Genomic DNA, 114,921 nt, shown 5'->3' with positions numbered 1-114,921 from the left:
ATCAGCCCCACGCGGGAGATGTTCAGCAGGGCAAAAACCTCCGTTGAGGCTTTGCGGGTAATTTCGTAGAAGTCGTCCACGTCATCTGCGCCGGTACTGCCCGCGTCCACCACCGAGGTCACGCCCGTGGCGATGCCGACGCTGTCTGGCTCATCGTGGTAGATCGGGGAATTGGGATAGCAGTGAACGTGGGAGTCAATCCAGCCGGCGCTGACAAAGACTTCGCCGTTCAGCTCGACGGTTTTATGTGCGGGAGTGGAAATCTCGCCCAGCGCTGCGATTTTACCGTCCTGGATGGCGATATCGGTCAGGGTATCGTCGGTCAGGCGCGCACGGCGCAGGAGTAAATCAAACATGCGTATCTCCTGAAAGGACGGGCGCGTGAGCGCCCGTGGGAGTTAAAGGGCCACCGGGAACAGCGAACCTAAAATCATGGCGCCGAGGATCGCGCCGCCGGTAATCGGCTTCTGCCAGAGGTAAAACAGCAGCGCGCCGACCAGCGAACCGATACCAATCGGAATAGAGGCGGTCATGGCGCTGAGAATAATCAACGGCCCGAGGAAGCGGCCAGAGGCGTTACCCGCGCCCATCATCACGTCAGCCCCGTAGGTGGAGTTGCTCTGATTGATGGTGAATTTACGCGCCAGAATGATCACGTAGCCAATCGCCAGACCAATCACCAGGCCGGTCGCCAGCGAGGCAATAAAGTTGGTCACCGGGAACATGATCCCCGCGCCCAGCAGCAGCGCCGGAACGCCGAGGCCCACGCCGGTCTGAATCGCACCGCCGATATCCAGGATCCCCACCAGGGAGCCTTCAATGATACGGGCGAACAGGAAGCTTGCGCCGAACGCGGCGACCGCACCGTAAACACCGGTGTCGATACCCGCTTTCAGCATCGCCACGAAAGCCACTTCGTTAAACGCGCCGATGCCGTACAGGTAGTACATGTGCGTCCCGGCGAAGACGCCGGAAGAGAGCAGGCCAACGAAGATCGGGAACGACCAGTCGGCATACCAAAAACCTTTATTCTGTTCCATGTCGAGGCTCCTGTTATTTGCCACTGAGCGAGCTGTGGATCAGATCGAGCCAGTTCGGCACGGTCAGATGGAAGGATTCGATCATCTTCATGTCGAAGCCGCGGAAGAAGCCGCTCAGAACGAACAGCAGCACGATGGCGACCATCATCACTTTGGTGACGTGGTTCCAGCCGCTCTCTTCAACGCCCTTACCGATCAGAATGCCCAGCACCAGACCCGGTACGGCGTTCCCCATAATCAGCTGAGCTGCGCCGCCAAACACGGTCGCCCAGAAGCCCGATTTTTTGCCCGCATCGATAGCCGCCAGCCAGAAAATGACCGGCATCACGGTGTTCACCAGCAGGTTCGCTGCCGGAACCAGCACCTTCACGGCGGTGACCTGCAGGGCTGCCGGAACGGACGAGGCGGTGAGGTTAAGGAAGGTGACCACGAACATGCCGATGATGCCGCAGGCAATCGCCATTTTGCGTGGGTCGTGCAGTGTTTCGCCCACGTTGCGGTTTTTCAGCATCAGCGCCGCCGCACCCCAGTTCGGGATGATGCGATGGTCAACGTCTTGAGTGAATGCCCCCGCAGCCACTGACGATGCCCAGGCGTTAAAGAAGAACCCCAGACCAAAGGAGAAGTGAGACGCTGGGTCCCCTTCACAGGAGTTCAGTTCCCCCAACGTACGAAACGCGCCCATACCCTGTGTGGTAGGCGCATGAAACATGCGTGCAGCCCCGGCGCCCACGCCGACGCCAACCAGGCCGCCGATGATGAGCGATTTTATTAAAATTATCAGGAACATTAGTCTGCCCTATTAGTAAGAATCAGCGTTGCGTGACAAAGTCCACCTTGTCGAGATTGATGGCGGTCACGTTGACGGTCACATCCAGCTCCACGCTGTAGGTGCGTCTTTCCCGGCGCAAAAAGAAGTACAGAAAAGCTTCCTTACGCACCGCTTCTTGCGCCTGAACAACCTGCACATCCTGTGGCTCAATACGCAGTAAGATATGCGGCGATGCTTTCATCACCGCGGCCTGAACGTGGTTTAGCGCGTCGGCAAAGGCGCGGGATTTCATCTCGCCTTTGCCTTTCACTCTCACCGTGGTGGTGAATTGCTCTTTCATGCTCAGGCGCCGTGCTTCTTCTGCCACGCCTGAACCAGACGCTCGCCCAGCTCTTCTTTATCCATAAAGCCGAAGCCCAGCACGTTGCAGCCTTCGTTAATAGCAGTGACGCCCTCTTCCACTGAACGCATGCCGTATTTCGCTTTGTAGCCATATTTAGTCTGCGCAGTAATTGCACCCGCGCCGCCGCTGCCGCAGAAAGAGATGCCGAAAGTGGCGTTTTCCGCTTTCATGACGTCGCCCAGTTTCATGTCTGCCGCCACGCCTGGCACGACAACCGCACGTCCGCCTGCTTTTTCAACGCCGATAGCCACTTTCTGGCCTTTGCCCAGACGATCGCCAATCACAACAGTAATTTGTTCCATGGTAGTGCTCCTTAAAGGTTGTCTTTCGCGACTTCGAAGTGAACGGAGAGCAGCCAGGCTTCTTCATCAGGAAGGTTGCCAAACTGCGCGACCACTTCGCGGGCAAGCCGCATTGAATCTGCAGAAATTTCGTCAAACAGGTCAGCTTCTACGTCCGGCAGCGGTTCGCCGGTCACGGACCGGTGCGCCATTGCGCGAACGTGGGACGTCAGCATCTGAACCTGGACGTCATTGGGAATGATGTTGTGATGGCGAAGCAGAGTGAATACCTGCTCCAGCATGGTGTCGGCGAGCTGTGCCGTCTGCGCTGCCTGTTCCCCAACGTCGTTCATTACCGCTCCGTTAATCACTCGTCTTACCCCGTTAATGGCTCTGGGATAAAACTAACGCTGGCGGTTATTTGTTTGTAGCGAGTTGTTTTCCACTTCGAAGTGGAAAGGAGAGCGGCACCAGTGATCTGTGCCACATAATTGCGGTGAATATGAATTATCAGCTGGATTTGCGTGATGAATGTCACGCTATTCGGTGGTCAAACGGCAGGAAAGAGAACGAAAAAGTTTACGAGCAGGCTCGTAGAAATGTGAACTGGATAAGGTTTTCTTATGGGGATTCGGTAAAGTGCGCGTGGGTGCTTGAGACTGACCGTCTCATGCATGGGACGGAAAGTGGAAAGCCCCTATCTGAATTTAAATCAGGGTCGGGGCTGGAACAACACGTCTTACCACGTGAAGTAATGCCTTACCCGCTGCCAAGGAGGCATCCATGAAGCAGCAGAAACCGATTATCAGGGCTCTGATGATTGTTGCTTTGACAATAATCATCTTATCTCTGATAAACCGCAAAACGCTTTGCGAAATCCGTTTTCGTCAGGGTTCGCTAGAGTTAGTTGCGCGGATGGACTGCCGCTCCTGGAAGTAAGGAGCTAAATGCGGAGGCAGGGATTATGCCTCCGCTTCACGAGGATGGGCGTACAGCTCAGGCACCCAATTAACGGTACTTTTTGTGGTACTCATTGCGGGTGGTGACAAAGCCGTCAGCCGCGGCCTGTGCCTCTTTGACTTTACCTTCGTTGGCCAGCTTCAGCGCACCGTCGATCTGGCCGACCAGCACGTCAAAACCGTGGCGGAAATCTTTCATTTCGGCGCTGTCGGGAGCTGCGTTTTCCAGCTTCGGCGGCGTCGCTTTTTGCGCGTCGAGCGCGGCGGCGCGCATTTTGGTTAATGCGTCTTTCATTTCCGTCGCATTATCCGTTTTTTGCACCACTTTCAGATTGGTGCTGAGGGTATCCATATTGTCTTCAAGATCGGCGGAGAAGGCAGCCGAACTCATGACCAGCGTTGAAGCGACGACGACGGCTAACAGGCTCTTATACATTGCTCACATCCTTTTTTATTATGAAAAAAGTCATACCTGTCGCATTCGGGGTGCAGGCACGCGCGCACTCAACGCACCTGCTGCCCGAAACAGGACGGGTATTACTGACCGGCGATTTTCATCTCCGGCAACAGCACTGAACCACACTGTATATTGCTGCGCGTTTCAATATCGTTACCGACCGTAACAATATTGCGCCACATATCTTTTAAGTTGCCGGCGATGGTAATTTCGCTCACCGGATACTGAATTTCACCGTTTTCAACCCAGAACCCCGCCGCACCGCGCGAGTAGTCCCCGGTAATACCGCTCACACCCTGGCCCATCAGCTCAGTGACCACCAGACCGGTGCCCATCTGCTTCAGCATCTGTTCAAAACTCAGACCCTGGCCTTCGATGCGCCAGTTGTGGATACCGCCCGCGTGACCGGTGCTTTTCAGCCCCAGCTTGCGCGCAGAGTAGTTGGTCAGCAGCCACTGCGTCAGCACGCCGTCTTTGATGATATCGCGACGCTCCGTGCGCACGCCTTCGCTGTCGAACGGCGTGGACGCCAGCCCTTTCAGCAGGTGCGGATGCTCTTCGATGGTCAGCCATTCCGGCAGGATTTGGGTGCCGAGCGCGTCGAGCAGGAAGGTGGATTTGCGATACACCGCGCCACCTGCAATCGCACCAACCAGATGACCAAACAGGCCAGTTGCCACTTCATTGGCAAAAATCACGGGCGCTTTCATGGTGGAGAGTTTGCGCGGCGACAAACGGGAAAGGGTGCGTTTTGCGCACTCTTCGCCGACCCACTCTGGCGACTGCAAATCGCCCATCGCGCGGCCAATGGTGTAGGCGTAATCACGCTCCATGTCACCGTTCTCTTCTGCAATCACGCAGCTGGAGAGCGAATGACGCGTCGAGCAGTAGCCCTGCAGCATGCCGTGGCTGTTGCCGAATACTTTGATGCCGTAGTGGCTGTTGAAGCTGCCGCCTTCGGTATTCGTGATGCGTTTATCTGCTTTCAGAGAGGCTTGCTCTGCGCGGGCAGCGAACTCGATGGCTTCGTCCGGCGTCACTTCAGCCGGATGGAACAGGTCGAGATCCGGCGCATCAAACGCCAGCAGCTCTTTATCCGCCACGCCTGCGTACGGGTCCGGCGAGGTATAGCGCGCAATATCCAGCGCCGCCTGCACGGTGCGGGCGATCGCATCCGGGCTTAAATCCGTCGAAGAGGCGCTGCCTTTGCGATTCTGGTGATAAACCGTAATCCCCAGCGCGCCGTCACTGTTAAATTCAACGTTTTCCACTTCGCCAAAGCGGGTGCTGACGCTAATGCCCGTGGTCTTGCTGACCGCCACTTCGGCGCCATCGGATTGGCCTGATGCCAGCATCAGTGCGGTGGATACCGCTTCTTCAAGAATCTTACGCTGCGCTTCAACTTGTGAGGTTACTTTCATCGCAAATGCCATACTGTAAGAGGGAGTTATCTGAAGTCTAACAGAGAACCGTTTTTCAGTGCGCGTCTTAACTGGTAACATTAGCCTCTTTTTTAAGGAGCCTGACATGACTAAGCAGCCCGAAGACTGGCTCGACGACGTTCCCGGTGATGACATCGAAGACGAAGATGATGAAATCATCTGGGTCAGTAAAAGTGAAATTAAACGCGACGCCGAAGAGTTAAAGCAACTTGGTGCGGAAATGGTAGAGCTGGGTAAAAACGCGCTGGATAAACTCCCGCTCGACCCGGATCTGCGCGGAGCCATTGAACTGGCCCAACGAATCAAAAAAGAAGGCCGTCGCCGTCAGCTGCAGCTGATCGGTAAAATGCTGCGCCAGCGCGATGTAGAACCGATTCGCCAGGCGCTGGACAAGCTGAAGAACCGCCACAACCAGCAGGTTGCGCTGTTCCATAAGCTGGAACAGATCCGCGACCGCCTGGTCGACAATGGCGACGACGCGGTCGCAGAAGTGTTGAACCTGTGGCCGGACGCCGACCGTCAGCAGTTACGTTCGCTTATCCGTAACGCGAAGAAAGAGAAAGAAGGGAATAAGCCGCCGAAATCTGCGCGCCTGATTTTCCAGTATCTGCGCGAGCTGGCTGAGAACGAAGGTTAAATTATTGCCGGATAACGCTGCACTTATCCGGCCTACGTCCCCGTAGGCCGGACAGCGGTTACTCTACTGCTCTACCGCTTCTGCTTTCTTCGCCAGACCATCCAGCAGTTTCTGATGTATCCCACCAAAACCGCCGTTACTCATCACCAGAATGTGATCGCCCGGCTGTGCCGTTTTTACGATCATATCGGCCAGCGTGTCTACGTCCGCATGCCAGTGCGCAGGCTGCACACAGGCTTCAGCAACTTCCGCGACCTGCCACGGAATATGCTGCGGTTGCAGCAAGAAGACTTCATCCGCACGGCCTAACGACGGTGCGAGATCGTCTTTGCAGATCCCCATTTTCATGGTGTTTGAGCGTGGTTCCAGCACTGCCAGAATACGCGCCGTACCGCCCACTTTGCCGCGCAGGGCAGCCAGCGTAGCGAGGATCGCCGTGGGGTGATGGGCGAAATCGTCGTACACGGTCACGCCGTTGGCTTCGCCGCGCAGTTCGAGACGACGACGGGCGTTGATGAACGAATTGAGCGCATTCGCGGCGTCGGCAGGCAGCACGCCTACGTGACGCGCGGCGGCAATCGCCATCAAACCGTTATGCATGTTGTGTTCGCCGACCAGCTCCCACTTCACTTCACCCACTTTCTCACCGTCCAGCAGCACTTCCCATTCGGAGGCGTCGGTGGTCAGTTTTTTCGCCTGCCAGTGGCCCTGCTCGCCCACCAGCTCCTGCTCGCTCCAGCAGCCCATCGCCATCGTCTGTTTCAGATTGATGTCGTTTTCCGGGTAGATGATGCGGCCCTGCCCCGGCACGATACGCACCAGGTGATGGAACTGTTTCTGAATGGCTTTCAGATCGTCAAAGATATCCGCGTGATCGAACTCAAGGTTGTTAAGGATCAGCGTGCGCGGGCAGTAATGCACGAATTTGGAACGCTTATCAAAGAACGCGCAGTCGTATTCGTCCGCTTCAATCACAAAAAACGGGCTGTCGCCCAGACGCGCGGAGACGTCGAAATTCCCCGGTACGCCGCCGATCACAAAGCCCGGCTTGTAGCCGCAAGCTTCTAAGATCCAGGTCGCCATACCGGCGGTGGTGGTTTTGCCGTGCGTACCGGCAACGGCCAGCACCCAGCGATCGCGCAGCACGAAATCATGCAGCCACTCAGGGCCGGACATGAATGGAATGTTGCGTTCCAGCACCGCTTCCACACACGGATTACCACGGGTCATGGCGTTGCCGATAATCACCAGGTCTGGCTCAGAATCGAGCTGACTGGCGTCATATCCTGAAATCAGGTCGATACCCTGCTTCTCAAGCAACGTGCTCATCGGCGGATACACATTGGCGTCCGAACCTGTCACCTCATGGCCTAAAGAGCGCGCCAGCATCGCCAGTCCGCCCATGAATGTGCCACAAATCCCCAATATATGAATGCGCATACGTCACTATCCCTCTTCTGTGTGGCGCACATTTTACTCACATGTCAGCGCCAGAGAAACGCATTTCAGGTAAATCCGTATTTTGCTGGCGCGATTCACCTCTGCGCTAATATTTGAATGTTTGTTAAGATTGTTGGACTTCAGGCTTTATACGCAACATACGATCGCTTTACTCACATACGATGCAGGGAAAGTGTTATGAAAACGTTAGGTGAATTTATTGTCGAAAAGCAGCACGAGTTCTCTCATGCTACTGGTGAGCTCACTGCTTTGCTGTCGGCAATAAAGCTCGGCGCGAAGATCATCCACCGCGATATCAACAAGGCCGGTCTGGTCGATATCCTGGGTGCCAGCGGTGCCGAAAACGTGCAGGGCGAGGTTCAGCAGAAGCTCGATCTGTTCGCGAATGAAAAACTGAAAGCGGCACTGCGCGCACGCGACATCGTCGCAGGGATCGCCTCCGAAGAAGAAGATGAAATCGTTGTTTTCGAAGGCTGCGAGCATGCTAAATATGTCGTTCTGATGGACCCGCTGGATGGCTCCTCAAACATCGACGTTAACGTTTCTGTCGGCACGATTTTCTCTATCTACCGCCGCGTAACCCCGGTCGGTACGCCGGTCACCGAAGAAGATTTCCTCCAGCCGGGCAGCAAGCAGGTCGCGGCCGGATATGTGGTTTACGGCTCTTCCACCATGCTGGTTTACACCACCGGCTGCGGCGTTCACGCCTTTACTTACGATCCGTCACTGGGCGTGTTCTGCCTGTGCCAGGAGCGTATGCGTTACCCTGCGAGTGGCAGCACCTACTCCATCAACGAAGGTAACTACATCAAATTCCCGAATGGCGTGAAGAAATACATCAAGTTCTGCCAGGAAGAAGATAAGTTAACCCAGCGTCCCTACACCTCGCGCTACATCGGCTCTCTGGTGGCGGATTTCCACCGCAACCTGCTGAAAGGCGGCATCTATCTCTACCCAAGCACCGCCAGCCACCCGGAAGGGAAACTGCGCCTGCTGTACGAATGCAACCCAATGGCGTTCCTGGCCGAACAGGCCGGCGGCAAGGCGAGCGACGGTAAAGAGCGCATTCTGGATATCATCCCGGAAAGCCTGCATCAGCGCCGCTCGTTCTTTGTTGGCAACGATCATATGGTCGAAGACGTTGAGCGTCTGATCCGCGAATACCCGGACGCATAACGTTTTTAACATGGGGAGCGTTGCTCCCCCTTTTTTCATTTATATATTTTACCGTATAAATGAATATAAAAATGGCGCTTTAATCTTCCCGCCCTCTCGCGCATTATTCTGAACAGTTAACTATTTATTCAGAGGAGCGCCCGACGCGATGCAAAATTATTCTCGTGCAAACACCGGTATTGATTTAAACCTCATTCCCGTTTTTATTGAGATTGTCCGATGCGGCAGCATGGCGAAAGCCTCTGTGCGTCTTGAGATGTCCCGCCCCGCCGTCAGCCTGGCGTTGAAGCGTTTTAATCAGCTTTTTGACGAGCCATTATTTATTCGTAAAGGCTTATATCTTGAGCCAACGCCAAAAGCGTTAGAATTGACAAATTCGTTGGAAAATTTAATGGCTGATATTCATGAAAATATTGGCGCGGTGAATACTGCGGAAGCGTAAACCCTGACGCGTTATACGCCAGGGTTTATTATTATCAGGCCGTTTGCGCCGACAGTTTAAACGATGACATCGCTTCAATCAGTTCGCGCGACTGCTCTTCAAGGGAACGCGTCGCGGCGGAAGATTGTTGTACCAGCGCGGCATTTTGCTGCGCTGTCTCATCCATTTGATTGACTGCAATATTCACCTGCTCAATACCTCGACTCTGCTCAAGCGACGCGTTGGCGATCTCTCGCATCAGTTTGGTCATGCGCAGCACTTCCGTTGCAATCTCATCCATCGTCTCACCGGCCTGTTGCGCCAGCTCGCTCCCTTCGCTGACGTGAGTCTGCGAATCGCTGATGAGAGTGCGGATCTCTTTCGCCGCATCGGCGCTCCGGCTGGCGAGATTACGCACTTCCCCGGCCACCACCGCAAACCCACGTCCCTGCTCGCCCGCACGCGCCGCTTCCACCGAGGCGTTAAGCGCCAGGATGTTGGTCTGGAAGGCGATGCCGTCAATCACACTCAGAATGTCGGCGATGCGCGCAGAGCTGCCTGAGATATCGCGCATTTTTTCAATCACGTAGCACACCATTTCGCTGCCGTGATCGGCGGTATCCGAGACGCGTTTCGCCAGCTGATGCGCCTGCTCGGCGTTATCGGCGTTTTGCTTCACGGTGGCGGTGATCTCTTCCATGCTGGCCGCCGTTTGCTCAAGGGAGGTTGCCGTGGATTCCGTGCGCTGGGCCAGATCCAGGTTACCTGCCGTCAGTTCCCGGCTGCCTGTGTCAATCTGCGAGCTGGCATCACGCACGCGCATGACGGAGCCCATCAGCGACTGGCGCATCTCTTCGATGGCCGCATTCAGGCGGTTAAACTCCTGACTGGTCGGCGCGTTCAGGCTGTGAGTCAGATCGCCCGCCGCCACATGTTCAAGCTGGGCGATCGAAGCCAGAAGCGGCTTGAGCAGCATATGGCGCAGGGACAACCACGCCAGCACGATGATCCCGGCGGTCAGCAGCGCGGCAATCACAATCAGCAGCATCACCCGGTTTTTGCTCGACTGCACCGCTTTCACTTCCGATTTCCCGCGCTTTTCGCTCCACGACTGGAACGCCTGCATATCGTTATCAAACTGGCGTGCGACCGGAATCAGCTTGTTCTCCAGCAGATCGTAATAGGCATCGGCGCTTTGCTGGTTAAGGGCAGCCACCATCGGGGTGATCCCTTCGGCGTTATAGGTGGCAAAACTCGCCGCCACCTTATCCAGCAGTTGCTGTCCTTTCGGATTATCAATGCCGCCGTCGATCACCCCTTTCAGCGTTTTTTGCGCCTGGGCAACTTCGCGATTGATGTTCTGCACGGATTTGGCGGCATCATCCAGCATGCCGATCTCCATCAGCCGAACGGCCTGACCCGCCTCATTGCGCGCACGCAAAATCAGCGTGTAACCCGCGTTGAGCTGCACCATCTGTTCACCCTGAAGGTGATTGATGCGCTGTAAAGAAGAGGAACTCTGTGTGAGGGCATAAATGCCAATGCCGCTGACAATCAGCAGCAGAAGGGTCATAACGGCCAGTAACGAAAGCAAGCCGGTACGAATCGATAGCGTTTTCAGCATGATGTTATTTCCGGTAGCGAGATATTTCTGGACAGAAATAAAGGTTATCGACCGCTACCGGAAAAAGTTTACACTTTAAGCAAATTCAGGGTGTTATCTGTTGAGCGGTGTAGTGCTAACGCGCGTCACAGGCGAGCTGAGGCGGTTTTCCCACAGCACCGTCAGGCCTCGCTGCAGCGCGATAAAGATGAACAACAAAATGCCAATCGCGATTTTGGTCCACCAGGAGCTCAGCGTGCCGTCGAAGTTGATGTAGGTCTGAATAAGCCCCTGGATCGCCACGCCAAACAGTGTCCCAAGCACTGTCCCCACGCCGCCACTCAACAGCGTGCCGCCAATCACCACCGATGCAATCGCATCCAGCTCTACGCCCACGCCCGCCAGCGCGTAGCCCGCCTGGGTGTAGATGGAAAAGACAATCCCCGCCAGCGTCGCCAGCCCGGTCGAGAGCATATAGATACGAATGGTCGTGCTGCGGGTGGAGATCCCCATCAGATTCGCCGAGGTCGCGCTGCCGCCGATGGCGTACACCTGGTTACCAAAACGGGTGCGATGGGCGAGGAAAATGCCGATCACCACCACGCCTAACATCAGCAGGCCCATCGCGCTCAGACGCCCACCGCCGGGGATTTTCCACGCCAGGCTTGAGAGCGTGTCGTAGATCGGGTGGTTAATCGGAATTGACTCTTCCGATACCAGATAGCTCACGCCGCGCAGGAAGAACATCCCGGCGAGGGTAATGATAAACGCCGGGATCTTCAGGGCATCGATCAGCAGACCCATGAACGCCCCAAACGCGCAGCCCATCGCCAGCACCAGCGGGAAGGCCAGCAGCGGCGAGATCCCCCAGAAACCGATCGCTTTGGCGAGGAATACGCCGGTAAAAGCGATCACCGAGCCGACGGAGAGATCGATCCCGCCGGAGAGGATCACGAAGGTCATGCCGACGGCGATGATCCCGAGAAAGGCGTTATCCGTCAGAATGTTGCAAATCACGCGCGTGGAGGCGAAACCGGGGAATTGCGTCAGGCAGTAGAGATACCCCAGTACGAAGACCCCCAGCGTGATCATGAGCGGTAAATTACGTTTTATCATGGCCGCGAATCCCCTTGATGATGCTAATAAAGCGCGACGACTGAACAATCAGCACGCAGAGCACAACCACCGCTTTCACCACCTGATTCAGCTCCGGCTGGAAGCCCGAAAGCAGAATTCCAGTGTTCATCCCCTGGATAATCAGCGCGCCAATCACCGACAGCAGCAGGTTAAAGCGCCCACCCATCAGCGATCCGCCGCCAATCACCACCGCCAGAATGGCGTCCAGCTCCAGCCACAGCCCGGCGTTGTTGGCATCAGCGCCGCGAATATCGGCGGCGACGATGATCCCGGCAATCGCCGCGCAGACACCGCTCAGCACATAGGTCAGCATCACCACCATACGGGTGCTGACGCCCGCATTTTTCGCGGCGCGAATGTTGATCCCAACCGCTTCGATAAACATCCCCAGCGCCGTTTTGCGGGTAAACAGCCAGAAAACGATTAGCGTGACCAGCGCAATGATCACCGGCGTCGGGAACAGCAGCAGCTTGCCGCTGCCGATCCACGCCAGCGACGGTGAGTCAAAGGTGACGATCTGCCCAGAGGTAATCAGCTGCGCCACGCCGCGCCCGGCCACCATCAAAATTAAGGTCGCGACAAACGGCTGAATTTTGAGAAGCGAAACGAGGACCCCGTTCCACAGCCCCGCCAGCACCCCGGTGCCCAGCGCCGCTAAAATCACCACAGGCAGACTGTGCCCGGCGACCGTCATCGAGGCGGCAGTCGCGCCGGCGATAGCCATGGTCGCCCCCACAGAGAGATCAATGCCGCCGGTGGCAATCACCAGCGTCATACCGATCGCCAGCAACGCCACCGGTGCCGCGCGGTTTAGGATATCGATGGGGCTACCGAACAGCCGCCCATCCTGCAAAATGATCTGGAAAAAGTGCGGCGCAACGAGGCTGTCCACCACCAGCACCAGCAGCAGCGCCACAATTTGCGGCGTGCCGGTAGGCCAGCTGAAGCGGCGCCTGGACTCGCCAGGCTTTGGAAGAGAACGGGACATCACGATTGACTCCTTATGCCGCGATGGCATTCATGATCGCCGGAACGGAGAGTTCATCCAGCGGGATCTCTGCCACCTGCTTGCGATCGCGCATGATAATCACGCGATCTGCATACCCCACCAGCTCCTCAAGCTCGGATGAGATAACCAGCAGCGCCAGACCGTCGGCGCAGAGCGTTTCGATCAGACGAATAATTTCCGCGTGCGCGCCAACGTCGATACCGCGCGTCGGCTCATCAAGGATCAGGAACTGCGGTTTGGTCAGCAGCCAGCGGGAGAGCAACACTTTTTGCTGATTGCCGCCGGAGAGAAACTCAATCGGCTGTTCAGGGCTGGGAGTACGAATACCCAGCTGGCGGATAAAGCGTTCAGCGATGGCAATCTGCTCGCGCTTCGGAATGGGCCGTAGCCAGCCGCGCTGCGCCTGCAGCGCCAGAACGATATTTTCGCGCACCGAAGCCGCGGCAATGATGCCGTCGGTTTTACGATCTTCCGGGCAAAAACCGATCCCCAGGCACGAGGCCTGATGCGGCGATCGCAGGGTTTGCGGTTTGCCTTTGATCATCGCGCTGCCGCTGTCGGCGGGCTTGATGCCGAAGATCACCTCGGCGGTTTCGGTGCGACCGGACCCCAGCAGGCCCGCCAGACCGACAATTTCGCCGGGACGCACTTCCAGGTTGAACGGCGTGATGGTCCCTTTTTTGCCGAAATCTTTGAAGGCGGCGACGGGTTTGTCGCTCAGCAGTGTGCGGCCCGCGCGTTGCAGCGCATGGGTGTCCAGCTCGCGACCCAGCATCATTTTGACCAGTTCGATCTGCGGCAGCTCGCGGGTGTCGCGGCAGCCGACAAAACTGCCGTTGCGCAGAACCGTAATACGATCGCTGACCTGATAGACCTGATCGAGGAAGTGGGTAACGAAGATCAGGCTGACGCCCTGATCGCGCAGCTGGCGCATCAGGGTGAAGAGCATTTCCACTTCCTGAGTATCGAGGCTGGCGGTGGGTTCATCGAGGATCAGCACTTTGGCAGAGAGATCGATGGCCCGGCAAATGGCGACAATCTGCTGCATCGCTACGGAAAAGCGGTTCAGCGGCTCGCGCACGTCGAGGGAGAAACCGTAGGATTCCATCAGTCGGGTGGCACGCGCCTCCATCTCTTTTCGGCGCAGCAGGCCAAACCGGCGCGGCTCACGGCCAATAAACAGATTATCCGCCACCGACATGTTCGGCAGCAGGTTCACTTCCTGGTATACGGTCCCGATGCCCAGCTGCTGGGCGTGAGCGGTATTTTTCGGTGAAATGGCGTTGCCTTCCAGCCAGATGCTGCCGCGATCGGCGTGATATACCCCGGTTAAGGCCTTGATCAGCGTCGATTTCCCGGCGCCGTTTTCCCCGAGCAGCGCCATAATCTCACCGCGTCGCAGGCTGAAATCGACGTTATCCAGCGCTTTCACGCCGGGGAAGAATTTGCTTAATCCTTCGGTTCGGAGGATTTCCTGGTGTTGTTCAACGGTCATGGTTCCCCCTGCATCAAGCCGAATGACGCTGCGCTTATCCGGCCTACAAAAGCGTGTACTGTAGGCCGGGCAAGCGCAGCGCCACCCGGCTTTTTTCCTGGCTTAAAGGCTTAGTAGCCCATGTTTTTCTTCTTCTCTAACTCTTCTTTCGCCGTATCTGGCAGATAGAGGGTCGATTTGGTGATGGTCAGCTGTTCTGGTTTGGTGCCGTCTTTCTTGAATTTCTCAAGGGCATCAAACGCTGGACCAGCCATGTTTGGCGTCAGCTCGACGCTGGCATTCGCTTCGCCGTCGATCATCGCTTTATAGATATCCGGTACGCCGTCGATAGAGCCGGTGAGGATATCTTTGCCCGGCTTCAGGCCCGCTTCTTTGATCGCCTGAATTGCGCCGATCACCATGTCGTCGTTATGGGCGTAAACCATGCAGATGTTTTTGCCGTTGTTTTCCGCTTTGATGAAGCTCTCCATAACCTCTTTACCTTTACTGCGGGTAAAGTCGCCGGACTGAGAACGGATGATTTTGATGTTTGGCGCTTTGGCGATGGCTTCCGCAAAGCCTTTCTTACGGTCAATCGCCACGCTCGCGCGACGGTGCCTTGCAGTTCGACGACGTTACACGGCTTGCCATCCACCTGCTTAATCAGCCAGTCGCCGATCAGCTGCCCTTCGAGCACGTTGTTGGCGGTGACGGTGGTCATATAGAGAGATTTGTCTTTGACATCAATGGAACGGTCGAGCAGGAATACGGGGATTTCAGCGTCTTTGGCTTCTTTAAGCACCGGTTCCCAGCCCGTCGCCACCACCGGCGCGATAAAGATGGCGTCTACGCCCTGGGCGATAAACGAGCGCACCGCTTTAATCTGGTTTTCCTGTTTTTGCTGACCATCGGCGATTTTCAGCGTGATGCCGCGTTTTTGGGCTTCGCTTTTCGCGACATTGGTTTCCGCCGCTCGCCAGCCTGATTCAGAGCCAACCTGCGAAAAACCGACGGTTAATGGTGCGGCCATCGCCATAGACGACATGGCTGCCGAAACTGCTGTGACAAGAAGTAAGCGCTTCCACATAATGATGCCCTCGTAGCCCAGGTTATTGTTGGTCAAAAGATGTTCTGCGAAAAAACTATAGCCAATGGGCGATGTAACGGATTGCGTTACATCACACTTCAGAAAAGTGAATAAAACGTTAATCACAAGTTTGTAATCGCTTTCATTCGCCCATTAAATATGCGGCTGAGTTTATGGATTTTCCTGTCATGGAAAGGGTCTGAAAATGGCACCAGGATGCGGATGAGAATGAAAACAGGCGGAGACTTTCGGCGCGAGTTGGCTATAATACTCGCCACTTGTTTAGCATACATATAGGACACTCACATGAGCTTACTCAACGTCCCTGCGGGTAAAGAACTGCCGGAAGACATCTACGTTGTTATCGAAATCCCGGCCAACGCAGATCCTATCAAATACGAAATCGACAAAGACACCGGTGCGCTGTTCGTTGACCGTTTCATGTCCACTGCGATGTTCTACCCGTGCAACTACGGTTACATCAACCACACCCTGTCTCTGGACGGTGACCCGGTAGACGTGCTGGTCCCAACGCCATACCCACTGGCCCCAGGTTCTGTGGTTCGCTGCCGTCCGGTTGGCGTTCTGAAAATGACCGACGAAGCCGGTGAAGATGCGAAACTGGTTGCGGTTCCGCACACTAAGCTGAGCAAAGAGTACGATCACATTAAAGATGTGAACGACCTGCCAGAACTGCTGAAAGCGCAGATCACTCACTTCTTCGAGCACTACAAAGATCTAGAAAAAGGCAAATGGGTTAAAGTTGACGGCTGGGACAACGCAGAAGCAGCGAAAGCTGAAATCGTTGCATCCTTCGAGCGCGCTGCTAAGAAGTAATTCTTACGCCCAATGCTAAGCCCCGCGAGTCGGGGCTTTTTTGTGCCTGTCATTCCATATCCCCTTAACAATTAACCGGTTATTGTCCTACCAGAAAAGGTAGCCGTTGTTCACATAACTCAATTGATAATGAGAGTAGATATCATTATCATTTTCACTTCGTAAATAAATGTGAATAAACGTCAATGACCCTACACAATGTGAAGACCCTCAAAGCCTCCGTCGCACTCGCGGTTACTGCTGCTTTTATGCTGACCAGCGTGTCTGGTTACTCGGCCACCCTGCCAGAGAAAGACTTTATCACCCAGCCCGTAGGCCACGGTGTCTACGAACTGGCCTACGACGGAGAGGCAAAGGTGCTGTTTGCCGCCAGCGCCCCCTCTTTTGATAAAGACAAAACCAACGGCAAAATCTACAAGCTGGACCTGGAAGATCTGACCGGCACGGGCGTCATTGAAACCACGCGCCGCGCGTTTGCAACTGTGCTGGACGAAGAGAGTCAGACGCTTTACGTGGGCAATACCCTCGAAGGCTCCGTGACCCTGATCGATACGCGCACCGGCAAAGAGCAGGCCGTTATTCAGCTCGCCGACACCAGCAATCCGAAAGATATCGCCCACACCCGCGAAATGGTGCTCGATAAACAGCATCACCGCCTGTACGTTACCGGCGTGGTGGAGAAAGGCATCGTCTGGGTGGTCGATACGAAAAAGCGTCAGCTCATCAACACGCTGACCAATATGGGCGAGTACCCGACCGGGCTGGCGCTGGACGCGGAGAAAAACCGTCTGTACGTGGTGAATGGCCGCAACGAGCTGATCGCTGTTGATACCCAAAGCGATACCATCGTCAGCCGGTTCAGCGTCGAACCGGAGAAAAAACACTTCTTTCTGAATATCGCCCTCGACAGCAAAAACAACCGCGCTTTCCTCACCGACCCGGATTTACCGAAGGTGCTGGTGGTGGATATCACTACCGGCAAGGTGCTCCAGCACATCGACGTCACCAACTCGCTGGCGGTGCTCTATAACGAAAAGCGTCACGAAGTTTACGTCACGCACCGCAACGCCAAGCTCATCAGCATTATCGACAGCCAGACATATCAGCTGAAAAACAGCATCGCGACCAATGCGATGCCGAACAGCCTCGCCCTCTCCTCCGACGGTAACGTGCTGTACGCCAGCATTAAACAAGACGAGAAAGTGGCAAAAGAGAAACCGGATTACGTCATCAAAATCACGCTCGATAAGCTCTGATTTCATCATCCACCACACCTTGCGGCGTAAGACCGCAGGGTGTTTTTTTATTTTTCCTTTTGGGTTTATGGCTATGAAAACGCGTCAATTTATTACGTTCACAGGCATGGTGGCGTTAACCGGCACACTGGTTTTACCCGCGCAGGCAGATGATGAAATGGTGGTCACCGCGACCGGCTTTTCACAACAGAAAAAAGAAGCGCCCGCGACGATTTCAAGTATCGATCGCAAAACGCTGGATATTCAGCCCGACCAGACCATCGGCGACGCAATTAAAAATATCCCCGGCGTGTCGGTCTCTAACGGCGGCAGCGATATGGCCAACGGCAGCATCATGATGCGCGGTATGGACTCGAGCTACACGGCGTTTATGGTCAACAGCGTGAAGCAGAACACCAGCGAATCGCGCCCCTACGGCCAGGATATCGGTGCCGAAGCAGGCTTTTTACCGCCAATGGAAGCCATCGAACGCATCGAAGTGATTCGCGGCCCGATGTCATCCCTGTACGGCTCTGACGCCATCGGCGGCGTGGTGAACGTGATCACCAAAAAACCCTACGGCGTGGCCGACTGGACCGGCGCTATCGCCGCCAATACCTGGCTGCAGGAGCATAAAGATCTGGGCAACACCAGCCAGCTGAACCTGTTCGCGATGGGACCGCTCATCCAGGACAAACTCGGCCTGAGCATTGCCGCCGATGGGCTGGATCGCCGCGATGACGAGCGCCAGAACTACTTCGGCAAGCACAACCGTAAATCCGTCGATGCCACCCTGGGCCTCAAGGCCAGCGAAAATAATCTCTTTGACCTGAATGTGGTTGTCGGCGAGCAGGAAAAAAATCGCACCAAAAAACGCGGTACGCCGTGGATGTGGAAATTCGATCGTGACGCCGTGACGCTCACCCACACCGGCTGGTATGCGGATGACACCATTGCGACCACTAACTACATCAACTACGAGAAAGGGCGTTCGAAGTACCTGCTCGATAACACCTCGCCGGAGTACGTGCAGACGGAAAACTACGTCGCCAACTCGCAAACCACTTTTACCTTCGATAACCATAAGCTCACCGTCGGCGCGAACTTCACCCGCGAAGAGCTGAACGACCACTTCTATGAATCGGGCAAAACGCTGCCGGGCGTCGAACCGGTCACCAAAGTGACACGCAACGGCTGGGCGCTGTTCGCGGAAGATGGCTGGACGATTAACGACTTTACCTTGACCACCTCCGCGCGCGGCGATTACGACAGCTACTTCGGCGCGCACATCACACCAAAACTGTACGGCAACTGGGCGATTTCTGACGCCTGGGCGCTCAAAGGCGGGATCTCCGCCGGCTATAAAAAACCGGAGCTGCGCGCCACCTCCGATCAGTTTGTCACGCCGCACGGATCAACGCCGCCGTATCCGTTCCTGACCGTGGGTAACGACGATCTGAAACCAGAGAAAAGCCTCAACGCCGAAACGGGCCTCTACTGGACCGGGGAAGCCGTATCGCTGGACGGCACCGTCTTCTACACCCAGTTTAAAGACAAAATCTCCGAGCAGACGATTTGCGAAACCACCGCCACCAACCAGTGCGAAGTGAACGGCTATAAAGCGGATTCCGTCGATAAATACTTTAACGTCAGCAAAGCGGATGTTTACGGTGTTGAGCTGAATGGCGACTGGCAGATCACCCAGGATCTGAAAGCGAATGCGAACTACACCTACAACCACAGCGAGCAGAAATCCGGCGTGAATAAAGGCTTCGCGCTCAACGACTATCCGCGCCACATGGCGAACCTGTCGCTGAACTGGGCGGCAACGCAGTCGCTGGATCTGTGGAGCAATGCGAACTACCGCAGCAGTAACCGGGACAGCAACAGCGGCACAAAGTATGAGGCTTACACGCTGGTCGATATCGGCGCGCGCTACAAGCTGAATAAGAACACGCAGCTGCTGGCGGGGATTTACAACCTGTTTGATGCGGATCCGAAACGCGAAACGTCGTGGGGAGAGTACGGGCAGCTCGAAGGGCGTCGGTATAATCTTGGCGCGCGCATCGAGTTTTAAGGTGCCAAAAACAACGCCACCCGAAGGTGGCGTTGTTTTTATCAGTACTGGTCTCTGTCTAACCAGTTACCGCTTTCAATCAGTTTCAATCCATCGACCGGACGCTGGTACACGTACATCCATGCACTGCCATACGGGGTCTGGATCAACTGGCGTGCATATTCACCGCCCCTGGTGCGCAAGGCATCAAGTTCAGCAAGTGTAGCGTTATCAATACGATAAACTTCACCCTGTACCGTCCCGTTCCCCGGAACCGCGCCTGGATAGTGGCCCAGACTGTACAACTGGTAGTTCTCGATATTGTAATTTCCCAGCAACTGGGCGTTCGTCATCCAGTGACTGTTGCCCTGCCTGGTTCGTAAACTGCCGTATACAAATATTCGCATTGCTAAAACTCAAACTGATAGAGCAAATCGAGCGCCTGGTCTACGCCAGACACCGCTTCCAGATATAGCTTAGGCATCAGCCGATAGCGTAGCGTGAGAGTTGCCAGTGAGTCAAAGATCCCCACGCCATATTTCACCTGTAGACCCGGCAGTACATAGCCGCTGACCACCACCTGCGAAGAGTCACCGACCCCCTGGGTGTCCAGCGCCAGATTACTTACGCCAAACGTCTCGCCGATTTTACCCACAACCTGACCACTTTGTGCAACCCCCAGGCCGACTAACATTGAAGTCATCGCCGCACTATCGCTCTGCTGGCTGTCCAGACCCTGCCCGCGCAGCAGATAAGAGAGCGCTTCCTGCTGCGACATCGCCGGATCGGAGAAGATCTCCGCCTTCGGCTCGTCGGCCGTTCCGGTGACGCGCACCCCGGCAATCACATCGTTTTCGGTCGACTCTGGATTACGAATCGCTTCGATATTGAGCAGCGGCTGGTCCGGCGGGCCGGAGAACAGCAACTCGCCTTTGCGCACAATCAGATCCTGGCCGTAGGCGTGGAAGCGCCCTTCCGGAATGTTAATTTGCCCGTTCAGGCCCAGCCCTTGCTGATCCTGCGCCACTTTCAGGTCACCCGTTAGTCGCGCCTTCAGTCCAAACGCATCGAGACGCACGTTGTTGCCGACGTGAATGATCAGGTTACTGTTAATCGGAATCGCGGCGCTTTTGGTTTCGACCGGCTTCAGATCGTTATTCAGCATCACCTCATCACTGGAAACGCCGACTGCGCTTTCCGGCACGTCGTGAACCACGATGCGCGCCCACGGCACATCGACACGGCCATCGAGGGTAAACAGGCTCGGCGTCGCCTCGAACACCACATCCGGCGACACGTCGAGGCGCACCATTGGAGGCACCGTGATACGCACCCGGCTGCCTTTCGCCGCCACGCGCGCGCGCCAGTTATCGATCTGGCTCCAGTCGGCGTCACCGCTGAGGTTGATTTGCCCTTGCTGCGTGCGCACCACCCCGGCCAGCGTCGAGCTCATGCCGTTGAAGTTCATTGAGATCTGGCTCGGCTGCATATCAAATGGCATAAAGTTACCGTCGATATCCACACCGTTGAGCTGCATCTGGCCAAACAGCTGCGGGCTTTCGGCGTTGCCCGCCAGACGCAGATTGGCGCTGAGCATCCCCGCCGCTTTTTCGCCGCGGGAGAAGATCGGGTTCACCATCGCCAGGTTCATATTGCGAATATTGACGTTACCGCCCAGATTACGCCGTCCTTGCGGATCGGTGATCTGCACCTGGCCGTCAAACTGTCCGTTGTTGGTCAGGCGAATCAGCCAGCCCAGCTCCGCACGGTTGTTATGCAGATCCGCCGTCAGGTTCAGCGTCTCGAACGCCACCGGCAGCGGCGCGTCGTTCACCGTCTGGGTCACTTTTACGTTGCGCCCGGAGAGGGTCACGTTGCCTTGCGGCAGCCCTTCTTTGGTGGTGTCCCAGGACACATCGGCTTTACCGCTAAAGACGCCGCTCGCTTCGGTAGTTTCTGGCATAAACGGCTTGAGCATCGCGAGATCGAAGCGGTTCAGATTCACCACCGCACGCCCTTCCGCACCGGCATCAATGGTCTGTGGCACGCACAGTTCGGCGTTCGGGTTAGTCCAGCAGTGTGGCCCGATGCTGATTTTCTGCTCGGCGTTGCGGTAATCCAGCGCGATGGAGCGGGACAGCGTCAGTGGCCCTACCGGCGTGCTGAACCGGGTATTATCCAGAACCCCTTTCCAGCGCTCCTCTTTACGGTCGAAACTCCCCGTCAGATGCAGCTGGCCGGAGACCGGCTCGCCCTGCACGCGCAGCTGGAGATCGTGCTGCTTCTCGCTGCCTTTTGCGTCCAGCGTAACCAGGCTGATATTCACATCCGGCTGGGAAATCCGCTCGACGCGCAGGTTCAGGTTACCCGCGATCTGATCGGTGGATTTGACGTCGCCTTTCACCAGAACGCGCGCGACGGACAGCTCCTGCCAGCGCAGATTGTTGGCGGTGATATCCGCCAGCAGCTGCGGCGCGTCGACGGTCCCGCGCACTTTCACTAAGCCTTTCGCAGTGCCGCCGAGGCCCGGCAGGGCATTGTCGAGATTTGGCGCGTCGATGGTGGCATCCAGATTGAGATCTTTAACGCCCAGCTCGCCTTTGATATCGGCGGTGTTGCGTCCGAGCGCCACGTGCAGTTTCGGGATGATCCACTGCAGATAGCTGTTCCCGCGCAGAGAGCCTTCGACGTTCACTTTATTCTGCTTCACGTTGCCGGTAATTTTGAGCTCCGGCACCTCCATCTGCCAGCTTTCGCCGTACAGACTGCCGCGCGTTTTGATCGTTCCGTCGAGCTTCGACGGCCAGTCCGGCACCTCTTTGGCGGTGTTGATCCCTTTGAGGTTCAGCTCGCCGCGCCAGCTGATCGCTTTCTGCCAGTCGAGCAGCGCCGTCAGTTCGGTTTTGCCTTCCAGCGCCGCCACGGAGAGTTTATCGAGGTTAATCTGCTGCTCGTTACCCTTCGCATCCAGAGTGATATCCGCTGGCGGTAACCCTTCGCCTTTCACCGATGTGCGGAACGACAGGGTGTAATCGGTCATTTTACCGCTCAGCTTGAGCTTCAGCTTATCGGCCTGGAACTGTTTTTCGCCGGTAAACGGCCAGTAAAGCTGTTCGCTCACTATCTCCAGATTCAGCGGTAAACCCGCTTCCGCCAGCTGAGTCTGCCCGCGCAACACCATATCTACCGGGCCGGAGAGATTCACGCCAAACTCCAGCTTCTCGCGCAGCGCACCGCCCACTTTCAGCTTCACCTTCTCGCCTTTGAGCGGGTCGATATTCAGGGCGCTGTTGAGGGTGATATCCACCGGCCAGTTGTCCCGCAGCAGCGCCTGCCCGGTCGCGTTCACGCTCCCCTGATTGGTATCAATATCCAGCGCATCGAGCTTCATGGTGCCGTCGATGCTGCTCACTTTCAGCAGCATGTTGAACACGGTCAAATCCGTGTCGCCTGTCAGGCGCAGCTGTTCGCCCTTAAACTCTTCGATATTCAGATTGAGCGGCAGATGAACGTCGGTCATCTCCGGCAGAACCGGCTTCGAGAAGAGATCTTTCAGGGTCTCGCCGAGCGGTTTCTCTTCCGGCTGCGGGTTCTGAATTTTCGGTTCGACGATCTCTTCCTGTGCCACTTTCGCCACTTTCGGCAGGGCGATCAGCAGCCCCTGCAGAGAGGTCGGCGTCAGCGTCAGGTTTTTCTCCTGCCAGCGCAGGCCGGAGGTGAAGTCCATTACCGAAACGGTGGTGTCGTCGATCTTAATATTGACGTTATTGAGCGCCACGCGGTACAGCGCAATCGGATACGGAGTGGAGAGATTCAGCGGGCCGCTGTCCTCCTCCTCGACAGGGGCAGATTTCGGCATTTTGTCCGAATCTATCGCCACGTTAACGTCTTTTAACGACAGATCGTTGACGCACAGGCTGCTGTCACGCAGACAGCTGAGCTTAACCGCAAGGTGAAACTCACCTGCGTTCACCGCCACGCCGGGCTGCTGGTAGCGGATATTCTTCAGACGCAGATCGCGCCAGCCGCCCGTCACCTGGCCGATCTCAAGCCCTGGCACCCAGCGGTTAGCCGCGTTAAACAGCAGATGCAAGCCAGTGGTCGTGCCCACCAGGAACGCCACCGTGCCGAGCAGCAGCACGATAAAAATCAGAACGCCGAGGCTGATCTTCTTCCATAAACTCATAATTCAGGCCCCAGACCGATGTAAAACTGTAAACCGTGTTCGTCTTTGTCGCCGACCGGAACGGCGAAATCGAGCTTAATCGGCCCGACCGGCGATTGCCAGCGCACGCCTACGCCCGCACCGGTTTTGAAATCGCTTTTGCGAATATCGCTCACCGCTTCACCGCCGTCGACAAACATCGCCCCCCACCATTTACCGCTGACGTTGTACTGGTACTCCAGCGAGCCGGTCGCCAGTTTGGAGGCTCCCATCAGCTGGCCTTTGTCATTTTTCGGGGAGATCGATTTGTATTTGTAGCCGCGAATACTGCGGTCGCCACCCGCGAAGAAACGCAGGTCTGGCGGCACTCGTTCGAAATCGCCGGTTTCAATCCAGCCGAGGTTTCCGCGCGTCACAAAGCGGTGTTTGTCATAGAACGTGCGGATCCAGACGTTTTGCGCCTGTACTACCGAGAAATCGACGTCCGATCCCCAGGCGGTATTGGAGTAATCAATCGAGTAACGCTGGGAATCGCCCCAGGTCGGCATCAGACCGCCGCGCGAGCGGGTACGGCTGATCATCACGCCCGGATAGAGCAGCATGGTGGTGTTGGTGACGTTTGCCTGGGTAAAGTGGTCGAGACTCCAGCGCAAATTAATCGCCCGCTGCCAGCCGCTGGAGAGGTCCCAGAAGCGCGACAATGCGAGGGTGGTGGAGTCAGACTCCGTATCGTTTAAATCGGTACGCTTAAAGCCGCCCTGCACCAGGTAATACTGCTCCAGCGGGTTCTTCAGCAGCGGCATTTTATAGCTGAAATCGAGCTGCTGTTCCGGCGCTGAGATGCTGGCGCTGGTGGTAAGGCTGTGGCCGTAGGAGTTCATCCACGGCTTTTTCCACGTCGCTTTCACGCGCGGGCCGACGTCCGTTGAATAACCGACACCGGTTTCGATGGTGTTTTCGGTACGCGGTGAAACCACCCCGTGCAGCGGTAACACTTTGGTTTTGCGCGCCTTGTCGAATTCCGGCGCAACAACCACGGAGTTAAACCAGCCGGTCGCCGACAGGCGGCGGTTCAGCTCTGCCAGATCTTTTGACTGGTAGTAATCGCCCTCTTTGAAAGGGATCAGGTTTTGCAGATACTCGTCGCGGATTTGCGAGCCTTCGAAGGTCACGTCGCCAAAACGGTAGCGTTCGCCGCTATCGTAATCGATATCCCAGAACGCCTGGCGGCGGTCGAGGGCAACGCCCAGCTGGCTTTTATTGAACTGGCTGTCGAAGTAGCCCTTACGCAGCGCGACGCTGGTAAGCTCTTTTTTGAAGTGGTCGTAGTCGCCGTGATTCAGCACGGTGCCCACTTTCGGGCGCGTGCCCAGCAGATCCAGATAATCACGGTCAGTACGCGCGCCGCCGCGCAGCACCACGTTGGTGCCGCCGATCAGCACCGGCTCGCCCTTGGAAACGCGGGCAATTAACACCTGACGGCCCTTGGCCGGTGGTGGACGTAAATCGAAATCAATGGTGGGTTCGTAGTAGCCCAGCGCTTTTAACCCTTCGCGGATCGCGTCATCTACGCGCGCGCGAAAGCGCCGGTCCGGCGTCACTTCGTCACTCTCAATCGTTGACAGCTGTGCACGCACGTTTTTTTCCAGCGTCCCGGATAACCCCTCAACCTGCAAACGGACATTCGCCGCGCTGGCGACCCCGCTTGTCAGCAATAAACTGACCAAACAAAACTGGCGGATCTTTGGCACGTTCTCTCCTGAATATCCTTGTTTCCACCCCTGGAAGCAATTGATGTACCGCTCCGCGGCGTATCACGGCATAAAGCCCAAAACCCAATAAGAGGGTTGAAAAATGGCCGAGAGGCCTAATATTTCTTATGTTTAAATCTAGACTCATTCAGCGTATTTATTGTGTTCAATTAAACGCTCCATGACAACCTTAACTGAAACATCGCTGCCCCGGAGGCCCTACCGTGAGTTTATTCGACAAAAAGCATCTTGTTTCTCAAGCAGATGCACTACCGGGACGTAATACGCCAATGCCGGTCGCTACCTTACACGCTGTGAACAATCATTCAATGACTAACGTCCCGGACGGGATGGAGATCGCCCTCTTCGCCATGGGCTGCTTCTGGGGCGTCGAGCGTCTGTTCTGGCAACTGCCGGGCGTCTACAGCACGGCGGCGGGTTACACCGGCGGTTACACGCCAAATCCGACCTACCGCGAAGTCTGCTCGGGTGATACCGGCCACGCAGAAGCCGTGCGCGTGGTGTACGACCCGGCGATCATCAGCTACGAACAATTATTGCAGGTTTTCTGGGAAAACCACGATCCGGCCCAGGGGATGCAGCAGGGTAACGATCACGGTACGCAATACCGTTCCGCCATTTACCCGCTGACGCCGGAGCAGGACGCCGCCGCGCGCGCCAGCCTGACCCGCTTCCAGGAGGCGATGAATGCTGCGGGCGATAAGCGTCACGTCACCACCGAAATCGCCAACGCCACGCCGTTCTACTACGCGGAAGATGACCACCAGCAGTATCTGCACAAAAACCCGTACGGCTACTGCGGGATCGGCGGGATTGGTGTCTGCCTGCCGCCACAGTTAGCCTGATTACTGATCCAGCGCCACGCGAGCCGCGTGGCGCGTGGCATTACTGACCGATCCAAAATCCATCACTTTGCCCTGCAACAGCAGGTTAAACACCGACGCCTGTGGCCGGTTCAGCCGCGTCTGAAGCAGGTGCACCGCCTCAATCCCCAGCTCACGACACGGCACCGTGACGCCCGTCACCGGCGCATCCAGCCGGTTTTGCAGATTCCAGGTGAAATCGGTGGTAATAATAGAGATATCCTCCGGCACGCGCAGACCGCGACGCTGCAACGCCCTGAGCACCCCTTCCGTCATACTGGTGCTGTTGGGGAAAATCACCTGCGGCCACTGGGTTTTATCGTGCCCGGCCAGCCAGTCGTCGAGGGCGCGCTCGGCCTCCTCCGCCGTAAACCACTCGGTTACCAGCAAATCGTTTTGCGGATCGAACGGCACATGAAAATGGCGGTACGCCTCTTTAATGCCGTCGAGGCGCGCGTAGAGCGTCTCCCGGCGCAGGCAGGTCATGGTCAGAATTCGGCGGTGGCCCTGCTCGAAGAGATGGCGCATGGCGGTAAACCCGATGGCACGATGATCGGGCGAAACAGAATCGAGCGCCATTTCCCGATCGATGGAGTTAATTAAAACGCAGGGCTTATTCAGGGTGGTGGCGAGTTTAAAGATGGTGGAATCATCAGTGCCGATAATAATGATCGCGTTAATATTTTTATGCCCGGCTTTTTCGAGAAATAATTTTACGTCCGCGCGCTGTTCTTCTAATCCGCAATAACTGATCCAGACATCATGGGGTGCACTGGCTTCGGCAATGCCTTTCGTCACCTCAAGATAAAAAATATCCCCGCGTCCCTGAAAGGTGCGTTCAGGGGCAAACACCGCAATGCCGTTAATCAGCAGCCGCCCGCTCGCCATGGACGCCAGCACGCCAAGTTCCCGCGCGCAGCGCACGATGGCCTCGCGGGCCTTGTCGCTGGTATAGGATTTGCCGCTTAAAACCCTGGAAACGGTGCTGACGGAGTAGCCCGTCAACGCCGCAATTTCGTCCATTTTTAGCTTGCCCGGCATAGTGTGACCTCGCTCGCATTCAGTTTTTGCAATTATTTGCAGAAACAGCCTGTTGATTTTAAAACCAAATTTACCGGGCGTAGGTGTTTACTTATACGCCTTGCGAGTATTCTCACAAAAACACATTGTCGCTGCGGTTCGCCTTTCCTATTTTCCCCTCATCACTCTTTTTAACGACTTAAGGTGTGACATGGAAAAGGTACGGTTTGGCATTATTGGTATCGGCAATATCGGCACGGTTCATGCGCGCTATCTGTTAGCGGGTGTCGTTAAAGATGCCTGTCTGACGGCGGTCTGCGATAACGCTCCCGAGAAACATCACGCCATTCGGCAGCTCGTCGGCGAGTCCGTCGCGCTCTTTCATGAGGCTGAAGAGCTGCTCACCAGCGGGCGAATCGACGCAGTCATTGTCGCCACGCCCCACTACGATCACCCCCGGCTTTCCATCATGGCGATGCGCCACGGCATTCATACCCTGTGCGAGAAACCGGCGGGCGTCTACACCGCGCAAGTGCAGGAGATGAACGCCTGCGCACGCGAGTGCGACGTGGTGTTCGGCATCATGTACAACCAGCGCCCTAACCCGCTGTATCAGAAAGTGAAAGATCTGATCGACAGCGGCGAGCTGGGCGAAATCCGCCGCTCTAACTGGATTATCACCAACTGGTATCGCTCACAGAGCTACTACAACTCCGGCGGCTGGCGCGCCTCCTGGAAGGGCGAAGGCGGCGGCGTGCTGCTCAACCAGGACCCGCATCAGCTCGATCTCTGGCAGTGGCTGGTCGGGATGCCGGTGCGGCTGCGGGCGTTTTGCCAGTTCGGTAAACATCGTCAGATTGAAGTGGAAGACGAGGTGACTGCCTACGCCGAATACGCCAATGGCGCGACCGGGGTGTTTATCACCACCGTCGCCGAAACGCCGGGAACCAACCGGCTGGAGATCACCGGCGATCGCGGCAAAGTGGTGGTCGAAGAGGGAAAACTGCGCTACTGGCGGCTGCGGGAGTCCGAAACCGACTTTAACGCCCGCTGGCAAAACGGCTTTGGCGAGCCGGAGTGCTGGGAGGTTTCCATCCCGGTCGCTGCGGAGTGCAGCGAACACCACGTCATTACCGCCAACTTCTGCGCCGCCGTGCTGCGCGGCGAGCCGCTGATTGCGCCCGGGCTTGAGGGGATCAACGGCCTGACGCTCTCCAACGCCATGCATTTATCAACCTGGACGGACGACTGGGTCACGCTCCCGCTCAATGAAAAACAGTACCTGCGCCTGCTACAACAGCGCATCGCCACCTCTGTGGACAAAGAGACCACCAGCCGCACCCTGGATGCCTCAGGCACCTGGTAACACCGGAGAAAAGAACGATGTTAAAAATCGCCATCGTGGGAACAGGGAACATCTCGCATAACCATATTCAGAGCTATTTGCAGTTCGGCCAGCGCTGCACCATCGTGGCGCTGGTGGACATCTACCCGGAAAAAGCGCACGAAAAAAAAGCGCGCTACGGCCTGAATGACGCGCGCATCTATGAAAGCCACCAGCAGATGCTGGCCGCCGAAGCGGATATTGATATCGTCGACGTCTGCACGCCGCCCTACGTCCACGCCGAAATCAGCATCGACGCCCTGAACGCCGGGTGTCACGTCCTGTGTGAAAAACCGATGGCCGCGTCGCTTGAGGAGTGCGACGCGATGATTGCCGCGCAACAAGCCAGCGGGAAAACCCTGTCGATCATCGCCCAGAACCGCTTTACCGACGCCTTCTGGCGGCTGAAAGCGGCGCTGGATTCCGGCCTGGCGGGCAAAATCTGCCACGCGCAGGTGGACTCGTTCTGGTGGCGCGGCCACTGCTATTACGACCTGTGGTGGCGCGGCACCTGGGAGAAAGAGGGCGGCGGCTGCACCCTCAACCATGCGGTTCACCATATCGACGCCATCCAGTGGATGCTGGGCTTTCCGTCGGAAGTGGTGGCGATGATGACCAACGTCGCTCACGACAACGCCGAAGTGGAAGATCTGAGCGCCGCGATTTTCAAATACCCCAGCGGCGCACTCACGCAGCTCACCGCTTCCGTGGTGCACCACGGAGAAGATCAGAAGATTGTGATTCAGGGTGAGAAAGCGCGGATCTCCGCACCGTGGGAGGTGTTCGCCAGCGTCAGCGCCGACAACGGTTTCCCGCAGGCCACGAACGATACGACGCGCGAAACGCAGCTGAATGCGGTATTTCACGAGACGCCCAAACTCGAGTGGACGCTGCATACCGGGCAGATCCACGACCTGCTGCGCGCGGTTGAACAGCAAACCGCTCCGCTGGTCGATGGCGTGCAGGGCAAACGCTCCCTTGAACTCATCACAGCCATCTATAAATCGTCCATCACCGGAAGTGTGGTCCGACTGCCCATCTCCCGCGACGACCCGTTCTATCGCACCGGTGGCACCAACGTGCTCGCCCCGCGCTTCTACCAAAAATCCGCCAGCGTCGCCAATTTCAGCGAAACCGGCGCCATTCCATTAGGCAAAAATCTGGACCAGGGGATCTGACCATGAATAAACATGACGGTATGAATTACGCGCCCGTGGGCAAACCACAGCCGGTGGTCCAGCCCGGTGAATTCGTCTTTGCGGCGGCGGCTCTCGATCACGGCCATATCTACGGCATGTGCAACGGGCTGATGGAGGCCGGGGCGACGCTGAAATGGGTCTACGATCCCGATCCCGCGAAAGTGGATAAATTTGTGCAGCAGTATCCGCAGGTGAAGGTCGCTGACTCGCTGGAGGTGATTCTTGCCGACAGCGACGTGCAGCTGGTCGCCGGGGCGGCGGTTCCGTCCGAGCGCTGCGCGCTGGGGCTGAAAGCCATGGCCGCCGGTAAAGACTATTTCACCGACAAAGCCCCCCTGACTACGCTGGATCAGCTCGATGATGCCAAAGCGATGGTGGCGAAAACCGGGCGTAAATACGCGGTCTATTACAGCGAGCGTCTGCACGTCGAAAGCGCGGTGTTTGCCGGGCAACTGGTGAAACAGGGGGCGATAGGTCGCGTGGTACAGACCCTCGGCACGGGCCCACACCGCGAAGGGCAAGGCCGCCCGGACTGGTTCTACGAGCGGCGCTATTTCGGCGGCATTCTGTGCGATATCGGCAGCCACCAGATCGAGCAATTCCTGTTTTACACCGGCAACTACGAGGCCACGGTGGTCGCCAGCCAGGCACGAAATTTCAACCATCCGCACCACCCAGATTTTGAAGATTTCGGCGACGCGATGCTCAAGGGTGAAAACGGGGCCAGCGGCTACTTCCGCTGCGACTGGTTTACCCCCAACGGGCTGTCAACCTGGGGCGATGGGCGTCTGACGCTGCTCGGCACCGACGGGTATATCGAAATCCGTAAATATGTCGATCTCACGCGCGGCGAACAGGACGTGGTGTACCTCGTCAACAACGAGGGCGAATTCCGCTATCCGGTGGCGGGTCAGGTCGGTTTCCCGTTCTTTGGCGAGCTAATTCTGGACTGCCTGAATCGCACCGAAAACGCGATGACCCAGGCGCACGCCTTTAAAGCGGCCGAGCTGTGCGTGAAAGCGCAGATGCTGGCAAACGCGGCGGATTAACGAGAGGTGCGGATGAAAACGCTCAATGCAGCCCTTATCGGCGGCGGCGCGATCCACAGCTGCCACGTCATTGCCCTGCGCCAGATGCCTGGCGTGACCCTGCGCGCGCTGGCGGATATCAACAGCGAAGTCGGTTTGAAGCTGGCGATGGCGTATCAGTGCCGCTTTTATCAGGATTATCAGGAGATGCTGCTGGATGACGAAATCGACGTGATTCACATCTGCACGCCGCATTTCGAGCATAAACGGATGATTCTGGCGGCCCTTGCGGCAGGAAAGCATGTGTTCTGCGAAAAGCCGGTGGGGATGAACGGCGGCGAAATCACGGAGATCGCGCACGCCGCGCAGAATGCGGCGGGGCTGCTTGGCGTGTGTTATCAGAACCGGCTCAACCCCACCAGCCAGCGCATCCGACGGGAGCTGGCAGAGGGGGAGATGGGCAAGATGCTGAGTATCAAAGCCGTGCTCACCTGGTCGCGTTCGGGTGCTTATTACACCGAAAGCCCCTGGCGCGGACGTTTTGCCACCGAGGGCGGGAGCTTGCTGATCAATCAGGCGATTCACACTCTCGATCTGATGCAGTGGTTTGCGGGCGGCGTGACGCGCCTGAAAGGGGTCGTCGACAGCGGCGAGCTGGCCGACGTGACGCAAGCCGAGGACAGCGCGATGGCGACGCTGCACTTCACCAACGGCGCGCGCGGCCTGTTTTACGCCACTAACTGCCACACCACCGACTCGCCGCTGCTGCTCGAGATTCACTGCGAAAACGGCACCTTGCAGCTGTGCGACAACGCCCTGTGGCGGTTGTGCAACGGCGAGCGGGTGAAACTGGTAAGCGACGCATCGACAAACGGTGTCGCAAAAAGTTACTGGGGTTTAGGCCACCAGCACGCGATTGGCAATTTTTATGCTGCCATCCAAAACCCGGAAAAAGCGGATTACACCGATATTCGCGAAGCCGGAAAATCAATCAACCTTGTGGAGGCCATTTATCGTTCATCCCAGATTCGGCAATGGATTGAGATTAATCAGCAGTGAATAAAAATCGGCCAGAATAAATCTGGTTCATAATAACCCTACTCTGAGTATCAATATTATGGTCAAACCAACTGAACGCAGGGTTGGTTATGGTGTGGCACTTGGCTACGGCATAACCGATCTGTTTGGCGGAGGCGCTTTCGCCATTATTGGCACCTGGCTGTTATTTTTTTATACCACCTATTGCGGACTGAGCGTGCTCGAAGCCGGTTCTATCTTTGCTATTGCGCGGGTCATTGACGCCGTATTAAGCCCGATTATGGGTTATATCACTGACAATTTTGGCAATACCTGGCTCGGGCGAAAATTTGGTCGTCGCCGCTTCTTTTTATTATTAAGTTCACCGCTGATGTTTTTATATGCCCTGCTGTGGGTAACCGATATGGGCTACTGGTATTATCTCGGCACCTATTTGTCGATTGAATTATTGTCGGCGATGGTGCTCGTGCCGTGGGAGACGCTGGCGGCTGAGATGACCAACCGCTACGAAGAGCGCAGCCGCTTGTCCGGAGTGCGCATGATCTGCTCCCAGCTCGGCGGTTTTCTGGCGGTGTCCGTGCCCGGCGTGATTATGCATTTCACCGGGAAAGATAATCCGTTTACTTATACCCTCACCGGATTGATCTTCTCCTGCGTCTTTTGTCTCGCGGTATTTATTACCTGGCGCACCACCTGGGAGGCGAAAGATGTGCATCAGGAGTCCGATTTTAAAATTGAGACCCACCGCAGTAGCGGTTTACTCAATCACCTGAAATATCTGGTGCTGGATCTCTTCTCCGCCTTCCAAATTCGCGCCTTTCGTTTACACATCATCATCTATATTTTCTCGTTTACCGCGATGGATGTGTTCGGTTCAGTTTTTACTTATTACGTGGTCTACTGCCTGAGCCAGGACGCAGCGGCGGTTTCCGGCTGGCTCAGTATCGCCGCGTTCGCCTCGGTGCCGGGCACTTACGGATTTATGCTGCTGTTAAACCGGCTGAATATTTCTCCGTCCGCGGCGCTGCGAATCGCTTACGGCTGTATATTCTTCGTGCTGGCGTTCTTGTTCGCCGTCTATTACACGCAAACCCAGGTCCCTGCGCTGCTGTTCTCGGCGGTCTTTATTCTGCTTGGCGCGGCGCGTGCCGGGTTGTATTACATCCCGTGGAACATCTACAGCTTTATTCCTGACATCGACGAGATGGTCACCCAGCAGCGCCGGGAGGGGATTTTTGCCGGCGTCATGGTACTGACGCGTAAAAGCACCGTCGCGCTGGCGATCATGCTGATCGGCGTGGTGTTGCAGGAGTCCGGGTTTGTGAAAGGCAACGGCGCGCAGCCTGAATCGGCACTGTACGCCATTATCGGCCTGATGCTGTTCGCCACCTCCGCGCTGCTGGCGGTGAGTTTCATCACTACCTATAAATTCACCCTAACGCGCGACACCCACAAACTGCTGCTCAAAGAGATCGCCCGTCGCAAACTGGGCGGCGATTACCGCGACTGCGATGCGCGTACCCGGGTGGTCATTAAACAGCTCACGGGCTATGAGTACGACGAGGTCTGGGGCGGTAACGCCGCACGGCGACCGGTGGATAATGTCAGTTTGTCTTGATTGAGGGAGCCGGGCAGCACACGCCTGCCCAGCCTGTTTTTGCCAAAAATGTGACCTCTGGCGGATTTACACACGTTTACGCTATACTACCCGCTGAAATAATCGGCTCAACGCTACGAGCCGATGTTCAATGTGTCTTCACACAAACGAAATCAACTTCCCTTCCGAGGATCTGGCGAGAAGCCGGATAAACTATGTTAAACAGTATTTTAGTAATACTTTGTCTTATTGCCGTCAGTGCATTTTTCTCGATATCTGAGATTTCGCTGGCCGCCTCCCGCAAGATCAAACTTAAACTGCTTGCCGACGATGGCAATCTCAATGCACAACGCATCCTGAAAATGCAGGAAAACCCCGGTATGTTCTTTACCGTGGTGCAAATCGGTCTGAACGCCGTCGCCATTCTCGGCGGTATCGTGGGTGACGCAGCCTTTTCTCCGGCCTTCTATAGCCTGTTCTCGAAGTACTTCTCGCCTGAACTGTCCGAGCAGCTGAGCTTCATTCTCTCCTTCTCGCTGGTGACCGGCCTGTTCATCCTGTTCGCGGATTTAACCCCGAAACGCATCGGTATGATTGCGCCAGAAGCTGTGGCTTTGCGCATCATCAACCCGATGCGCTTCTGCCTGTACGTGTTCCGTCCGCTGGTCTGGTTCTTTAACGGCCTGGCAAACACCATTTTCCGCCTCTTCAAACTGCCGATGGTGCGTAAAGATGACATCACGTCTGATGATATTTACGCGGTGTTTGAAGCCGGTGCGCTGGCAGGTGTTCTGCGTAAGCAGGAGCATGAACTGATCGAGAACGTGTTTGAACTCGAATCCCGTACCGTGCCGTCCTCCATGACCGGGCGCGAAAACGTGATTTGGTTTGATCTGCACGAAGACGAGCAGAGCCTGAAAAACAAAGTGGCCGAGCATCCGCACTCCAAGTTCCTGGTCTGTAACGAAGATATTGATCACATCATCGGCTACGTCGATTCAAAAGATCTGCTGAACCGCGTGCTGGCTAACCAAAGCCTGGCGCTGAACAGCGGTGTGCAGATCCGCAATACCCTGATTGTGCCGGACACCCTGACGCTCTCCGAAGCGCTGGAAAGTTTCAAAACTGCGGGTGAAGACTTCGCGGTGATCATGAATGAATACGCGCTGGTCGTAGGTATCATTACGCTGAACGATGTAATGACCACCCTGATGGGTGACCTGGTCGGCCAGGGCCTGGAAGAGCAGATCGTCGCGCGCGATGAGAACTCATGGCTGGTGGATGGCGGCACGCCGATTGAAGACGTGATGCGTGTGCTGGATATCGACGAATTCCCGCAGTCGGGCAACTACGAGACGATTGGCGGCTTTATGATGTTTATGCTGCGTAAAATCCCGAAACGTACCGACTCGGTGAAGTTCTCCGGCTATAAGTTTGAAGTGGTGGATATCGACAACTACCGCATCGACCAGCTGCTGGTGACACGCATCGATAACAAACCGACCGTGCTGGTGCCGAAGCTGCCAGACGCGGAAGAGAAAGCCTCGGCGTAAGTGCCGCACAAACATCAACGGCTCCCAATGGGAGCCGTTTTTATATACTGCTTTAACTACTGCATAGCACGTGGTTAAGCCATCTCAGTTTGCAGACGCATAACCTGGCGGTTGACTTCGGACATCACAGAATAGTGCTGTTTGTCCTTCACTTTCGGGATAAGAATTTTGCCCTTATCAAATTCGAAAGCGCCAACATCCTTGATGTACAACCGTCCTCGGAACAGGATCTTCACGTACTTCGCCACCTGAAGCGGGTTGTAGCGTTGGAAAATTTTCATTCTTGTATCTCCTGCGAATCATACGCTCTTGCGGCGCCACAATCGGGCCGACTGTCCTGAGCGCAAATTTATTGCTCAATGACTATAGACCAGAAAAACGTTGATACCCAGTATGCATAAGTTTATTTACCGTTTGATTACAAATATTCAGAACATTCTTTGCATAGCATTTCTAAAAGCAGTATAAGCCTTCGTTTTTTTACGGATATGTGCGTTCGCCCGCAAACTGGCACTCGTATTGCGGGAAAAGCCGATTGATCGCACTTATGATTAAACCGTAAGACCAAGTGGTCGGATCACCTGCAACTATAAGGAAACACCATGACCTTTCGTAACATCCTGGCCGCAGCCTGCCTGTTACTGCCGCTGATGGCTTCCGCACACAACATTGAAAAGGGACAACGTGTGCCGCCAGTCGGTATTGCCGATCGGGGAGAATTGATTCTCGACAATGATAAGTTTAGCTATAAACCCTGGAATAGCGCGCAGCTCGCGGGCAAAGTGCGAGTGGTGCAACATATTGCCGGTCGTACCTCGGCAAAAGAGAAAAATGCCACCCTCGTGGAAGCGATTAAGACTGGCAAATTCCCGCACGACCGCTACCAGACCACCACCATCGTGAACACCGATGACGCGATTCCAGGCTCGGGCATGTTTGTGCGCAGCAGCCTGGAGAGCAATAAAAAGCTCTATCCGTGGTCGCAGTTTATTGTCGATAGCGATGGCGTAACGCGTAAAGCCTGGGGTCTGGAAGAGGAGAGTTCAGCGATTGTGGTGCTGGATAAAGACGGCCGGGTGCAATGGGTGAAAGACGGCGCGCTGACGCAGGAAGAGGTGCAGCAGGTTGTCGCCCTGCTGCACAAATTGCTCGGTCAGTAAATCGAGACCCTAAAGCCCGGATTTAAGAACGACTCGCGCGGGGTGTAGTCCAGTGGCTTGCCCTGCCAGTCGTGAACGTGTGCGCCCGCGGCAGACGCCACCGCGTGACCTGCCGCCGTATCCCAGACGTTGGTTGGCCCAAAGCGCGGATACAGCTGCGCCTGCCCTTCCGCCACCAGGCAGAATTTCAGCGACGAGCCAATCGACGTCGTCTGGTGTTCGCCGATTTGATGCAGGTACTCCTGCAGCTCAGCGTCACTGTGGGAACGGCTGATGACCACCAGCGGTGGTCGCGCGTCGCGCACCTGGATGGGCTTGCGCGTACCGCTCTCTTCTTTCCACGCCTTGCCTTCTGCGGCGCTGTACATCACCTTCAGCACCGGCGCGTAGACCACGCCCAGCACCGCTTTCCCGTTTTCAATCAAGGCAATATTGACGGTGAACTCACCGTTACGCTTGATAAATTCTTTGGTGCCATCCAGCGGGTCCACCAGCCAGTAGCGCTGCCAGTGCTGGCGCACATCCCAGCTCTGCGGATCTTCTTCAGACAGCACCGGGATATCCGGCGTCAGGGCCTGAAGCCCTTTGAGGATCACCTCGTGGGCCGCAAGATCGGCCGCTGTCACCGGCGAGTCATCCGCTTTGCTGACAACGTCCATCGGCTTTGTGCCATCGTAGACCTGCATAATGGCATCACCCGCATCCCGTGCGAGCTGACAAATTTTATCTAACATTATCCACCTCTTCGTTATCGCAGTGGTCATAACTTATTGTTTTAGTTATATCGTATTGTTAACAATTCCGCTATCTGTGAAGCAATTCTGGTTTCACGACGCTTTTTTCTGGCAGGATTCACACTTCTGTAAGCAACAAAATATACATACATATTCTTTTGTGGCTTGGATCGTAAAAAGGACTCCTCTGATGATTAAGTTTAGCGCAACGCTCCTGGCAACGCTGATTGCCGCAAGCGTGCAGGCCGCGACGGTAGATCTTCGCATTCTGGAAACTACCGACCTGCATAGCAACATGATGGATTTCGATTACTACAAAGATACCCCGACCGAAAAATTCGGACTGGTACGCACCGCAAGTTTGATTAACGCCGCGCGCGGCGAGGTGAAAAACAGCGTGCTGGTCGATAACGGCGACTTAATTCAGGGTAGTCCGCTCGGCGATTACATGGCGGCGAAGGGGCTGAAAAAAGGCGATATTCACCCGGTTTATAAGGCGTTGAATACCCTGGATTACGCCGTCGGTAACCTCGGGAACCACGAGTTTAACTACGGCCTGGATTATCTGCACATGGCGCTCGCTGGCGCAAAATTCCCGTACGTTAACGCCAATATCATCGACGTTAAGACCCAAAAGCCGCTGTTTACGCCCTATCTGATTAAAGAGACTGAGGTCGTGGATCAGGACGGTAAAAAGCAGACGCTGAAAATCGGCTATATCGGGTTTGTGCCACCGCAGATCATGACCTGGGATAAAGCCAATCTCTCGGGCAAAGTGACCGTTAACGACATCACCGAAACCGCGCGCAAGTATGTTCCGGAAATGCGTGAGAAAGGGGCTGATCTGGTGGTCGTAGTGGCGCACTCCGGGCTGTCTGCCGATCCGTATCAGGCGATGGCCGAGAACTCCGTCTATTACCTCAGCGAAGTACCGGGCGTTGACGCCATTCTGTTTGGTCACGCGCACGCGGTCTTCCCAGGCAAAGATTTCGCCAGCATTAAAGGTGCCGATATCGAGAAAGGAACCCTCAACGGCGTGCCGTCGGTGATGCCAGGCATGTGGGGCGATCATCTGGGCGTGGTGGACCTGGTGCTGAATAACGATGGCGGAAAATGGCAGGTCACCCAGTCGAAAGCCGAAGCGCGCCCAATCTACGACGCGGCGGCGAAAAAATCGCTGGCGGCCGAAGATAAAAATATCCTGAACGTGCTGAAACACGATCACGATGCGACCCGCGAATTTGTCAGCAAGCCGGTCGGGAAATCCTCCGACAATATGTACAGCTACCTGGCGCTGGTGCAGGACGATCCCACTGTTCAGGTGGTGAATATGGCGCAGAAAGCCTACGTTGAGCGCTTTATTCAGGGCGATCCGGATCTGGCGAAACTGCCGGTGCTTTCCGCCGCGGCTCCGTTTAAAGTCGGCGGGCGTAAAAACGATCCGGCCAGCTACGTTGAAGTGGAAAAAGGTCAGCTCACCTTCCGCAACGCGGCGGATCTCTATCTCTATCCGAACACGCTGGTGGTGGTAAAAGCCACGGGGAAAGAGGTGAAAGAGTGGCTGGAGTGTTCCGCCGGTCAGTTTAACCAGATCGACGTTCACAGCAGTAAGCCGCAGTCGCTGATCAACTGGGACGGTTTCCGCACCTATAACTTCGACGTGATCGACGGCGTGGAATACCAGATCGACGTGTCACAGCCGGCGAAATACGACGGCGAGTGTCAGACAGTGAACCCGCAGGCGGAACGTATCAAGCATCTGACCTTCCAGGGTAAACCGATCGACCCGAACGCGGTATTCCTGGTCGCGACCAATAACTATCGCGCGTACGGCGGCAAATTCGCCGGGACCGGCGATAGCCATATCGCGTTTGCATCACCGGACGAGAACCGCTCGGTGCTGGCGGCGTGGATTGGCGAGCAGTCGAAAAAGGATGGTGCGATCCATCCGGCGGCAGACAATAACTGGCGTCTGGCCCCGATTCAGAGCGCGTCTAAGCTGGATATTCGTTTTGAGACATCACCGTCTGACAAAGCGGCGGCGTTTATCAAAGACAAAGCGCAGTATCCGATGAGCAAGACCGGAACCGATGATATCGGGTTCGCGATTTATCAGGTGGATTTGGGCAAGTAAACGTATTTACCCGACCTGCACAATGGCAGGCCGGGTAAAGGTTAACGCCGTGCGGCAATCACGCCGCACGATCCTCGCGATGAGCCAACACCTGCGGCGTATTTACCTCGATCCAGTCCACCAGCGCGGCGACCTTCTCGCTCACCTCATCGCCCAGCGGCGTGAGGCTGTACTCCACGTGCGGAGGCACCACCGGATACGACACACGATTCACAAATCCATCCTGCTCCAGCGCCTGTAATGACTGCGCCAGCATCTTCTCGCTGACGCCGCCCATCTTACGACGCAGGTCGCTAAAGCGATGCGTGCCCTGGCGCAACGCCACCAGAATCAGCACGCCCCAACGGCTGGTAACGTGTTTGAGCACTTCACGGGACGGACACTGCTCGGCAAACAGGTTGCCGTCGCGCATTTGCTCGCTGAGGGTAGGGATTGCTGTTTTCATACTGATCTTTTCACACATACTAACTAAAAGTTAGTGATATTATGCCACATCAAAATCCCGCCCACCAGAGCCGCAGCTTCATGCCCCAGCCGCTGGTGTAACCCGTGGTAATGGATTTGACCTCTCCGCGCGAGACGATAAGCACCGTCGGGGTCACCTGCACCTGCCAGCGGCGTGCGAGCTGGCCCTTAGGGTCGTTGACCGTCGGCATCCCGTAGCGTTTTTTCGCCAGCCAATGGCTCAGCGTGGCATCGTCACCGGAACGCAGCGCCACGCTGATGACGTTTCTCCCCTCTTCTGCCATCTCTGCCACCGACGGCGTGGTGTAGCGGCATACGCCACACCAGGTCGCCCAAACATACACCAGCAGCGGTCTGTCGTGACTGCGCTGCGCCAGATCCACCGATTCGCCGTCCAGCGTCTGCAGCGGCGTGCTGATGAAGGTCGCCGGGAGCGAGGGTTTACGGAACTGATCGGTGATCAACACTGCCGCGAGGGCAATCAGCAGCCAGACAATACCCTCACGCAGCCAGCGCAGCGCTTTACTGCGCATCTGGCTTCGCCAGCTCTTGCTTCACCAGCGCCTCCAGGTCGTCGTACGGAATAGCGCCCGGCACCAGGGTTTTGCCGACCAGAGTCGCCGGAGTGCCCTGCACGCCCAGCACCTGAGCAAGAATCAAATTCATCTGCAGGGTTTCGCCGCTCTTCTCATCGGCCTTGATGGCGCCCGTACCCGTTTTCTGCTGAGCGGCCAGGATAGATGCCTCGTCGTGATAGCCTTTCTTCGACATCAATCGCTGGTGCAGCGCCCAGTACTGCTGAGGCTGCTGTCGCCAGGCCGTCAGCGCAATTCGCGCTGAGTGGGCCGAGCTTTCACTGCGAAACGGCAGCAGTTTCACCACCAGTTTGACGTCCGGAAATTTATGCACAATCTTCTCAAGCTCCGGGTCAAACTGCTTGCAGTAGGGGCAGTTGTAATCGGTAAACGACACCAGCGTCAGGCGTGGTTTTTCTGCGCCCATCGCAGGCGTGTCGGGATCATTCCAGAGCAAATTCTCCAGATCGGGTTCAGCGGCAAAACTCAGGGTCGAAAAACAGAACAGCACGATCAAGGTTAAAATACGCATTGTTAGTGTCCTTTGGCGTTATTCAGGGTCTGAAGGAGATCGTCACGATCCAGCAGCGGCGGCAATATGCGGCCTTGCTCCAGCCCGGGGCCATAAATTTGGTTGAAGGGGACGGCGGCACTCTGACGCGCGCGGAGGAACTGGCTAATCGTCTCGGATGGACGGCTCCAGTCGCCGCGCAGCGCAACCACATCCGGTTCGCTGAGGGCGTTTTGCACCTCGTCGCGTAGCAGCACGTTGTATTTGTTCGCTTTGCAGGTCACGCACCAGTCGGCGGTGACATCGACGAAGACCCGTTTGTTGTCGGCCAGCGCGGCGGTAATCGCCTGTTCGCTGAGCGGCTGCCAGACGATGCGATCCTTCGCCAGCCCCGATTGACCGGCGCCGATGAGCGGAAGGGAAATACCGAGCGACACCATCGCGGCCAGGGCACTCCACAGCGCCACCCGCCATCCCCAGCGCCATAGCGTGGCGATCAGCAGCGTGATGACGATGAATGCGCCTAACGCCTGCGTCGGCACTCGCCCAATGTGAACGGCGAGCAGGCTGGCAAGCCACAGCCCTGACGCGAGCATCATCAGGCCGAGGATTATCCGCACGACGTTCATCCAGCGTCCCGGACGCGGCAGGCGCAGCGCCAGCCCGGGCCAGGCAGCGATCAACAGCCACGGCAGGCTCATGCCGATCCCCATCACCAGGAATATCCCCCACAGCAGGGACAACGGGGCGATCAGCGCCACCGAAACCGCCGTGCCGAGAAACGGCGCGGTGCACGGAGTTGCCAGCAGCGTCGCAAAGGCCCCCTGGCAGAAATGACCCACCAGACCATTGCCGCCCCGCGTGGCGAGAAACGTAGAGACACCGGAGGAGAGCCTGATTTCAAACAGCCCCAGCAGGCTGGCGCTGAAGCCCACCATCACCAGCACCATCGCGGCGATAAACCACGGGTTCTGGAACTGGATGCCCCAGCCGAGCGCCTGATTGCTGAGACGCAGCGCCGTCATCATCAGCGCCAGCGCGAGGAACGAGGTCACGATCCCGGCGGCCGAGGCCATAAACTGCTGACGCACCACGCGGCGATGAGTCGACGAGGCCTGCACGACACTGCCCAGTTTCATCGCCAGTACCGGCAGCACGCACGGCATGACGTTGAGGATTAGCCCTCCGGCCAGCGCCATCAGCAGAATCCACGCAAGGGTTAATGGGGCGTCACCGGATGGCGCGTCGCCCACCGTCACCTGGCTCTCCTGCCCCTGACCGCTGTCGGCGAGTACCAGGGACAGGGTTTTGCCCCGCAGATCCGGTGCGCTGTCTCCCCAGCCGTCGCTGACGGGCAGCGTCGCGGTCAAGGTCTGGCCGTCAATCCGGTATACCGGCTTGCCAAAATCCGTGTCGGCCAGGGTGTCGATAAACAGCTCGGGCTTTTGCCAGCCCGTCTCGCGAGTAGCAGTGATACGAAGCTTTTCGTCACCGAAACCGGCGCTCATATCGGAAGTGAGCCCTTCCTTGAGCGGCAGCGTGCCCAACGCGCGGCTGAAATCGTAGCTAAATTGCGGATCGGCGGGCGCACTGAGATCCAGCGTAAAGGGGTAGTCCGTCAGGATGCAGACGTTGCTGCAGGTAGAGAGCGTGAGCACGCCCGTCAGTTTCTCCGGCATTGCGCCGCGCAGGGTGATCGGAAACGACACGCTGCCGTCATAGCCTTGCGTGGTGATGCCCGCCACCTCGAAACGCTGCGGCACCGGCCAGCGCCAGTCCATCTCCAGCGGTGTGTTCCAGCTTATCGCCGGGGCGATGCCGCCCTCTCCAGGCGATCGCCAGTAGGTTTTCCAGCCTTTTTCGAGACGGACATCCAGCAGCAGGCGCGTGTCGTGCCCTTGCCGGGCGTCTGCCCGCACGCGAACGCTGGCGTGATCATTATCCGCGGCGCGAAGCCAGCCGCTGTCGGCGGCCTGACTGACGGGCAGCCATAGCCAGAACAGGCAGAGCACAAGCTGCCTTAAAAATGCATACATTTATTTTCTCCATAAATAATTAATTAACCTGAATTAGCAGGCAATCAATCATTCACGGAATACGCAGAGTCGCAGATGCACCCGCAATCGGGGCGGAGAGATGACGCGAGGCGGCCAGCGACGCACCGGACGATGGGGGACGGCGGCCAGCACCGCCAGGACCAGCGTGATGGCAAACAGCGCGCCTTCAAACATGATCGGCGGTGTTGCCAGCAGGGATTTGGCACTCAGCTCGCAGGGGGTGACCGGGGAATCGCTGTCGCCAGTCTGCTCTACCGTTTGCTGAGCCACGGAAGCGGCGTTCATCACCAGCGCATGCAGCCCCGCCATGCGCTGAGTGGTGCAGACAAGCACCACCAGACATGCCAGAGCGACAAGAAGAAAAGCTTTACGCTGACGGGGGATCATAGACGCCTCAATCAAATTCAGGCGGATATCTTAGCGGCAAAAAAGGCGCTGTGCTGTAAAGAAACGTCGTGATGACAAATTTAACACTTACCTTTTTGTACGTACTTACTAAAAGTTAGTAAGAGTGGTAATGTTCCGTCATACCATGCAAACAACGAGGAAATAACTCATGATCGCAATTACCGGCGCAACCGGCCAGCTTGGCCAACACGTTATCAACAACCTGCTTAAAACCGTTCCTGCCAGCGAGATCGTGGCAATTGTACGTAACCCGGCAAAAGCCGACGCCCTGAGCCAGAAAGGCATTACCGTTCGCCAGGCGGATTACACCGACCAGGCCGCGTTCACCACCGCCCTGAGCGGCGTGGAGAAACTGCTGCTGATCTCCTCAAGCGAAGTCGGCCAGCGTGCGACCCAGCATCAGAATGTTATCAACGCGGCAAAAGCGGCGGGCGTGAAATTTATCGCCTACACCAGTCTGCTCCATGCGGATAAGTCGCCACTCGGCCTGCGCGATGAACACATCGCCACCGAAAAGGCGCTGGCCGAGTCCGGCATTCCTTACGCCCTGCTGCGCAACGGCTGGTACACCGAAAACTATCTCGCCAGCGCACCACCGGCCCTGGAGCACGGCGTGTTTATCGGCGCGGCGGGTGACGGCAAAATCGCCGCAGCCACACGCGAAGATTATGCCGCTGCGGCGGCGAAAGTGATCGCGGAAGAGGGTCACGCAGGCAACGTGTACGAACTGGCTGGCGACACGGCGTGGACGCTGAGCGAACTGGCTGCCGAACTGAGCAAGCAGAGCGGAAAACCGGTGACCTATCAGAACATGAGCGAAGCCGATTTCGCCGCCGCGTTGAAAAGTGTGGGCTTACCGGCCGGGCTGGCGGATATGCTGGCAGATTCCGATGTCGGTGCCTCGAAGGGTGGTCTGTTCGACGACAGCCGTACCTTGAGCAAACTGATCGGTCGCCCGACTACGCCGCTGGCTGAGAGCATCAAAGGCATTCTGTAATTGTTAAGCGGTGGTTAATTTTAGTGGCATCCCCGTGGGTCATCTCTGATAATGAAAAGATGACCCACCTGGAGGCTCACCGTGCAAGGCGTACCCGAACAGTTCATCGATGAGAGAGACAGCGCCCGCTTTCGCCATCTGGCGCAGGTGCCGGGCGTCGAACTGTATCATGCGCATATCTCACGCTACGCCTTTGAACCTCACACCCACGAAGCCTTCGGGATCGGCGCGATAGAAGCCGGAGCCGAGCGCTTTCGCTATCGTGGCGCGCAGCATGTCGCGCCCGTTCACTCTGTTGTCACCATGAATCCCGACGAGTTGCACACCGGCGAGGCCGCCACTGAAGACGGCTGGCGCTACCGGATGGTCTATCTCGATCCCGATCTGCTCGAAGAGGTGACCGGCATTCGCCACTGGTGGTTTAGCGACGTCACACGCCACGACCCGCTGCGTTCGCAGCAGATCTGTCAGCTGATTTACGGACTGTGGCACACGGACGATCCGCTGGCCCAGAAGGGCTTACTGCTGGATCTGATCGAGACATTTCAGCCGCTGGCGCGCCATGCTCCGGTCATTCAGGAAGGGGCGCACCGTTTCGAGCGCGCGCGCGAGTACCTGCACGACAACTATATGCATCCGGTGACCCTGGATGAGCTGGCGCGCGTGGTCTCGCTGAGTCCGTACCATTTCCAGCGCCAGTTCAAAGCGCACTTTCACGTGACGCCGCACCAGATGCTGATGGCGATCCGCCTGTGGCGCGCCAAAGCGTTTCTCACCCTCGGCATGCCGGCCGCTGAAGTCGCCGCCGCGACCGGGCTGACCGATCAGTCTCATCTCACCCGCGCCTTTACCCATCGCTACGGCATTACCCCCGTTCGCTATCAGAAGCAGGTCGTACGGCGCTAATGCGCAATCTCATACAATATTCCCGGCGGACCTCTTTCTACACTGTGCGCAGGTTTCTCTGACGTGGATGGCAAAATGATTAGCGGCGTGTTGTATGCCCTGCTGGCGGGTTTAATGTGGGGATTAATTTTTGTCGGCCCGCTCATTGTGCCGGAATACCCGGCAATGTTGCAGTCGATGGGGCGCTATCTGGCTCTGGGGCTTTTCGCCCTGCCGCTGGCGTGGATGGGGCGCGCTCGCCTGCGTCAGCTGACACGCGGCGACTGGGTCACCGCTCTGGGCCTGACCATGATGGGCAATCTGATCTATTACGTTTGTCTGGCCAGCGCCATTCAGCGCACCGGCGCGCCCGTGTCGACCATGATTATCGGCACCCTGCCGGTGGTGATTCCGGTGTTCGCCAACCTGCTCTATAGCCATCGCGACGGTAAACTGGCGTGGTCGAAAATGCTGCCTGCGCTGGTGTGTATCGCCATCGGTCTGGCGTTCGTCAACATCGCCGAGCTGCGTCATGCGCGTGTCGATGAGTTTGACGGCTGGCGTTACGGGTCGGGGATTTTGCTGGCGTCGATCTCCGTGGTCTGCTGGGCGTGGTATGCCCTGCGTAACGCCCGCTGGCTGCGGGAAAACCCGGATAAGCATCCGATGATGTGGGCCACCGCCCAGGCGCTGGTGACGCTGCCGGTATCGCTGCTCGGCTACGTGGCATCTTGCTGGTGGCTGGGGCTGCAACAGCCGGAGTTTGCCCTGCCGTTCGGGCCGCGTCCGTGGGTGTTTGTCGGCCTGATGGTGGCGATTGCGGTGCTGTGCTCGTGGGTGGGTGCTTTGTGCTGGAATATCGCCAGCCAGAAATTGCCGACGGTGATTCTTGGGCCGTTGATTGTCTTTGAAACCCTGGCCGGGCTGCTTTATACCTTCCTGATGCGCCAGAGCGTGCCGCCGCTGTTAACGGGGTGCGGGATTTTGCTGCTGGTGGTGGGGGTAGTGATTGCCGTCAGAGCGAAGCCGGAAAAACCGACGGTGGTGACGGTGTCGCAGGTTTGACACCACGCCCGGAAAGCGTCAGGGCTTTCCGGGAGCGGATTGTAGTAGCCGGATGGGCGCAAACGCCCTCCGGCCTCTGTCAGAAGGTTTCCCAGTTCCCGTCAACCATCGCTGCTGCGGGTTTAGCTTTTGCGACGTAGGTTTTCACCGGTGCCGCTTTTACCGCCTGACCGCGAGTGATTTTAAACACCGCGACCGCTTCGTTCAGGCGCGCAGCCTGATCTTCCAGCGCCGCCGCGGCTGCCGCTGACTCTTCCACCAGCGAGGCGTTCTGCTGAGTCACGCGATCCATTTCAGCGACTGCCTGCCCGACCTGATCGATACCACGGCTCTGCTCGTCGGACGCCGAGGCGATTTCGCCCATGATATCGGTCACGCGGGTGACGGCATTCACGATCTCAGACATGGTCTCCCCGGCCTGATTCACCAGTGCAGAACCGGCGTTGACGCGATCGCCTGAATCATCGATCAATGCTTTGATCTCTTTCGCGGCCTGAGCGCTACGCTGGGCCAGGGTACGAACTTCCCCTGCCACGACCGCAAAACCACGGCCCTGCTCACCTGCGCGCGCCGCTTCTACCGCCGCGTTGAGAGCCAGGATGTTGGTCTGGAAGGCAATGCCGTCGATCACGTTAGTGATCTGGGCAATTTTGCTGGAACTGGTGGCAATCTCATCCATCGTGCGCACTACGCCTTCCACCACGCTGCCGCCTTTTTTGGCGGTGGTTGATGCATCTAGCGCCAGTCGGGACGCCTGACGGGCGTTATCGGCGTTTTGCTTCACGGTGGCGGTCAGCTGTTCCATGCTCGCGGCGGTCTCTTCCAGCGACGCGGCCTGCTGCTCGGTGCGGGAGGAGAGATCGTTGCTGCCGGCGGAAATTTCACCGGCGCCCGTATAGATTGTGTCAGCCCCTTCGCGCACCACGCCGACGGTGTTCGCCAGTGCGGTTTGCATCTCCTGCACGTTACGCGCCAGTACCGCCATTTCGTTCTTGCCCTGGGCGTCGATCGGCTGCGTCAGATCGCCTGCCGCAATCGCGCGGATATGGCTGATCACATCATGCAGCGGGAGCAACAGCACGCGGCGCATCGCAATCCAGCTGGTAATAATAACGGCGGCGACCACCACCATAATGGCGGAGAGGATCCACAGGATGCGGGTGTAGTCGCTTTCATTGTCCTGAATGCCTTTACTGGTCAGCTTCGCCTGCGCTTCACGCCACTCGCGATACACCTTTTGCATCGCGGTCTGCTTTTGCTCGGCGTTTTGCTTGAACATATCTTCCAGGTTGCCCTGTGCCAGTAAGGTGTTCATTTGCGTCAGAGTGGCGGAGTAGACGCGGTACTGCTCTTCCAGCTGTTTGGAGAGGTTTTCGTCCATCCCCGGCGTTTCCGGCAGGGCGTAATATTTATCGTAATGACCCTGCGCTTCCGTCAGCAGGTTTTTCGCGGTAGCGACCAGCTCGTTCAGCTGCCCGCCGTTAATCTGGCTCGCCACGCTGCTCTGCAAGCGGAGCATTCCACGGTTGAGGGTGACGCGCGCCTGGTTGAGGCTGATCCAGGCGTCAGTAAATTCCGCGACGTTCTGGCTGGAGAGCTGAGAGACGGTGAAATTGTCTTTGTCATTATTCAGAGCATTGATGAATACCCCGGCGGAGATCAGCTGAACGGCGCCCAGCCCGAGCAACACCGAGATTAAGAGGGTGATGACTTTTATACGTTTAAACATGCGATGCCTTTAGTTATCTGCAGGATTTTATCTGACCTGTATCTATCGGCAGGGGCGCGGGGTTGTTTAACGCCTTCTCCGGCATGAGAAGCCCATTCGCGGAATTTTTCAAATCCATTCAGCAGGTTAATACATCAAAATAAATGTGACGGATCTCTCATTTTCGCCGCTGCCCCCAAAGGGTTATAGCTTCACCATAAAGATGCATTTAAAATGCATCTTATATTCTTAATGATGAGGTAACGACGATGGCCTTCCGCGACCAACCTTTAGGCGAGCTGGCGCTCTCCATCCCGCGCGCATCTGCGCTGTTTCGTAAATACGATATGGACTACTGCTGCGGCGGGAAGCAAACGCTGGCGCGTGCGGCATTGCGTAAGGCGCTGGATGTTGACGCGATTGAAGCTGAACTGGCGCAGCTGGCCGAACAGCCCATCGAGAAAGACTGGCGCAGCGTGGCGCTGGCGGAAATCATCGACCACATCATCGTGCGTTACCACGACCGTCACCGCGAACAGCTCCCGGAACTGATTCTGCAGGCAACCAAAGTTGAGCGCGTGCATGCCGATAAAGCCTCCGTACCGCGCGGCCTGGCGAAATACCTGACCATGCTGCACGAAGAGTTATCCAGCCACATGATGAAAGAGGAGCAGATCCTCTTCCCGATGATCAAACAGGGCATGGGTACGCAGGCGATGGGACCGATCAGCGTCATGGAGAGCGAGCACGACGACGCGGGCGAACTGCTGGAAGTGATCAAACACACCACCAATAACGTGACGCCGCCGCCAGACGCCTGCACAACCTGGAAAGCGATGTACAACGGCATTAACGAGATGATCGATGATCTGATGGAACACATCAGTCTGGAAAATAACGTCCTGTTCCCACGTGCCTTAGCCGGGGAATAAAAAAAGGCCCGGTCGCGTGAGCGCTTACCGGGCCTCTGTTTTGTGCTTTAGTGTGCCGGAGAGACGAAGCGCCCCCGGCAACAGACTTAGCGCATACCTGCCATACGTTTCTTACCGATAAACAGCCAGCCTAACCCCAGCGCAATGAACCACAGCGGCGTTACGATCAGCGCCTGACGGGTGTCATCTTCCAGCGTCAACAGAACCAGCACAAACACGAAGAACGCCATACAGACCCAGCACATCAGCTTGCCGAGCGGCATCTTGTAGATGGATTTCTCATGCAGCTGCGGACGCTGTTTGCGGTACACCAGGTACGAGCAGAGGATGATGGTCCAGACAAACATGAACAGGATCGCGGAGACCGTGGTGATCATGGTGAACGCACCAATCACGCTCGGGTTGACGTACAGCATCACCACACCGCCCAGCAGGCAGATGCAGGAGAAGGTCAGCCCTTTCGCCGGTACGGCACGTTTGGAGAGCTTCGCGAAAGCGCTGGGTGCCACGCCTTCCTGCGCCAGACCGAACAGCATACGGCTGGTCGAGAACACGCCGCTGTTGGCAGAAGAGGCCGCCGACGTCAGCACCACGAAGTTAATCAGGCTTGCCGCAGCAGGCAGACCAACCAGTACGAACAGTTCTACGAACGGGCTTTTAGTTGGAACGACGGAGCTCCACGGCGTCACGGACATAATGACGATCAGTGCGAAGACGTAGAACATGATGATACGAATCGGGATGGAGTTGATTGCGCGCGGCAGGGATTTCTCCGGATCTTTGGTTTCCGCAGCGGTGGTGCCCACCAGCTCAATACCCACGAAGGCGAACACCGCAATCTGGAAGCCAGCAAAGAAGCCGCTCAGCCCTTTCGGGAACCAGCCGCCGTCATTCCACAGGTGTGTAAAGGAAGCCTGTACACCAGTCGGTGACTGGAAGTGCGTCAGCACCATCACCAGCCCCACGACAATCAGCCCGACGATGGCGACGATTTTGATCATCGCAAACCAGAACTCCATCTCACCAAACATTTTTACGGTGGCGAGGTTAAGGCTCAGCAGCAGGACGATCACCGCAAGGGACGCCACCCAGTCGGAAAGACCGGGGAACCAGAACTGCGCGTAGGCGGTGATGGCGACAACGTCAGCCATGCCGGTGACCACCCAGCAGAACCAGTACGTCCAGCCGGTAAAGTATCCCGCCCAGGGGCCGAGCAGGTCAGAAGCGAAGTCGCTAAAAGATTTGTATTCGAGATTCGAGAGCAGCAATTCACCCATTGCACGCATCACGAAGAACAGCATAAAACCGATGATCATATAGACGAAGATGATCGACGGCCCGGCAAGACTGATGGTTTTGCCCGACCCCATGAACAGCCCTGTGCCGATGGCACCACCGATGGCGATAAGCTGAATATGACGGTTTGTGAGATTGCGCCGTAGCGACTGTTCAGACGAAGCCTCTTCGTCGGCAACGACTTTTACCTGATCTACCATGTGTTTTTTTCCTGTTATGCCTGTCTGTGTTGTTAAGGCTCTTCTGGCCTTTAGTTACGTCATGATGTGACGGTCCCTTAAAAAGGACTCATCGATAGTAGGTAAGAATCGGCGGGATGAATACTATGAAATAGATATTATGTTAATAATATGTTTAAAGTGAGTGTCATATCACTCATACAACGCGAAACAGCTCACAAAAATACACGCAACTCGTAGCTTTGCAAGATAAAATATTGATATCGGCTTAACTATAGGTTTTCTCACTATTTCCCCTCCCGCAGGGGGAGAGGAAATGTGTGTGCCGATTACAGAATTTCCAGCAGCTCGACTTCAAACACCAGGGTGCTGAATGGCGGGATGGACGCGCCAGCGCCACGCTCGCCGTAAGCCAGGTTCTGTGGGATAGTCAGTTCCCATTTGGAACCTACAGGCATCAGCGTCAGCGCTTCGATCCAGCCTGGGATCACGCCGTTGACCGGGAATTCAGCCGGTTCGCCACGGGCGACAGAGCTGTCGAACACCGTACCGTCGATCAGTTTACCGGTGTAGTGCACGCGTACATGATCAGTACGTGCCGGGATTGCGCCTTCGCCCTGAGTGATGACGCGGAACTGCAGGCCGGATTCGGTGCTGTTCACGCCCTCTTTCTCACGGTTCTCTTCCAGGTATTTCACGCCTTCGGCGGCCATCTCTTCAAAACGCTCGCGACGAACGGCATCCGCACGTTCGTGAACTTCACGCAGTGCGCGATGTACAACGTCTACCGGTACAGCCGGGTGTTTGCCTTCCAGCGCGTCAGCGATACCCGCCACCAGTGCTTCAGGTAACAGTCCTTCCAGGCCGGATTCGCTCAGTTGCTGTCCTACCTGCAAACCGATACCGTAGCTTGCCTGCGCTTCGATAGTGTCAAAAGTCGGGGTGGTCATGGGTTTTCCTTCCATCACATTTAAAGTAGCGGGCAGCATATCAGCCACGCCCTTATGGGTAAAACTTTGTCTTAAGTTAAGATGACAAACTGCGCCGAAACAGAAACAATAGAGGTGACCAGGTGTTTTCCTAAACGTGAGTCACACGAGTCGGGTTTACTACGCCATTCAGGCAGTTAGCAGACTATACTTCTCAGGACAGGATTATAATGATGCGGAGCAGGAGGAGAGCCATGCCCGGGCGATTTGAACTGAAACCTACCCTGGCGAAAATCTGGCATGCGCCGGACAACTTTCGCATCATGGATCCGCTGCCGCCCTTCCATCGCAGAGGCATCATTATTGCCGCCCTGGTGGTGGTGATTGGGTTCCTGCTTCCTTCTGGCGATGACAGCAGCGATGCGCAGCCTGTCACGCGTAATGCGCAGTTAGATATTCAGTCGCAGTCGCGGCCACAGCCCGATCAACAGCCGATGCAAACGCAGCTGGTCACGCCGTCAAACGATCCAGGCCAGGTGGCGCCGGTCTCCCCGGAACCGATTCAGGAAGAGCAGCCGCAGGAACAAGCCGCAGCGCCTGTTCAGTCGCAAGCGCAGCAGCCCACCGGTATTGAACAGCAGTGGCGCTCCTATCGCGTCGAGCCGGGTAAAACCATGGCGCAGCTCTTCCGCGACCATAATCTGCCACCAACCGATGTGTACGCCATGGCGCAGGTAGAAGGCGAAGGAAAACCCCTGAGTAATTTGCAGAATGGCCAGATGGTACAGATTCGCCAGAACGCCAGCGGCGTGGTGACAGGGCTGACGATTGATACCGGCAGCGGCCAGCAGGTGCTGTTTATGCGTGAGCCAAACGGCAGCTTTATCCGCGTGAAGTAGCCGAAAGCCCGGTCACACTGGCCGGGCGTTCACATCAGGCGGTTTTTTTCGCCTTATTCACCCACCAGATCCCCGAACAGACCAGTACCAGCGCGATAGCGTATTTGATATCCAGAATGTTTTCCCCGAGGAAAATGGCGGACAGCACGGTACCGGCAACGGGAATGACAAAGTTGAAGGGGGCTATCATGCTGACCCGATTTACTTTGAGCAGCATACTCCACAGTGCAAAGGCCACGGACGAGAGCAGCGTTAAATAGCCGAGAACGGCCACCGCAGCCGTGCTGTGCACTTCCAGCCGCCCACCCGTCGAGTAGCCCCCTACCACCAGCACCAGCCCGCCAATGGCCAGCTGCCACCCGGTCATTACCGTGGGATCTACGGTTTGCGAAATACGTTTCCCGTACAGCGTGGCTGCCGAGAGGATGAACGCCGCCAGCACCACAAAACCATCGCCGTTCCAGACAAAGTGAAAATCCAGTAATCCGCTGTTGAAATTCACCAGCATCACGCCCGCAAAGCCCAGAATACAGCCAATGGTTTTGTTATAGCTGAGCTTGTCGTTTTGATAAATAAAGTGCGCGAGCAGTACGCTGAAGAAGGTTCCGGTCGCATTCATGATCGACCCTTTCACGCCGGTCGTGTACGCAAGGCCCACATAGAAGAAAACGTACTGGATTGACGTTTGTGTCAGGCCCAGCAGCGTAAGCTGCCCAAACTGCCGTGGCGTAAGTCGGGCGATGGGTTTGCGTTGCGCGAGGGCAAACATCAGCAGTAGTAGGCCTGCAAAGAGAAAACGGTAGCCGGCAAAGACCACTTTCGACGGAATATCGTCGGTGGCGATCAGAAAAAGTTCGTAACCGCTTTTGATCGCCGGATAAGAGCTTCCCCACAGCAGGCAGCAGAGCGTGGCGCTGGCGTAGGCGATATTCTTACGGGCAAACAGGGATACGGGCTGAGAGGCGTCCATAGCAAATCTCAAAGATAAAATAGCGTTTCAATTATTATCAGGGATTGCGACGGGAATAGCTACCATACAAGTTGAGAGGTGTGATTCTGGCGGGGCTAAAAAACAAAACGCCGGCACAAGGCCGGCGCTTAGACGCTAACTAAGTAAAAAATTACTCAGCTACAACGTTAACAACCAGTTTAGCGAACACTTCGCTGTGAACCTGGAAGTCCACTTCGTGCTCACCAGTGGTACGCAGAACGCCGTTCGGCATGCGAACTTCGCTCTTAGCCACTTCAACGCCAGCTGCAGTTACAGCGTCAGCGATGTCGCGGGTACCGATAGAACCGAACAGTTTACCTTCGTCGCCAGATTTAGACGCGATGGTAACGGTGCCCAGTGCATTGATTGCTTCAGCACGAGCGTTAGCAGCCGCCAGAACGTCAGCCAGTTTGGCTTCCAGTTCAGCACGACGTGCTTCGAAAAACTCAACGTTTTTCTTAGTAGCTGGAACAGCTTTACCCTGTGGAACCAGGAAGTTACGTGCGTAACCCGCTTTAACGTTAACCTGATCACCCAGGCTGCCCAGGTTTGCTACTTTATCAAGCAGAATAACTTGCATTACCTTATCCTCTTAAAGTCGTATTAATGGACCGTGCCCGATTACTGATGACGATCAGTGTACGGCAGCAGGGACAGGTAGCGAGCGCGTTTGATAGCGCGAGCCAGCTGACGCTGATATTTTGCACGAGTACCGGTGATACGGCTTGGGACAATCTTACCGCTTTCGGTGATGTAGTTTTTCAGCGTTGCGATATCTTTATAGTCGATCTCTTGAACGCCTTCCGCGGTGAAACGGCAGAACTTGCGACGACGGAAATAACGTGCCATATGGCTAGTCTCCAGAATCTATCAAATCAATCTGCTCGGCATGCAGAACCATTTTGCTCAGGCCGTTCTTTGCCTTGTGGCAAGAGATGAACCCCTGAACGGTGACTGCACAGCCGACCGTTATACTGTGAGTAATGGCCTGGTTTTCGTGTCCGCTAATAATAACGGGCATTTGGCACCACGCCTGCCGGTGAAACCCGGCTTCCTCCTGCACAGAACGATGCTCAAGCACGAACTGGCAATGAGGAATTCCTGATGGGCTGACCTTACGAAGGGGGGTCCTGCACACGGTACCGGACAACACCAGACGGTTGGTCATCAGAAATTACTCTTCAGAATCCCCAGCATCAGAATCATCTGCGGTTTCGTTTGCGAAATCATCGCGACGCTCACGGCGCTCGTCTTTCGCTTTAACCATCGGAGATGCTTCGGTAACTGCGTTCTTAGTACGCATTACCATGCTGCGGATAACGGCGTCGTTGAAGCGGAAGTTAGTTTCCAGCTCATCGATCACTTCCTGCGGAGCTTCAACGTTCAGCAGAACGTAGTGAGCTTTGTGCAGTTTGTTGATCGGGTAAGCCAGCTGACGGCGGCCCCAGTCTTCCAGACGGTGGATCGTACCTTCTGCTGCAGTGATTGCACCAGTGTAACGTTCGATCATACCCGGAACCTGTTCGCTCTGGTCAGGATGGACCATAAAAACGATTTCGTAATGACGCATCGAATTGCTCCTTACGGATTATTCAGCCTCCTGTCTGGGTCAGCCGCGGCCCATGGAGGCAAGGAACGTGTTAAAGGGCGGCCGAAAAATTGACGCGTCATTCTAATTGCGAACCCCCATAAACTCAAGCTGATTGCACAAATAATTCGCACAAAGCGTAAAGCTGGCCTAAGTGGATGATTTAAAATTAGACACATCGGAAAGCGCTACTTTTTTGAACAACAGCATCAGAAATGGTCGCCATTCCCCCCACTATTAGCGATTACACTTTAATCAGACCCTATCCCAGGCGAATAAGGAGAGGAAAACCGTCACACAGCACGCAGTCGTGGAGCGCATATCATGAAAAAAATCGTAATAGCCATTCTGGCTGCGCTTTTGCTCAGTGCAAACGCGATGGCAGCCATCAAGATCGACGGTCGACAGGCCAGAAATATGGATGATGTGCAGAGCTTAGGCGTAATTTACATAAACCATAACTTCGCCACCGAAAGTGAAGCAGATCAGGCGCTGAATGAAGAGACTGATGCATCGGGCGCAAAGTACTACCACGTCATTTTGACCCGTGAGCCCGGTAGCAACGGCAATATGCATGCAAGCGCAGATATCTATCGATAAGACTTTGACGCTAGCACCAGGAAAGCCAAAACGAGAACATAGCCATAGTTTGACTTGCCCCCTGCCCGGGGGCTTTTTTTATTTCTGCCCGTAATAAGCGTCAGGGCCATGCTTGCGCAGATAGTGCTTGTTCATCAAATAGCGATCAATGGGCTGTAGCTGCGGATTGATTCCGCGCGCAATCCACGCCATCTTCGCCACCTCTTCCAGCACTACCGCGTTGTGCACCGCCTCGTGAGCATTTTTGCCCCACGCAAACGGGCCGTGCTGCCAGACGACAATCCCCGGCGTATGCAGCGGCTCGCACTCACCTATCGTCTCGATGATGACCTTGCCCGTATTCAGCTCATATTCACCCTGTACTTCTGCTTCGGTTAATGGCCGGGTACAGGGAATATCACCGAAGAAATAGTCTGCGTGCGTGGTACCGAGTGCCGGGATAGCGAGCCCGGCCTGCGCCCAGGCTGTCGCATGGGTAGAGTGGGTATGCACCACGCCGCCGAGCGTCGGATAGCGGCGGTACAGCGCCAGATGAGTTGCCGTATCCGAGGAAGGGTTCCATCTCCCCTCGATAACGTTACCCTCAAGATCCACTACCACCATATCCTCTGGCTGCATAACGTCATACGCCACCCCGCTTGGCTTGATGACCACCCGCCCGCGCACGCGGTCGATAGCACTCACGTTGCCCCAGGTAAAAGTCACCAGGCCGTAGCGCGGCAAATCCCTATTCGCGTCATAGACCTGCTGTTTAAGCTGTTGCATGAGCCGCCTCCCGCAATCCCGCCCGCACCATGCGCTCGCAAACCCAGTCGCGCGCTTTCGCCACTTCGACTAGTGGGTCGTCTGCCGTTTCGCTCCACATCTCAATCAAATAAGGCCCGCAATAGCCGCTCTGTTTGAGTGTCCGGAAGCACTGTTCGAAATCCACCACCCCGGTGCCGAACGGTACGTTTTTGAATACGCCGGGGCGTGTGTCTTTGACGTGAACAGCCACGATATGCCCGCAACCTGCCTGCAACTCCATTTGTACGTCGTTATCCCACGCCGAGAGATTGCCGATATCAGGATAGATCTGGAACCACGGATTATTGAGATAGTGCGCGTAGCCCAGCGCTTTGCTGATGGAGTTCATTAGCGGGTAATCCATGATCTCCATCGCCAGCGTCACCTGGGCACGGCTGGCCATTTCTACGCTTTGCTTCAGCCCCTCACGAAAACGACGGCGGGTTTCGTTATTGGCCTCCTGATAATAGACGTCATAGCCCGCCAGCTGGATAACGCGAATCCCGACATCCTGCGCGAAAGTGATGGCTTTACGCATGATCTCCAGCCCCTGGTCACGAATCTGGTCATCTTCGCTGCCCAGCGGAAAACGGCGGTGCGCACTTAAGCACATTGACGGCACCCGCACGCCCGTTTCCGCTACCGCATTGACCAGCGCCAGCCGCTGTTCACGGCTCCAGTCGAGACGCGCGAGACGAAGATCGGTCTCATCCACCGACATTTCGACAAAATCGAACCCCAGCTGACGCGCCAGTTGCAGGCGCTCCCGCCAGCACTCCCCGGCAGGGAGTGCTTTTTCGTAGATCCCGAGCGGGACCTGTTTCGATAACATATCCGCTCCTTATCCCCACAGCTGGGCGATAGAGCGTTTAAACTGACGCGCAGCCTCTACCGGTGAAACCGCATCACGAATGCTGCGCCCGGCAATAAAGACGTGAATCGGAATGCCTTTAAACAGCGGTAAATCCTCCAGCGCCAGACCGCCGGTCACCGTCACTTTGAAGCCCATCTCCGAAAGACGTTTAATTGCGCTGATATCCGCGTCGCCCCAGGCGACACCAGCAGCCTGCGCGTCGCGGCTGCGGTGATACACCACCTGCTGAATGCCCGCATCACGCCACTCTTGCGCCTGCTCCCAGGTCCAGTAGCCGGTCAGCTCAATCTGTACATCGCCATTAAACTCGTTTGCCACTTCCAGCGCGCCTTTGGTGGTGTTGATATCGGCACAGCAGATCACCGTCACCCAGTCTGCGTTCGCTTCAAAACACATGCGGGAGAGAATTTTCCCGGCGTCGGCGATCTTGGCGTCGGCCAGTACGATTTTATGCGGGTATAGCGCTTTCAGGTCACGGACGGCGCGGACGCCTTCCCCGACGCAGAGAATGGTGCCGACTTCGATGATGTCCACCTCTTCCGCAATCAGACGCGTGGTTTCATACGCATGGGCCATCGTTTGGTTATCCAGTGCGACCTGCAACATCGGTACTGACATTTTCACTTCCCTCTTAAACTGCCGCCGCAGTGGCGTGATCGATTAATTCCAGCACTTCCTGCTCGGTACGGCAGGCGCGTAAACGGTCGAAATTGGCTTCATCATCAAACAGGTTAACGATCTGCATGATGCCCACTTCCTGGTGAGTCGTCGCATCGACTGCCGCCAGGGTGATCAGGATATCGACCGGATCGTTATCCTCATGGTTAAACACCAGCGGCGACTTCAGCGTCACCAGCGCAAAGCCGGTTTTTTTAACGCCCTCTTCCGGGCGGCCATGCGGCATAGCCAGACCCGGTGCGATAACAAAGTACGGGCCGTGCTGCGCCACGCCGTCGAGGATGGCCTGGTAATAGCGCGGCTCAACCACATCGGCGTTAACCAGCAAATCGACGCCCAGTTTGACGGCGTCCTGCCAGGTGCTGGCCTCGGCCTGAAGCAGGATGGAATGGTTCTCCGCCAGCGAATCTCGTAATTTCATGACGCGTCCTTATTTGATATCGCCAGGGAAGTGCGCTTTGATGACCTCCATCAGCTTCGGACCAAAATCGGCAGCCGAGAGCATGTTGCGCACGCCCACCACATATTTATTGCCCGTCACCGTGATCTCTCCTGCGATATGCGTGGAGGCAATAATCACATCCGCCCCGTTCAGCTCGCTTTTGTATTCGCCCACGGCACAGCTATTTACCGAATGATCAACGCCCTGCCCGGTGAGAAACTGGTCCACTTTCATTTTCATGATCATGGAGCTGCCCTGTCCGTTACCACACACTGCCAGAATACGTACGGTCATAATCAAAACTCCTTATTAAGCAGACTGCTCTGCCAGTTGTTTCTCTGCGTCTTCTTCAGCGCGAAGTGCGCGTCCGGCGAAGACCATATAAACCAGTGCAATCAGGATAATGATGGCCATAAACGCGAGCCCGATGGAGGCGAAGCCCTGCATCATCGGCGGCGCCAGAATCGACCAGTCGGCCATGCCCATCCAGGCGCTCATGCCGGTCAGTTTGACCGCCCATACGCAGCCGAAGATTTCGATCATCCCCATCACCAGACAAATCTTCAGCGCCGCGCGCCAGCCGCCGAAGTGGTTAGCAAACACGCCGATGGTGGCGTTAGAGAAGAACATCGGGATAAAGCCGGGAATGATCAGAATGGAGGAGCCGCAGCCAACCAGAATGCCCACGGCAATCAGCTGGCCGATGGTGCCCCACATAAAGCCCCACACCACGGCGTTCGGCGCAAAGCTATAGATTGCCGCACAGTCGATCGCCAGAACGGCACCGGGGATCAGGCGCTGAGAGATACCGTTAAAGGCTTCGGAAAGTTCAGCCACAAACATGCGCACGCCCTGGGTGATGATGAAAATCGCCACCGCGAACTGGAAGCCCGTTTGCAGAATGTAGATAGTCCAGTGGGTTTTGCCGGCCATCGCCTGCACAACGTCAATGCCGAAGGAGAGCAGGATCGCGCCAAAAAAGAGGGTCATGACGATGGCGGTGGAGACAATATTGTCGTGGAAGATATTCAGCCAGCCGGGCAGTTTGAGATCTTCAACGCTCTCCTCTTTCTTACCAAGGTACGGCGCAACTTTATACGCAATCCAGGAAGCGAACTGCTGCTGGTGACCAATCGAGAAACCGCAGCCGTCGGTCACTTCCTGCGTCGGTTTGTACATCATGTTGGAGGTAATACCCCAGTAGAGCGACACCAGCACCGCCGTGCAGATAATGGTGGTCCACATCGGGTAGCCGAAGATATAGAAGAAGACGGCAATCAGACCCGCCTGCTGGAACATGATGTGCCCGGTGAGCATGATGGTCCGAATGCCGGTAATACGCCGCAGCAGGACGAACGTAATGTTCAACGCCAGCGCGAGCAGTACCGCATATCCTACCCAGCTGTAAGCGTCGCCCATGCGTTCAATGGTCGCCATCATCGAGGCGTAGGTGTCAGAGATGGCACCGTTAATGCCGTAAACTTCCGACATTTTGGCGACAACAGGTTTGAACGTGCTGGTTAATATGCCTGACCCTGCCTGCAGCAACATAAACCCGATAATCGTTTTGATGGTGCCTTTAACAATTACGCTCGCGCTTTTGCGTAACAGGATATAGCCGAGGCAGGTCACAATACCCAACAACAGCGGCGCATTGGTCATTACCTGATTGAAGAAAACGGTAAAGACGCTGTAGAGGATTTCCATAACACACTCCAGAAAGTGAGGGTACGAAGGATAAACTGCGTACAAGAAGTGCCCTCACTCTAGTAATCACAAATAATCATCACAAGATTGCATTTGATTATTTGTGACGCGTCACGCAAATTATTTCCCTGCACTTTATAGTGATTTTCATTCAGCATTCACCATCACCAATTTTTTCTTTAAATTTATATAATTAACCCAACAAGCTAACAATTAAGCTTGTTTGCAAGCTCGCGCCAGGCATCCATGCCCGATCCATCAATCAGTAAAATCGCCATTGAAAAGCTGATTTAATGGTGACAATATAAATCATAACACGTCACATTGTGATTAATTATGATTGAAACAGGGAGTCAAACGATGAGTGAAGTAAAATCCATCACCCGCGAATCATGGATTCTGAGCACTTTCCCGGAATGGGGTAGCTGGCTGAATGAAGAGATCGAACAGGAACAGGTCGCACCGGGCACCTTTGCAATGTGGTGGCTGGGTTGCACCGGGATTTGGCTGAAATCGGAGGGCGGCGCAAACATCTGTGTCGATTTCTGGTGCGGGACGGGCAAGCAGAGCCATGGCAATCCGCTAATGAAAGCAGGACATCAGATGCAGCGCATGGCTGGCGTGAAAAAATTGCAGCCGAACCTGCGCACCACGCCGTTTGTGCTGGATCCGTTCGCGATTCGTCAGATCGATGCCGTGCTCTCAACCCACGATCACAACGATCATATCGACGTGAATGTGGCAGCAGCGGTCATGCAAAACTGCGCCGACGATGTGCCCTTTATTGGGCCACAAACCTGCGTGGATCTGTGGATGGGCTGGGGTGTGCCAAAAGAGCGCTGCATCGTGATGAAGCCCGGCGACGTTGTGAAAATCAAAGACATTGAGATCCATGCCCTCGACGCCTTTGACCGTACCGCATTGATTACTCTGCCTGCCGACCAAAAAGCGGCTGGCGTGCTGCCAGACGGCATGGACGAGCGCGCGGTGAACTACCTGTTCAAAACGCCTGGTGGATCGCTCTATCACAGCGGCGATTCGCACTACTCCAACTACTATGCGAAGCACGGCAACGAGCATCACATCGACGTAGCGCTGGGATCGTACGGGGAAAACCCGCGCGGTATTACCGACAAAATGACCAGCGCCGATATGCTGCGCATGGCGGAAGCGCTCAACACCAAAGTCGTGATCCCATTCCACCACGATATCTGGTCAAACTTCCAGGCCGATCCACAGGAGATCCGCGTCCTGTGGGAAATGAAAAAAGATCGTCTGAAGTATGGCTTCAAGCCGTTTATCTGGCAGGTCGGCGGCAAATTTACCTGGCCGCTGGACAAAGATAACTTCGAATACCACTACCCGCGTGGTTTCGATGACTGCTTCACGATAGAACCCGATCTGCCGTTCAAATCGTTCCTGTAGTGGCGGAACTCAGGTTGCCAGGCGAGTCGCCTGGCAATTCTCTCATTTGCTTAGTATTTTCAGGCTATTTCAAATATCATCTTTTAAAATCAATTTATTTCGGAATAGCTCATGACGGAAGCGCAACGGCATCAAATTTTACTGGAACTCCTGGCGCAAACCGGCTTTGTCACCGTCGAACAAGTGATTGATCGCCTGGCGATCTCCCCAGCCACGGCGCGGCGTGACATCAACAAACTGGATGAGAGCGGGAAGCTCAAAAAAGTACGCAACGGTGCCGAGGCGATCAGCCAGCAGCGCCCACGCTGGACGCCGATGAATATCCATCAGGCGCAGAATCATGATGAAAAAGTGCGTATTGCGCGGGCGGCTTCGCAGCTGGTGAATCCGGGGGAAAGCGTGGTGATCAACTGCGGCTCCACGGCCTTTTTACTGGGCCGCGAGATGTGCGGGAAACAGGTGCAAATCATCACGAACTATCTGCCGCTGGCCAATTACCTGATCGACCAGGAGCATGAAAGCGTGGTGATCATGGGCGGCCAGTACAACAAAAGTCAGTCCATCACCCTCAGCCCACAGGACAGCGAAAACAGCCTGTATGCCGGGCACTGGATGTTTACCAGCGGTAAGGGCCTGACTGCCGACGGGCTGTACAAAACCGATATGCTGACGGCGATGGCGGAGCAGAATATGCTAAACGTTGTCGGAAAACTGGTGGTACTGGTCGACAGCAGCAAAGTAGGCGAGCGCGCCGGCATGCTGTTCAGCCGAGCAGAACAGATCGACATGGTGATCACCGGCAAAAACGCTAACCCTCAGATCCTGCAAAAACTGGAGGATCTGGGTGTCACCATCCTTCGCGTTTAGAGATGCTTTTGGAAAAAACCGGTCGTGGCATCCAGCGCCGTGGGCGTGATGCGATGCCCCACACCGGCTTCCCACAGGCAGGTCAGGTTTTTATCCAGCTCCTCACGCAACAACGCCTGCTGTAATCGGAATGTCTCGGCGGCAGGCACAATATCGTCTGCTTCGCCGTGCCAGAGCAGCAGAGGGCGGTCTGCCAGACGCGGTAAGGCGTGTGTCACGTCCCACTCCGCGAGGGTTGCCAGAACGCTTTCAACGTCCTGCGCCTGTGGCGGAAAGAGGGTCTGCGACAGAGAGGTAAAGTATCCCGACCCCATCAGGCTCGCTACGCATTTTACCTCCGGGTGGCGCGCCATAATGCCCAGCGCGGTCATCCCGCCCATCGACGCCCCCGCGACGGCAAGACGTTCATCGGCCACCAGCCCCGCCGCATAAAGCGCATCGCGAAGCCCAGCGAACTCCGTCAAACTGCCGTGTAATATTTGCCAGAACTGCCCTAACCGCGCCTGTTCATCACCTGTGAAACGCGCCCCATGCCCGGGTGCATCCGGCATCACCACGCGAAAACCCGCCTGCGCCAGCGCGACGGCAAAATAGCTGTAAACCAGTTTTGATGAGGTAAACCCATGATAAAAAATAATAACGGGTAAAGGTTGTTCACTTAATCCCGCCGGGAAAGCGTGTAGAACTTCATGGTCGCCAAGCCGCTGTGTCTTAAGTTCAATCATCGTCGATCCTCTTTCTAATGGGTGATTCATAATCTTGAGAACTGGATTACGCTTTCACGATATTTTCATTCGAAAATGACGTCACAGATAACAGTTTGGGAACATTCCCCCAAAATGAAATTCGCAGACATCTACACTATGGCTATCAGGAAACGAGATATGGTTATGCGCAGGTTCGCTGCTTTATTGCTGGTGCTGCTGTTAACAAGCTGTAGCGTGCTGGAAGGAACACCACAGCCCGCCCCGGCCGCCACCAGTTATCCTCAGGAAATTCGTCGTAATCAGACCGAAGGATTACAACGTATGGGTACCGTCAGTGTGCTGGTTCGTGGCTCACCGGCGGATGCGGAGGATGCAATAAAAGCGAAAGCTATCGCCGCAAAAGCAGATTACTACGTCATTATTATGGTGGATGAAACCATTATTACCGGACAGTGGTACTCGCAAGCCATTTTGTATCGCAAATAACTGTCAGGATTTAAACGACATTTACACTGCTTTGCGTCCATAGACGTTTTCCTGTCCACAATAAACTCCATGCCTGTGACAATGGAAGTGAGTTTATTTGCGAAGGATTGCCCGGCGGATACCGGAGACATGTGAAATGGAGCTGACAATGAAACGATCTCTTGCTTTGACCTCACTGCTGCTCTCAGCGGGGCTGATGAGCACAACCGCGCAGTCAGCCGAATTTGCCAGCGCTGATTGTGTCACAGGCTTAAATGAAATTGGCCTTATCTCCGTGAATAACATTTCAGGGAGCCCGCAAGACGTGGAACGTGTGATTGCATTTAAAGCGGATGAGCAGGGTGCTTCGTGGTATCGCATTGTCCAGATGCAGGAAGACCGATACGCCGACCAGTGGCGAGTACAAGCCATTCTTTACGCCTGACACAGCCCGATAAAAGCCACTTAATTTTAGTGGCTTTTGTATTTTTACCAATCTATTATCTTTAACGCTACCAAACAGAGACATCGATGTAACATTCTGTTACATAAAGTTGATAAATGTTAGCTCCGCTCTGCCGTTGAACTGCCATACCTTTTCAACAATGAGCAATTTATGATCAACTTTTTCCGCCGTTCAGGCCTTGGCGCAAAGCTATCGTTACTTACCGGCGTGAGTGTCGCAACGCTCTTTCTGCTGTTCACTTTTCTTCTGAGCCATAAAGCCAGCCAACAGCTGGAAGCACTGGCAGTGGAAGATCTTCATAACCAGTCCACCGGCATCGTGGATATGGTGCAGATGTTTAATACCAGCCTGAGTGAAGAAGTTGAGAGTTACACTAAACTCTTCGGCACCTTTCTGCCCCAGCCGCTCAGCATCGATCCCGGTCAGCTACGCGCCATCAATGGCCAGAACGCCCCCTTGCTGAAAGGCGGCGATACCGAACTGCATGAAAACAACAGCTTCTCCGACGACTTTATGAGTCGTACCGGCGCGATCTCAACCTTGTTTGTCCGCAGCGGCAACGACTTTGTACGCGTAGCAACCTCCCTGCGCAAAGAGAACGGTGAACGTGCGATCGGTACCGTGCTGGACAACTCCAGCGCCGCCTTCAACGCCGTCACCAAAGGCGACGTCTATCGCGGCCTGGCCCTGCTGTTTGGCAAGCGCTACATCACGCAGTACCAGCCGGTTAAAGATGCGAGCGGTCAGGTGATTGCAATCGTGTTTGTCGGCGTAGATATCAGCCATTCCTGGAATGTGATGCGCGATAAAATTCTTAATCGCCGCCTGGGCGACAGCGGTCACTTTTACGTCCTGGATCGCAGCAACGGCAAAACACGCGGGCAGTATCTGTTCCACGCCATCGAAGAGGGCCAACTGCCAAAATGGGATAGCGTACTCCAGCAGCAACTGCTGAGCGGAAAAGAGGGCACCGTCGAGCGCATCAGCGACGATGGCCGCACGCTGAAAATGGCCTATACGCCGCTGCCGGGCTGGAACTGGACGATTGTCGGTGAAGTGGATAAATCCGTACTGCTGGCGAACGTCAACGCCTTACGTGACCGCTTCCTGCTGGCAGGCGTCGTGCTCTCGGCGCTGTTCGCTGCCGCGTTTGTCATTATCATTCGCCGCTGGTTAACCCGCCCTCTGCGCGATGTGATTCACCTTGCCCGCCAGTACGCCGCAGGCGATCTGCGCGCCGAACTGCCCGTCAGCCGTCAGGATGAAGTAGGGCAACTGATCGGCGCGATTAACGGCATCGGCGGCGGGCTTCAGCAAATCGTGCACCAGGTGCGCGAAGCCGCAGGTGAGATTCACCTTGGCACCAACGCACTGGCAGCCGATGCGGGCGAAATCTCCGGGCAGATCAACAAACAGGCCAGCAGCGTTGAAGAAACCTCCGCGAGCATGGAGCAACTGGCGGCCACCGTGCAGCAAAATGCGGCGAACATGGAACAAACGCAGCAGCTGGTACGGGAAACATCGCGCGCTGTCCATCACGGCGGGGAAACGGTCGGTAACGCTGTCGCCACCATGGATGATATTCGCGACGCATCGAAACGTATCGAAGATATCACCCGCGTGATTGAGTCCATCGCGTTCCAGACCAATATTCTGGCGCTGAACGCTGCAGTAGAAGCCGCGCGCGCCGGTGAACACGGCAAAGGTTTTGCGGTGGTGGCGCAGGAGGTCCGGGCGCTGGCCGCGCGCAGTGCAAACGCCGTTAAAGAGATCGAGCAGCTTATCGGCGACACGCTGAAAAAGGTAAGCGAGGGCCACCAGCTGTCCGAGCAAACCCGGCAGGCGATGGACTCGATCATCGTGCATATCGATAACATCAACCAGCTGGTCACGGAGATTAACCACGCCTCGCACGAGCAGTCGGCGGGGATCCGTCAGGTCAATCTGGCGATGACCCACATCGGCGAAGCAACACATATTAACGCCGACCGCGTATCGCGCAGCGAGCAAACCGCACACACGCTGCGCGAGAAAGGTTCACACCTGACCGAGCTGGTGAGCCTGTTCCGCATGAAGGGTTAACCGACTCGCCCCGTGGCGCGCAGCAGCAGGTCGTTTTGCACCTGTTCGCTCAGCAGCGAGCCGCCGCGGGGATCCAGCATCATGCGACACCAGGCTTGCGCCACCGGCGGCGAGGCATGTCGCAACATCTGCGCCCCGGCCCCCAGTAAAAAGAGCTGCTGGGTAATTTCCCGGCCCTGAGCCTCCTGCGGTTTACGCAGTTTTTGCTGCAGCTGCCGCCAGCCACGATCAAAATGACGATCCTGACCTTTCACCTGCGCGAAGTCTTCGTGCAGCACATTAACAATGCCCGAATGTTTCGTCAGAACCCGCAGTACATCCAGGCACATGATGTTGCCCGACCCCTCCCAGATGCTGTTCACCGGCATTTCGCGGTACAGGCGCGGCAATTCGCTCTCTTCGCAATACCCGGCACCGCCCAGCACTTCCATCGCCTCGGCGACAAAGGGAATTCCGCCTTTGCACACGCTGAATTTCGCTGCGGGCGTAAAGAGCCGCGCCCATGCAGATTCTTGCGGATCTTCCCGACGATCCCAGGCGCGCGCCAGGCGGAAAAGCAGCGCCGTTTGCCCTTCGAGCTGGAGCGCCATCCGGCTCAGCACATCGCGCATCAGTGGCTGGTCGATAAGGTTTTTGCCAAACGTCTGTCGCTGATGGGCATGATACAACGCGACCGAGAGCGCGCGGCGCATCAGTCCGTGGCTGCCCAGCGCACAGTCAAAGCGCGTCAGGCCGCCCATCTTCAGGATCTGGCGCACACCCTCGCCCTCTTCGCCTAATAGCCAACCGGAGGCGTTCATAAACTCGACCTCACTGCTGGCGTTCGACCGGTTACCGAGCTTGTCTTTCAGGCGTTCCAGCCGGACGGCGTTGCGCTGCCCGTCAGGCAGAATGCGCGGAACGAAAAAGCACGACAGCCCACCGTGAGCCTGAGCCAGCACCAGATGGGCATCGCTTTGTGGCACAGAGAAAAACCATTTATGTCCTATCAGCCGATAGCTACCGTCGCTGCACTTCTCTGCCCGCGTGGTGTTGCTCAGCACATCGGACCCGCCCTGCTTTTCGGTCATTCCCATACCGATAAGCAGCCCACGCTTTTGCGCGCCGGACGCCAGATGCGGATCGTAGCGATCGCTCAACAGCGGCGAGAGCCAGTCGTGGAAGGGTTTGGGAAGGGATTGCTGGAGTAACGGCGTGGCGGCGAAGGTCATGGTGATGGGGCAAAGCGTTCCGGCCTCAACCTGCGCGTGGAGCACAAACCGCGCGGCGCGGGCGACAAACGCCCCTTTACGCACCTCCTCCTCCCACGCCAGATTGTGGACCCGATTAGCGCATAGCCCCTGCATCAGCAGATGCCACGCCGGATGGAAGCGCACATCGTCCAGCCGCTCCCCGCGCGGATCGTAACGTAACAGTTCCGGCGGATTGGCGTTTGCGAGGCGGCCCAGCTCCAGCGACTCCGCCGTTCCGAGCTGCTGGCCGATGCTGGCGAGAAATTCGCTATCCCATTCCGCCCCTTCGCGTGCCACCGCCTCACGCAGCGCGCAATCGGACAGAAAAAGATTGCTGTTCGACAGGGGTACAGGCTGATTGAAAACCGTGTGTGTCTGCCAGTGCATATGTCTCCCTCCTTCAATGGCAATGAAGGTAAGTATGGACAGACTGCACAACGGCTGCATGGGAGTCGGGTCACAAGGCGACGATCTGATTGAAATCGTTCGTGAAACAGGTCACACAATATAAGAATAAACTATTTCACGTCGGCCATTCTGTTGAATAATTTATTCTCATCTTCCGAGAGAGAATCATTATGCAATCTTCCCAACGTGCGCCGGATGCGCACAAGCGCGCTTTAATTGCAGGTTCGATTGGCAACTTCATCGAATGGTATGAATTCGCGGTGTACGGTTTTATGGCGACCGTCATTGCGAAGAACTTCTTCCAGCTGGAAGGTGAAGCGGGGATGACCAGCCTGATCCTCACCTACGCCTCATTTGCGATCGCGTTCTTCTTCCGCCCGCTGGGCGCAGTCGTTTTTGGCCGCATCGGCGACCGCATTGGCCGTAAGCCGACGCTGATTATCGTGCTGGTGCTGATGACGCTCGCGACGGCCGCTATCGGCATGGTGCCGGTTTACGCCAGCATCGGCATTGCCGCACCGCTGATCATTACCGGGCTGCGCATTTTACAGGGCCTGTTTGCGGGCGGCGAGTACGGCGGTGCCGTGTCGCTGATGACCGAATTCGCCCCGCGCGGCAAACGGGGGCTTTACGGCGCGTGGCAATCCTTTACCGTGGCACTTGGGTTGCTGGCAGGCGCTGGCATCGTCGCACTGCTTTCGGTCGTGATGACGCCGGACGCGCTGCATGACTGGGGCTGGCGTATTCCGTTCTTCCTCGCGCTGCCGATGGGCGTGGTCGCTCTATGGCTGCGCGTCAGCATGGAAGAGACGCCGAGTTTTGTGCATCAGAAGGAAAAACCGGTGGTCGCCGAAGCGCACACCGCTGCCACGCTGAAAGCAATTGTGATGGGGATTGGCCGTGTGATGGTCTGGTCAGCCGCCGGGTATACCTATCTGGTGATCATGCCGACCTATCTGCAATCCGCATTGCATACGGGCTTTAACCAGGCGCTGCTGATTGCGGTGATTTCGAATATCGGATTTGCGCTGACGATTATCCCGTCAGGAATCCTCAGTGACCGCATCGGGCGACGCACGGTGATGGTGATGGCGACCGCGCTGCTGCTGATCCTCGCCCTGCCGCTGCTGAAAATTTTGCAGGCAGAATCCAGCACCCTGGCGGTGAAAGCGATGGTGGTGTTAATTGCGGGCGGTCTGGTGGGGATGCTCGCGGGGCCAGGGCCTGCGATGCTGTCGGAGATGTTCCCGACGCGCGTGCGCTATACCGGGCTGGGTCTGGCCTATTCACTGTCTAACGCCATTTTTTCTGGCTGCGCGGGGTTGATTATCACCGGGTTGATCAAGCAGACGGGGAATCTGGATATTCCAGCGTATTACGTGATGGCGACGGCGGTGGTGAGCATTGTCGCGCTGATGACGCTGAATAAAGATGACCATTTGCGGTCTTTAGAAGAGTAGTTTTCGGCCGGGTGGCAGCTTCGCCTGACCCGGCCTGGACGTTTTTGTAGACCCGGTAAGCGAAGCGCTACCGGGCACAAAAAATCACCCGCGCTGACGCACCGCTTCGAACAGGCAAATACCCGTTGCCACAGACACGTTCAGAGACGAGACGCTGCCCGCCATCGGAATGCTGATCAGCTCGTCGCAATGCTCGCGCGTCAGACGGCGCATCCCTTCCCCTTCAGCACCCATCACCAGCGCCATGCGGCCGGTCATTTTGCTCTGATAAAGGGTATGGTCTGCTTCGCCAGCGGTGCCGACAATCCAGATGTTCTCTTCCTGCAGCTGACGCATGGTGCGCGCCAGGTTGGTCACGCGGATCAACGGCACGTTTTCTGCCGCGCCACAGGCGACTTTCTTCGCCGTAGCATTGAGCTGCGCAGAACGATCGCGCGGTACAATCACCGCATGTACGCCTGCCGCATCTGCACTACGCAGGCATGCGCCGAGGTTGTGCGGATCGGTCACGCCGTCGAGGATCAGGAAGAACGGGTTATCGAGCTGGGCGATCAGATCCGGCAGATCGTTTTCCTGATACTGACGGCCCGGTTTCGCACGCGCGATAATGCCCTGGTGAACGGCACCCTCGCTTTTTTCGTCGAGGAACTGGCGGCTCGCCAGTTGAATCACCACGCCCTGGGCTTCCAGCGCATGGATCAGCGGCAGCAGACGTTTATCCTCGCGGCCTTTCAGAATATACACTTCCTGAAAACGCTCCGGAGCGCGCTCCAGCAGGGCCTGCACCGCATGGATGCCGTAAATCATTTCACTCATTGATGGTTCTCATTAATTGCTTTTGCCGGGCAATTCTACGCTTGCCCGGCCGACAAAGGGTGAGGGAGTGTTACTCCGCCACTTTTTTCTTCGCAGCACGCTTCGCTTTGGTCGCGGCCGCTATTTTCTGGGTCTTAGCGGATGGTTTTTTCGCGCCTTTCTCTTTCTTCGCTTTGGGTGGTTTTGGCGCTGCTTTGCCTTTATCACCACGGAACGCGGCATCCGGCTCGAAGTTCACCTTTTTGCCCGCCTGACGACGTCTGCCGCCGGTTTTACCGTTCGACCCTTTTTTCGCTTTTTCGCGCTCGGTTTTACCGACGTTACGCGGAGCACGTTCGCTTGAGATCAGACTGAAATCAATCTTACGTTCGTCCATGTTAACGGCTTCCACCTTCACTTCCACGCGATCGCCCAGACGGTAAGTCTGGCCACCGGATTCACCCGTCAGGCGTTGACCAACCTGATCGTAGCGGTAGTAATCGTTATCCAGCGAGGAGACGTGGACCAGGCCGTCGATAAACAGCTCGTCGAGACGCACAAAGAAGCCAAAGCCGGTGACGCTGGCGATAACGCCTTTAAAGACATTGCCCACCTGATCCAGCATGAAGTCACACTTCAGCCAGTCCGCCACATCACGCGTTGCTTCGTCGGCGCGACGTTCGGCCATGGAACAGTGCTGGCCAAGCTGGAGCATCTCTTCCATGGAATAGTGGTAGCCGCCCGTTTCGGTGGTGTTGCCCTTATGCCCCTGCTCTTGCGCCAGCAGATATTTAATGGCGCGGTGCAGCGACAGATCCGGGTAACGACGAATCGGCGAGGTAAAGTGCGCATAAGACTGCAGCGCCAGGCCGAAGTGACCGCGGTTTTCCGGATCGTAAATCGCCTGTTTCATGGAGCGCAGCAGCATGGTTTGCAGCATTTCCGCATCCGGACGATCGCTGATGGACTCCAGCAGCTCAGCGTAATCGCGTGGCTCTGGTTTACTGCCACCCGGCAGCTCCAGGCCCAGCTCCGCCAGCACCGAACGGAACGCGGTAATCGCTTCGGTGGTCGGTTTATCGTGAATACGGAACAGCGCAGGCTCTTTGGCTTTCTCAACGAAACGCGCCGCCGAGATGTTTGCCAGGATCATGCACTCTTCAATCAGTTTGTGGGCATCGTTACGCTGCGTCTGCTCGATACGCTCGATACGACGTTCAGCGTTGAAGATAAACTTCGCCTCTTCGCTCTCAAAGGAGATCCCGCCGCGCTCTTCGCGCGCCTGATCCAGCACTTTGTAGAGGTTGTGCAGCTCTTCGATGTGTTTGACCAGCGGCGCATATTGCTCGCGCAGTTCCTGGTCGCCCTGCAGCATGTGCCAGACTTTGGTGTATGTCAGGCGCGCGTGCGAGCTCATCACCGCTTCATAGAATTTATAGCCGGTTAAGCGCCCTTTGGTGGAGATGGTCATTTCACAGACCATACACAGACGATCAACCTGCGGGTTCAGGGAGCACAGCCCGTTGGAGAGCACTTCCGGCAGCATTGGCACGACCTGCGACGGGAAGTACACGGATGTACCACGGCTGCGGGCTTCGCTGTCCAGCGGGGTGTTGGGGCGGACGTAATAGCTGACGTCAGCAATCGCCACCCACAAACGCCAGCCGCCGCCGCGTTTTTTCTCGCAGAAGACGGCGTCATCGAAGTCGCGGGCGTCTTCGCCATCAATGGTCACCAGCGGCAGATCGCGCAGATCCACGCGGCCAATTTTGGCCTCTTCCGGGACCTGCTCTTTCAGATCTTTGACCTGATTTTCAACCGCAGCCGGCCAGACGTAAGGGATTTCATGCGTACGCAGCGCCATATCTACGGCCATGCTGGTGCCCATGTTATCGCCGAGCACTTCCACGATCTTACCAATCGCTTTGGTGCGGCGCGTTGGACGCTGGGTGAGTTCGACCACCACCACAAAGCCCATGCGTGCGCCCATCACCTCTTCCGGCGGGATCAGGATGTCGAAGCTCAGACGGCTGTCGTCTGGCACTACAAAGCCCACGCCTGCATCGGTGAAGTAACGCCCGACGATCTGGCTGGTTTTGGGTACCAGCACGCGAACGACGCGTGCTTCGCGGCGGCCCTTGCGGTCAGCCCCTAAAGGCTGCGCCAGAATCTGATCGCCGTGGATGCACATTTTCATCTGTTCAGAGGACAGATACAGGTCGTCTTTGCGGCCTTCGACGCGCAGGAAGCCGAAACCATCGCGATGGCCGATGACGGTGCCTTTGAGCAGGTCGAGACGTTCCGGCAGCGCGTAGCACTGGCGACGCGTAAAGACCAGCTGGCCATCACGCTCCATGGCGCGCAGGCGGCGACGAAGGGCTTCAATTTGCTCTTCGCCTTCAATGTTTAATTCAACGGCAAGTTCTTCACGATTGGCGGGCTTTTCGCGTTTTGTTAAGTGTTCGATGATGAACTCGCGGCTTGGGATAGGATTCGCGTACTTTTCTGCTTCGCGTTCCTGGAAAGGATCATGTGACATGTCGGTTCCTCCGTTGTCAGCTCCGGTGGAAATTTTCTTCATTCCACCAGCAATAATTTATATAGCGGTTGATTCTCTTCAACCAAATCGGCCAGCGTGTAGTTATCCAGTTCCTTGAGAAAACTTTGCACAGCCGTAGAAAGCGCCTTTTTCAGGCGGCAAGCGGGGGTGATGTGGCAGAAGTCGCTGCTGCAGTTCACCAGAGTTAATGGCTCCAGTTCACGTACCACATCTCCAACACGAATACTCTGCGCAGGTTTTCCGAGACGAATCCCCCCGTTTTTCCCGCGGACGGCAGTTACGTATCCCGCACGGCTAAGTTGATTGATTATTTTGACCATATGATTACGGGACACGCCGTACACCTCTGTCACCTCAGAGATACTGGTCATCTGTCCTTGTGGCAACGACGCCATGTAAATCAGCGCACGTAAGCCGTAATCGGTGAAACTCGTTAACTGCACATCAACCTCAGGAAAAGGGAAAAACGCGGTCTAACCGCAGAGATATTCACTATTGATGATAAACCAGCCAGATACTTAGCGGCTAATTTATTTGACTGAAAGGGGGAAAGAGGAACTAAAAAGCCGGATACGCGTTGCTTATCCGGCTTAAGAAGCGTTTTGTAGGCCTGGCAAGCATAGCGCCGCCAGGCAGAACGAGGTTTATGCGTCGAACGGGTCGCGCAGAATCATCGTTTCGGTACGGTCAGGGCCGGTAGAGATAATATCGATCGGCACTTCGGTCAGTTCTTCAATACGCTTGATGTAGTCCAGCGCGGCTTTCGGCAGACCGCTACGCTCTTTCACACCAAAGGTGGTTTCGGACCAGCCTGGCATGGTTTCGTAAATCGGCTCGATACCTTCCCAGTCGTCAGCGGCCAGCGGAGTGGTGGTCACTTCGCGGCCATCTGGCATACGGTAGCCCACGCAGATTTTCACTTCTTTCAGGCCGTCCAGCACGTCCAGCTTGGTCAGGCAGAAGCCAGACAGGGAGTTGATCTGCACTGCACGACGCACTGCAACCGCATCCAGCCAGCCGGTACGACGACGACGACCGGTGGTCGCGCCAAACTCGTTACCTTGCTTGCACAGGAACTCGCCGATGTCATCAAACAGCTCAGTCGGGAACGGACCTGCACCAACGCGAGTGGAGTAAGCTTTGATGATACCCAGCACGTAATCCACATAACGTGGACCCAGACCGGAGCCAGTCGCCACGCCACCCGCGGTGGTGTTAGAGGAGGTCACGTACGGATAGGTACCGTGGTCGATATCCAGCAGCGTACCCTGCGCGCCTTCGAACATGACGAAATCGCCACGTTTGCGCGCCTGGTCCAGCAGGTCAGACACATCCACAACCATACCGGTCAGGATGTCAGCAACCGCCATGACATCATCCAGCACTTTCTGGTAGTCAACGGCGTCTACTTTGTAGAAGTTCACCAGCTGGAAGTTGTGATATTCCATCACTTCTTTCAGTTTTTCAGCGAAGGTGGCTTTGTCGAACAGGTCGCCAACGCGCAGACCGCGACGAGCAACTTTATCTTCGTAAGCAGGGCCGATACCACGGCCGGTGGTGCCGATAGCTTTCGCGCCACGTGCTTTTTCGCGCGCCACGTCCAGTGCGACGTGATAGTCGAGGATCAGCGGGCAGGCTTCGGAGAGCAGCAGACGCTCACGAACCGGGATACCACGGTCTTCCAGGCCTTTCATCTCTTTCATCAGCGCAGCAGGAGACAGCACAACACCGTTACCGATGATGCTGGTCACATTTTCACGAAGAATGCCTGATGGAATAAGATGGAGGACGGTTTTTTCACCGTTGATTACGAGAGTATGGCCTGCGTTGTGACCACCCTGATAGCGTACAACATATTTAGCACGTTCAGTCAGAAGATCGACAATCTTCCCTTTACCTTCGTCACCCCATTGGGTGCCCAGTACGACAACGTTGTTACCCATTTTTCAAAATCACCGATTGCTTAAAAATGGATTCTACCACCGCTTTTTCAGAGTTACAGCACTTTTTGCCCTCAATATAATGCAAATCCGACCACTTTTTGATCAGCCAATCGTTTTCCTCAACATGTAGTAGATCACCACTCCTGCAACCACAAGACCCCCGCCAAAACGACGTAAAATATTATCCGGCAGTTGGGTCATGGTGGCGATCATTCGACGCCAGGCGCGCGGATAAAGCATCGGGCCAAGGCCTTCGAGCACCAAAACCAGAGCAAGCGCCAGCAAGATGGTGGAATTCATTTTAGCTCCTGATAAAAGAAAACCACCGCTCCGTTGAGAGCGGTGGTTTGATAACTCAAACGAGAAGGAGTTTATCGCGTGGCGTTGCCTGGCGTCTTCATATAACGGAAGAAATCGCTGTCAGGACTGAGCACCATCACATCCTGGTTGCTCTGGAAGCTGTTTTCATACGCACGCAGGCTACGGATAAAGGCATAGAAATCCGGATCCTGGCTAAATGCATCGGCAAACAGTTTCGCGGCTTCCGCATCGCCTTCACCGCGCATAATGCGGCCCTGACGTTCGGATTCTGCCAGCGTTTTCGTCACTTCATAGTCCGCTGTCGCACGCAGTTTCTCAGCTTCTTCCTGACCCTGTGAACGGTGGCGACGGGCAACCGCTTCACGCTCAGCGCGCATACGGTTGTAAATCGCTTCGGACACTTCCGCAGGCAGGTTGATCTGCTTGATACGCACATCGACCACTTCGATACCTAACGCCGCCATACTGTTCGGGTTGATCACCGGCACTTTGCCGTTGGTTTCAGCCTGAACACGCTCAGCCGCTTTAGCAATCGCATCGTCCGCTGCTGGCGTCGCAACTTCGTCTTCCGTGCCCGCAGTACCGGAGTTCAGCGCATCACGCACTTCCAGGGTCAGACGACCACGGGAGTCGGTCACGATGTCTTTCACATCCAGACGACCAATTTCAGAACGCAGACGGTCAGAGAACTTACGTTTCAGCAGCACTTCGGCCTGAGAAACGTCACCGCCGCCGGTTGCCAGGTAGTAACGGCTGAAGTCGCTGATACGCCATTTGATGTAAGAATCGACGATCAGGTCTTTTTTCTCTTTAGTGACAAAACGATCGGCCTGGTTATCCATCGTCTGGATACGAGCGTCGAGCATTTTCACTGATTCAATCATCGGGAGCTTGAAGTGCAGACCCGGTTCAAAGACCAGCGGTTTGTTTTCATCGTCACGAAGGACTTTACCGAAACGCATGGTAATCCCGCGCTCGCCCTCTTTCACCACAAAGATGGAGGTATAAAGTACGACCAGCGCAATGATGATAATCGCAATAACTGACTTACGCATCGTTATTCCCCCTGACGCTGGCTGTCGTTACGCTGTGCGTTGGCACGGCGTTGGTCCATGATGTCACCATCGCTTGAAGAAGACGTGGTATTGGCGCTGGAATTGCTGCTGGATGCCGGAGGCAGACGCAGCAGATTGTTTGCTCCGCTGTTATCCTGTTTTGCCGCAGGCGCATTACCGCCTTTCAGCATCTGGTCCAGCGGTAGCACCATCAGGTTGCCACCTTTGTTGTCGTTCACCAGCACTTTACGGGTGTGGCTCAACACTTTCTCCATGGTCTCGATATACAGACGCTCACGGGTAATTTCCGGGGCAGCTTTATATTCCGGCAGGAGCTTCGCGAAGCGAGCCACTTCACCCTGGGCTTCCAGGATGGTCTGAGTCTTATACGCACGCGCCTCTTCGAGGATACGCTGCGCCTGACCGTTGGCACGAGGCTGAACTTCGTTGGTGTAAGCTTCAGCTTCACGGATGTATTGCTGTTCGTTTTCACGCGCGGCAATTGCATCATCGAAAGCGGCCTTAACCTCTTCCGGCGGACGAGCGGCCTGGAAGTTGACGTCCAGCAGGGTGATACCCATGTTGTACGGACGGATGGTCTCTTCCAGCTCGCGCTGGGTATCGCTACGAATAACGGTACGACCTTCGGTCAGGATACGGTCCATGGTGTATTTACCGATCACGCCACGCAGGGCGCTGTCGGTAGCCTGACGCAGACTGTCGTCGGCGCTGGTCACACTGAACAGATAGTGCTGCGGATCGGTGACGCGGTACTGCACGTTCATCTCAACGCGCACCACGTTCTCGTCAGAGGTCAGCATCACGCCAGACGCCGCCAGTTCGCGTACCGATTCCACGTTTACCGCAGTCACGTTATCCACGAACGTTGGCTTCCAGTTCAGGCCCGGCTCAACCAGATGGCTAAACTTACCGAAACGAGTGACCACACCGCGCTCAGCTTCTTTAATGGTGTAGAACCCGCTGGCAGCCCAAATGATGACCACAGCAGCAGCAACAATGCTCACTACGCGGCCACCCATGTGCGGGCGCGGACCCTGAGTGGAATTTCCACCCGAGCCAGAACCTTTACCTGTACCGAAACCACCAAGCTTTTTGCTCAGCTTGCGAAAGATATCGTCCAGATCAGGAGGCCCCTGCTCGCGACCACCTTTGTTGCCATTTCCCCCAGAGTTGCCGCCTTGATTATTGCTGCTTCCCCACGGGTCGCGGTCTTGTCCGTTATTACCGGGCTGATTCCACGCCATGTATATGCTCCATATTTGTTATGCAAGGGCGAATTTTCAGGCTCGTGCACCTTTATCTGGTCAGACGACGTAGTCCACCAGCGTAGGTTCTTGTTTACAGAGGCGACGCCAGTCAACGATCGGCATACGCACCTGCATCCCCACGCTGCCGTCATCCTCCATCCACTCTTTTTCTATCGCCTGAAGCTGATAAAACCGGCTGCGCAGCCTGCCTTCCTGTGGCGGCAGACGCAGCGTGTGCTGAGCCACCTCACCAGAAAGACGTTCTGTCAAAGCCTGGAAAAGTAGTGGCACACCGACACCGGTCTGAGCGGAAAGCCAGACCCGAATCGGTTTGTTCTCTTCATCTCGGTCAATACGCGGCTCGAAATCGTCCAGCATATCGATTTTGTTCATCACCAGAAGCGTTGGGATCTCGTGCGCATCGATCTCTTCGAGCACGGTATTCACAGCGTCGATGTTTTCCTGCACACGAACATCCGCAGCGTCGATGATATGCAGCAGCAGCGTCGCCTGACGCGTCTCCTGCAGTGTGGCTTTAAACGCGGCCACCAAGTCGTGTGGCAAATGACGAATAAACCCTACGGTATCCGCCAGCACTGTTTCACCCACATCCGCAACGTCAATGCGACGCAGCGTCGGGTCAAGGGTCGCAAACAACTGGTCTGCGGCATAAACCTTGGCCTCAGTGATCTGGTTAAACAGGGTGGATTTACCGGCGTTGGTATACCCCACCAGCGACACCGTTGGGATGTCAGCTTTGGTTCGCGAACGACGTCCTTGCTCACGCTGTTTTTCAACTCTTGCCAGACGTGAGAGGATCTGGGTAATACGGCCGCGCAGCAGTCGACGGTCGGTTTCGAGCTGGGTTTCACCCGGACCGCGTAAACCAATCCCGCCTTTTTGCCTTTCAAGGTGGGTCCAGCCGCGCACAAGACGCGTGGCCAGATGACGCAATTGCGCCAGCTCAACCTGCAATTTCCCCTCGTGGGTACGTGCACGTTGAGCAAAAATGTCTAAAATCAGTCCGGTACGGTCGATAACACGACATTCGCACAGGGCTTCCAGGTTACGCTCTTGAGCCGGAGATAGCGCATGGTCAAACAGCACGACGGACGCGCCGGTTGCTTTTACGGCTTCCGCAATTTCGACTGCTTTACCTTCACCAACAAAAAACTTTGGGTGCGGCGCTTTACGGCTACCGGTAATCACCTGTAATGCTTCGACACCGGCGGAAGAGACCAGAGCTTCAAACTCCTGGAGATCTTCCATATCTTTGTCTTGCGTAAAATAGATGTGTACCAGTACCGCATGCTCGCCGGCATCATAACGGTCAAACAAGCGTATTATCCTCAAAATAAATCAGCGGGGAACGCAGAAACCTGGCTCCCCGTGTGGAAAAACAGCCCGTTACCTTATTCGGTTTCTTCGCTGTCCTGCGCAGGAGCAGAAGAGCCCTGTGCGTTGCTGCCATGATGGTAGTTACTACCGGTGCCGCCGCCAGCGTTGTTGCTGTGATGAGATACTGGACGAGACGGAACAACAGTAGAGATAGCGTGCTTATAAACCATCTGGCTGACCGTGTTTTTCAACAGGATCACGAACTGATCGAAAGACTCAATCTGACCTTGCAGCTTAATACCATTCACCAAATAAATAGAAACTGGAACACGTTCACGACGCAATGCGTTCAGAAACGGATCTTGTAAAGATTGCCCCTTAGCCATTCTATCTTTTCCTTATATGCTTGTTATGTACTTAGAACCTTGCGATTCTGAAAAATTGCGCACGATACGACTTAATTGTACACATTCAGTCTGCGATAGCACCCACAACCTGTAAAACTTCATTGTACGCCTGGTCTGGCTTCTCACTGTCTAACCAGTGGATACCGTCCCAACCGCGCAACCAGGTTATCTGGCGTTTCGCTAACTGTCTGGTGGCGCAAACACCTCGATAAACCATTTCATCGTATGAGATCTCACCTTCAATGTATGACCACATCTGGCGGTATCCGACACAACGAATGGAAGGCATGTCCGTATGCAAATCTCCGCGAGCAAATAGCGCCCGCACTTCTGCTTCAAAACCTGAAGCTAACATCTGATGAAAACGCTGCTCAATTCGTTGATGGAGCAGTTCACGGCTCGCCGGGGCGATGGCGAACTGATGCACCTGATACGGCAGAGCCTCTCCTGACGTTTGCGTCAGTTCCGTTAAAGTTTTACCCGAAATGAAAAAAACTTCCAGTGCCCGGGAAAGCCTTTGCGGATCATTTGGATGAATCCGTGCTGCGGCAACCGGGTCAATTTCCTCCAGCTGCTTGTGCAACGGGCCCCATCCCTGCTCTGCCGCCTGCTGCTCAATTCTGGCTCTCACCTCAGGGTCTGCGGATGGCAAGGGTGATAACCCTTCCAGCAGCGCCTTGAAGTAGAGCATGGTACCGCCAACTAACAACGGTATCCGGCCCGCTGCGGTGATCTCGGCCATTTGCGCCAGCGCATCGCGGCGGAAATCCGCTGCGGAGTACGCCTGCGACGGGTCGAGAATATCCAGCAGTCGGTGCGGTGCCGCGCGCAGTTCTTCTGCGTCTGGCTTCGCCGTGCCGATATCCATCCCTTGATAAATAAGGGCGGAATCGACGCTAATCAACTCTACTGGCAAAACTTTACGTAGCTCAATGGCTAACGCGGTTTTACCCGAGGCCGTTGGGCCCATTAAAAAAATCGCCTTTGGCAGGCTCGCCTTACTCACATCACTCATTTTTCAGGGCATTCATCGCCGAATCTAAATCAACACGTTGCAATAAACCACCCGGCGGTGCTTTGACCAAATGAGGGCAAAGACGTTCAACTTCGGCCAATACGGTAATGGCTTGCGCCATATTCCACGGATGATGGTCACTCGCTAAATGACGGGCGATCCACTGCGCGGTATTGGTGGCATCAAAGGTCGTTTGCTGCGCCAGGTAGCCTATCAGTTCAGGAATCAAGTTTTGTAAATTTTGTTGGCGTAAGGGTAAAGGCACCGCGCGAATCGTCACATGATGTGCCTCTAACACAAATTCGATGCCCATTTCCGCCAACAGCGCTTTCGCACGGTTTAAAAGGCCGGCTTCGTCCGCTGAAATTTTGAGTCGAACCGGAATCAACAGCGGCTGAGCACATGCCGCATTTGCCCCCGGCGTCAGCTGTGCCTGCTTCAGCCAGCGCTCCGCAACCGGTAACGCCAGCAGAGCCAGTTTCCCGTCACGCTCCAGCAGCGCCATATCCGGCGCAATGATGGTTAACACCCGACCAAAACTTTGGCTGTGGCCTTCCAGTGTGGGGGCCGCTGGCGCCACGGGCTCTTTGCGCTCTACGGCTGGAGTATCCAGCAATTTGCTATAAAGCGCACCCTGCTGCTTTTGATAACCCGGCGCATGAGGGTAATTCGCCCCGCTCGGGCGCGGTGCCGGGCTGGTCGAGGAATAGCGCGGGGTTTCGGGTTCACGGGCAACGGCGGGTTCTGCAAACTGGTTACGGCCAGCCGCCACGCGGTTTTCCGGGATCGGACGCGGCGCGGCGCTCTCTTCTTCCAGCGGTAATACCGCTTCCGCCTGCTGCTGTAAAACGCTCAGTACGCCCTGATAGATAAAATCATGGACCAGACGCGACTGATGGAAACGCACTTCATGCTTGGCAGGATGTACGTTGACATCCACCTGATGCGGATCGATTTCAAGATAGAGAACAAACGCAGGCTGCTGATCCGCGCCGAGTTTATCTTCACAGGCCTGGCGGATCGCATGGTTGATCAGACGGTCGCGCATCATGCGGCCATTGACGTAACAATACTGGATTTCCGCCAACGCCGCGTTCATGGATTTTGGATCGGCCACCCAGCCGCGCATCGCGAGATCGCCGTGCTGCCATTCAATTGCCAGCGCCTGTTCCAAAAAGCCAGTTCCGCAAATCGCCCCTAAGCGACGCTCTTTCTGCCCGCCTTCCGCAACGGCGCGATACTGGCGCATCACTTTGCCGTTGTGACTCAGGTTGATCGTCACGTCAAAACGCGCCAGCGCGATGCGGCGAATGATTTCGTCGATGTGGCCAAATTCGGTTTTTTCGGTGCGCATAAACTTGCGCCGCGCCGGGGTGTTGTAGAACAGGTCCAGCACTTCCAGCGTGGTGCCCACCGGATGCGCGGCGGGTTTGACGGTCACGTCCATGTCGCGCCCTTCCGCGTATGCCTGCCAGGCTTCCTGCTGTTCGGCGGTGCGGGAGGTGAGCGTCAGACGCGAAACGGAGCTGATACTGGCCAGCGCTTCGCCGCGAAAACCGAGGCTGATAATGGCTTCCAGATCGTCGAGAGAGGCAATTTTACTGGTGGCGTGACGCGCCAGCGCCAGCGCCAGCTCGTCTTTTTTAATCCCACAGCCGTTGTCGCGAATGCGGATAAGTTTGGCGCCGCCGCGTTCAATATCAATATCGATGCGGGTGGCTCCCGCATCAAGACTGTTTTCAACCAGCTCTTTCACGACCGATGCAGGACGCTCCACCACCTCGCCGGCGGCGATTTGGTTCGCAAGCTGCGGCGGCAGAACCTGAATCGGCATGATCTCTCCTTAGTTGGTCGCGCTCATGTCGCCAGGCAGGGCGGCGCTGGCGGTTTGACCCGCGCCCCCTTGTGGCGCTGACTGGAGCGGATGCGCGGCAAAATAGTTGCGCAGACCGTTATAAATCGCATCGGCAATTTGCTGCTGATAGCTGTCGCTGCCCAGCAGGCGCTCTTCGCCGTTATTGGTGATAAAGCCGGTTTCGACCAGAATCGACGGGATATCCGGTGAGCGCAACACCCCTAAACTCGCATGCTCAGGACGGCGTTTATGAATCGCACCGACGCGCTGAAGCTGGCTAATCACGTTCGTCGCCACATCATACCCGACGCGCTGAGAATGGCCGAATTGTAAATCCAGTACCGCCTGGCTGAGGTACGGGTCGGACTGGCTGTTCGCCAGTACGTCACCTGCGCCGCCGAGCAGTTCAGACTGTTTCTCATGCTCCTCGAGCCAGTTCGCCATTTCGCTGTTCGCACGACGATTTGACAGCACCCACACCGATGCACCGGTCGCGCTGCGATTCGGCGCGGCATCCGCGTGAATCGACACCAGGAAGTTGGCATTTTGCTTACGCGCCACGTCGGAACGCCCCATCACAGAGATAAAGTAGTCACCGTCGCGGGTCATGACGCCTTTAAACATCGGATCGTCATTCAGCAACGCCCGCAGCTTACGCGCAATCGAAATCGTGACGTTTTTCTCCTGCGTACCGCCCGGCCCAATCGCGCCAGGGTCCTGTCCGCCGTGACCGGCATCAATGGCAATGATCACTCTCTCATCGGACGACACCGCACGGGCGCGCGCCGCAGGACGCGTCACAGTATTGCTGCTGGTGACGCTGGTAAGACGATCGTTTTGCGCTTTGAACGGATTCCGCGCCGGTTCAGAAGGACGCGGCGCGACCACCGGCTGCTCTACACGTTGTGCCACGACGGGCGCTGGCGGCGGAGGGGGCGGCGGCGGAACATCGGCATTGATGGTAAAGACCACGGTGTAGTTAGCACCATTTTGCTGCTTCACCGCACGGGTTTTGCCGTTTTGCGTCAGATCCACAACCAGTCTCAGGGACTGAGGATCTTTTGCATTGCCGGAGCGAATACTTTTCACCAGGTTATTCCCGCTAAACTGCAGCGGTAGCCCCTGGATCACGCCGGTCTGTTTGATATCCAGCGCAACGCTACGTTTATCAACCTGGGTAAAGGCGTAATCGGGATCGCCCATAAAACTGAAGGTGATACGCGCCTGCGCATCACCGTTGGACACCTGAATGTCCGATAAGCTCGCCGCACCGGCCTGCGCGCACAGCAGCACCGTGGCGGTCAACAACCAACCTTTAACGCGATTAATCATCCCGTTATCCCTTCATTCAGCTGGCAAAACGAGCCAGCAAGGAACAGCCTGATGAGGAAACTGCACTGATGCGTGCCTCACGCCCTTGCGCCTGGTAATCTAAGTGAATTTCGACATCCGGGTCAGGCAACACACCCGCACCTTGTTGCGGCCACTCCACCAGGCAAATGGCATCGTTGGCGAAATAGTCACGGATACCCATAAATTCCAGCTCCTCTGGGTCCGCAAGACGGTAAAGATCAAAGTGATATACCATCAGATTGTCGAGCGTATAGGGTTCGACCAGGGTATAGGTCGGGCTTTTCACATTCCCTTTGTGGCCTAGCGCCTGTAAAAAACCCCGGCTGAAGGTGGTTTTACCCGCGCCCAAATCACCGTACAGATAGATGACGGTGGCACCGTCACAGGCCAGTGCCAGGCGCTTGCCGAGATCCAAAGTTGCCTGCTCGTCGGGTAAAGCAATCACACGATTAGTCATTTTCTACGTCAATCACATCCGGGTTAACAACACGCCGCAGCGTGTCAAAAAGATCGGTGGCCAGCATGCCGCGCGTTCCGTACTGCGCCGCCACTCTGTCAGCGGCGGCACCGTGCGCCACGCAGCCTGCAATAGCTGCATCATAAGGGGTAAGTTTCTGTCCAAGCAACGCGCTGATAATGCCGGAGAGCACATCACCCATTCCGCCACTTGCCATTCCCGCATTGCCCGCGTCGATAATGCCCAACGCGCCAGATTCACAGGCCACTATCGTGCCTGCCCCTTTCAGAACCGCAACACCCCCATAACGTTTTACCAGACGCTGCGCAGAAAGTAAGCGATCGCTTTCAATTTCTGCGACGCTGCAGTTAAGCAGCCGCGCGGCTTCGCCGGGGTGTGGCGTCAGGATGCGATTGTGACGTTTATCAGGATTGATTGCCAGAAGGTTCAGCGCGTCGGCATCCCACAGCATCGGTTTACGGCAATTCTCGACTTTCTGTAGCGCTTTTTTGCCCCAATCCTGTTGACCCAGCCCCGGGCCTATCGCCACCACGTCCGCCCAGGCCAGGCTCTCTTCAAGAGAGTGCGGCGTGAGTTCGCTGACCATCAATTCAGGGCGAGCGGTAATTAACGGCGGGATGTTTTCGTTGCGAGTGAGCACTCGCACCAGACCCGCGCCCGCCCGCAGAGCGGCCTCTCCGGTCATGCGAATCGCCCCTGCCGTGCCGTGATCGCCACCGATGATCACCAGTTTCCCGTGATCGCCTTTGTGGGACGTCGGACGGCGCGGCGGCAGCCACTGCGCAAGCTGGGAAGCATCAAAACGGGAAAGCGACGTCTCCTGGCCCGCAAGCCAGCTATCCAGGCCGAGCGCATGATGGTGAAGCGTCCCCACCACATCGCGCGCTTTGCCGGTCAACAATCCAGGTTTAAGGGCGATAAAGGTCACGGTAGCCGTGGCGTGAATCACCGCGCCGGGCGTCGCGCCCGTTTGCGCCAGCAGGCCCGAAGGAATATCCAGGGCGATTACGGGAGCGGGATGGGTGTTGGCATGTTCAATCAGTGTCGCAACGTTGTCGCGCGGAGTCTGGTTCAGCCCTGTACCGAGTAAACCATCAATAATCAGATCGATACCCTCTGGCCAGACGATATCCGAAGCATGGATCACGCCACCGGCGTTCAGCCAGGCATCCCGGGCTTCGCTCGCCTCTTCTGGCAACGGTTTGTCGCTCTCCAGTGCCAGCAGGGTCACATTCAGGCCAGCGGCGGCGGCCAGTCGGGCCACAACGTAGCCATCGCCGCCGTTATTGCCGTGTCCGCAAAGAATCAACCAATGAGTGGCGTGCGGATAGGTTTCACGCGCAACGCGAAACGCCGCTTCGCCCGCGCGAAGCATTAGTTCATACAGGGAAATGCCCAGGCTATCTGCCGCCTCTTTTTCAGCGCGTCGCAGGTCATCCGCAGGCCAAATGGAATGTGGTATACTTGCGGGGATTTTCTTCACCGTATGGTCCGTCATGTCACAGCCCCTCGATCTCAATCAATTAGCGCAAAACATTAAACAATGGGGCGCTGAGCTTGGCTTTCAGAAAGTCGGTATCACCGATACTGATCTTTCCGCGAGCGAGCCAAAACTACAGGCCTGGCTGGACAAACAATACCACGGCGAAATGGAGTGGATGGCGCGTCACGGGATGATGCGCGCCCGGCCCCACGAGCTTTTACCGGGTACCCTGCGCGTCATTAGCGTTCGCATGAACTACCTCCCCGCTAACGCGGCGTTTGCCCGCACGCTGAAAGATCCCTCCCTGGGTTACGTCAGCCGATATGCGCTTGGGCGTGATTATCATAAGCTTCTGCGTAACCGCTTAAAAAAACTCGGGGAAACTATCCAGCAGCACTGCGGCTCGCTGAATTTTAGACCTTTTGTCGACTCTGCGCCTATTCTTGAGCGCCCTATCGCTGAAAAAGCCGGGCTTGGCTGGACAGGTAAGCACTCACTTATTCTCAGCCGCGACGCAGGCTCATTCTTCTTTCTCGGTGAATTGCTGATTGATTTGCCGCTGCCGGTCGACGGCCCGGTCGAAGAAGGGTGTGGTCGCTGCGTGGCGTGCATGACCATCTGTCCGACGGGAGCGATTGTCGAGCCTTACACTGTGGATGCACGCCGCTGCATCTCGTATCTCACCATCGAACTCGAAGGGGCGATCCCCGAAGAGTTCCGCCCGCTGATTGGCAATCGAATTTATGGCTGTGACGACTGTCAGCTCATCTGCCCCTGGAATCGCTACTCGCAACTCACGGATGAAGACGATTTTAGTCCGCGTAAAGCGTTACATGCGCCGAAACTGACGGAGCTGTTTGCCTGGGACGAACCGTATTTCCTCAGGATCACCGAAGGTTCGGCGATTCGACGTATCGGCCATCTGCGCTGGCTGAGAAATATTGCCGTTGCGCTGGGAAATGCTCCCTGGGACGAGGCCAATATTCTGGCGCTTGAAAAGCGCAGAGGTGAGCACCCACTTCTCGACGAACACATAGAATGGGCGATTGCGCAGCAAATTGAGAAGCGAAACGCCTGTGTAGTCGACGTGCAATTACCTCAGAAAAAACGTCTGGTGAGAGTGATCGAAAAGGGGCTTGTGCGCGACGCCTGAACTATTCACAGCCTGTGAATAAAATCATGAAGTCAGCAACCATCGGGCTTTGCAGAGAGGTCAAGAGATCTCAATAACATTTTGAAATGATATTTTTATCTTTATATTCAATTAGTTATGAATATACCGTTCACCCTGCGAAGGTTTTTGGGCTTTTAGCAAAATAGTGGGATCTGTGGATAACTCTGTTCACAAGAGTTTGTCAGAAACAAAAGAAAGCGTCCCCAACGAAGCACTTCGCTGTGGATAAACTGGGTATGAAGAAGAATTTGGAGCGGGAAACGAGACTCGAACTCGCGACCCCGACCTTGGCAAGGTCGTGCTCTACCAACTGAGCTATTCCCGCTTGGGTGGTGCGTACATCTTGCGATACTTTTCAAATTTGGAGCGGGAAACGAGACTCGAACTCGCGACCCCGACCTTGGCAAGGTCGTGCTCTACCAACTGAGCTATTCCCGCAAAAATTTGTTGCTGTCGTAACGTGTAATTCTCTGTCGTTACGGGAGGCGCATTATACGAGAAATCCTTTTAGCTGCAACCCCCCTGAAAGCGATTTTTTTGAAATCCTGTTCAAGTGCCTAATTAATCGGCAAGCTGCACAATTTAACGGCAAAAACCCGGCTGCGCAAGCGCGCCGGGCAGCAAACTTACAACTTAATAAAGTTTTCGCGGTAATACGCCAGCTCAGCCACCGACTCACGAATATCGTCCATCGCCTGATGGGTGCCCTGCTTTTTGAAGCCATCCAGAATTTCCGGTTTCCAGCGACGCGCCAGCTCTTTCAGGGTGCTCACATCCAGATAACGGTAATGGAAATAGGCTTCAAGCTCCGGCATGTACTTAAACAGGAAGCGGCGATCCTGCCCGATGCTGTTACCGCAGATCGGTGATTTACCCGCAGGCACCCACTGTTTCAGAAACTCAATGGTCGCCAGCTCCGCGTCGCGATCGCCCTGGGTGCTGGCTTTCACACGCTCTACCAGTCCGCTGCCGGTATGGGTACGCACGTTCCAGTCGTCCATCAGCGCCAGCTGTTCGTCAGACTGATGTACCGCAATGGTCGGGCCTTCCGCCAGAATGTTCAGGTTGGCATCGGTCACCAGCGTTGCGATCTCAATGATGCGATCGCGCTCGGGATCCAGACCGGTCATTTCAAGATCAATCCAAATCAGGTTGTTTTCATCCGCGCTCATGTTATTTTCCACCCTTCTCGCATAACCGGCAGTAGCAGGTTAACTAGTATTAATTAGTGTGTATCATAGAGGTTTTGCCCGATACGGGCGACCAGGAGTCAGCACGATTGAGTAAAAATAAACTCTCCAAAGGGCAACAGCGCCGTGTGAGTGCCAACCATCAGCGCCGTCTTAAGACCACTTCGGAGAAACCCGATTACGACGACAACCTGTTTGGTGAAACGACCGAAGGCATGGTAATCAGCCGTTTCGGCATGCACGCCGATGTGGAAGCCGCCGACGGTAGCGTCCACCGCTGCAACATTCGTCGCACCATCCGTTCACTGGTGACCGGTGACCGCGTGGTATGGCGTCCAGGCAAAGCGGCGTCCGAAGGTGTCAACGTAAAAGGGATCGTCGAAGCGGTTCATGAGCGCACGTCCGTTCTGACACGCCCCGACTTCTACGATGGCGTTAAACCGATCGCTGCCAACATCAATCAGATCGTGATTGTATCGGCGATCTTACCCGAGCTTTCGCTCAATATTATCGACCGCTATCTCGTGGCCTGCGAAACGCTGGACGTTGAGCCGCTGATCGTGCTCAACAAAATCGATCTGCTGGATGACGAGGGAATGGCATTTGTGAACGAACAAATGGACATCTACCGTGATATTGGCTATCGCGTGCTGATGGTCTCCAGCCACAAGAAAGATGGCCTGAAACCGCTTGAAGAGGCGCTCACCGACCGCATCAGCATCTTTGCGGGCCAGTCTGGCGTGGGGAAATCCAGCCTGTTAAACAATCTTCTGGGGCTGCAGGAAGAGATCTTGACCAACGATGTGTCCGACAACTCCGGGCTGGGTCAGCACACCACCACGGCCTCGCGCCTGTACCACTTCCCACACGGCGGCGATGTCATTGACTCCCCAGGGGTGCGTGAATTTGGTTTGTGGCACCTTGAGCCGGAACAAATCTTCAATGGATTTGTCGAATTCCATGACTATTTAGGCGCTTGCAAATACCGCGACTGTAAACACGACAACGACCCTGGCTGCGCCATTCGTGAAGCGGTTGAAAACGGGAAAATTGCCGAAACCCGTTTCTACAACTACCACCGCATCCTCGAAAGCATGGACCAGGTAAAAACGCGTAAAAACTTTTCTGATTCTGATAACTGACAACTAAGCTAAGCGTCGCTAAAATCGTCCCCTTTTTTCAGGTTCCGGCGCTGTGAAGCCGGATCAGGAACGACAAAACAATGGCCTGGAGGCTACCTTGTTAAACTCATTCAAACTTTCGCTTCAATACATTCTGCCTAAACTATGGCTCACCCGCCTGGCGGGCTGGGGCGCGAGCAAACGAGCGGGCTGGCTGACTAAGCTGGTTATCGATCTGTTCGTTAAATACTACAAGGTCGACATGAAAGAGGCGCAGAAGCCGGACACCGCCAGCTACCGCACCTTTAACGATTTCTTTGTCCGCCCATTGCGTGATGACGTTCGTCCGCTGAACACCGACCCGAATGTGCTGGTGATGCCGGCAGACGGCGTGATAAGCCAGCTTGGCAAAATCGAAGAAGACAAAATCCTGCAGGCCAAAGGCCACGACTACAGCATGGAAGCCCTGCTGGCAGGTAACTACCTGATGGCAGACCTGTTCCGCAACGGCTCATTTGTCACCACCTACCTCTCGCCGCGCGACTATCACCGCGTACACATGCCGTGCAACGGTATCCTGCGTGAGATGATCTACGTGCCGGGCGATCTGTTCTCCGTGAACCATTTGACGGCGCAAAACGTCCCGAACCTGTTCGCCCGTAACGAGCGCGTCATCTGCCTGTTTGATACTGAATTTGGTCCCATGGCGCAGATTCTGGTGGGTGCTACCATTGTTGGCAGCATCGAAACCGTCTGGGCTGGCACCATCACGCCGCCACGCGAAGGTGTAATCAAACGCTGGACATGGCCGGCTGGCGAAAACGAAGGCTCGATTGCCCTGCTGAAAGGCCAGGAGATGGGTCGCTTCAAACTGGGTTCTACCGTGATCAACCTGTTCGCGCCGGGTAAAGTGAATCTGGTGGATTCTCTGCAAAGCCTGTCCGTGACCAAAATTGGTCAGCCGCTGGCTATCTCGACGGAAACCTTCGTGACACCAGAAGTCGAGCCTGCGCCACTGGCAGAAGAAGAGATTAAAGCCAAACACGACGCCAGCCCGCTGGTTGACGACAAGAACGACCAAGGCTAACCAAAGGGGTTACTGAAGTGCGCCCGATTATCATTTTTCTGATGGCCTGGTGCCTCAGTACAGGGGCGTACGCAGCGACAGCCCCTGATGCCAAACAGATCTCTCAGGAACTGGAGCAGGCAAAGGCGGCCAAACCCGCCCAGCCGGAAGCCGTTGAGCAGCTCCAGGCCGCGCTGAACGCGCTTGAGGAACGTAAAGGTTCCCTCGAGCGCGCAGAGCAATATCAGCAGGTTATCGATAACTTTCCCAAACTCTCCCAAACGCTCCGCTCGCAGCTGAATAATTTACGCGATGAGCCGCGTAACGTTCCGTCGGGCATGACGACGGACGCCCTGAATCAGGAAATCCTGCAGGTCAGCAGCCAGCTGCTGGAGAAAAGCCGTCAGGCGCAGCAGGAGCAAGAGCGGGCGCGTGAAATCGCAGATTCGCTCAGCCAATTGCCCCAACAGCAAACCGATGCTCGCCGCCAGCTGAACGAAGTCGAGCGTCGTATCGGCACCCAGCCCGGTAATAATCCGCAAAATCTCAGCCTGCAGGCCGAATCGGCCAAACTGAAAGCCCTGGTCGATGAGCTTGAGCTGGCCCAGTTGTCTGCCAATAACCGTCAGGAACTGGCGCGAATGCGTTCCGAACTGGCGCAGAAACAGGGCCAGCAGCTCGATACCTATCTGCAAGCCCTGCGAAATCAGCTTAACAGCCAGCGTCAGCGCGAGGCAGAACGCGCGCTGGAGAGCACCGAACTGCTGGCAGAAAACAGCGAAAATCTCCCGGCGGGGATCGTGGCGCAGTTCAAGATTAACCGCGAGCTGTCCGCAGCCCTGAACCAGCAGGCCCAGCGTATGGATCTGGTGGCCTCGCAGCAACGCCAGGCCACCAATCAGACGTTACAGGTGCGTCAGGCGCTGAACACCCTGCGCGAACAGTCCCAGTGGCTGGGCTCATCGAATCTACTTGGCGAAGCCTTACGCGCTCAGGTAGCGCGTCTGCCGGAGATGCCTAAGCCGCAGCAGTTGGACACGGAAATGGCGCAGCTGCGCGTCCAGCGTTTGCGTTATGAAGACCTTCTCAACAAACAGTCTCAAGTCCGTCAGCAGCATCAGGCCGATGGCGAGCCGTTAACCAGCGAAGAGAACCGCATTCTCGACGCTCAGCTGCGCACTCAGCGCGAGTTGCTGAACTCTCTGCTGCAGGGCGGCGACACGCTGATTCTGGAACTGACCAAGCTGAAAGTCTCCAACAGCCAGCTGGAAGACGCGCTGAAAGAGGTGAACGAAGCCACGCACCGCTATCTGTTCTGGACCTCCGACGTGCGGCCGATGAGCATCTCCTGGCCGATTGACCTTGTGCAAGACCTGCGCCGCCTGATTTCGCTGGATACTTTTGGTCAGTTGGGCAAAGCGGGCGTGATGATCCTCACCAGCAAAGAGACGATTTTCCCGCTGCTCGGCGCGCTGATTCTGGTTGGTTTTAGCATTTACTCGCGCAGGCACTTCACCCGTTTCCTGGAGCGTTCCAGCGCCCGGGTGGGGAAAGTGACGCAGGACCACTTCTGGCTCACGCTGCGCACCGTGTTTTGGTCGATTCTGGTGGCGTCCCCGCTGCCGGTGCTGTGGATGACGCTGGGCTATGGCCTGCGAGAAGCCTGGCCGTATCCGCTCGCCGTAGCGATTGGCGATGGCGTGACGGCCACGGTGCCGTTGCTGTGGGTGGTGATGATTTGCGCGACCTTTGCCCGGCCAAACGGGCTGTTTATCGCCCACTTCGCCTGGCCGCGCCAGCGCGTAACGCGGGCGATGCGCTATTACCTGATGAGTATCGGGCTTATCGTGCCGCTGATTATGGCGCTCATTATGTTCGATAATCTCAACGACCGTGAGTTTTCCGGCTCCCTCGGACGTCTGTGCTTTATGCTGATCTGCGGCGCGCTGGCGATGGTAACCCTGAGCCTGAAACGAGCCGGGATTCCGCTGTATGTCGACAAAACCGGCAGCGGCGAAAACATGGTGAACCGCATGCTGTGGAACCTGCTGCTCAGCGCTCCGCTGGCGGCGATTCTTGCCGCAGCAGTCGGGTATCTGGCAACCGCCCAGGCTCTGCTTGCCCGTCTGGAAACGTCGGTGGCGATCTGGTTCCTGCTGCTGGTCGTGTATCACATTATCCGCCGCTGGATGCTGATTCAGCGTCGCCGTCTGGCGTTTGACCGCGCCAAACATCGTCGCGCCGAAATCCTCGCCCAGCGTGCGCGTGGCGAAGACGATCCGCACAGCACCAGCAGCACTGAAGGCACAACGGAAGTGGACGAGGTTGAACTGGATCTGGATGCCATCAGTACCCAGTCCCTGCGCCTGGTGCGCTCCATCCTGATGCTCATCGCGCTGCTGTCGGTGATTGTACTGTGGTCGGAGATCCACTCGGCGTTTGGCTTCCTTGAGAACATCTCTCTGTGGGATGCCACATCTACGGTGCAGGGCGTCGAAAGCCTTGAGCCGATTACGCTGGGTGCGGTGTTGATTGCGATTCTGGTGCTGATCATTACCACCCAACTGGTGCGTAACTTCCCTGCTCTGCTGGAGCTGGCGCTGTTACAGCATCTGGATCTCACCCCCGGCACCGGATATGCCATCACTACGATTACCAAATACCTGATTCTGCTGTTTGGCGGGCTGGTCGGCTTCTCGATGATTGGGATTGAGTGGTCCAAGCTGCAATGGCTGGTCGCGGCACTGGGTGTCGGCCTGGGCTTTGGTTTGCAGGAGATCTTCGCTAACTTCATCTCCGGCCTGATCATCCTGTTCGAAAAACCCATCCGCATTGGCGATACCGTGACGATCCGCGATCTGACCGGGAGCATCACCAAGATCAACACCCGTGCGACTACCATCAGCGACTGGGATCGCAAAGAGATCATCGTGCCGAATAAGGCGTTTATCACCGAGCAGTTTATCAACTGGTCGCTGTCCGACTCCGTCACGCGTGTGGTGCTGACCGTTCCGGCGCCATCAGATGCTAACAGCGAAGAGGTGACGCAGATTCTGTACACCGCTGCCGAGCGCTGTTCGCTGGTGATCGATAACCCGGCACCGGAAGTGTTCCTGGTCGATTTGCAGCAGGGGATTCAAATTTTCGAACTGCGTATCTACGCCGCCGAGATGGGCCACCGTATGCCGCTGCGTCATGAAATCCACCAGCTGATTCTGGCCGGGTTCCGCGAGCACGGTATTGATATGCCATTCCCACCGTTCCAAATGCGTCTGGAAACACTCGATGGGCGTAAAACGGGAAGAACGTTGACGTCTGCGGCGCGCAAGCGCCCGGCGGGAAGTTTGTAGGGTGAGTTGGGTCTGATGCACTCACCCGCCCTCTCTCTCAGGAGAAGGGCACAAATTAAAAAACCCTCTCTCGAGAGGGTTTTTGCTGCTTATCTAGGCACGATCAACTGTAAACGCAATCACATCGCCTAATTGCTCGGCACCGAGCGCCAGCATCACCAGACGATCCACGCCCAATGCTACGCCGGAGCAGTCCGGCAGACCGGCTTTTAATGCTTCCAGCAGATGGGTATCAATCGGCTGCTGCGGCAGGCCGCGCGCGGTACGCTTGCGGTTATCCTGTTCGAAGCGCTGCTGCTGTTCGCGGGCATCGGTCAGCTCGTGGAAACCATTCGCCAGTTCCATGCCTTTGTAATAGACCTCAAAACGCTCGGCGACGCGGTGATCTTCGGTGCTGATTTGCGCCAGCGACGCCTGACTTGCCGGGAAGTGATAGACAAAGGTCGGGCGGTCTTTACCAATCTGCGGCTCTACGCCAAAGGTGAACAGCAGTTGCAGCAAGGTATCGCGATCTTCTTCTGTATCCGCGACGTTGCTCAGATCCAGCTTCGCCGCCACTTCACGCAGCTGCGTTTTGTCCGCGGACAGGGGATCGATTTCCAGATGACGCTGGAAAGCCTGCTGATAAGAGAGCGTCTCAGCACCGGCGCACTCCAGCACCTGTTGCAGAAGATCGTCCACTTCGTTCATCAGACGGTACATGTCGTAATGCGGGCGATACCACTCCAGCATGGTGAACTCTGGGTTGTGGTGGCGCCCCATCTCTTCATTGCGGAAGCTGCGGCACAGCTGATACACCGGGCCACAGCCCGCCGCCAGCAGGCGCTTCATGTGATATTCCGGGCTGGTCATCAGGTACAGATTCATCCCCTGAGAATGACCAGGACCGACAAAACGGGTTTCAAACGGGACCAGATGAATATCTGTTACCGTCGCCTGACTCATGCACGGCGTTTCCACCTCAAGTACACCACGGTCAGCAAAGAAACGGCGAATTTCTGCCATAATTGCTGCACGTTTTAACAGGTTAGGGATGGTTGCGCTCGGCTGCCAGGTGGCCGTTTCGCTCATGGGAATTTTCTCCGGATTCAGACAAGGGCACGAAGTCTACTCGTTAGCGGGGAGAGAGACAAATTTTGCACAGTAAATTTTCTCGATTCAGCAATCCGCTAAATTCCGTGACGCAATCCATCAATTACGGTGATAAATCCCAGGACTTAACAGCAAAAAAATCGAACGCGTCAAATTTCCCCCACATCCATACGGTTATACTGTTTTACCCATAAAGGAGCAGTGGAAACGCATTCGCAACCGCCCTTGCGGCAAGTGAAACCTGTCAGGTCACACGTTGCGAAAAAACAAAAATCTGGAGGAATGTCGTGCAAACTTTTCAAGCCGATCTTGTCGTTATAGGTGCTGGCGGCGCAGGATTACGGGCTGCGATTGCTGCAGCACAAGCGAATCCAACCGCTAAAATCGCACTGATTTCAAAAGTCTATCCGATGCGCAGCCACACGGTTGCCGCAGAAGGAGGGTCCGCCGCCGTAGCGCAGGATCATGACAGCTTCGAATACCATTTCCACGACACGGTTGCAGGGGGCGACTGGCTTTGCGAACAGGACGTCGTTGACTACTTTGTCCATCACTGCCCGACGGAAATGACCCAGCTGGAGCAGTGGGGCTGCCCGTGGAGTCGCCGTCCGGACGGTAGCGTTAACGTGCGCCGCTTCGGCGGAATGAAAATCGAACGCACCTGGTTTGCCGCCGATAAAACCGGCTTCCACATGCTCCACACCCTGTTCCAGACCTCCCTTCAGTTCCCTCAAATTCAACGTTTTGACGAACACTTCGTCCTCGACATTCTGGTTGACGACGGTCATGCCCGTGGTCTGGTGGCGATGAACATGATGGAAGGCACGCTGATTCAGATTCGCGCCAATGCGGTAGTGATGGCGACGGGCGGTGCAGGCCGCGTCTATCGCTACAATACCAACGGCGGGATCGTCACCGGTGATGGCATGGGCATGGCGCTTAGCCACGGCATTCCGCTGCGCGACATGGAGTTCGTGCAGTACCACCCAACCGGTCTGCCGGGTTCCGGCATTTTGATGACAGAAGGCTGCCGTGGTGAAGGCGGTATTCTGGTCAACAAAGATGGCTATCGCTATCTGCAGGATTACGGCATGGGCCCGGAAACACCGCTCGGTGAGCCGAAAAACAAATACATGGAACTCGGTCCGCGCGACAAAGTTTCTCAGGCGTTCTGGCACGAATGGCGCAAAGGTAACACCATCTCCACGCCGCGCGGCGATGTGGTCTATCTCGACCTGCGCCATCTGGGCGAGAAGAAATTACTGGAGCGTCTGCCGTTCATCTGCGAACTGGCGAAAGCCTACGTCGGCGTTGACCCGGTGAAAGAACCGATCCCAGTGCGTCCAACGGCGCACTACACCATGGGCGGTATCGAAACCGATCAGCAGTGCGAAACGCGCATCAAAGGGCTGTTTGCCGTCGGGGAGTGCTCTTCCGTCGGCCTGCACGGTGCCAACCGCCTCGGCTCTAACTCGCTGGCAGAACTGGTGGTGTTTGGTCGTATGGCAGGTGAGCGTGCGATGGAGCGTGCTGCTACCGCCGGTGAAGCCAACAGCGCCGCGCTGGACGCGCAGGTAGTGGATGTCGAAAAACGCCTGAAAGCGCTGGTTAACCAGGAAGGGACGGAAAACTGGGCGAAAATCCGCGACGAAATGGGACTCTCCATGGAAGAAGGCTGCGGCATCTACCGTACGCCGGAGCTGATGCAGAAAACCGTCGATAAGCTGGCGGAACTGCAGGAGCGCTTCAAACGCGTGCGCATTACCGATACCTCCAGCGTGTTTAACACCGACCTGCTCTACACCATCGAGCTGGGCCACGGCCTGAACGTTGCCGAATGTATGGCGCACTCCGCCCTGGCGCGTAAAGAGTCGCGCGGCGCGCATCAGCGTCTGGACGAAGGCTGTACCGAACGCGACGACGTGAATTTCCTCAAGCATACCCTCGCTTATCGCGACGCGGACGGTACCACTCGTCTGGATTACAGCGACGTGAAAATTACCACGCTGCCACCAGCAAAACGCGTGTATGGGGCAGAAGCGGAAGCAGCCGATAAGAAGGAGAAGGCGAATGGCTGAGATGCAGACGTTGAAAATTGAAGTGGTGCGCTACAACCCGGAAGTGGACGCCGCACCGCACAGCGCGTTCTACGACGTGCCTTTTGATGAGCAGACCTCCCTGCTGGATGCGCTCGGGTACATCAAAGATAACCTCGCACCCGACCTCAGCTATCGCTGGTCCTGCCGCATGGCTATCTGCGGCTCCTGCGGCATGATGGTCAACAAAGTGCCGAAACTGGCCTGTAAAACCTTCCTGCGCGAGTACACCAAGGGCATGAAGGTTGAAGCGCTGGGTAACTTCCCGATTGAACGCGATCTGGTGGTCGATATGACCCACTTTATCGAAAGTCTGGAAGCGATTAAGCCGTATATTATTGGCAACCCGCGCACGCCGGATCAGGGTCCAAACACCCAAACCCCGGCGCAGATGGCGAAATACCATCAGTTCTCCGGCTGCATCAACTGCGGTCTGTGCTACGCCGCCTGCCCGCAGTTCGGCCTGAATCCGGAGTTTATCGGCCCGGCCGCCATCACGCTGGCACACCGTTATAACGAAGACAGCCGCGACCACGGGAAGAAAGAACGTATGGCGCAGCTGAACAGCCAGAACGGCGTGTGGAGTTGCACTTTTGTGGGCTATTGCTCGGAAGTGTGTCCGAAGCATGTCGACCCGGCCGCCGCTATTCAGCAGGGTAAAGTGGAAAGCTCGAAAGACTTTCTTATCGCTACCCTGAAACCACGCTAAGGAGTGCATGATGACGACTAAACGCAAAGCCTACGTGCGGCCAATGCCAGCCACCTGGTGGAAGAAACTGCCGTTTTATCGCTTCTATATGCTGCGTGAAGGCACGGCGGTTCCCGCGGTCTGGTTCAGCCTTGAACTGATGTACGGCCTTTTCGCGCTGAAGCATGGCCCGGAAACCTGGGCCAGTTTTGTGGGCTTCCTGCAAAACCCGATCGTGGTGATCCTGAACCTGATCGTGCTCGCCGCCGCGCTGCTGCATACGAAAACCTGGTTTGAGCTGGCGCCGAAAGCAGCAAACATCATCGTGAAAGGCGAGAAAATGGGACCGGAGCCTGTCATTAAAGGGCTTTGGGCGGTGACTGCAGTGGTGACTGTGGTCGTTCTGTTTGTGGCACTGTTCTGGTAAGGAGGCCTGAGTGATTAATCCCAATCCAAAACGTTCTGACGAGCCGGTATTCTGGGGCCTGTTCGGTGCAGGCGGCATGTGGGGCGCCATCGTCGCACCGGTCATCATCCTGCTGGTAGCGATCTTGCTGCCACTGGGGCTGTTCCCTGGCGATGCGCTGGGCTACGACCGCGTGTTTGCGTTCGCCAGCAGCTTTATTGGCCGTGTGTTTATCTTCCTGATGATTGTTCTGCCGCTCTGGCTGGGGCTGCATCGCATCCACCACGCCATGCATGACCTGAAAATCCACGTGCCTAACGGCAAGTGGGTGTTCTACGGTCTGGCGACCATTCTGACGGTTGTCACCCTGGTTGCTATCGTCACAATTTGATATTGTGCGTCTTCATCCGGCCCGCCCTTCCGGCGGGCTTTTTTTATGGAAGATGCTCAGATGAAAAAATCACTTTGCTGTGCGTTACTGCTCAGCGCGTCATTCTCAACGCTCGCGGCACCCGTGACAGACAAACAGCTGGCCGACATCGTTAACCGCACCATTGCCCCGCTCATGCAGGAGCAGGCTATCCCCGGCATGGCGGTCGCGGTGATTTACCAGGGCAAACCTCACTTCTTCACTTGGGGTAAAGCCGATATCACCGCAAACCGCCCCGTCACTCAGCAAACCTTGTTTGAACTGGGTTCCGTGAGCAAAACCTTCACCGGTGTGCTGGGCGGCGATGCCATCGCGCGCGGCGAAATTCGCCTGAGCGATCCTGTGACAAAATACTGGCCTGAGCTGACGGGTAAGCAGTGGCAGCACATTAACCTGCTTCATCTGGCGACCTACACGGCGGGTGGTTTGCCGTTGCAGGTGCCTGATGAAGTAACCGATCGGGCTGCCTTGCTGAAGTTCTATCAAGACTGGCAGCCACAGTGGGCGCCCGGCGAAAAGCGTCTTTACGCGAACGCCAGCATTGGCCTGTTTGGTTCGCTTGCGGTCAAACCTTCCGGTATGAGCTTTGAACAAGCCATGACCACGCGCGTACTCCAGCCGCTGAAACTCAATCACACCTGGCTGACCGTGCCTGAGAGCGAACAGCAGCATTACGCCTGGGGCTATCGCGACGGCAAAGCGGTTCACGTTTCGCCGGGCCAGTTGGATGCAGAAGCCTACGGCGTTAAAACCACAATTGAGGATATGGCGAGCTGGGTGCAGGCCAACATGAATCCGACAACCGTAAGCGATCAAAAACTGCAGCAGGGGATTACGCTTGCTCAATCGCGCTACTGGCAGATCGGTGAGATGTATCAGGGCTTAGGCTGGGAAATGCTGAACTGGCCGGTGAAGGCGAAAACGGTGGTGACCGGCAGCGATAATAAAGTGGCACTGGCACCGGTCACTGCAGTGGAAATTAATCCGCCTGCGCCTGCCGTGAAAGCATCATGGGTACATAAAACCGGATCTACCGGCGGATTTGGTAGCTACGTGGCCTTTATTCCGGAAAAAGATCTCGGCATCGTGATGCTGGCGAATAAAAGCTATCCCAACCCAGCTCGTGTAGATGCCGCGTTCCGTATTCTGGACGCGCTCCGGTAACCTTTTGTCCCGCATTTTCCTTGCTGTCATCTACACTTAACAAAAAACAGCAAGGAAACTTCTATGCGCATTTTGCCTGTTATCGCCGCGGTGACAGCCGCGTTTTTAGTTGTGGCCTGTAGTTCCCCTACCCCGCCGAATGGCGTCACCGTAGTGAATAACTTTGATGCACAGCGTTATCTCGGTACCTGGTATGAAATCGCCCGTCTCGATCACCGCTTTGAGCGCGGGTTACAGCGCGTCACCGCAACCTACAGCACCATGGATGACGGTGGCATTCAGGTCATTAATAAGGGATATAATCCAGAGCGTGGGATGTGGCAGCAGACGATCGGCAAAGCCTACTTTACCGGCGACCCGAGCAGAGCCGCGCTGAAAGTGTCGTTCTTTGGTCCGTTCTACGGCGGCTATAACGTGATTGCGCTGGACCGGGAATATCGCCATGCGCTGGTCTGCGGGCCGGATCGCGACTATCTGTGGATACTCTCACGCACACCGACCATTTCTGACGAAATGAAAAAGCAAATGCTCGATGTCGCGACCCGACAAGGGTTTGATGTGTCGAAATTAATCTGGGTTGAACAGCCGCATTAATGGGTGCTGAGTTTCAACCCAATAATCCCCGCGACGATTAACGCGAGGCTGGCGATTCGCGCCGGACTCGCGGATTCCCCCAGCAGCAGAATGCCGGTAATTGCCGCACCGACTGCGCCAATCCCCGTCCACACGGCATAGGCTGTCCCCACGGGCAGCGTGCGCATCGCCCAAGAGAGCAGTGCAATACTGACAATCATCGCGGTGACGGTAATGATGCTGGGCGTGAGGCGAGTAAAACCGTGGGTGTATTTCAGGCCAATGGCCCACACCACTTCCAGCAAACCGGCGATCAAGAGAATTATCCAGGACATATCAGGCTCCTTAACTTAAATAACAGTCTGGGGCCGTCCCCGGTGAGAGAAGCGCTTGCAGGTCGTCCCGCAAGGCTGAGTTGAGAGGCCTATTCTGCGCAAGATGTGATTTTTTTTCAATCTGTTTGCTGAATGTAAGTAAAAGCCTGAAATAGCCTCAGTATGCAACGGAGTTCCATCATTTATCACTCATCGGACTTCCCTATGATGGTGTGCTTTCTGATGGCAGAAAGCCGAACCCGTTGCCTGATGCGAAAAAAAACATGTTTAAAATTCTCTTGATTGACCGTTGTCACTTCACCCGCTCAGGGTTTGCAGCATGGCTCAATCATTCAGGTCTGTTCCCCGGCTCTTTTATGGTCACCGGCGTTAACAACCTGTTCCTTGCCAGGGAACATATCCTGCAATGGAACCCTACGCTGATTATTGCTGACTTAAATAGTTTTACTCAGGATATGGGTGATATCCAGCAACTCTCCTCGCTGCTCATTGCCAGCGAGACGCGGCCTTTTATTTTGCTGCAATCCAGCGAAAAAACGGACATGTCGCAATATATAAAAAAGTTCCCGCTGTGGGCCTCGCTGTGTAAAAACACGCCGCTCTACACGCTGGCGACGGTGATTAATGACGCCCTGAGTTCCTGTGCCAGCTATGAGATACCGCAAATTGCGACGCCGCTCCTGACACGACAGGAAGAGAAAGTATTAGCACTGTGGATGGAAGGCGCGAGCAATCAGAAAATTGCCGGTAAGCTGAGTATTAACAGTAAGACGGTTTACACCTACAAACGGAACATCCGTATGAAGCTGCATATGGATACGCGGTTTTCACCGTTTTTGACACTTCAGGACGTTGCAAGCTGACGGTACGGTGGCAGTTCCGTACCGTCCGTTAACACCGCTATTAATTCTGTGCTTTCGTTGCTGCACCAGAAATAGCGTTACCGCCGCTTTGGATATCTTCACCCACGCCACGCGTGGTGTTGCATGCGGTTAATACTGAGGAAAGCACCAGTACAGAAAAGATCGCTGCAATTGTTTTCTTAACCATAATATATCTTCCTTTTATAGCCAATGTTATTTGTGTATAGCCACTTAAGGATAGACAAAATCCCGCCGGTCGACGGAAAAGGACGTATTTTTTCGGAGTTTTAGAAGTGATTAGCTGGCCGCGTGGGAAATAACATGGCCCAGATCTTTAATATCCTCGCCGACACCACGTGCGGTGTTGCACCCGGAAAGGATCGCGCTGGAGAGCACCAGCATCAGCAGAATTTTAACGGTACGTTTCATCATCCCTGCCTGAATCAATCAGGCGCAGCAGACGCTGCGCCTCAATCATTTACATGAATTACTTCACGCGGGATACGTATTCGCCAGAGCGAGTATCCACTTTGATCACTTCGCCAATCTGAACGAATAGTGGAACTTTAACCACTGCGCCAGTGGACAGCGTTGCTGGCTTGCCGCCAGTCCCTGCGGTATCACCTTTCAGGCCTGGATCGGTTTCAATGATTTCCAGCTCAACGAAGTTAGGCGGAGTCACGCTGATAGGCTGACCGTTCCACAGGGTCACGATGCATTCAGCCTGATCCAGCAGCCATTTCGCGTTGTCACCAACGGCTTTCTCATCAGCAGCCAACTGCTCGAAAGTTTCGTTGTTCATGAAGTGATAGAACTCGCCGTCGTTGTACAGGAAGGTCAGGTTCATATCGACCACGTCAGCGCCTTCAGCGGAGTCGGTGGATTTGAAGGTTTTCTCAACACGGGTACCGGTCAGCAGGCGACGCAGCTTAACGCGCGCAAATGCCTGGCCTTTACCTGGTTTAACGAATTCGCTGGCTTCAACCGCATACGGTTCGCCGTCCATCATGATTTTAAGACCAGCACGAAAATCGTTGCTATAGTAAGTCGCCATAAGGCCCTCTGAAAATTGTTAACTGGTAGCTAAGCCACAAAATGGCGCATATTGTAACCCTAAATACCCCGTCCAGAGAAGATTGGTTATCGCAACTTGCCGATGTAATCACCAGTCCTGATGAACTGCTGCGTCTATTGAATATAGACACAGATGAAAATTTGCTCGCCGGTCGTGAAGCAAAACGCCTCTTTGCCCTGCGCGTGCCGCGTGCGTTTGTCGCGCGTATGGAGAAAGGCAATCCCGACGATCCGCTTCTGAAACAGGTACTTACCTCGCAGGATGAGTTCGTGACAGCACCGGGCTATAGCACCGATCCGCTGGAAGAACAGAACAGCGTGGTGCCGGGCCTACTGCATAAATACCTCAACCGCGCGCTGCTGCTGGTGAAAGGTGGCTGTGCGGTAAATTGTCGCTATTGCTTCCGTCGCCACTTCCCGTATGCCGAAAATCAGGGCAATAAACGCAACTGGCAGGTGGCACTGGACTATATTGCCGCCCATCCGGAGCTGGATGAGATCATCTTTTCCGGTGGCGATCCGCTGATGGCGAAGGATCATGAGCTGGACTGGCTGCTCACGCAACTCGAAGCGATCCCGCACATCAAACGGTTACGCATTCACAGTCGTCTGCCGATTGTGATCCCCGCGCGCATTACGGATACCCTGGTTTCGCGCTTCGAACAGTCGCGAATGCAAATCCTGCTGGTGAATCATATTAACCACGCCAACGAGATCGACGACGCTTTTCGTTCGGCGATGGTTCGTCTGCGCCAGGCTGGCGTGACCTTGTTAAACCAGAGCGTGCTGTTGCGCGGCGTGAATGATAACGCACGTGCGCTCGCCGATCTGAGCAATGCGCTGTTTGATGCGTCGGTTATGCCCTATTACCTGCATGTGCTGGACCGCGTTCAGGGTGCGGCGCATTTCATGGTGAGCGATGAGGAAGCCCGGCAGATTATGCGGGAGCTGCTGACGCTGGTATCAGGCTATATGGTGCCGAAACTGGCGCGAGAAATTGGTGGTGAGCCGAGCAAAACGCCACTGGATTTGCAGCTACGTCAGTCGTAAAAAGCGGATGGTGTAGAGTCAAAACAAAACGGCAACCGATGTTGCCGTTTTTTGTTTGTAGCCTCTGCGATAAACAGAGGATTCAGGTGAGGACATTAGCCCGCACGTGACTCAGTTCGGGCACTTATAGACCTGGCCGTTCATGGAACTGGCCGTCGGGACAAAGCTCGACAGAATGCCTTGCGATGGGCTGCTCACACCGTAAATGACGTTGCCTCCCATTGCCGCCGCCTGGTTACGCAGCGCATTCGCGGCACCACGCATTGAACCGCCTTCGTCACCGTGCTGACCCGACATCCAGTTACTCTGCTCACCGGTTGCCGAACCTAACAGCTGGCACTCGCTGCCCGGCTTATCTTCCACAAAGCGAACGCCCTGACCCGCCGAGGAGAGCTCATTACTGGAGCTACAACCTGCCAGCAGCAACGCTGCCCCTACGATCCCTGCACAGACTTTAACGCGCATGTTATTCCCCGTTTGCAATAAGCTGGACAAGAGTTGTCCGTGTGTAAACCTTATACTAAAAAGATGAACAAAAGAAAAACCCCCAGACATTTCTGCCTGGGGGTTTTTCAATTCCGGGAGGGTTACGCCCAACGCATTCTGGTTACAGAACGATGCAGGGCGTAGGGCAATTACATCATGCCGCCCATTCCACCCATACCGCCCATGCCGCCTGCGCCTAAGTCAGGAGCATCGCCTTTAGGCAGGTCGGTCACCATGCATTCGGTGGTGATCATCAGACCCGCTACAGAGGCCGCGTACTGCAGAGCAGAACGGGTAACTTTAGTTGGGTCCAGGATACCGAAGTCGATCATGTTGCCGTATTCTTCAGTTGCTGCGTTGTAACCGTAGTTACCTTCGCCTGCTTTCACGTTGTTCGCCACAACAGACGGCTCTTCACCGGCGTTGGACACGATCTGACGCAGTGGAGCTTCCATTGCGCGCAGCGCAACTTTGATACCCACGTTCTGATCTTCGTTCTGAGCGGTCAGGCCAGCCAGTTTAGCGGCAACGCGAACCAGCGCAACACCACCACCCGCAACCACGCCTTCTTCTACCGCAGCACGGGTTGCGTGCAGGGCGTCATCAACGCGCGCTTTCTTCTCTTTCATTTCAACTTCGGTAGCAGCACCGACTTTGATTACTGCAACGCCGCCTGCCAGTTTCGCTACGCGCTCCTGCAGTTTTTCACGGTCGTAGTCAGAGGTTGCTTCTTCGATCTGCTTACGGATCTGAGTAACACGGCCCTGGATTGCGCCTTCGTCACCCACGCCATCGATGATGGTGGTGGTGTCTTTGTTGATCACAACGCGTTTCGCCTGACCCAGATCTTCCAGAGTCGCTTTTTCCAGTTCCATACCGATTTCTTCAGAAATCACGGTACCGCCGGTCAGCGTTGCGATGTCCTGCAGCATTGCTTTACGACGATCGCCGAAGCCAGGTGCTTTTACCGCAGCGACTTTCACGATGCCACGCATGGTGTTAACCACAAGCGTAGCCAGTGCTTCGCCTTCAACATCTTCAGCGATGATAACCAGTGGTTTACCGGCTTTCGCAACGGCTTCCAGCACTGGCAGCATTTCACGGATGTTGGAGATTTTTTTGTCAGCCAGCAGGATGAACGGGCTTTCGAGTTCAACAGCGCCGGTTTCTGGCTTGTTGATGAAGTATGGGGACAGGTAGCCGCGGTCGAACTGCATACCTTCTACTACGTCCAGTTCGTCTTCCAGACCGGTACCGTCTTCAACGGTGATCACGCCTTCTTTACCGACTTTGTCCATCGCTTCAGCGATCAGTTTACCTACGGTTTCGTCGGAGTTAGCGGAGATAGTACCCACCTGCGCAATCGCTTTAGAGTCGGAGCATGGTACGGACAGGGCTTTCAGCTCTTCAACAGCGGCGATAACCGCTTTGTCGATACCGCGCTTCAGATCCATTGGGTTCATGCCCGCAGCAACAGCTTTCAGGCCTTCAGCGATGATCGCCTGAGCCAGCACGGTCGCGGTGGTGGTACCGTCACCTGCAGCGTCGTTCGCTTTAGAGGCAACTTCTTTCACCATCTGCGCGCCCATGTTTTCGAATTTGTCTTCCAGTTCGATTTCACGTGCAACGGAAACGCCATCTTTAGTGATGGTTGGTGCGCCGAAGGATTTATCCAGCACTACGTTACGGCCTTTCGGGCCCAGGGTCACTTTAACTGCATCTGCCAGTACGTTTACGCCGCGCAGCATTTTCACACGAGCGTCGTTACCGAATTTTACGTCTTTAGCTGCCATGTTCTTATTTCCTCAAATTCGTTCAGTATCGTTTCGCGGATTACGCTTCAACAATTGCCAGGATGTCGCTTTCGGACATGATCAACACTTCTTCATTGTCGATCTTCTCGGATTTCACGCCGTAGCCATCGTTGAAAATCACGATGTCGCCAACTTTAACGTCCAGCGGTTGCACTGTACCGTTTTCCAGGATGCGGCCCTTACCGACAGCGATGATTTCGCCACGAGTTGATTTGGCTGCTGCAGAACCGGTCAGTACGATGCCGCCTGCAGATTTGGTTTCAACTTCTTTACGCTTGACGATCACACGATCATGTAACGGACGAATACTCATTGATAGCTCTCCTTCGAGAAAGTCATTATCAGTTATGGAAGACGCCGGGCCGTAAAAGGTTTACCGACTGGTGCCCTGAGAGATGGGGGTCGGATTTTGCCCCTTCAAGGGGCAGTCGAAAAAAAATTTGTGAAAGTGTTACCATCGCCTCTCTTTTGATGGTGGCAGGACGAAGTGAATGAGTGGACTCAAACAGGAGTTGGGGCTGGCGCAGGGCGTTGGTTTGCTCTCTACCTCCTTGTTAGGTACCGGCGTTTTTGCCGTGCCCGCACTGGCGGCTCTGGTGGCAGGAAATAACAGTCTGTGGGCGTGGCCGGTGCTGATCGTGCTGGTTTTTCCGATTGCGATTGTCTTTGCGACGCTCGGCCGCCATTTCCCCAGCGCCGGTGGCGTGGCGCATTTTGTCGGCATGGCGTTTGGCCCACGGCTGGAGCGCGTCACCGGCTGGCTTTTCCTATCGGTCATCCCTGTAGGGCTTCCTGCTGCCCTGCACATCGCCACCGGTTTTGGTCAGGCGCTGTTTGGCTGGCATGACGAGCAGCTTCTGCTGGCGGAGCTGGGGACACTGGCGATCGTCTGGTGGGTCGGATCCCGCGGTGCCAGTTCCAGCGCTAATCTACAAACGTTGGTCGCCGTGCTGATCGTCGCGTTGATTGCGGCAATATGGTGGGCGGGCGATATTCAGGTGAGCGCGATTCCGTTCCCGGCAATCGCTGATGTCGATCACACACAACTTTTCGCCGCACTTGCGGTGATGTTCTGGTGTTTTGTCGGGCTGGAGGCGTTCGCGCATCTGGCGTCAGAGTTTAAACAGCCGGAGCGAGATTTCCCGCGCGCGCTGATGATTGGCCTGCTGCTGGCGGGCACCGTTTACTGGGCCTGTACGGTGCTGGTGCTGCATTTCAATGCTTATAGCGCCGACATGGCTGCAGCCGCTTCGCTGCCAGGGATCGTGGTGCAACTCTTTGGCGTCAAAGCCTTGTGGATTGCCTGCGTGATTGGCTATCTCGCCTGCTTCGCCAGCCTCAATATCTATATTCAGAGCTTCGCCCGCCTGGTGTGGTCCCAGGCGCAGTATAAGCCGGACAGCCGCCTGTCGCGCCTGTCAAAGCGCCAGCTACCCCTTAACGCGCTAAACGCGGTGCTGGGCTGTTGCGTGCTGAGCACCCTGTGTATTTATGGGCTGAATATCAATCTCGATGCGCTGATCGTCTATGCGAACGGCATTTTCATCATCATTTATCTGCTGTGCATGCTGGCAGGATGCCGGTTACTGAAGGGACGATTTAAAGTGCTGGCGGTAGTCGGTGGCGTGTTGTGTTTGCTGCTGCTGGTGATGGTTGGCTGGAAGAGTTTGTACGCTTTGGTGATGCTGGCAGGGCTGTGGATGTTCTTGCCGAAACGAAGCGTACTTTAAACGCCGGATAGCGCTGCGCTTTTCCGGCCTGCAAGAGATTAGGCCCGGTAAGCGAAGCGGCACCGGGCACACCTGTCAGCGGTCGTCTTTATGATCGAGGCGGTCGCGCTGATCGTCCTTGCGCTGAAACTCCCCGTCAAAGGTCTCTCCATTTCCCGGCCCAGTGCTGAAACCGCCGCCAGGCATGCGGTTAAAACGCAGATGCGGTAGCAGTCTCATGGTCAGAAGTTTTTGCACCGGTGGCAACAGCAGTAACAGGCCAAGGAAATCGGTGAAGAACCCCGGCAGAATCAGCAGCAGGCCCGCAAGAATCAGGGACACGCTTTTGATCATCTCGGCTGCCGGGCTTTCCCCCGCCGCCATCTTCTGCTGCATTAACAGGAAATTTTTGAAACCCTGATTGCGCACCAGCGACATCCCAATTACGGATGTGAAGATGACCAGGATCAGCGTCAGCAGGACGCCCAGCACGTGGGCGACCTGGATAAAAATAGAAATCTCGATGTAAACATAGAGAAAAATGGCAATAAAAGGTATCCAGCGCACTGGTTTCTCCTGTGTGGCAGACGCCTTTGGCCTCTGTCTGTATGTGTTTGCGAGTCGCGTCTTTCTGAGATGGAGACGGTTAGCCAAATTTCAATCGGTTTGCACGGATATTTTTTCTGGAAATATTCAAGCGGTGATTCATTTCACAGATTAATAATTATCATGAGATGAGGGCGATAATAAGTGATCCAGATTACGGCAATTCGCTATCATCAGCATATGATCTCGAGTATCTGGCTGATTGAGGGAATAATCGTCGGTCAGCAAATATTGAAAACCACATATCTACTGTGTGTTTAGTACAATCCATCGGCCGCTTTAAAAGAAGGTTCACATGTTAAACAACATTCGTATCGAAGAAGATTTGTTGGGTACCAGGGAAGTTCCAGCGGATGCCTACTACGGTATTCACACTCTGAGAGCGATTGAAAACTTTTACATCAGCAACAACAAAATCAGCGACATCCCTGAATTTGTACGTGGCATGGTGATGGTGAAAAAAGCCGCAGCACTGGCAAACAAAGAGCTGCAAACCATTCCGAAAAGCGCTGCAAATGCCATCATCGCCGCCTGCGATGAAGTACTGAACAACGGCAAATGCATGGATCAGTTCCCAGTTGACGTTTATCAGGGCGGTGCGGGGACCTCCGTCAACATGAATACCAACGAGGTGCTGGCTAACATCGGTCTTGAACTGATGGGCCACCAGAAAGGTGAGTACCAGTACCTCAATCCAAACGACCACGTTAACAAGTGCCAGTCTACCAACGATGCCTACCCGACCGGTTTCCGTATCGCCGTGTACGCCTCTGTGGTGAAACTGATCGACGCGATTAACCAACTGGGCGATGGCTTCCAGCGTAAAGCCGTTGAGTTCCAGGACATTCTGAAAATGGGCCGTACCCAGCTGCAGGATGCCGTGCCGATGACCCTCGGCCAGGAATTCCATGCCTTTAACGTGCTGCTGAATGAAGAGACCCGCAACATCCTGCGCACCTCTGAGCTGCTGCTGGAAGTGAACCTTGGCGCCACCGCCATCGGTACGCGTCTGAATACCCCGGACGGCTATCAACAGCTGGCGGTGCAGAAACTGGCGGAAGTCTCCAATCTGGCGGTTGTTCCGGCGGAAGACCTGATCGAAGCGACCTCCGACTGCGGTGCCTACGTGATGGTGCACAGTGCGCTGAAACGTCTGGCAGTGAAACTCTCCAAAATCTGTAACGACCTGCGCCTGCTCTCCTCCGGTCCACGCGCTGGCCTGAACGAAATCAACCTGCCAGAACTGCAGGCCGGTTCGTCCATCATGCCAGCTAAAGTGAACCCGGTTGTGCCAGAAGTGGTTAACCAGGTGTGCTTCAAAGTCATCGGCAACGACATTACCGTGACCATGGCCTCCGAAGCGGGTCAGCTGCAGTTGAACGTCATGGAGCCAGTGATTGGCCAGGCGATGTTTGAATCCATCCACATTCTGACCAATGCCTGCTACAACCTGCTGGAAAAATGCATTAACGGCATCACGGCGAACAAAGCCGTGTGCGAAAGCTTCGTCTACAACTCCATCGGTATCGTCACTTACCTGAACCCGTTCATCGGCCACCATAACGGTGACATCGTCGGGAAGATTTGTGCCGAAACCGGTAAGAGCGTGCGCGAAGTCGTCCTTGAGCGTGGACTGCTGACAGAGGCTGAGCTGGATGATATCTTCTCGGCGCAGAACCTGATGCACCCGGCCTACAAAGCGAAGCGTTATACCGATGAAAGCGAACAATAACAGTTCGGGTTAAACTTCCGAAAGGCACGTCACTTGTGACGTGCCTTTTTGCTTTTATAGGACATCACAAAAATAACATTTACGTATCCAACAACTAACATTCAAGGAAGCGATTATGATTGTCATTGAGCTGATTATCGTTTTAGCGGCGATTTTCCTCGGCGCCAGGCTAGGAGGGATTGGTATCGGCTATGCCGGGGGTTTGGGCGTGCTGGTTCTGGCAGCCATTGGTGTCGCACCGGGGAAAATCCCGTTTGACGTTATCTCCATCATCATGGCGGTGATTGCAGCCATCTCGGCCATGCAGATTGCGGGTGGTCTGGATTATCTGGTTAATCAAACGGAAAAACTGCTGCGCAAAAACCCGAAATACATCACCATTCTCGCGCCGGTCGTGACCTACTTCCTGACGATTTTTGCCGGTACCGGCAACATCTCTCTGGCAACGCTGCCGGTTATTGCCGAAGTGGCGAAAGAGCAAGGCATTAAGCCGTGCCGCCCGCTGTCGACTGCTGTGGTGTCCGCGCAGATCGCGATTACCGCCTCGCCGATTTCTGCCGCAGTGGTGTATATGTCATCGGTAATGGAAGGTCATGGCGTTAGCTATATTCATCTGCTCTCCGTGGTGATCCCCTCGACGCTGCTGGCTGTGCTGCTGATGTCGTTCCTGGTCACTATACTGTTTAATTCCAAACTTTCTGACGATCCGGTGTACCTGAAACGTCTGGAAGAAGGTCTGATCGAACTGCGCGGTGAAAATAAAGTTGAGATCAAACCACGCGCGAGACTGTCGGTACTGCTGTTCCTGCTGGGCGTGGTCTGTGTAGTGATTTATGCCATCGTCAACAGCCCAAGCCTCGGCCTGGTGGCAACACCGCTGATGAATACCACCAACGCAATCCTGATTATTATGCTGAGCGTCGCGACCCTGACCACCGTGCTGTGCGGCGTGGAAACGGACAGCATTCTCAGCTCCAGCACCTTCAAAGCCGGAATGAGTGCCTGTATCTGTATCCTCGGCGTGGCGTGGCTGGGTGATACTTTTGTTTCCCACAATATCGACTGGATTAAAGAGACCGCAGGTACCGTGATTCAGGGCCATCCTTGGCTGCTGGCGGTGATTTTCTTTGTGGCTTCCGCGCTGCTGTATTCTCAGGCTGCGACGGCGAAAGCTCTGATGCCGATGGCGCTGGCACTGAACGTGTCTCCACTGACCGCTGTGGCCTCTTTCGCTGCCGTTTCTGGCCTGTTTATTCTGCCAACCTATCCGACGCTGGTCGCGGCCGTGCAGATGGACGATACCGGGACGACGCGCATCGGACGCTTCGTCTTTAACCATCCGTTCTTTATTCCGGGCACGATGGGCGTCGTGTTTGCCGTATGCTTCGGTTTCCTGATCGGTAGCGTGATTCTTTAAGCTTTCGGTGTTGTAAAAATAGTTAAAGTCGGGCCGCTCTGCGGCCCGATTCATTAATGCCCTCAGGCTCAGCGTGATATAGTGATTTTTTCGCGATGAGGAGGTCGAGTAGTGAATACACCTGACGCTGTCGTTGTACTGTGTACCGCCCCCGATGAAGCCACTGCCCAGGAGCTTGCCGCCAAAGTGCTGGCAGAACAGCTCGCTGCCTGTGTGACGATCCTGCCCGGCGCTACCTCGATGTACTACTGGGAAGGCAAGCTGGAACAGGAGTACGAAGTGCAGATGCTGCTGAAAACCAACGTCTCGCATCAGCAAGCGCTTCTCGACTGCCTCAAGTCTCATCATCCATACCAGACCCCAGAACTGCTGGTGCTGCCAGTGGTTCACGGCGACAACGATTATCTCTCATGGCTCAACGCTTCCTTACGCTGATCCTGCTGCTGTGCAGCACATCAGTTTTTGCCGGGTTGTTCGACGCGCCCGGCCGCTCTAATTTCATTCCCGCCGACCAGGCGTTTGTTTTCGACTTCCAGCAGAACCGGCACGATCTCAATCTGACCTGGCAGGTCAAAGAGGGCTATTACCTCTACCGTAAGCAGGTGAGCATTACCCCCGCTCGCGCGAATGTCGGCGAGCCGCAGCTGCCCGCAGGCGAATGGCACGAAGATGAGTTCTACGGCAAAAGCGAAATCTACCGCCATCGGCTGACGGTGCCGGTCACGGTAAATCAGGCCAGTTCGGGCGCCACGCTGACGGTCACATACCAGGGCTGCGCCGACGCAGGTTTCTGCTATCCGCCAGAGACCAAAGTGGTACCGCTGAGCGAAGTACAGGCGTCCCCTGCACCTTCAGCTCCCGCAGTGGAAACGGATGATACGAGTGCTAAGCTGCCCTTCTCCGCGCTGTGGGCGCTGTTGATCGGTATTGGTATCGCCTTCACGCCCTGTGTCCTGCCGATGTATCCCCTGATTTCCGGCATCGTCCTCGGCGGCAAACAGCGTTTATCCACCGCCCGTGCGTTGCTGCTGGCCTTTATCTATGTTCAGGGAATGGCGCTGACATACACCGCCCTTGGCCTGATCGTGGCCGCAGCAGGGCTTCAGTTCCAGGCGGCGCTCCAGCACCCTTATGTGCTCATTGGGCTGTCGGTGGTCTTTACCCTGCTGGCACTGTCGATGTTTGGGTTATTCACCTTGCAGCTGCCGTCGTCACTGCAAACACGCCTGACGCTGATGAGCAACCGTCAGCAGGGCGGTTCTGCGGGCGGCGTCTTTGCAATGGGCGCCATTGCCGGGCTGATCTGCTCCCCCTGCACCACCGCGCCGCTTAGCGCCATCCTGCTCTACATCGCGCAGAGCGGGAACATGTGGTTCGGTGGCGGGACGCTCTATCTTTATGCACTGGGTATGGGGCTGCCGCTGATTCTGGTCACCGTCTTTGGCAACCGTCTGCTGCCGAAAAGCGGCCCGTGGATGGAAACCGTGAAAACGGCGTTCGGCTTTGTGATTCTGGCACTGCCAGTATTCCTGCTCGAACGTTTGATTGGCGATGTCTGGGGAGTGCGTCTGTGGGCGCTTCTGGGTGTGGCGTTCTTCGGTTGGGCATTTATTACCAGCCTGCAGGCGCAGAAGCCGTGGATGCGGATCGTGCAAATTATCCTGCTGGCCGCCGCGCTGGTGAGCGTACGTCCCCTTCAGGACTGGGCGTTTGGTTCCCCGGGCGTACAAGCCCAGGCGCATCTTAGCTTTACTCAAATCAGTAACGTTGATGAGCTGAACACCGCCCTGGCGCAGGCCAAAGGCAAACCCGTGATGCTCGATCTCTACGCCGACTGGTGCGTGGCCTGTAAAGAGTTTGAAAAATACACCTTTAGCGATCCACAGGTGCAAAACGCGCTGAAAAATACCGTTCTGCTGCAGGCCAATGTGACGGCCAATAACGCGCAGGACAAGGCTCTGTTAAAACAGCTCAACGTGCTCGGCCTGCCGACTATTTTGTTCTTTAATGAGCAAGGAGAAGAGCAGCCTGCCGGACGCGTGACGGGTTATATGGATGCCGCAGCGTTCAGCGCGCATTTGCGCGATCGCCAACCGTAAACGACACTGTTAACGGGAGAAACCGTTAGCATTGGGAGGAGAAAACCGTGCAACGTGAAGACGTACTGGGACAAGCCCTGCAATTACTTGAGGTTCAAGGGATCGCCAGCACCACGCTTGAGATGGTTGCCGAACGCATCGATTATCCTCTGGATGAGCTTCGTCGCTTCTGGCCCGATAAAGAAGCGCTGCTGTACGACGCCCTGCGCTATCTGAGCCAGCAGGTGGATATCTGGCGCAGGCAGTTAATGCTTAACGAAGAGCTGACGGACGAGCAGAAAATACTGGCGCGTTATACGGCCCTCGCTGATTGCGTTCGCAACAAACGCTACCCGGGCTGTCTGTTTATCGCCGCCTGCACTTTCTATCCTGATCCAGGGCATCCGATCCATCAGCTGGCGGATCAGCAAAAAAGCGCGGCGCACGACTTTACCCATGAGCTGCTCACCCGACTCGAAGTCGACGATCCGGCAATGGTCGCGCGGCAGATGGAGCTGGTGCTGGAAGGTTGCCTGAGCCGTATGCTGGTCAACCGCAGCCTGGCCGACGTCGAGACGGCGCACCGTCTCGCGGAAGATATCCTGCGTTTTGCGCAGTGCCGTATGGGTGGCGCGCTGACTTAAGCCAGCATGCCTGCCCACGCAGAGATAAGCAGGCATAGCGCCATTACGCGTTGAAAGCGCACCATCGCCACGGTGGTGCGAAACACCCGATTTACCGCCTTTCCCAGCCACGCCCAGCACATCAGACACGCAATCGAAATGATTAAGAACCAGAGCGCCATCAGCGCCACATCCCTCAGGGCATGCTCACCAACCGGTGCAAACAGGCTCACGACGGCCAACGCCATCATCCATGTCTTTGGATTGATCACCTGTAAAAGCGCCGCCGCACGCGCCGTAAAACGGTGATGCGAGCCATGTGACAGGTTTGCCGCTGGCGCACTGAATAACTGCCAGCTCATCCAGCTTAACCACAGCACGCCACCCCAGCTCATCACCTGACGAATCAGCGGGTACTGGCGCAATACTTCCCCGGCTCCCGCGCCAGAGATCAGCACGATGGCACTGGCCGCCACACAGCCGCTGACAAGGGCGGGAATCGTCGCCTTCACCCCGTAGTGCTGGCTGTTGGTCAGAACAAGGATATTGGTTGGGCCGGGCGTTATCGAGGCGACAAAAGCAAACAGCAGAAACGGCATCACGTTCACAGGTAGCTCCTTATTTTTGGAGCTCTGACTATGCCGCTATTTTCTGGAAACGTCTGGAAGGTTTGTGCACAACTTTCGGTAATGGGCAGGGGTGATGCGATAGGCCCGCTGGAACCAGCGTCCAAGATGGCTCTGATCGGCAAAACCCAGCGACGCAGCGACATCCACCGGCAAATCGCCACGTGCCAGCATCTGACGGGCTTTTGCGAGCCGAAGCTGGATAAGCCAGGCGTGCGGTGCCAGATGGAACTCACGTTTGAAACAGCGCGTCAGCGTAAAGCGATCGGTTCCCGTCTCGCGCGCAAGATCAGACAGCCCGAGATTTTCGCCCATATGCGCATACAGATAGTCACGCGCCCGATGTGCCACCGCCGCGCTTTGCAGCTGCGAAGGGAGCCTTTTGCGCCAGTGGCAATGGGAAGTGATCTGCGCCAGCATGTGATCCATCGTGCTTTGCTGGACGATTTTCATCTCATCCTGATGCAGCGCGTTAAACGTCTCACCGATGGTGCGAACCAGCTGCGGCTCACGCGTCAGGGTTTGCGCAAAATGGAGTGAATAACTACCGGGCGTGGATTCGTATAGCCCGTGCAGCGTGTTGTTCAGCCACTGTTCGTCCAGATAGAACGTCAGATAGGTAAAGCCGCCCTCGACCGGGGCATCGCCATCATGGATTTCACCGGGTTCAAGCAGAAAGGCATCTCCCGGCTGGCTCTGGTGACGCTCGCGGCGGCAATGGAACTGCTGAGTGCCAGAAAGCGTAATGCCCACCAGATAGCTGTCGTGCCAGTGTGGGTCGAAAGCATGGCCTTCGAAGTGTGCCTTAATGGTTTCAATACCTGTGTCTGCATGCTGACGTAGCTCAAGCCAGTCGTTCGCCATATCGCCCTCCTCTGATCTGTCAGCATTGCTATTTAGCACCCTCATTGTCTGGAAGATTTGTGCAATTTCGCGGTGCAAACGGACAGATTGCCGTAAAGTTAAGCAGTTGAACAGCTTTTCCTGAATTAGGGTTGACGACCATCCGGGATTAAGGTTTAATGCGCTCCGTTGCCCGGATAGCTCAGTCGGTAGAGCAGGGGATTGAAAATCCCCGTGTCCTTGGTTCGATTCCGAGTCCGGGCACCACTAATTAGAAAAACCAGCCTTCGGGCTGGTTTTTTGCTTTTGGGGATTCGGTAGATTCTGGCCGTGTCATTCAACACTATGGATTGCTTCCCCCACAGTCCTAACACCTCTTTTTTCAGCAGCATTCCGCTCGAATTCCACTACTCGACTTACTTTTTCACGCTTATAGCGGCGCTATAAGAGGCTGACTATTTGCATAGAAGGGGTTTGATGCGATTGAGGAGGGTAATTCGTGACTGGATCGAAGGCCGATAACCGGGCTGTTTTGCCGGTGTGGGACTATTTTTGTATAAAGTCAAAAACGCAAAAAGGCCATCCTTGCGGATGGCCTCTTCACTTGTTTGATGCCTGGCAGTTCC

Annotated in this window: 112 protein-coding genes, 3 tRNA genes and 1 pseudogene (1 of these 116 only partly in view); 47 read left to right on the top strand and 69 right to left on the bottom strand. The window is 55.8% G+C overall.

The window, feature by feature from the left end:
* The 6 genes in view from ETG88_RS15330 to ETG88_RS15305 are tightly spaced (at most 42 nt apart) and all read right to left on the bottom strand, a layout consistent with a single transcriptional unit that may run on beyond the window.
* Positions 1-356, bottom strand: partial view of an amidohydrolase/deacetylase family metallohydrolase gene (locus tag ETG88_RS15330; RefSeq protein WP_129035708.1) — the 5' end (the start) only. It extends 778 nt beyond the left edge of the window; the window shows 356 of its 1,134 coding nt (coding positions 1-356); it begins with the start codon at positions 354-356; its stop codon lies beyond the left edge, outside the window.
* Positions 357-398: 42 nt separating this feature from the next.
* On the bottom strand, positions 399-1,040 hold the full coding sequence (locus ETG88_RS15325; protein WP_095280544.1) for a DUF4310 family protein: 642 nt from the start codon (positions 1,038-1,040) through the stop codon (positions 399-401).
* Positions 1,041-1,053: 13 nt separating this feature from the next.
* On the bottom strand, positions 1,054-1,830 hold the full coding sequence (locus ETG88_RS15320) for a DUF4311 domain-containing protein (RefSeq protein ID WP_095280543.1): 777 nt from the start codon (positions 1,828-1,830) through the stop codon (positions 1,054-1,056).
* A 22-nt stretch (positions 1,831-1,852) separates the two neighbouring features.
* Entirely contained in the window at positions 1,853-2,152 is a 300-nt protein-coding gene (locus ETG88_RS15315; protein WP_100777834.1) for a DUF4312 family protein, read from the bottom strand.
* 2 nt (positions 2,153-2,154) lie between these two features.
* A complete protein-coding gene (locus ETG88_RS15310) occupies positions 2,155-2,517 on the bottom strand; it encodes an SFCGS family glycine-rich protein (protein WP_100777835.1) in 363 nt (120 codons plus the stop codon).
* A gap of 11 nt (positions 2,518-2,528) precedes the next feature.
* Positions 2,529-2,867, bottom strand: a complete 339-nt coding sequence (locus tag ETG88_RS15305; RefSeq protein ID WP_100777836.1) for a glycine dehydrogenase — start codon at positions 2,865-2,867, stop codon at positions 2,529-2,531.
* Positions 2,868-3,279: 412 nt separating this feature from the next.
* On the opposite strand from ETG88_RS15305, the gene ETG88_RS15300 reads away from it, so the two are divergent.
* A complete protein-coding gene (locus ETG88_RS15300; protein ID WP_100777837.1) occupies positions 3,280-3,435 on the top strand; it encodes a Hok/Gef family protein in 156 nt (51 codons plus the stop codon).
* 69 nt (positions 3,436-3,504) lie between these two features.
* On the opposite strand, the gene cybC is transcribed toward ETG88_RS15300, so the two are convergent.
* Both cybC and pmbA read right to left on the bottom strand, forming a co-directional pair.
* A complete protein-coding gene (gene cybC / locus ETG88_RS15295; protein ID WP_100777838.1) occupies positions 3,505-3,891 on the bottom strand; it encodes a cytochrome b562 in 387 nt (128 codons plus the stop codon).
* A 101-nt stretch (positions 3,892-3,992) separates the two neighbouring features.
* Complete coding sequence (gene pmbA, locus ETG88_RS15290) at positions 3,993-5,345, bottom strand: metalloprotease PmbA (protein ID WP_100777839.1); 1,353 nt, start codon at positions 5,343-5,345, stop codon at positions 3,993-3,995.
* Positions 5,346-5,439: 94 nt separating this feature from the next.
* Here pmbA and yjgA point away from each other — a divergent pair, with 94 nt between their 5' ends.
* Positions 5,440-5,991 carry a ribosome biogenesis factor YjgA gene (gene yjgA / locus ETG88_RS15285; RefSeq protein WP_095280536.1) on the top strand — a complete coding sequence of 184 codons (552 nt, stop codon included), beginning with the start codon at positions 5,440-5,442 and terminating at the stop codon, positions 5,989-5,991.
* Between the two features lie 63 nt (positions 5,992-6,054).
* Here yjgA and mpl read toward each other — a convergent pair whose 3' ends face one another.
* On the bottom strand, positions 6,055-7,431 hold the full coding sequence (gene mpl / locus ETG88_RS15280) for a UDP-N-acetylmuramate:L-alanyl-gamma-D-glutamyl-meso-diaminopimelate ligase (protein WP_102104471.1): 1,377 nt from the start codon (positions 7,429-7,431) through the stop codon (positions 6,055-6,057).
* Between the two features lie 198 nt (positions 7,432-7,629).
* Between mpl and fbp the strand changes: the two genes are divergently transcribed.
* A complete protein-coding gene (gene fbp, locus ETG88_RS15275) occupies positions 7,630-8,628 on the top strand; it encodes a class 1 fructose-bisphosphatase (protein ID WP_100777841.1) in 999 nt (332 codons plus the stop codon).
* 148 nt (positions 8,629-8,776) lie between these two features.
* Positions 8,777-9,070 (top strand): helix-turn-helix domain-containing protein, encoded by a 294-nt coding sequence (locus tag ETG88_RS15270; protein WP_100777842.1) that lies wholly within the window; start codon positions 8,777-8,779, stop codon positions 9,068-9,070.
* A gap of 34 nt (positions 9,071-9,104) precedes the next feature.
* Here the strand turns inward: ETG88_RS15270 and ETG88_RS15265 are convergent, their stop codons facing one another.
* The 5 genes and pseudogenes from ETG88_RS15265 to ytfQ all read right to left on the bottom strand — a co-directional run bounded on the left by ETG88_RS15265 (position 9,105) and on the right by ytfQ (position 15,359).
* The gene (locus ETG88_RS15265) at positions 9,105-10,673 is read right to left on the bottom strand and encodes a methyl-accepting chemotaxis protein (RefSeq protein WP_102104470.1); all 1,569 of its coding nucleotides are present in this window, start codon (positions 10,671-10,673) and stop codon (positions 9,105-9,107) included.
* Positions 10,674-10,766: 93 nt separating this feature from the next.
* A complete protein-coding gene (yjfF, locus tag ETG88_RS15260; protein WP_102104469.1) occupies positions 10,767-11,768 on the bottom strand; it encodes a galactofuranose ABC transporter, permease protein YjfF in 1,002 nt (333 codons plus the stop codon).
* Positions 11,755-12,780 (bottom strand): galactofuranose ABC transporter, ATP-binding protein YtfT, encoded by a 1,026-nt coding sequence (ytfT, locus tag ETG88_RS15255; protein WP_129035707.1) that lies wholly within the window; start codon positions 12,778-12,780, stop codon positions 11,755-11,757. The genes yjfF and ytfT overlap by 14 nt, the downstream gene beginning before the upstream one ends.
* A gap of 10 nt (positions 12,781-12,790) precedes the next feature.
* Positions 12,791-14,293: a galactofuranose ABC transporter, ATP-binding protein YtfR gene (gene ytfR, locus ETG88_RS15250; RefSeq protein ID WP_129035706.1), complete on the bottom strand. Its 1,503-nt coding sequence runs from the start codon at positions 14,291-14,293 to the stop codon at positions 12,791-12,793.
* Between the two features lie 110 nt (positions 14,294-14,403).
* Positions 14,404-15,359 (bottom strand): annotated as a pseudogene (gene ytfQ, locus ETG88_RS15245) (galactofuranose ABC transporter substrate-binding protein YtfQ).
* Between the two features lie 306 nt (positions 15,360-15,665).
* On the opposite strand from ytfQ, the gene ppa reads away from it, so the two are divergent.
* From ppa to ETG88_RS15230, 3 genes are all read left to right on the top strand, one after another.
* On the top strand, positions 15,666-16,196 hold the full coding sequence (ppa, locus tag ETG88_RS15240; RefSeq protein WP_064324598.1) for an inorganic diphosphatase: 531 nt from the start codon (positions 15,666-15,668) through the stop codon (positions 16,194-16,196).
* Positions 16,197-16,381: 185 nt separating this feature from the next.
* Positions 16,382-17,452 (top strand): 7-bladed beta-propeller protein YncE, encoded by a 1,071-nt coding sequence (gene yncE / locus ETG88_RS15235; RefSeq protein WP_129035705.1) that lies wholly within the window; start codon positions 16,382-16,384, stop codon positions 17,450-17,452.
* 73 nt (positions 17,453-17,525) lie between these two features.
* Complete coding sequence (locus ETG88_RS15230) at positions 17,526-19,508, top strand: TonB-dependent receptor domain-containing protein (protein WP_129035704.1); 1,983 nt, start codon at positions 17,526-17,528, stop codon at positions 19,506-19,508.
* A 41-nt stretch (positions 19,509-19,549) separates the two neighbouring features.
* Here the strand turns inward: ETG88_RS15230 and ETG88_RS15225 are convergent, their stop codons facing one another.
* From ETG88_RS15225 to tamA, 3 genes are read right to left on the bottom strand one after another with little or no spacing between them, the layout of a single operon-like run.
* A complete protein-coding gene (locus ETG88_RS15225) occupies positions 19,550-19,894 on the bottom strand; it encodes a gamma-glutamylcyclotransferase family protein (protein WP_095280525.1) in 345 nt (114 codons plus the stop codon).
* A 2-nt stretch (positions 19,895-19,896) separates the two neighbouring features.
* A complete protein-coding gene (tamB, locus tag ETG88_RS15220) occupies positions 19,897-23,673 on the bottom strand; it encodes an autotransporter assembly complex protein TamB (protein WP_129035703.1) in 3,777 nt (1,258 codons plus the stop codon).
* A complete protein-coding gene (gene tamA, locus ETG88_RS15215; RefSeq protein WP_100777850.1) occupies positions 23,670-25,403 on the bottom strand; it encodes an autotransporter assembly complex protein TamA in 1,734 nt (577 codons plus the stop codon). Before tamA ends, tamB begins: the two co-directional genes overlap by 4 nt.
* 224 nt (positions 25,404-25,627) lie before the next feature.
* On the opposite strand from tamA, the gene msrA reads away from it, so the two are divergent.
* The gene (msrA, locus tag ETG88_RS15210) at positions 25,628-26,269 is read left to right on the top strand and encodes a peptide-methionine (S)-S-oxide reductase MsrA (RefSeq protein WP_100777851.1); all 642 of its coding nucleotides are present in this window, start codon (positions 25,628-25,630) and stop codon (positions 26,267-26,269) included.
* Here msrA and ETG88_RS15205 read toward each other — a convergent pair whose 3' ends face one another.
* Positions 26,270-27,328 (bottom strand): LacI family DNA-binding transcriptional regulator, encoded by a 1,059-nt coding sequence (locus tag ETG88_RS15205; protein WP_100777852.1) that lies wholly within the window; start codon positions 27,326-27,328, stop codon positions 26,270-26,272. It lies immediately after the preceding gene.
* A 190-nt stretch (positions 27,329-27,518) separates the two neighbouring features.
* Between ETG88_RS15205 and ETG88_RS15200 the strand changes: the two genes are divergently transcribed.
* The 6 genes from ETG88_RS15200 (at position 27,519) to paeA (ending at position 35,106) form a co-directional block, all read left to right on the top strand.
* Positions 27,519-28,673, top strand: coding sequence for a Gfo/Idh/MocA family protein (locus ETG88_RS15200; RefSeq protein WP_129035702.1), 1,155 nt, complete (start codon positions 27,519-27,521; stop codon positions 28,671-28,673).
* Positions 28,674-28,690: 17 nt separating this feature from the next.
* Positions 28,691-29,869 carry a Gfo/Idh/MocA family protein gene (locus ETG88_RS15195; RefSeq protein ID WP_129035701.1) on the top strand — a complete coding sequence of 393 codons (1,179 nt, stop codon included), beginning with the start codon at positions 28,691-28,693 and terminating at the stop codon, positions 29,867-29,869.
* Between the two features lie 2 nt (positions 29,870-29,871).
* The gene (locus ETG88_RS15190; RefSeq protein ID WP_129035700.1) at positions 29,872-30,939 is read left to right on the top strand and encodes a Gfo/Idh/MocA family protein; all 1,068 of its coding nucleotides are present in this window, start codon (positions 29,872-29,874) and stop codon (positions 30,937-30,939) included.
* Positions 30,940-30,951: 12 nt separating this feature from the next.
* On the top strand, positions 30,952-31,977 hold the full coding sequence (locus ETG88_RS15185) for a Gfo/Idh/MocA family protein (protein WP_129035699.1): 1,026 nt from the start codon (positions 30,952-30,954) through the stop codon (positions 31,975-31,977).
* A gap of 58 nt (positions 31,978-32,035) precedes the next feature.
* Positions 32,036-33,574, top strand: coding sequence for an MFS transporter (locus ETG88_RS15180; RefSeq protein ID WP_129035698.1), 1,539 nt, complete (start codon positions 32,036-32,038; stop codon positions 33,572-33,574).
* A 194-nt stretch (positions 33,575-33,768) separates the two neighbouring features.
* Entirely contained in the window at positions 33,769-35,106 is a 1,338-nt protein-coding gene (gene paeA / locus ETG88_RS15175; RefSeq protein WP_100777858.1) for a polyamine export protein PaeA, read from the top strand.
* A gap of 74 nt (positions 35,107-35,180) precedes the next feature.
* Here the strand turns inward: paeA and ETG88_RS15170 are convergent, their stop codons facing one another.
* Positions 35,181-35,387, bottom strand: coding sequence for a DUF1107 domain-containing protein (locus ETG88_RS15170; RefSeq protein WP_012015808.1), 207 nt, complete (start codon positions 35,385-35,387; stop codon positions 35,181-35,183).
* A gap of 321 nt (positions 35,388-35,708) precedes the next feature.
* Here ETG88_RS15170 and ETG88_RS15165 point away from each other — a divergent pair, with 321 nt between their 5' ends.
* Complete coding sequence (locus ETG88_RS15165) at positions 35,709-36,266, top strand: YtfJ family protein (RefSeq protein WP_129035697.1); 558 nt, start codon at positions 35,709-35,711, stop codon at positions 36,264-36,266.
* Here the strand turns inward: ETG88_RS15165 and cysQ are convergent.
* Positions 36,260-37,000, bottom strand: coding sequence for a 3'(2'),5'-bisphosphate nucleotidase CysQ (cysQ, locus tag ETG88_RS15160; protein WP_100777860.1), 741 nt, complete (start codon positions 36,998-37,000; stop codon positions 36,260-36,262). The genes ETG88_RS15165 and cysQ overlap by 7 nt on opposite strands.
* A 190-nt stretch (positions 37,001-37,190) precedes the next feature.
* On the opposite strand from cysQ, the gene ETG88_RS15155 reads away from it, so the two are divergent.
* Entirely contained in the window at positions 37,191-39,134 is a 1,944-nt protein-coding gene (locus ETG88_RS15155; protein ID WP_129035696.1) for a bifunctional 2',3'-cyclic-nucleotide 2'-phosphodiesterase/3'-nucleotidase, read from the top strand.
* Positions 39,135-39,192: 58 nt separating this feature from the next.
* On the opposite strand, the gene ETG88_RS15150 is transcribed toward ETG88_RS15155, so the two are convergent.
* The 5 genes from ETG88_RS15150 to ETG88_RS15130 are packed head-to-tail and all read right to left on the bottom strand — an operon-like array spanning position 39,193 to position 43,129.
* Complete coding sequence (locus ETG88_RS15150) at positions 39,193-39,579, bottom strand: winged helix-turn-helix transcriptional regulator (RefSeq protein ID WP_100777862.1); 387 nt, start codon at positions 39,577-39,579, stop codon at positions 39,193-39,195.
* A gap of 49 nt (positions 39,580-39,628) precedes the next feature.
* Positions 39,629-40,132: a protein disulfide oxidoreductase gene (locus tag ETG88_RS15145; protein WP_129035695.1), complete on the bottom strand. Its 504-nt coding sequence runs from the start codon at positions 40,130-40,132 to the stop codon at positions 39,629-39,631.
* Positions 40,122-40,706 carry a DsbA family protein gene (locus ETG88_RS15140; protein ID WP_100777864.1) on the bottom strand — a complete coding sequence of 195 codons (585 nt, stop codon included), beginning with the start codon at positions 40,704-40,706 and terminating at the stop codon, positions 40,122-40,124. The genes ETG88_RS15145 and ETG88_RS15140 overlap by 11 nt, the downstream gene beginning before the upstream one ends.
* A 2-nt stretch (positions 40,707-40,708) precedes the next feature.
* Entirely contained in the window at positions 40,709-42,721 is a 2,013-nt protein-coding gene (locus ETG88_RS15135; RefSeq protein ID WP_129035694.1) for a protein-disulfide reductase DsbD family protein, read from the bottom strand.
* A gap of 48 nt (positions 42,722-42,769) precedes the next feature.
* A complete protein-coding gene (locus ETG88_RS15130) occupies positions 42,770-43,129 on the bottom strand; it encodes a copper resistance protein (protein ID WP_102104453.1) in 360 nt (119 codons plus the stop codon).
* A 169-nt stretch (positions 43,130-43,298) separates the two neighbouring features.
* On the opposite strand from ETG88_RS15130, the gene ETG88_RS15125 reads away from it, so the two are divergent.
* The 3 genes from ETG88_RS15125 (at position 43,299) to ETG88_RS15115 (ending at position 46,097) form a co-directional block, all read left to right on the top strand.
* Complete coding sequence (locus ETG88_RS15125) at positions 43,299-44,147, top strand: SDR family oxidoreductase (protein ID WP_129035693.1); 849 nt, start codon at positions 43,299-43,301, stop codon at positions 44,145-44,147.
* 81 nt (positions 44,148-44,228) lie between these two features.
* Complete coding sequence (locus ETG88_RS15120) at positions 44,229-45,053, top strand: AraC family transcriptional regulator (RefSeq protein ID WP_102104451.1); 825 nt, start codon at positions 44,229-44,231, stop codon at positions 45,051-45,053.
* A gap of 75 nt (positions 45,054-45,128) precedes the next feature.
* On the top strand, positions 45,129-46,097 hold the full coding sequence (locus ETG88_RS15115; protein WP_100780772.1) for a DMT family transporter: 969 nt from the start codon (positions 45,129-45,131) through the stop codon (positions 46,095-46,097).
* 79 nt (positions 46,098-46,176) lie between these two features.
* Here the strand turns inward: ETG88_RS15115 and ETG88_RS15110 are convergent, their stop codons facing one another.
* On the bottom strand, positions 46,177-47,826 hold the full coding sequence (locus ETG88_RS15110; protein ID WP_100777869.1) for a methyl-accepting chemotaxis protein: 1,650 nt from the start codon (positions 47,824-47,826) through the stop codon (positions 46,177-46,179).
* Positions 47,827-48,074: 248 nt separating this feature from the next.
* Between ETG88_RS15110 and ytfE the strand changes: the two genes are divergently transcribed.
* Positions 48,075-48,737, top strand: coding sequence for an iron-sulfur cluster repair protein YtfE (gene ytfE / locus ETG88_RS15105; RefSeq protein ID WP_129035692.1), 663 nt, complete (start codon positions 48,075-48,077; stop codon positions 48,735-48,737).
* An 86-nt stretch (positions 48,738-48,823) separates the two neighbouring features.
* On the opposite strand, the gene cycA is transcribed toward ytfE, so the two are convergent.
* Both cycA and bamJ read right to left on the bottom strand, forming a co-directional pair.
* The gene (gene cycA, locus ETG88_RS15100) at positions 48,824-50,233 is read right to left on the bottom strand and encodes a D-serine/D-alanine/glycine transporter (RefSeq protein ID WP_100777871.1); all 1,410 of its coding nucleotides are present in this window, start codon (positions 50,231-50,233) and stop codon (positions 48,824-48,826) included.
* A 308-nt stretch (positions 50,234-50,541) separates the two neighbouring features.
* Complete coding sequence (gene bamJ, locus ETG88_RS15095; RefSeq protein WP_187469894.1) at positions 50,542-51,162, bottom strand: BamJ family beta-barrel-assembly machinery protein; 621 nt, start codon at positions 51,160-51,162, stop codon at positions 50,542-50,544.
* A gap of 233 nt (positions 51,163-51,395) precedes the next feature.
* Between bamJ and ETG88_RS15090 the strand changes: the two genes are divergently transcribed.
* The gene (locus ETG88_RS15090; protein WP_129035691.1) at positions 51,396-52,040 is read left to right on the top strand and encodes an OapA family protein; all 645 of its coding nucleotides are present in this window, start codon (positions 51,396-51,398) and stop codon (positions 52,038-52,040) included.
* Between the two features lie 34 nt (positions 52,041-52,074).
* Here ETG88_RS15090 and ETG88_RS15085 read toward each other — a convergent pair whose 3' ends face one another.
* From ETG88_RS15085 to rpsF, 5 genes are all read right to left on the bottom strand, one after another.
* Entirely contained in the window at positions 52,075-53,010 is a 936-nt protein-coding gene (locus ETG88_RS15085; protein WP_129035690.1) for a DMT family transporter, read from the bottom strand.
* Between the two features lie 151 nt (positions 53,011-53,161).
* Positions 53,162-53,611, bottom strand: coding sequence for a 50S ribosomal protein L9 (gene rplI, locus ETG88_RS15080; protein WP_059179941.1), 450 nt, complete (start codon positions 53,609-53,611; stop codon positions 53,162-53,164).
* A 41-nt stretch (positions 53,612-53,652) separates the two neighbouring features.
* On the bottom strand, positions 53,653-53,880 hold the full coding sequence (gene rpsR / locus ETG88_RS15075; protein WP_000135199.1) for a 30S ribosomal protein S18: 228 nt from the start codon (positions 53,878-53,880) through the stop codon (positions 53,653-53,655).
* A 4-nt stretch (positions 53,881-53,884) separates the two neighbouring features.
* Entirely contained in the window at positions 53,885-54,199 is a 315-nt protein-coding gene (gene priB, locus ETG88_RS15070) for a primosomal replication protein N (protein WP_100777875.1), read from the bottom strand.
* 6 nt (positions 54,200-54,205) lie between these two features.
* A complete protein-coding gene (gene rpsF, locus ETG88_RS15065; protein ID WP_100777876.1) occupies positions 54,206-54,601 on the bottom strand; it encodes a 30S ribosomal protein S6 in 396 nt (131 codons plus the stop codon).
* 342 nt (positions 54,602-54,943) lie between these two features.
* Here rpsF and yjfY point away from each other — a divergent pair, with 342 nt between their 5' ends.
* Positions 54,944-55,219, top strand: a complete 276-nt coding sequence (gene yjfY / locus ETG88_RS15060) for a DUF1471 family protein YjfY (RefSeq protein WP_100777877.1) — start codon at positions 54,944-54,946, stop codon at positions 55,217-55,219.
* Between the two features lie 78 nt (positions 55,220-55,297).
* On the opposite strand, the gene ETG88_RS15055 is transcribed toward yjfY, so the two are convergent.
* The 6 genes from ETG88_RS15055 to ulaA are packed head-to-tail and all read right to left on the bottom strand — an operon-like array spanning position 55,298 to position 59,706.
* Positions 55,298-55,984, bottom strand: coding sequence for an L-ribulose-5-phosphate 4-epimerase (locus tag ETG88_RS15055; RefSeq protein WP_129035689.1), 687 nt, complete (start codon positions 55,982-55,984; stop codon positions 55,298-55,300).
* Positions 55,971-56,837, bottom strand: coding sequence for an L-ribulose-5-phosphate 3-epimerase (locus tag ETG88_RS15050; RefSeq protein WP_129035688.1), 867 nt, complete (start codon positions 56,835-56,837; stop codon positions 55,971-55,973). The genes ETG88_RS15055 and ETG88_RS15050 overlap by 14 nt, the downstream gene beginning before the upstream one ends.
* Before the next feature lie 9 nt (positions 56,838-56,846).
* Entirely contained in the window at positions 56,847-57,497 is a 651-nt protein-coding gene (gene ulaD, locus ETG88_RS15045; RefSeq protein ID WP_129035687.1) for a 3-keto-L-gulonate-6-phosphate decarboxylase UlaD, read from the bottom strand.
* 13 nt (positions 57,498-57,510) lie between these two features.
* Positions 57,511-57,978: a PTS ascorbate transporter subunit IIA gene (ulaC, locus tag ETG88_RS15040; protein WP_102104443.1), complete on the bottom strand. Its 468-nt coding sequence runs from the start codon at positions 57,976-57,978 to the stop codon at positions 57,511-57,513.
* A 9-nt stretch (positions 57,979-57,987) separates the two neighbouring features.
* Positions 57,988-58,293 (bottom strand): PTS ascorbate transporter subunit IIB, encoded by a 306-nt coding sequence (gene ulaB, locus ETG88_RS15035; RefSeq protein ID WP_107702391.1) that lies wholly within the window; start codon positions 58,291-58,293, stop codon positions 57,988-57,990.
* A gap of 15 nt (positions 58,294-58,308) precedes the next feature.
* Positions 58,309-59,706, bottom strand: coding sequence for a PTS ascorbate transporter subunit IIC (gene ulaA / locus ETG88_RS15030; protein ID WP_129035686.1), 1,398 nt, complete (start codon positions 59,704-59,706; stop codon positions 58,309-58,311).
* A 360-nt stretch (positions 59,707-60,066) separates the two neighbouring features.
* Between ulaA and ulaG the strand changes: the two genes are divergently transcribed.
* Complete coding sequence (gene ulaG, locus ETG88_RS15025) at positions 60,067-61,131, top strand: L-ascorbate 6-phosphate lactonase (RefSeq protein WP_129035685.1); 1,065 nt, start codon at positions 60,067-60,069, stop codon at positions 61,129-61,131.
* Positions 61,132-61,242: 111 nt separating this feature from the next.
* Positions 61,243-61,998, top strand: a complete 756-nt coding sequence (gene ulaR, locus ETG88_RS15020; protein ID WP_129035684.1) for an HTH-type transcriptional regulator UlaR — start codon at positions 61,243-61,245, stop codon at positions 61,996-61,998.
* Here the strand turns inward: ulaR and yjfP are convergent.
* The gene (gene yjfP / locus ETG88_RS15015; RefSeq protein WP_129035683.1) at positions 61,995-62,723 is read right to left on the bottom strand and encodes an esterase; all 729 of its coding nucleotides are present in this window, start codon (positions 62,721-62,723) and stop codon (positions 61,995-61,997) included. The two genes, ulaR and yjfP, sit on opposite strands and share 4 nt — an antisense overlap.
* A gap of 138 nt (positions 62,724-62,861) precedes the next feature.
* Between yjfP and bsmA the strand changes: the two genes are divergently transcribed.
* The 3 genes from bsmA to ETG88_RS15000 all read left to right on the top strand — a co-directional run bounded on the left by bsmA (position 62,862) and on the right by ETG88_RS15000 (position 65,718).
* A complete protein-coding gene (gene bsmA / locus ETG88_RS15010; protein ID WP_129035682.1) occupies positions 62,862-63,191 on the top strand; it encodes a biofilm peroxide resistance protein BsmA in 330 nt (109 codons plus the stop codon).
* Between the two features lie 136 nt (positions 63,192-63,327).
* A complete protein-coding gene (gene yjfN, locus ETG88_RS15005; protein WP_100777887.1) occupies positions 63,328-63,615 on the top strand; it encodes a DUF1471 family protease activator YjfN in 288 nt (95 codons plus the stop codon).
* 171 nt (positions 63,616-63,786) lie between these two features.
* Complete coding sequence (locus tag ETG88_RS15000) at positions 63,787-65,718, top strand: methyl-accepting chemotaxis protein (protein WP_129035681.1); 1,932 nt, start codon at positions 63,787-63,789, stop codon at positions 65,716-65,718.
* On the opposite strand, the gene ETG88_RS14995 is transcribed toward ETG88_RS15000, so the two are convergent.
* A complete protein-coding gene (locus tag ETG88_RS14995) occupies positions 65,715-67,337 on the bottom strand; it encodes an isovaleryl-CoA dehydrogenase (protein ID WP_129035680.1) in 1,623 nt (540 codons plus the stop codon). The genes ETG88_RS15000 and ETG88_RS14995 overlap by 4 nt on opposite strands.
* Positions 67,338-67,528: 191 nt before the next feature.
* On the opposite strand from ETG88_RS14995, the gene ETG88_RS14990 reads away from it, so the two are divergent.
* The gene (locus ETG88_RS14990; RefSeq protein WP_129035679.1) at positions 67,529-68,818 is read left to right on the top strand and encodes an MFS transporter; all 1,290 of its coding nucleotides are present in this window, start codon (positions 67,529-67,531) and stop codon (positions 68,816-68,818) included.
* Positions 68,819-68,902: 84 nt separating this feature from the next.
* Here the strand turns inward: ETG88_RS14990 and rlmB are convergent, their stop codons facing one another.
* The 14 genes from rlmB to nnr form a co-directional block, all read right to left on the bottom strand.
* Entirely contained in the window at positions 68,903-69,634 is a 732-nt protein-coding gene (gene rlmB, locus ETG88_RS14985; protein ID WP_095280487.1) for a 23S rRNA (guanosine(2251)-2'-O)-methyltransferase RlmB, read from the bottom strand.
* Positions 69,635-69,704: 70 nt separating this feature from the next.
* Positions 69,705-72,152 (bottom strand): ribonuclease R, encoded by a 2,448-nt coding sequence (gene rnr / locus ETG88_RS14980; RefSeq protein ID WP_100777891.1) that lies wholly within the window; start codon positions 72,150-72,152, stop codon positions 69,705-69,707.
* A 38-nt stretch (positions 72,153-72,190) separates the two neighbouring features.
* Complete coding sequence (gene nsrR / locus ETG88_RS14975) at positions 72,191-72,616, bottom strand: nitric oxide-sensing transcriptional repressor NsrR (RefSeq protein ID WP_100777892.1); 426 nt, start codon at positions 72,614-72,616, stop codon at positions 72,191-72,193.
* Positions 72,617-72,817: 201 nt separating this feature from the next.
* Positions 72,818-74,116: an adenylosuccinate synthase gene (locus tag ETG88_RS14970; protein WP_100777893.1), complete on the bottom strand. Its 1,299-nt coding sequence runs from the start codon at positions 74,114-74,116 to the stop codon at positions 72,818-72,820.
* 102 nt (positions 74,117-74,218) lie between these two features.
* Positions 74,219-74,416: a DUF2065 domain-containing protein gene (locus tag ETG88_RS14965; protein ID WP_095280484.1), complete on the bottom strand. Its 198-nt coding sequence runs from the start codon at positions 74,414-74,416 to the stop codon at positions 74,219-74,221.
* Between the two features lie 71 nt (positions 74,417-74,487).
* A complete protein-coding gene (hflC, locus tag ETG88_RS14960) occupies positions 74,488-75,492 on the bottom strand; it encodes a protease modulator HflC (RefSeq protein ID WP_100777894.1) in 1,005 nt (334 codons plus the stop codon).
* A 2-nt stretch (positions 75,493-75,494) separates the two neighbouring features.
* Complete coding sequence (gene hflK, locus ETG88_RS14955) at positions 75,495-76,757, bottom strand: FtsH protease activity modulator HflK (protein WP_100777895.1); 1,263 nt, start codon at positions 76,755-76,757, stop codon at positions 75,495-75,497.
* Positions 76,758-76,817: 60 nt separating this feature from the next.
* A complete protein-coding gene (hflX, locus tag ETG88_RS14950; RefSeq protein ID WP_100777896.1) occupies positions 76,818-78,098 on the bottom strand; it encodes a ribosome rescue GTPase HflX in 1,281 nt (426 codons plus the stop codon).
* Between the two features lie 74 nt (positions 78,099-78,172).
* Positions 78,173-78,484 (bottom strand): RNA chaperone Hfq, encoded by a 312-nt coding sequence (hfq, locus tag ETG88_RS14945; RefSeq protein ID WP_006810391.1) that lies wholly within the window; start codon positions 78,482-78,484, stop codon positions 78,173-78,175.
* Positions 78,485-78,569: 85 nt separating this feature from the next.
* Positions 78,570-79,520 (bottom strand): tRNA (adenosine(37)-N6)-dimethylallyltransferase MiaA, encoded by a 951-nt coding sequence (gene miaA, locus ETG88_RS14940; RefSeq protein ID WP_129035678.1) that lies wholly within the window; start codon positions 79,518-79,520, stop codon positions 78,570-78,572.
* Positions 79,513-81,354: a DNA mismatch repair endonuclease MutL gene (mutL, locus tag ETG88_RS14935; protein ID WP_129035677.1), complete on the bottom strand. Its 1,842-nt coding sequence runs from the start codon at positions 81,352-81,354 to the stop codon at positions 79,513-79,515. The genes miaA and mutL overlap by 8 nt, the downstream gene beginning before the upstream one ends.
* Before the next feature lie 9 nt (positions 81,355-81,363).
* Positions 81,364-82,707, bottom strand: coding sequence for an N-acetylmuramoyl-L-alanine amidase AmiB (gene amiB / locus ETG88_RS14930; RefSeq protein ID WP_129035676.1), 1,344 nt, complete (start codon positions 82,705-82,707; stop codon positions 81,364-81,366).
* A gap of 16 nt (positions 82,708-82,723) precedes the next feature.
* The gene (tsaE, locus tag ETG88_RS14925) at positions 82,724-83,185 is read right to left on the bottom strand and encodes a tRNA (adenosine(37)-N6)-threonylcarbamoyltransferase complex ATPase subunit type 1 TsaE (RefSeq protein WP_129035675.1); all 462 of its coding nucleotides are present in this window, start codon (positions 83,183-83,185) and stop codon (positions 82,724-82,726) included.
* A complete protein-coding gene (nnr, locus tag ETG88_RS14920) occupies positions 83,178-84,704 on the bottom strand; it encodes a bifunctional ADP-dependent NAD(P)H-hydrate dehydratase/NAD(P)H-hydrate epimerase (protein WP_129035674.1) in 1,527 nt (508 codons plus the stop codon). The genes tsaE and nnr overlap by 8 nt, the downstream gene beginning before the upstream one ends.
* On the opposite strand from nnr, the gene queG reads away from it, so the two are divergent.
* Positions 84,703-85,842, top strand: coding sequence for a tRNA epoxyqueuosine(34) reductase QueG (queG, locus tag ETG88_RS14915; protein WP_129035673.1), 1,140 nt, complete (start codon positions 84,703-84,705; stop codon positions 85,840-85,842). The two genes, nnr and queG, sit on opposite strands and share 2 nt — an antisense overlap.
* Positions 85,843-86,112: 270 nt before the next feature.
* Here queG and ETG88_RS14910 read toward each other — a convergent pair.
* The 3 genes from ETG88_RS14910 to orn all read right to left on the bottom strand — a co-directional run bounded on the left by ETG88_RS14910 (position 86,113) and on the right by orn (position 87,035).
* Positions 86,113-86,188 (bottom strand) — tRNA-Gly (locus tag ETG88_RS14910).
* A 37-nt stretch (positions 86,189-86,225) separates the two neighbouring features.
* A tRNA-Gly gene (locus ETG88_RS14905) sits at positions 86,226-86,301 on the bottom strand.
* Between the two features lie 188 nt (positions 86,302-86,489).
* Positions 86,490-87,035 carry an oligoribonuclease gene (gene orn / locus ETG88_RS14900; RefSeq protein ID WP_100777902.1) on the bottom strand — a complete coding sequence of 182 codons (546 nt, stop codon included), beginning with the start codon at positions 87,033-87,035 and terminating at the stop codon, positions 86,490-86,492.
* 107 nt (positions 87,036-87,142) lie between these two features.
* On the opposite strand from orn, the gene rsgA reads away from it, so the two are divergent.
* The 3 genes from rsgA to mscM all read left to right on the top strand — a co-directional run bounded on the left by rsgA (position 87,143) and on the right by mscM (position 92,590).
* Entirely contained in the window at positions 87,143-88,195 is a 1,053-nt protein-coding gene (rsgA, locus tag ETG88_RS14895; RefSeq protein ID WP_102104432.1) for a small ribosomal subunit biogenesis GTPase RsgA, read from the top strand.
* 97 nt (positions 88,196-88,292) lie between these two features.
* Positions 88,293-89,261, top strand: a complete 969-nt coding sequence (asd, locus tag ETG88_RS14890) for an archaetidylserine decarboxylase (protein WP_129035672.1) — start codon at positions 88,293-88,295, stop codon at positions 89,259-89,261.
* A gap of 17 nt (positions 89,262-89,278) precedes the next feature.
* On the top strand, positions 89,279-92,590 hold the full coding sequence (mscM, locus tag ETG88_RS14885; RefSeq protein WP_102104430.1) for a miniconductance mechanosensitive channel MscM: 3,312 nt from the start codon (positions 89,279-89,281) through the stop codon (positions 92,588-92,590).
* A gap of 93 nt (positions 92,591-92,683) precedes the next feature.
* On the opposite strand, the gene epmA is transcribed toward mscM, so the two are convergent.
* Positions 92,684-93,661: an elongation factor P--(R)-beta-lysine ligase gene (epmA, locus tag ETG88_RS14880; protein ID WP_100777906.1), complete on the bottom strand. Its 978-nt coding sequence runs from the start codon at positions 93,659-93,661 to the stop codon at positions 92,684-92,686.
* A 308-nt stretch (positions 93,662-93,969) separates the two neighbouring features.
* On the opposite strand from epmA, the gene frdA reads away from it, so the two are divergent.
* From frdA to ETG88_RS14850, 6 genes are all read left to right on the top strand, one after another.
* A complete protein-coding gene (gene frdA, locus ETG88_RS14875) occupies positions 93,970-95,760 on the top strand; it encodes a fumarate reductase (quinol) flavoprotein subunit (RefSeq protein WP_129035671.1) in 1,791 nt (596 codons plus the stop codon).
* On the top strand, positions 95,753-96,487 hold the full coding sequence (locus ETG88_RS14870) for a succinate dehydrogenase/fumarate reductase iron-sulfur subunit (RefSeq protein WP_095280467.1): 735 nt from the start codon (positions 95,753-95,755) through the stop codon (positions 96,485-96,487). The genes frdA and ETG88_RS14870 overlap by 8 nt, the downstream gene beginning before the upstream one ends.
* A 10-nt stretch (positions 96,488-96,497) precedes the next feature.
* Positions 96,498-96,893: a fumarate reductase subunit FrdC gene (gene frdC, locus ETG88_RS14865; protein WP_100777909.1), complete on the top strand. Its 396-nt coding sequence runs from the start codon at positions 96,498-96,500 to the stop codon at positions 96,891-96,893.
* A gap of 10 nt (positions 96,894-96,903) precedes the next feature.
* Entirely contained in the window at positions 96,904-97,263 is a 360-nt protein-coding gene (frdD, locus tag ETG88_RS14860) for a fumarate reductase subunit FrdD (RefSeq protein ID WP_129035670.1), read from the top strand.
* Positions 97,264-97,323: 60 nt separating this feature from the next.
* Positions 97,324-98,466 (top strand): CMY2/MIR/ACT/EC family class C beta-lactamase, encoded by a 1,143-nt coding sequence (gene ampC, locus ETG88_RS14855; protein WP_129035669.1) that lies wholly within the window; start codon positions 97,324-97,326, stop codon positions 98,464-98,466.
* A gap of 63 nt (positions 98,467-98,529) precedes the next feature.
* A complete protein-coding gene (locus tag ETG88_RS14850) occupies positions 98,530-99,060 on the top strand; it encodes a lipocalin family protein (protein WP_100777911.1) in 531 nt (176 codons plus the stop codon).
* On the opposite strand, the gene sugE is transcribed toward ETG88_RS14850, so the two are convergent.
* A complete protein-coding gene (sugE, locus tag ETG88_RS14845; RefSeq protein ID WP_100777912.1) occupies positions 99,057-99,374 on the bottom strand; it encodes a quaternary ammonium compound efflux SMR transporter SugE in 318 nt (105 codons plus the stop codon). The two genes, ETG88_RS14850 and sugE, sit on opposite strands and share 4 nt — an antisense overlap.
* 263 nt (positions 99,375-99,637) lie before the next feature.
* Here sugE and ETG88_RS14840 point away from each other — a divergent pair, with 263 nt between their 5' ends.
* Positions 99,638-100,237 (top strand): LuxR C-terminal-related transcriptional regulator, encoded by a 600-nt coding sequence (locus ETG88_RS14840; protein WP_129035771.1) that lies wholly within the window; start codon positions 99,638-99,640, stop codon positions 100,235-100,237.
* 40 nt (positions 100,238-100,277) lie between these two features.
* Here ETG88_RS14840 and ecnB read toward each other — a convergent pair whose 3' ends face one another.
* The 3 genes from ecnB to efp form a co-directional block, all read right to left on the bottom strand.
* Positions 100,278-100,424: a lipoprotein toxin entericidin B gene (gene ecnB, locus ETG88_RS14835; RefSeq protein ID WP_100777913.1), complete on the bottom strand. Its 147-nt coding sequence runs from the start codon at positions 100,422-100,424 to the stop codon at positions 100,278-100,280.
* Between the two features lie 110 nt (positions 100,425-100,534).
* Positions 100,535-100,666, bottom strand: coding sequence for an entericidin A/B family lipoprotein (locus ETG88_RS14830; protein WP_100777914.1), 132 nt, complete (start codon positions 100,664-100,666; stop codon positions 100,535-100,537).
* A gap of 58 nt (positions 100,667-100,724) precedes the next feature.
* Positions 100,725-101,291: an elongation factor P gene (efp, locus tag ETG88_RS14825; protein ID WP_095280459.1), complete on the bottom strand. Its 567-nt coding sequence runs from the start codon at positions 101,289-101,291 to the stop codon at positions 100,725-100,727.
* 41 nt (positions 101,292-101,332) lie between these two features.
* On the opposite strand from efp, the gene epmB reads away from it, so the two are divergent.
* Positions 101,333-102,361, top strand: a complete 1,029-nt coding sequence (gene epmB, locus ETG88_RS14820) for an EF-P beta-lysylation protein EpmB (protein ID WP_129035668.1) — start codon at positions 101,333-101,335, stop codon at positions 102,359-102,361.
* Between the two features lie 111 nt (positions 102,362-102,472).
* Here epmB and ETG88_RS14815 read toward each other — a convergent pair whose 3' ends face one another.
* From ETG88_RS14815 to ETG88_RS14805, 3 genes are all read right to left on the bottom strand, one after another.
* Positions 102,473-102,826: a DUF4156 domain-containing protein gene (locus ETG88_RS14815; RefSeq protein ID WP_100777916.1), complete on the bottom strand. Its 354-nt coding sequence runs from the start codon at positions 102,824-102,826 to the stop codon at positions 102,473-102,475.
* 170 nt (positions 102,827-102,996) lie between these two features.
* The gene (gene groL, locus ETG88_RS14810) at positions 102,997-104,640 is read right to left on the bottom strand and encodes a chaperonin GroEL (RefSeq protein ID WP_100777917.1); all 1,644 of its coding nucleotides are present in this window, start codon (positions 104,638-104,640) and stop codon (positions 102,997-102,999) included.
* A 40-nt stretch (positions 104,641-104,680) separates the two neighbouring features.
* Positions 104,681-104,974, bottom strand: coding sequence for a co-chaperone GroES (locus tag ETG88_RS14805; protein ID WP_003855929.1), 294 nt, complete (start codon positions 104,972-104,974; stop codon positions 104,681-104,683).
* Between the two features lie 178 nt (positions 104,975-105,152).
* Here ETG88_RS14805 and yjeH point away from each other — a divergent pair, with 178 nt between their 5' ends.
* On the top strand, positions 105,153-106,391 hold the full coding sequence (yjeH, locus tag ETG88_RS14800) for an L-methionine/branched-chain amino acid transporter (RefSeq protein WP_129035667.1): 1,239 nt from the start codon (positions 105,153-105,155) through the stop codon (positions 106,389-106,391).
* Positions 106,392-106,466: 75 nt separating this feature from the next.
* Here yjeH and ETG88_RS14795 read toward each other — a convergent pair whose 3' ends face one another.
* On the bottom strand, positions 106,467-106,937 hold the full coding sequence (locus ETG88_RS14795) for an FxsA family protein (RefSeq protein ID WP_100777919.1): 471 nt from the start codon (positions 106,935-106,937) through the stop codon (positions 106,467-106,469).
* 334 nt (positions 106,938-107,271) lie between these two features.
* Here ETG88_RS14795 and aspA point away from each other — a divergent pair, with 334 nt between their 5' ends.
* The 5 genes from aspA (at position 107,272) to ETG88_RS14765 (ending at position 112,847) form a co-directional block, all read left to right on the top strand.
* Positions 107,272-108,708: an aspartate ammonia-lyase gene (gene aspA, locus ETG88_RS14785; RefSeq protein WP_100777921.1), complete on the top strand. Its 1,437-nt coding sequence runs from the start codon at positions 107,272-107,274 to the stop codon at positions 108,706-108,708.
* Positions 108,709-108,823: 115 nt separating this feature from the next.
* Complete coding sequence (locus ETG88_RS14780) at positions 108,824-110,125, top strand: anaerobic C4-dicarboxylate transporter (protein ID WP_129035666.1); 1,302 nt, start codon at positions 108,824-108,826, stop codon at positions 110,123-110,125.
* 111 nt (positions 110,126-110,236) lie between these two features.
* A complete protein-coding gene (cutA, locus tag ETG88_RS14775; protein WP_100777923.1) occupies positions 110,237-110,560 on the top strand; it encodes a divalent cation tolerance protein CutA in 324 nt (107 codons plus the stop codon).
* Positions 110,536-112,224 carry a protein-disulfide reductase DsbD gene (locus ETG88_RS14770; RefSeq protein ID WP_129035665.1) on the top strand — a complete coding sequence of 563 codons (1,689 nt, stop codon included), beginning with the start codon at positions 110,536-110,538 and terminating at the stop codon, positions 112,222-112,224. Before cutA ends, ETG88_RS14770 begins: the two co-directional genes overlap by 25 nt.
* A 47-nt stretch (positions 112,225-112,271) precedes the next feature.
* On the top strand, positions 112,272-112,847 hold the full coding sequence (locus ETG88_RS14765; protein ID WP_102104422.1) for a transcriptional regulator: 576 nt from the start codon (positions 112,272-112,274) through the stop codon (positions 112,845-112,847).
* Here the strand turns inward: ETG88_RS14765 and ETG88_RS14760 are convergent.
* Both ETG88_RS14760 and ETG88_RS14755 read right to left on the bottom strand, forming a co-directional pair.
* Complete coding sequence (locus tag ETG88_RS14760; RefSeq protein ID WP_129035664.1) at positions 112,844-113,434, bottom strand: LysE family translocator; 591 nt, start codon at positions 113,432-113,434, stop codon at positions 112,844-112,846. The two genes, ETG88_RS14765 and ETG88_RS14760, sit on opposite strands and share 4 nt — an antisense overlap.
* A 36-nt stretch (positions 113,435-113,470) precedes the next feature.
* Entirely contained in the window at positions 113,471-114,316 is an 846-nt protein-coding gene (locus tag ETG88_RS14755) for an AraC family transcriptional regulator (protein ID WP_158238460.1), read from the bottom strand.
* Between the two features lie 170 nt (positions 114,317-114,486).
* Between ETG88_RS14755 and ETG88_RS14750 the strand changes: the two genes are divergently transcribed.
* Positions 114,487-114,562 (top strand) — tRNA-Phe (locus ETG88_RS14750).
* The last annotated feature ends 359 nt before the right edge of the window (positions 114,563-114,921 follow it).

The organism is Lelliottia nimipressuralis (assembly GCF_004115925.1).
In the GTDB taxonomy this organism is placed as follows: Bacteria; Pseudomonadota; Gammaproteobacteria; order Enterobacterales; family Enterobacteriaceae; genus Enterobacter; species Enterobacter nimipressuralis.
This window is presented reverse-complemented; position numbering and strand designations above follow the sequence as displayed.

Coding starts and splice junctions, on each gene's coding strand:
- ETG88_RS15325 (WP_095280544.1), bottom strand. CDS start 1,040: ATGGAACAGAATAAAGGTTTTTGGTATGCCGACTGGTCGTTCCCGATC.
- ETG88_RS15320 (WP_095280543.1), bottom strand. CDS start 1,830: ATGTTCCTGATAATTTTAATAAAATCGCTCATCATCGGCGGCCTGGTT.
- ETG88_RS15315 (WP_100777834.1), bottom strand. CDS start 2,152: ATGAAAGAGCAATTCACCACCACGGTGAGAGTGAAAGGCAAAGGCGAG.
- ETG88_RS15310 (WP_100777835.1), bottom strand. CDS start 2,517: ATGGAACAAATTACTGTTGTGATTGGCGATCGTCTGGGCAAAGGCCAG.
- ETG88_RS15300 (WP_100777837.1), top strand. CDS start 3,280: ATGAAGCAGCAGAAACCGATTATCAGGGCTCTGATGATTGTTGCTTTG.
- cybC (WP_100777838.1), bottom strand. CDS start 3,891: ATGTATAAGAGCCTGTTAGCCGTCGTCGTCGCTTCAACGCTGGTCATG.
- pmbA (WP_100777839.1), bottom strand. CDS start 5,345: ATGGCATTTGCGATGAAAGTAACCTCACAAGTTGAAGCGCAGCGTAAG.
- yjgA (WP_095280536.1), top strand. CDS start 5,440: ATGACTAAGCAGCCCGAAGACTGGCTCGACGACGTTCCCGGTGATGAC.
- mpl (WP_102104471.1), bottom strand. CDS start 7,431: ATGCGCATTCATATATTGGGGATTTGTGGCACATTCATGGGCGGACTG.
- fbp (WP_100777841.1), top strand. CDS start 7,630: ATGAAAACGTTAGGTGAATTTATTGTCGAAAAGCAGCACGAGTTCTCT.
- ETG88_RS15270 (WP_100777842.1), top strand. CDS start 8,777: ATGCAAAATTATTCTCGTGCAAACACCGGTATTGATTTAAACCTCATT.
- ETG88_RS15265 (WP_102104470.1), bottom strand. CDS start 10,673: ATGCTGAAAACGCTATCGATTCGTACCGGCTTGCTTTCGTTACTGGCC.
- yjfF (WP_102104469.1), bottom strand. CDS start 11,768: ATGATAAAACGTAATTTACCGCTCATGATCACGCTGGGGGTCTTCGTA.
- ytfR (WP_129035706.1), bottom strand. CDS start 14,293: ATGACCGTTGAACAACACCAGGAAATCCTCCGAACCGAAGGATTAAGC.
- ppa (WP_064324598.1), top strand. CDS start 15,666: ATGAGCTTACTCAACGTCCCTGCGGGTAAAGAACTGCCGGAAGACATC.
- yncE (WP_129035705.1), top strand. CDS start 16,382: ATGACCCTACACAATGTGAAGACCCTCAAAGCCTCCGTCGCACTCGCG.
- ETG88_RS15230 (WP_129035704.1), top strand. CDS start 17,526: ATGAAAACGCGTCAATTTATTACGTTCACAGGCATGGTGGCGTTAACC.
- ETG88_RS15225 (WP_095280525.1), bottom strand. CDS start 19,894: ATGCGAATATTTGTATACGGCAGTTTACGAACCAGGCAGGGCAACAGT.
- tamB (WP_129035703.1), bottom strand. CDS start 23,673: ATGAGTTTATGGAAGAAGATCAGCCTCGGCGTTCTGATTTTTATCGTG.
- ETG88_RS15205 (WP_100777852.1), bottom strand. CDS start 27,328: ATGCCGGGCAAGCTAAAAATGGACGAAATTGCGGCGTTGACGGGCTAC.
- ETG88_RS15200 (WP_129035702.1), top strand. CDS start 27,519: ATGGAAAAGGTACGGTTTGGCATTATTGGTATCGGCAATATCGGCACG.
- ETG88_RS15195 (WP_129035701.1), top strand. CDS start 28,691: ATGTTAAAAATCGCCATCGTGGGAACAGGGAACATCTCGCATAACCAT.
- ETG88_RS15190 (WP_129035700.1), top strand. CDS start 29,872: ATGAATAAACATGACGGTATGAATTACGCGCCCGTGGGCAAACCACAG.
- ETG88_RS15185 (WP_129035699.1), top strand. CDS start 30,952: ATGAAAACGCTCAATGCAGCCCTTATCGGCGGCGGCGCGATCCACAGC.
- ETG88_RS15180 (WP_129035698.1), top strand. CDS start 32,036: ATGGTCAAACCAACTGAACGCAGGGTTGGTTATGGTGTGGCACTTGGC.
- paeA (WP_100777858.1), top strand. CDS start 33,769: ATGTTAAACAGTATTTTAGTAATACTTTGTCTTATTGCCGTCAGTGCA.
- ETG88_RS15170 (WP_012015808.1), bottom strand. CDS start 35,387: ATGAAAATTTTCCAACGCTACAACCCGCTTCAGGTGGCGAAGTACGTG.
- ETG88_RS15165 (WP_129035697.1), top strand. CDS start 35,709: ATGACCTTTCGTAACATCCTGGCCGCAGCCTGCCTGTTACTGCCGCTG.
- cysQ (WP_100777860.1), bottom strand. CDS start 37,000: ATGTTAGATAAAATTTGTCAGCTCGCACGGGATGCGGGTGATGCCATT.
- ETG88_RS15155 (WP_129035696.1), top strand. CDS start 37,191: ATGATTAAGTTTAGCGCAACGCTCCTGGCAACGCTGATTGCCGCAAGC.
- ETG88_RS15150 (WP_100777862.1), bottom strand. CDS start 39,579: ATGAAAACAGCAATCCCTACCCTCAGCGAGCAAATGCGCGACGGCAAC.
- ETG88_RS15145 (WP_129035695.1), bottom strand. CDS start 40,132: ATGCGCAGTAAAGCGCTGCGCTGGCTGCGTGAGGGTATTGTCTGGCTG.
- ETG88_RS15140 (WP_100777864.1), bottom strand. CDS start 40,706: ATGCGTATTTTAACCTTGATCGTGCTGTTCTGTTTTTCGACCCTGAGT.
- ETG88_RS15135 (WP_129035694.1), bottom strand. CDS start 42,721: ATGTATGCATTTTTAAGGCAGCTTGTGCTCTGCCTGTTCTGGCTATGG.
- ETG88_RS15130 (WP_102104453.1), bottom strand. CDS start 43,129: ATGATCCCCCGTCAGCGTAAAGCTTTTCTTCTTGTCGCTCTGGCATGT.
- ETG88_RS15125 (WP_129035693.1), top strand. CDS start 43,299: ATGATCGCAATTACCGGCGCAACCGGCCAGCTTGGCCAACACGTTATC.
- ETG88_RS15115 (WP_100780772.1), top strand. CDS start 45,129: ATGATTAGCGGCGTGTTGTATGCCCTGCTGGCGGGTTTAATGTGGGGA.
- ETG88_RS15110 (WP_100777869.1), bottom strand. CDS start 47,826: ATGTTTAAACGTATAAAAGTCATCACCCTCTTAATCTCGGTGTTGCTC.
- ytfE (WP_129035692.1), top strand. CDS start 48,075: ATGGCCTTCCGCGACCAACCTTTAGGCGAGCTGGCGCTCTCCATCCCG.
- cycA (WP_100777871.1), bottom strand. CDS start 50,233: ATGGTAGATCAGGTAAAAGTCGTTGCCGACGAAGAGGCTTCGTCTGAA.
- bamJ (WP_187469894.1), bottom strand. CDS start 51,162: ATGACCACCCCGACTTTTGACACTATCGAAGCGCAGGCAAGCTACGGT.
- ETG88_RS15090 (WP_129035691.1), top strand. CDS start 51,396: ATGCCCGGGCGATTTGAACTGAAACCTACCCTGGCGAAAATCTGGCAT.
- ETG88_RS15085 (WP_129035690.1), bottom strand. CDS start 53,010: ATGGACGCCTCTCAGCCCGTATCCCTGTTTGCCCGTAAGAATATCGCC.
- rplI (WP_059179941.1), bottom strand. CDS start 53,611: ATGCAAGTTATTCTGCTTGATAAAGTAGCAAACCTGGGCAGCCTGGGT.
- rpsR (WP_000135199.1), bottom strand. CDS start 53,880: ATGGCACGTTATTTCCGTCGTCGCAAGTTCTGCCGTTTCACCGCGGAA.
- priB (WP_100777875.1), bottom strand. CDS start 54,199: ATGACCAACCGTCTGGTGTTGTCCGGTACCGTGTGCAGGACCCCCCTT.
- rpsF (WP_100777876.1), bottom strand. CDS start 54,601: ATGCGTCATTACGAAATCGTTTTTATGGTCCATCCTGACCAGAGCGAA.
- yjfY (WP_100777877.1), top strand. CDS start 54,944: ATGAAAAAAATCGTAATAGCCATTCTGGCTGCGCTTTTGCTCAGTGCA.
- ETG88_RS15055 (WP_129035689.1), bottom strand. CDS start 55,984: ATGCAACAGCTTAAACAGCAGGTCTATGACGCGAATAGGGATTTGCCG.
- ETG88_RS15050 (WP_129035688.1), bottom strand. CDS start 56,837: ATGTTATCGAAACAGGTCCCGCTCGGGATCTACGAAAAAGCACTCCCT.
- ulaD (WP_129035687.1), bottom strand. CDS start 57,497: ATGTCAGTACCGATGTTGCAGGTCGCACTGGATAACCAAACGATGGCC.
- ulaC (WP_102104443.1), bottom strand. CDS start 57,978: ATGAAATTACGAGATTCGCTGGCGGAGAACCATTCCATCCTGCTTCAG.
- ulaB (WP_107702391.1), bottom strand. CDS start 58,293: ATGACCGTACGTATTCTGGCAGTGTGTGGTAACGGACAGGGCAGCTCC.
- ulaA (WP_129035686.1), bottom strand. CDS start 59,706: ATGGAAATCCTCTACAGCGTCTTTACCGTTTTCTTCAATCAGGTAATG.
- ulaG (WP_129035685.1), top strand. CDS start 60,067: ATGAGTGAAGTAAAATCCATCACCCGCGAATCATGGATTCTGAGCACT.
- ulaR (WP_129035684.1), top strand. CDS start 61,243: ATGACGGAAGCGCAACGGCATCAAATTTTACTGGAACTCCTGGCGCAA.
- yjfP (WP_129035683.1), bottom strand. CDS start 62,723: ATGATTGAACTTAAGACACAGCGGCTTGGCGACCATGAAGTTCTACAC.
- bsmA (WP_129035682.1), top strand. CDS start 62,862: ATGGCTATCAGGAAACGAGATATGGTTATGCGCAGGTTCGCTGCTTTA.
- yjfN (WP_100777887.1), top strand. CDS start 63,328: ATGGAGCTGACAATGAAACGATCTCTTGCTTTGACCTCACTGCTGCTC.
- ETG88_RS15000 (WP_129035681.1), top strand. CDS start 63,787: ATGATCAACTTTTTCCGCCGTTCAGGCCTTGGCGCAAAGCTATCGTTA.
- ETG88_RS14995 (WP_129035680.1), bottom strand. CDS start 67,337: ATGCACTGGCAGACACACACGGTTTTCAATCAGCCTGTACCCCTGTCG.
- ETG88_RS14990 (WP_129035679.1), top strand. CDS start 67,529: ATGCAATCTTCCCAACGTGCGCCGGATGCGCACAAGCGCGCTTTAATT.
- rlmB (WP_095280487.1), bottom strand. CDS start 69,634: ATGAGTGAAATGATTTACGGCATCCATGCGGTGCAGGCCCTGCTGGAG.
- rnr (WP_100777891.1), bottom strand. CDS start 72,152: ATGTCACATGATCCTTTCCAGGAACGCGAAGCAGAAAAGTACGCGAAT.
- ETG88_RS14970 (WP_100777893.1), bottom strand. CDS start 74,116: ATGGGTAACAACGTTGTCGTACTGGGCACCCAATGGGGTGACGAAGGT.
- ETG88_RS14965 (WP_095280484.1), bottom strand. CDS start 74,416: ATGAATTCCACCATCTTGCTGGCGCTTGCTCTGGTTTTGGTGCTCGAA.
- hflC (WP_100777894.1), bottom strand. CDS start 75,492: ATGCGTAAGTCAGTTATTGCGATTATCATCATTGCGCTGGTCGTACTT.
- hflK (WP_100777895.1), bottom strand. CDS start 76,757: ATGGCGTGGAATCAGCCCGGTAATAACGGACAAGACCGCGACCCGTGG.
- hfq (WP_006810391.1), bottom strand. CDS start 78,484: ATGGCTAAGGGGCAATCTTTACAAGATCCGTTTCTGAACGCATTGCGT.
- miaA (WP_129035678.1), bottom strand. CDS start 79,520: ATGAGTGATGTGAGTAAGGCGAGCCTGCCAAAGGCGATTTTTTTAATG.
- mutL (WP_129035677.1), bottom strand. CDS start 81,354: ATGCCGATTCAGGTTCTGCCGCCGCAGCTTGCGAACCAAATCGCCGCC.
- amiB (WP_129035676.1), bottom strand. CDS start 82,707: ATGATTAATCGCGTTAAAGGTTGGTTGTTGACCGCCACGGTGCTGCTG.
- tsaE (WP_129035675.1), bottom strand. CDS start 83,185: ATGACTAATCGTGTGATTGCTTTACCCGACGAGCAGGCAACTTTGGAT.
- queG (WP_129035673.1), top strand. CDS start 84,703: ATGTCACAGCCCCTCGATCTCAATCAATTAGCGCAAAACATTAAACAA.
- nnr (WP_129035674.1), bottom strand. CDS start 84,704: ATGACGGACCATACGGTGAAGAAAATCCCCGCAAGTATACCACATTCC.
- orn (WP_100777902.1), bottom strand. CDS start 87,035: ATGAGCGCGGATGAAAACAACCTGATTTGGATTGATCTTGAAATGACC.
- epmA (WP_100777906.1), bottom strand. CDS start 93,661: ATGAGCGAAACGGCCACCTGGCAGCCGAGCGCAACCATCCCTAACCTG.
- ETG88_RS14870 (WP_095280467.1), top strand. CDS start 95,753: ATGGCTGAGATGCAGACGTTGAAAATTGAAGTGGTGCGCTACAACCCG.
- frdC (WP_100777909.1), top strand. CDS start 96,498: ATGACGACTAAACGCAAAGCCTACGTGCGGCCAATGCCAGCCACCTGG.
- ampC (WP_129035669.1), top strand. CDS start 97,324: ATGAAAAAATCACTTTGCTGTGCGTTACTGCTCAGCGCGTCATTCTCA.
- ETG88_RS14850 (WP_100777911.1), top strand. CDS start 98,530: ATGCGCATTTTGCCTGTTATCGCCGCGGTGACAGCCGCGTTTTTAGTT.
- sugE (WP_100777912.1), bottom strand. CDS start 99,374: ATGTCCTGGATAATTCTCTTGATCGCCGGTTTGCTGGAAGTGGTGTGG.
- ETG88_RS14840 (WP_129035771.1), top strand. CDS start 99,638: ATGTTTAAAATTCTCTTGATTGACCGTTGTCACTTCACCCGCTCAGGG.
- ecnB (WP_100777913.1), bottom strand. CDS start 100,424: ATGGTTAAGAAAACAATTGCAGCGATCTTTTCTGTACTGGTGCTTTCC.
- ETG88_RS14830 (WP_100777914.1), bottom strand. CDS start 100,666: ATGAAACGTACCGTTAAAATTCTGCTGATGCTGGTGCTCTCCAGCGCG.
- efp (WP_095280459.1), bottom strand. CDS start 101,291: ATGGCGACTTACTATAGCAACGATTTTCGTGCTGGTCTTAAAATCATG.
- epmB (WP_129035668.1), top strand. CDS start 101,333: ATGGCGCATATTGTAACCCTAAATACCCCGTCCAGAGAAGATTGGTTA.
- ETG88_RS14815 (WP_100777916.1), bottom strand. CDS start 102,826: ATGCGCGTTAAAGTCTGTGCAGGGATCGTAGGGGCAGCGTTGCTGCTG.
- groL (WP_100777917.1), bottom strand. CDS start 104,640: ATGGCAGCTAAAGACGTAAAATTCGGTAACGACGCTCGTGTGAAAATG.
- ETG88_RS14805 (WP_003855929.1), bottom strand. CDS start 104,974: ATGAGTATTCGTCCGTTACATGATCGTGTGATCGTCAAGCGTAAAGAA.
- yjeH (WP_129035667.1), top strand. CDS start 105,153: ATGAGTGGACTCAAACAGGAGTTGGGGCTGGCGCAGGGCGTTGGTTTG.
- aspA (WP_100777921.1), top strand. CDS start 107,272: ATGTTAAACAACATTCGTATCGAAGAAGATTTGTTGGGTACCAGGGAA.
- ETG88_RS14780 (WP_129035666.1), top strand. CDS start 108,824: ATGATTGTCATTGAGCTGATTATCGTTTTAGCGGCGATTTTCCTCGGC.
- ETG88_RS14770 (WP_129035665.1), top strand. CDS start 110,536: ATGGCTCAACGCTTCCTTACGCTGATCCTGCTGCTGTGCAGCACATCA.
- ETG88_RS14755 (WP_158238460.1), bottom strand. CDS start 114,316: ATGGCGAACGACTGGCTTGAGCTACGTCAGCATGCAGACACAGGTATT.